108 protein-coding genes (1 of these 108 cut by a window edge) are annotated in these 114,139 nt (G+C 62.7%); 47 read left to right on the top strand and 61 right to left on the bottom strand.

The annotated features are described in order from the left end of the window. Window positions 1-243 carry the 5' end (the start) of a DJ-1/PfpI family protein gene (locus GGQ66_RS09070; RefSeq protein WP_183791644.1) on the bottom strand. It extends 315 nt beyond the left edge of the window, so the window shows 243 of its 558 coding nt (coding positions 1-243); it begins with the start codon at window positions 241-243; the stop codon falls past the left edge of the window. Window positions 244-456: 213 nt separating this feature from the next. Between GGQ66_RS09070 and GGQ66_RS09065 the strand changes: the two genes are divergently transcribed. After that, complete coding sequence (locus tag GGQ66_RS09065) at window positions 457-1,131, top strand: pyridoxamine 5'-phosphate oxidase family protein (RefSeq protein ID WP_183791642.1); 675 nt, start codon at window positions 457-459, stop codon at window positions 1,129-1,131. A gap of 163 nt (window positions 1,132-1,294) precedes the next feature. Next, window positions 1,295-2,068 (top strand): ferredoxin--NADP reductase, encoded by a 774-nt coding sequence (locus GGQ66_RS09060; RefSeq protein WP_183791640.1) that lies wholly within the window; start codon window positions 1,295-1,297, stop codon window positions 2,066-2,068. A gap of 56 nt (window positions 2,069-2,124) precedes the next feature. On the opposite strand, the gene glyA is transcribed toward GGQ66_RS09060, so the two are convergent. From glyA to GGQ66_RS09010, 10 genes are all read right to left on the bottom strand, one after another. Beyond that, window positions 2,125-3,378 carry a serine hydroxymethyltransferase gene (gene glyA, locus GGQ66_RS09055; protein WP_272872529.1) on the bottom strand — a complete coding sequence of 418 codons (1,254 nt, stop codon included), beginning with the start codon at window positions 3,376-3,378 and terminating at the stop codon, window positions 2,125-2,127. A gap of 14 nt (window positions 3,379-3,392) precedes the next feature. Further along, on the bottom strand, window positions 3,393-3,701 hold the full coding sequence (locus GGQ66_RS09050) for a 2Fe-2S iron-sulfur cluster-binding protein (protein WP_183791638.1): 309 nt from the start codon (window positions 3,699-3,701) through the stop codon (window positions 3,393-3,395). 66 nt (window positions 3,702-3,767) lie between these two features. Further along, the gene (locus GGQ66_RS09045; RefSeq protein ID WP_183791636.1) at window positions 3,768-5,204 is read right to left on the bottom strand and encodes an amidase family protein; all 1,437 of its coding nucleotides are present in this window, start codon (window positions 5,202-5,204) and stop codon (window positions 3,768-3,770) included. Beyond that, entirely contained in the window at window positions 5,182-6,567 is a 1,386-nt protein-coding gene (locus GGQ66_RS09040; protein ID WP_183791634.1) for a glutamine synthetase family protein, read from the bottom strand. The genes GGQ66_RS09045 and GGQ66_RS09040 overlap by 23 nt, the downstream gene beginning before the upstream one ends. Window positions 6,568-6,605: 38 nt before the next feature. Then, window positions 6,606-7,343: a type 1 glutamine amidotransferase gene (locus tag GGQ66_RS09035; RefSeq protein WP_183791632.1), complete on the bottom strand. Its 738-nt coding sequence runs from the start codon at window positions 7,341-7,343 to the stop codon at window positions 6,606-6,608. 38 nt (window positions 7,344-7,381) lie between these two features. Next, complete coding sequence (locus GGQ66_RS09030) at window positions 7,382-8,485, bottom strand: ABC transporter ATP-binding protein (protein ID WP_183791630.1); 1,104 nt, start codon at window positions 8,483-8,485, stop codon at window positions 7,382-7,384. Continuing rightward, window positions 8,482-9,597: an ABC transporter ATP-binding protein gene (locus GGQ66_RS09025; protein ID WP_183791628.1), complete on the bottom strand. Its 1,116-nt coding sequence runs from the start codon at window positions 9,595-9,597 to the stop codon at window positions 8,482-8,484. The genes GGQ66_RS09030 and GGQ66_RS09025 overlap by 4 nt, the downstream gene beginning before the upstream one ends. Further along, the gene (locus GGQ66_RS09020; RefSeq protein WP_183791626.1) at window positions 9,594-10,454 is read right to left on the bottom strand and encodes a carbohydrate ABC transporter permease; all 861 of its coding nucleotides are present in this window, start codon (window positions 10,452-10,454) and stop codon (window positions 9,594-9,596) included. The genes GGQ66_RS09025 and GGQ66_RS09020 overlap by 4 nt, the downstream gene beginning before the upstream one ends. After that, window positions 10,454-11,425 carry a carbohydrate ABC transporter permease gene (locus tag GGQ66_RS09015; RefSeq protein WP_237358848.1) on the bottom strand — a complete coding sequence of 324 codons (972 nt, stop codon included), beginning with the start codon at window positions 11,423-11,425 and terminating at the stop codon, window positions 10,454-10,456. The genes GGQ66_RS09020 and GGQ66_RS09015 overlap by 1 nt, the downstream gene beginning before the upstream one ends. Window positions 11,426-11,512: 87 nt before the next feature. Then, the gene (locus GGQ66_RS09010) at window positions 11,513-13,081 is read right to left on the bottom strand and encodes an extracellular solute-binding protein (RefSeq protein WP_183791624.1); all 1,569 of its coding nucleotides are present in this window, start codon (window positions 13,079-13,081) and stop codon (window positions 11,513-11,515) included. A gap of 273 nt (window positions 13,082-13,354) precedes the next feature. On the opposite strand from GGQ66_RS09010, the gene pdxR reads away from it, so the two are divergent. The 9 genes from pdxR (at window position 13,355) to GGQ66_RS08965 (ending at window position 24,587) form a co-directional block, all read left to right on the top strand. Beyond that, the gene (gene pdxR / locus GGQ66_RS09005; protein WP_183791622.1) at window positions 13,355-14,860 is read left to right on the top strand and encodes a MocR-like pyridoxine biosynthesis transcription factor PdxR; all 1,506 of its coding nucleotides are present in this window, start codon (window positions 13,355-13,357) and stop codon (window positions 14,858-14,860) included. Between the two features lie 45 nt (window positions 14,861-14,905). Next, a complete protein-coding gene (locus GGQ66_RS09000; RefSeq protein WP_183791620.1) occupies window positions 14,906-16,180 on the top strand; it encodes an MgtC/SapB family protein in 1,275 nt (424 codons plus the stop codon). Between the two features lie 241 nt (window positions 16,181-16,421). Beyond that, the gene (locus GGQ66_RS08995; RefSeq protein ID WP_183791618.1) at window positions 16,422-18,410 is read left to right on the top strand and encodes an FUSC family protein; all 1,989 of its coding nucleotides are present in this window, start codon (window positions 16,422-16,424) and stop codon (window positions 18,408-18,410) included. Between the two features lie 183 nt (window positions 18,411-18,593). Continuing rightward, window positions 18,594-20,348 carry an alkaline phosphatase gene (locus GGQ66_RS08990; protein ID WP_183791616.1) on the top strand — a complete coding sequence of 585 codons (1,755 nt, stop codon included), beginning with the start codon at window positions 18,594-18,596 and terminating at the stop codon, window positions 20,346-20,348. 71 nt (window positions 20,349-20,419) lie between these two features. Then, window positions 20,420-20,881, top strand: a complete 462-nt coding sequence (locus GGQ66_RS08985) for a hypothetical protein (RefSeq protein ID WP_183791614.1) — start codon at window positions 20,420-20,422, stop codon at window positions 20,879-20,881. Window positions 20,882-20,883: 2 nt separating this feature from the next. Beyond that, on the top strand, window positions 20,884-21,570 hold the full coding sequence (locus GGQ66_RS08980; protein ID WP_183791612.1) for an ABC transporter ATP-binding protein: 687 nt from the start codon (window positions 20,884-20,886) through the stop codon (window positions 21,568-21,570). Next, window positions 21,567-22,829, top strand: a complete 1,263-nt coding sequence (locus tag GGQ66_RS08975) for an FtsX-like permease family protein (protein ID WP_183791610.1) — start codon at window positions 21,567-21,569, stop codon at window positions 22,827-22,829. The genes GGQ66_RS08980 and GGQ66_RS08975 overlap by 4 nt, the downstream gene beginning before the upstream one ends. 67 nt (window positions 22,830-22,896) lie before the next feature. Continuing rightward, the gene (locus GGQ66_RS08970; protein ID WP_183791608.1) at window positions 22,897-23,862 is read left to right on the top strand and encodes an acetylxylan esterase; all 966 of its coding nucleotides are present in this window, start codon (window positions 22,897-22,899) and stop codon (window positions 23,860-23,862) included. Next, a complete protein-coding gene (locus tag GGQ66_RS08965) occupies window positions 23,859-24,587 on the top strand; it encodes an esterase family protein (protein ID WP_183791606.1) in 729 nt (242 codons plus the stop codon). The genes GGQ66_RS08970 and GGQ66_RS08965 overlap by 4 nt, the downstream gene beginning before the upstream one ends. Here GGQ66_RS08965 and GGQ66_RS08960 read toward each other — a convergent pair. Further along, window positions 24,584-25,612, bottom strand: coding sequence for an asparaginase (locus GGQ66_RS08960; protein ID WP_183791604.1), 1,029 nt, complete (start codon window positions 25,610-25,612; stop codon window positions 24,584-24,586). The two genes, GGQ66_RS08965 and GGQ66_RS08960, sit on opposite strands and share 4 nt — an antisense overlap. 249 nt (window positions 25,613-25,861) lie before the next feature. Here GGQ66_RS08960 and GGQ66_RS08955 point away from each other — a divergent pair, with 249 nt between their 5' ends. After that, window positions 25,862-27,199, top strand: coding sequence for an ammonium transporter (locus tag GGQ66_RS08955; RefSeq protein ID WP_183791602.1), 1,338 nt, complete (start codon window positions 25,862-25,864; stop codon window positions 27,197-27,199). A 108-nt stretch (window positions 27,200-27,307) separates the two neighbouring features. Here GGQ66_RS08955 and GGQ66_RS08950 read toward each other — a convergent pair whose 3' ends face one another. After that, window positions 27,308-28,216, bottom strand: coding sequence for a LysR family transcriptional regulator (locus tag GGQ66_RS08950; protein ID WP_183791600.1), 909 nt, complete (start codon window positions 28,214-28,216; stop codon window positions 27,308-27,310). 168 nt (window positions 28,217-28,384) lie between these two features. Between GGQ66_RS08950 and GGQ66_RS08945 the strand changes: the two genes are divergently transcribed. The 9 genes from GGQ66_RS08945 (at window position 28,385) to GGQ66_RS08905 (ending at window position 36,932) form a co-directional block, all read left to right on the top strand. After that, the gene (locus GGQ66_RS08945; protein WP_183791598.1) at window positions 28,385-29,509 is read left to right on the top strand and encodes a BMP family ABC transporter substrate-binding protein; all 1,125 of its coding nucleotides are present in this window, start codon (window positions 28,385-28,387) and stop codon (window positions 29,507-29,509) included. A 35-nt stretch (window positions 29,510-29,544) separates the two neighbouring features. Then, complete coding sequence (locus tag GGQ66_RS08940) at window positions 29,545-30,648, top strand: ABC transporter permease (RefSeq protein ID WP_237358861.1); 1,104 nt, start codon at window positions 29,545-29,547, stop codon at window positions 30,646-30,648. Continuing rightward, the gene (locus GGQ66_RS08935; protein ID WP_183791594.1) at window positions 30,645-31,568 is read left to right on the top strand and encodes an ABC transporter permease; all 924 of its coding nucleotides are present in this window, start codon (window positions 30,645-30,647) and stop codon (window positions 31,566-31,568) included. Before GGQ66_RS08940 ends, GGQ66_RS08935 begins: the two co-directional genes overlap by 4 nt. A 39-nt stretch (window positions 31,569-31,607) precedes the next feature. Beyond that, window positions 31,608-32,285, top strand: a complete 678-nt coding sequence (gene biuH / locus GGQ66_RS08930) for a biuret amidohydrolase (RefSeq protein ID WP_237358847.1) — start codon at window positions 31,608-31,610, stop codon at window positions 32,283-32,285. Further along, the gene (locus GGQ66_RS08925; RefSeq protein WP_183791590.1) at window positions 32,282-33,820 is read left to right on the top strand and encodes an ABC transporter ATP-binding protein; all 1,539 of its coding nucleotides are present in this window, start codon (window positions 32,282-32,284) and stop codon (window positions 33,818-33,820) included. Before biuH ends, GGQ66_RS08925 begins: the two co-directional genes overlap by 4 nt. Then, window positions 33,820-34,485: a cysteine hydrolase family protein gene (locus GGQ66_RS08920; RefSeq protein WP_183791588.1), complete on the top strand. Its 666-nt coding sequence runs from the start codon at window positions 33,820-33,822 to the stop codon at window positions 34,483-34,485. The genes GGQ66_RS08925 and GGQ66_RS08920 overlap by 1 nt, the downstream gene beginning before the upstream one ends. Continuing rightward, entirely contained in the window at window positions 34,478-34,810 is a 333-nt protein-coding gene (locus GGQ66_RS08915; protein WP_183791586.1) for a cupin domain-containing protein, read from the top strand. The genes GGQ66_RS08920 and GGQ66_RS08915 overlap by 8 nt, the downstream gene beginning before the upstream one ends. A 17-nt stretch (window positions 34,811-34,827) precedes the next feature. Further along, on the top strand, window positions 34,828-36,624 hold the full coding sequence (gene atzF, locus GGQ66_RS08910; protein ID WP_183791584.1) for an allophanate hydrolase: 1,797 nt from the start codon (window positions 34,828-34,830) through the stop codon (window positions 36,622-36,624). 98 nt (window positions 36,625-36,722) lie between these two features. Further along, window positions 36,723-36,932 (top strand): hypothetical protein, encoded by a 210-nt coding sequence (locus GGQ66_RS08905; protein WP_183791582.1) that lies wholly within the window; start codon window positions 36,723-36,725, stop codon window positions 36,930-36,932. 11 nt (window positions 36,933-36,943) lie between these two features. Here GGQ66_RS08905 and GGQ66_RS08900 read toward each other — a convergent pair whose 3' ends face one another. The 6 genes from GGQ66_RS08900 to GGQ66_RS08875 all read right to left on the bottom strand — a co-directional run bounded on the left by GGQ66_RS08900 (window position 36,944) and on the right by GGQ66_RS08875 (window position 45,034). Beyond that, window positions 36,944-37,357: a type II toxin-antitoxin system VapC family toxin gene (locus tag GGQ66_RS08900; protein ID WP_183791580.1), complete on the bottom strand. Its 414-nt coding sequence runs from the start codon at window positions 37,355-37,357 to the stop codon at window positions 36,944-36,946. Further along, window positions 37,354-37,602: a type II toxin-antitoxin system VapB family antitoxin gene (locus GGQ66_RS08895; protein WP_183791579.1), complete on the bottom strand. Its 249-nt coding sequence runs from the start codon at window positions 37,600-37,602 to the stop codon at window positions 37,354-37,356. Before GGQ66_RS08895 ends, GGQ66_RS08900 begins: the two co-directional genes overlap by 4 nt. Window positions 37,603-37,715: 113 nt before the next feature. Further along, window positions 37,716-39,143, bottom strand: coding sequence for an aldehyde dehydrogenase family protein (locus GGQ66_RS08890; protein ID WP_183791577.1), 1,428 nt, complete (start codon window positions 39,141-39,143; stop codon window positions 37,716-37,718). Window positions 39,144-39,205: 62 nt separating this feature from the next. Next, window positions 39,206-40,693, bottom strand: a complete 1,488-nt coding sequence (locus GGQ66_RS08885; RefSeq protein ID WP_237358846.1) for a glutamine synthetase family protein — start codon at window positions 40,691-40,693, stop codon at window positions 39,206-39,208. A 47-nt stretch (window positions 40,694-40,740) separates the two neighbouring features. Further along, entirely contained in the window at window positions 40,741-42,063 is a 1,323-nt protein-coding gene (locus tag GGQ66_RS08880) for a type I glutamate--ammonia ligase (protein ID WP_183791574.1), read from the bottom strand. Window positions 42,064-42,139: 76 nt separating this feature from the next. Further along, entirely contained in the window at window positions 42,140-45,034 is a 2,895-nt protein-coding gene (locus tag GGQ66_RS08875; RefSeq protein ID WP_183791572.1) for a sulfite reductase subunit alpha, read from the bottom strand. 412 nt (window positions 45,035-45,446) lie between these two features. Here GGQ66_RS08875 and GGQ66_RS08870 point away from each other — a divergent pair, with 412 nt between their 5' ends. The 3 genes from GGQ66_RS08870 to GGQ66_RS08860 are packed head-to-tail and all read left to right on the top strand — an operon-like array spanning window position 45,447 to window position 48,797. Continuing rightward, the gene (locus tag GGQ66_RS08870; RefSeq protein WP_183791570.1) at window positions 45,447-46,175 is read left to right on the top strand and encodes a type 1 glutamine amidotransferase; all 729 of its coding nucleotides are present in this window, start codon (window positions 45,447-45,449) and stop codon (window positions 46,173-46,175) included. A gap of 13 nt (window positions 46,176-46,188) precedes the next feature. Then, window positions 46,189-47,361 carry a PAS domain-containing protein gene (locus GGQ66_RS08865; RefSeq protein WP_183791568.1) on the top strand — a complete coding sequence of 391 codons (1,173 nt, stop codon included), beginning with the start codon at window positions 46,189-46,191 and terminating at the stop codon, window positions 47,359-47,361. 2 nt (window positions 47,362-47,363) lie between these two features. Beyond that, complete coding sequence (locus GGQ66_RS08860) at window positions 47,364-48,797, top strand: sigma 54-interacting transcriptional regulator (RefSeq protein ID WP_183791566.1); 1,434 nt, start codon at window positions 47,364-47,366, stop codon at window positions 48,795-48,797. A 160-nt stretch (window positions 48,798-48,957) separates the two neighbouring features. On the opposite strand, the gene GGQ66_RS08855 is transcribed toward GGQ66_RS08860, so the two are convergent. After that, window positions 48,958-51,012, bottom strand: coding sequence for a TonB-dependent receptor domain-containing protein (locus GGQ66_RS08855; RefSeq protein WP_183791564.1), 2,055 nt, complete (start codon window positions 51,010-51,012; stop codon window positions 48,958-48,960). 145 nt (window positions 51,013-51,157) lie between these two features. Between GGQ66_RS08855 and GGQ66_RS08850 the strand changes: the two genes are divergently transcribed. The 5 genes from GGQ66_RS08850 to GGQ66_RS08830 all read left to right on the top strand — a co-directional run bounded on the left by GGQ66_RS08850 (window position 51,158) and on the right by GGQ66_RS08830 (window position 56,535). Beyond that, window positions 51,158-52,648 (top strand): glycosyl transferase family protein, encoded by a 1,491-nt coding sequence (locus GGQ66_RS08850; RefSeq protein ID WP_183791562.1) that lies wholly within the window; start codon window positions 51,158-51,160, stop codon window positions 52,646-52,648. Window positions 52,649-52,860: 212 nt separating this feature from the next. Next, window positions 52,861-53,784: a siderophore ABC transporter substrate-binding protein gene (locus GGQ66_RS08845; RefSeq protein WP_183791560.1), complete on the top strand. Its 924-nt coding sequence runs from the start codon at window positions 52,861-52,863 to the stop codon at window positions 53,782-53,784. Between the two features lie 84 nt (window positions 53,785-53,868). Next, window positions 53,869-54,825: an ABC transporter permease gene (locus GGQ66_RS08840; RefSeq protein WP_183791558.1), complete on the top strand. Its 957-nt coding sequence runs from the start codon at window positions 53,869-53,871 to the stop codon at window positions 54,823-54,825. Further along, entirely contained in the window at window positions 54,815-55,783 is a 969-nt protein-coding gene (locus tag GGQ66_RS08835; protein ID WP_370686316.1) for an iron chelate uptake ABC transporter family permease subunit, read from the top strand. The genes GGQ66_RS08840 and GGQ66_RS08835 overlap by 11 nt, the downstream gene beginning before the upstream one ends. After that, window positions 55,780-56,535 (top strand): iron ABC transporter ATP-binding protein, encoded by a 756-nt coding sequence (locus tag GGQ66_RS08830; RefSeq protein WP_183791556.1) that lies wholly within the window; start codon window positions 55,780-55,782, stop codon window positions 56,533-56,535. The genes GGQ66_RS08835 and GGQ66_RS08830 overlap by 4 nt, the downstream gene beginning before the upstream one ends. 19 nt (window positions 56,536-56,554) lie before the next feature. On the opposite strand, the gene GGQ66_RS08825 is transcribed toward GGQ66_RS08830, so the two are convergent. After that, window positions 56,555-57,163, bottom strand: a complete 609-nt coding sequence (locus GGQ66_RS08825) for a TetR/AcrR family transcriptional regulator (RefSeq protein WP_183791554.1) — start codon at window positions 57,161-57,163, stop codon at window positions 56,555-56,557. A gap of 102 nt (window positions 57,164-57,265) precedes the next feature. Between GGQ66_RS08825 and GGQ66_RS08820 the strand changes: the two genes are divergently transcribed. The 3 genes from GGQ66_RS08820 (at window position 57,266) to GGQ66_RS08810 (ending at window position 59,395) form a co-directional block, all read left to right on the top strand. After that, on the top strand, window positions 57,266-58,015 hold the full coding sequence (locus GGQ66_RS08820; protein WP_183791553.1) for an SDR family oxidoreductase: 750 nt from the start codon (window positions 57,266-57,268) through the stop codon (window positions 58,013-58,015). Between the two features lie 103 nt (window positions 58,016-58,118). Further along, complete coding sequence (locus tag GGQ66_RS08815) at window positions 58,119-58,766, top strand: DedA family protein (RefSeq protein WP_183791551.1); 648 nt, start codon at window positions 58,119-58,121, stop codon at window positions 58,764-58,766. A gap of 44 nt (window positions 58,767-58,810) precedes the next feature. After that, window positions 58,811-59,395 carry a class I SAM-dependent methyltransferase gene (locus tag GGQ66_RS08810; RefSeq protein WP_210287221.1) on the top strand — a complete coding sequence of 195 codons (585 nt, stop codon included), beginning with the start codon at window positions 58,811-58,813 and terminating at the stop codon, window positions 59,393-59,395. 114 nt (window positions 59,396-59,509) lie between these two features. Here the strand turns inward: GGQ66_RS08810 and GGQ66_RS08805 are convergent, their stop codons facing one another. The 5 genes from GGQ66_RS08805 to GGQ66_RS08785 form a co-directional block, all read right to left on the bottom strand. Then, window positions 59,510-60,292 (bottom strand): ABC transporter permease, encoded by a 783-nt coding sequence (locus GGQ66_RS08805; protein ID WP_183791549.1) that lies wholly within the window; start codon window positions 60,290-60,292, stop codon window positions 59,510-59,512. 10 nt (window positions 60,293-60,302) lie between these two features. Further along, window positions 60,303-61,172: an ABC transporter permease gene (locus tag GGQ66_RS08800; RefSeq protein ID WP_183791547.1), complete on the bottom strand. Its 870-nt coding sequence runs from the start codon at window positions 61,170-61,172 to the stop codon at window positions 60,303-60,305. After that, entirely contained in the window at window positions 61,169-62,284 is a 1,116-nt protein-coding gene (locus tag GGQ66_RS08795) for an ABC transporter ATP-binding protein (protein ID WP_183791545.1), read from the bottom strand. Before GGQ66_RS08795 ends, GGQ66_RS08800 begins: the two co-directional genes overlap by 4 nt. 137 nt (window positions 62,285-62,421) lie before the next feature. Further along, the gene (locus GGQ66_RS08790) at window positions 62,422-63,486 is read right to left on the bottom strand and encodes an extracellular solute-binding protein (RefSeq protein ID WP_183791543.1); all 1,065 of its coding nucleotides are present in this window, start codon (window positions 63,484-63,486) and stop codon (window positions 62,422-62,424) included. 288 nt (window positions 63,487-63,774) lie between these two features. Then, on the bottom strand, window positions 63,775-64,353 hold the full coding sequence (locus tag GGQ66_RS08785; protein ID WP_183791541.1) for a cupin domain-containing protein: 579 nt from the start codon (window positions 64,351-64,353) through the stop codon (window positions 63,775-63,777). Between the two features lie 126 nt (window positions 64,354-64,479). Between GGQ66_RS08785 and gabT the strand changes: the two genes are divergently transcribed. The 6 genes from gabT (at window position 64,480) to GGQ66_RS08755 (ending at window position 70,456) form a co-directional block, all read left to right on the top strand. Continuing rightward, window positions 64,480-65,772 carry a 4-aminobutyrate--2-oxoglutarate transaminase gene (gene gabT / locus GGQ66_RS08780; RefSeq protein WP_183791539.1) on the top strand — a complete coding sequence of 431 codons (1,293 nt, stop codon included), beginning with the start codon at window positions 64,480-64,482 and terminating at the stop codon, window positions 65,770-65,772. 110 nt (window positions 65,773-65,882) lie between these two features. Next, entirely contained in the window at window positions 65,883-66,563 is a 681-nt protein-coding gene (locus tag GGQ66_RS08775) for a type 1 glutamine amidotransferase (RefSeq protein WP_183791537.1), read from the top strand. 136 nt (window positions 66,564-66,699) lie between these two features. Continuing rightward, a complete protein-coding gene (locus GGQ66_RS08770; protein ID WP_183791869.1) occupies window positions 66,700-67,719 on the top strand; it encodes an ABC transporter substrate-binding protein in 1,020 nt (339 codons plus the stop codon). A 44-nt stretch (window positions 67,720-67,763) separates the two neighbouring features. Further along, on the top strand, window positions 67,764-68,774 hold the full coding sequence (locus GGQ66_RS08765) for a FecCD family ABC transporter permease (protein WP_502708688.1): 1,011 nt from the start codon (window positions 67,764-67,766) through the stop codon (window positions 68,772-68,774). Beyond that, entirely contained in the window at window positions 68,771-69,532 is a 762-nt protein-coding gene (locus GGQ66_RS08760) for an ABC transporter ATP-binding protein (RefSeq protein ID WP_183791535.1), read from the top strand. The genes GGQ66_RS08765 and GGQ66_RS08760 overlap by 4 nt, the downstream gene beginning before the upstream one ends. A gap of 33 nt (window positions 69,533-69,565) precedes the next feature. Next, window positions 69,566-70,456, top strand: a complete 891-nt coding sequence (locus GGQ66_RS08755) for a DMT family transporter (protein WP_183791533.1) — start codon at window positions 69,566-69,568, stop codon at window positions 70,454-70,456. 297 nt (window positions 70,457-70,753) lie between these two features. On the opposite strand, the gene GGQ66_RS08750 is transcribed toward GGQ66_RS08755, so the two are convergent. Next, the gene (locus GGQ66_RS08750; RefSeq protein WP_183791531.1) at window positions 70,754-72,052 is read right to left on the bottom strand and encodes an MFS transporter; all 1,299 of its coding nucleotides are present in this window, start codon (window positions 72,050-72,052) and stop codon (window positions 70,754-70,756) included. A gap of 265 nt (window positions 72,053-72,317) precedes the next feature. Between GGQ66_RS08750 and GGQ66_RS08745 the strand changes: the two genes are divergently transcribed. Together GGQ66_RS08745 and GGQ66_RS08740 are read left to right on the top strand one after the other, a co-directional pair. Continuing rightward, a complete protein-coding gene (locus tag GGQ66_RS08745; protein ID WP_183791529.1) occupies window positions 72,318-72,983 on the top strand; it encodes a response regulator in 666 nt (221 codons plus the stop codon). Further along, a complete protein-coding gene (locus GGQ66_RS08740) occupies window positions 72,984-74,399 on the top strand; it encodes a sensor histidine kinase (protein WP_183791527.1) in 1,416 nt (471 codons plus the stop codon). Window positions 74,400-74,509: 110 nt separating this feature from the next. On the opposite strand, the gene GGQ66_RS08735 is transcribed toward GGQ66_RS08740, so the two are convergent. Then, window positions 74,510-74,713, bottom strand: coding sequence for a hypothetical protein (locus GGQ66_RS08735; protein WP_183791525.1), 204 nt, complete (start codon window positions 74,711-74,713; stop codon window positions 74,510-74,512). A gap of 54 nt (window positions 74,714-74,767) precedes the next feature. Between GGQ66_RS08735 and GGQ66_RS08730 the strand changes: the two genes are divergently transcribed. Next, window positions 74,768-75,079, top strand: coding sequence for a helix-turn-helix transcriptional regulator (locus GGQ66_RS08730; RefSeq protein ID WP_183791523.1), 312 nt, complete (start codon window positions 74,768-74,770; stop codon window positions 75,077-75,079). A 128-nt stretch (window positions 75,080-75,207) separates the two neighbouring features. On the opposite strand, the gene GGQ66_RS08725 is transcribed toward GGQ66_RS08730, so the two are convergent. Further along, on the bottom strand, window positions 75,208-75,705 hold the full coding sequence (locus tag GGQ66_RS08725; RefSeq protein ID WP_183791521.1) for a hypothetical protein: 498 nt from the start codon (window positions 75,703-75,705) through the stop codon (window positions 75,208-75,210). Window positions 75,706-76,200: 495 nt separating this feature from the next. Here GGQ66_RS08725 and GGQ66_RS08720 point away from each other — a divergent pair, with 495 nt between their 5' ends. After that, entirely contained in the window at window positions 76,201-77,271 is a 1,071-nt protein-coding gene (locus tag GGQ66_RS08720) for a nucleotidyltransferase family protein (protein ID WP_183791519.1), read from the top strand. Between the two features lie 77 nt (window positions 77,272-77,348). Further along, on the top strand, window positions 77,349-77,483 hold the full coding sequence (locus GGQ66_RS23270) for a hypothetical protein (protein WP_272872528.1): 135 nt from the start codon (window positions 77,349-77,351) through the stop codon (window positions 77,481-77,483). A gap of 96 nt (window positions 77,484-77,579) precedes the next feature. Here GGQ66_RS23270 and repC read toward each other — a convergent pair whose 3' ends face one another. The 17 genes from repC to GGQ66_RS08640 all read right to left on the bottom strand — a co-directional run bounded on the left by repC (window position 77,580) and on the right by GGQ66_RS08640 (window position 94,332). Next, the gene (gene repC, locus GGQ66_RS08715; RefSeq protein ID WP_183791517.1) at window positions 77,580-78,806 is read right to left on the bottom strand and encodes a plasmid replication protein RepC; all 1,227 of its coding nucleotides are present in this window, start codon (window positions 78,804-78,806) and stop codon (window positions 77,580-77,582) included. Window positions 78,807-78,957: 151 nt separating this feature from the next. Beyond that, the gene (gene repB / locus GGQ66_RS08710; protein ID WP_183791515.1) at window positions 78,958-79,941 is read right to left on the bottom strand and encodes a plasmid partitioning protein RepB; all 984 of its coding nucleotides are present in this window, start codon (window positions 79,939-79,941) and stop codon (window positions 78,958-78,960) included. 74 nt (window positions 79,942-80,015) lie between these two features. Further along, on the bottom strand, window positions 80,016-81,203 hold the full coding sequence (gene repA, locus GGQ66_RS08705) for a plasmid partitioning protein RepA (RefSeq protein ID WP_183791513.1): 1,188 nt from the start codon (window positions 81,201-81,203) through the stop codon (window positions 80,016-80,018). Window positions 81,204-81,340: 137 nt separating this feature from the next. Beyond that, entirely contained in the window at window positions 81,341-82,285 is a 945-nt protein-coding gene (locus GGQ66_RS08700; protein WP_183791506.1) for a DeoR/GlpR family DNA-binding transcription regulator, read from the bottom strand. Between the two features lie 79 nt (window positions 82,286-82,364). Further along, window positions 82,365-82,883: an IS630 family transposase gene (locus GGQ66_RS23090; RefSeq protein ID WP_237358845.1), complete on the bottom strand. Its 519-nt coding sequence runs from the start codon at window positions 82,881-82,883 to the stop codon at window positions 82,365-82,367. A 40-nt stretch (window positions 82,884-82,923) separates the two neighbouring features. Beyond that, entirely contained in the window at window positions 82,924-83,316 is a 393-nt protein-coding gene (locus GGQ66_RS23085) for a transposase (RefSeq protein WP_237358844.1), read from the bottom strand. Between the two features lie 79 nt (window positions 83,317-83,395). Beyond that, window positions 83,396-83,644, bottom strand: coding sequence for a WGR domain-containing protein (locus GGQ66_RS08690; RefSeq protein WP_183791865.1), 249 nt, complete (start codon window positions 83,642-83,644; stop codon window positions 83,396-83,398). Between the two features lie 91 nt (window positions 83,645-83,735). Beyond that, window positions 83,736-84,662, bottom strand: a complete 927-nt coding sequence (locus GGQ66_RS08685) for a carbohydrate kinase family protein (protein ID WP_183791503.1) — start codon at window positions 84,660-84,662, stop codon at window positions 83,736-83,738. 17 nt (window positions 84,663-84,679) lie between these two features. After that, window positions 84,680-86,131: a xylulokinase gene (gene xylB / locus GGQ66_RS08680; protein WP_183791501.1), complete on the bottom strand. Its 1,452-nt coding sequence runs from the start codon at window positions 86,129-86,131 to the stop codon at window positions 84,680-84,682. Window positions 86,132-86,150: 19 nt separating this feature from the next. Next, window positions 86,151-87,617 (bottom strand): mannitol dehydrogenase family protein, encoded by a 1,467-nt coding sequence (locus GGQ66_RS08675; protein WP_183791499.1) that lies wholly within the window; start codon window positions 87,615-87,617, stop codon window positions 86,151-86,153. Between the two features lies 1 nt (window position 87,618). After that, window positions 87,619-88,395 carry an L-iditol 2-dehydrogenase gene (locus tag GGQ66_RS08670; protein ID WP_183791497.1) on the bottom strand — a complete coding sequence of 259 codons (777 nt, stop codon included), beginning with the start codon at window positions 88,393-88,395 and terminating at the stop codon, window positions 87,619-87,621. Further along, window positions 88,392-89,393: an ABC transporter ATP-binding protein gene (locus GGQ66_RS08665; RefSeq protein WP_183791495.1), complete on the bottom strand. Its 1,002-nt coding sequence runs from the start codon at window positions 89,391-89,393 to the stop codon at window positions 88,392-88,394. The genes GGQ66_RS08670 and GGQ66_RS08665 overlap by 4 nt, the downstream gene beginning before the upstream one ends. A gap of 7 nt (window positions 89,394-89,400) precedes the next feature. Continuing rightward, a complete protein-coding gene (locus GGQ66_RS08660) occupies window positions 89,401-90,231 on the bottom strand; it encodes a carbohydrate ABC transporter permease (protein ID WP_183791493.1) in 831 nt (276 codons plus the stop codon). Window positions 90,232-90,234: 3 nt separating this feature from the next. Further along, window positions 90,235-91,107 carry a carbohydrate ABC transporter permease gene (locus GGQ66_RS08655; RefSeq protein WP_183791491.1) on the bottom strand — a complete coding sequence of 291 codons (873 nt, stop codon included), beginning with the start codon at window positions 91,105-91,107 and terminating at the stop codon, window positions 90,235-90,237. Window positions 91,108-91,243: 136 nt separating this feature from the next. Then, window positions 91,244-92,557, bottom strand: a complete 1,314-nt coding sequence (locus GGQ66_RS08650; RefSeq protein WP_183791489.1) for an ABC transporter substrate-binding protein — start codon at window positions 92,555-92,557, stop codon at window positions 91,244-91,246. Between the two features lie 123 nt (window positions 92,558-92,680). Further along, complete coding sequence (locus GGQ66_RS08645) at window positions 92,681-93,640, bottom strand: sugar-binding transcriptional regulator (RefSeq protein WP_183791487.1); 960 nt, start codon at window positions 93,638-93,640, stop codon at window positions 92,681-92,683. Window positions 93,641-93,642: 2 nt separating this feature from the next. Then, window positions 93,643-94,332, bottom strand: a complete 690-nt coding sequence (locus tag GGQ66_RS08640; protein ID WP_183791485.1) for an HAD family hydrolase — start codon at window positions 94,330-94,332, stop codon at window positions 93,643-93,645. A gap of 167 nt (window positions 94,333-94,499) precedes the next feature. Between GGQ66_RS08640 and GGQ66_RS08635 the strand changes: the two genes are divergently transcribed. Continuing rightward, complete coding sequence (locus GGQ66_RS08635) at window positions 94,500-94,970, top strand: SRPBCC family protein (RefSeq protein ID WP_183791483.1); 471 nt, start codon at window positions 94,500-94,502, stop codon at window positions 94,968-94,970. Between the two features lie 9 nt (window positions 94,971-94,979). On the opposite strand, the gene GGQ66_RS08630 is transcribed toward GGQ66_RS08635, so the two are convergent. The 3 genes from GGQ66_RS08630 to GGQ66_RS08620 all read right to left on the bottom strand — a co-directional run bounded on the left by GGQ66_RS08630 (window position 94,980) and on the right by GGQ66_RS08620 (window position 97,423). Next, window positions 94,980-95,561, bottom strand: coding sequence for an IMPACT family protein (locus GGQ66_RS08630; RefSeq protein ID WP_183791481.1), 582 nt, complete (start codon window positions 95,559-95,561; stop codon window positions 94,980-94,982). A gap of 236 nt (window positions 95,562-95,797) precedes the next feature. Next, a complete protein-coding gene (locus GGQ66_RS08625; protein ID WP_183791863.1) occupies window positions 95,798-96,499 on the bottom strand; it encodes a GntR family transcriptional regulator in 702 nt (233 codons plus the stop codon). A gap of 156 nt (window positions 96,500-96,655) precedes the next feature. Beyond that, window positions 96,656-97,423: a helix-turn-helix transcriptional regulator gene (locus GGQ66_RS08620; protein ID WP_237358857.1), complete on the bottom strand. Its 768-nt coding sequence runs from the start codon at window positions 97,421-97,423 to the stop codon at window positions 96,656-96,658. Between the two features lie 559 nt (window positions 97,424-97,982). Between GGQ66_RS08620 and GGQ66_RS08615 the strand changes: the two genes are divergently transcribed. Together GGQ66_RS08615 and GGQ66_RS23080 are read left to right on the top strand one after the other, a co-directional pair. Then, window positions 97,983-99,956 carry a TonB-dependent receptor domain-containing protein gene (locus GGQ66_RS08615; RefSeq protein ID WP_183791479.1) on the top strand — a complete coding sequence of 658 codons (1,974 nt, stop codon included), beginning with the start codon at window positions 97,983-97,985 and terminating at the stop codon, window positions 99,954-99,956. Between the two features lie 110 nt (window positions 99,957-100,066). Next, entirely contained in the window at window positions 100,067-100,366 is a 300-nt protein-coding gene (locus GGQ66_RS23080) for a DUF2218 domain-containing protein (RefSeq protein ID WP_370686315.1), read from the top strand. A 103-nt stretch (window positions 100,367-100,469) separates the two neighbouring features. Here the strand turns inward: GGQ66_RS23080 and GGQ66_RS08605 are convergent, their stop codons facing one another. From GGQ66_RS08605 to GGQ66_RS08565, 9 genes are all read right to left on the bottom strand, one after another. Beyond that, window positions 100,470-101,228 (bottom strand): SDR family NAD(P)-dependent oxidoreductase, encoded by a 759-nt coding sequence (locus GGQ66_RS08605; protein ID WP_183791475.1) that lies wholly within the window; start codon window positions 101,226-101,228, stop codon window positions 100,470-100,472. A 30-nt stretch (window positions 101,229-101,258) separates the two neighbouring features. Continuing rightward, window positions 101,259-102,644 carry a hypothetical protein gene (locus GGQ66_RS08600; protein WP_183791473.1) on the bottom strand — a complete coding sequence of 462 codons (1,386 nt, stop codon included), beginning with the start codon at window positions 102,642-102,644 and terminating at the stop codon, window positions 101,259-101,261. A 73-nt stretch (window positions 102,645-102,717) separates the two neighbouring features. Then, window positions 102,718-103,956: a pyridoxal phosphate-dependent aminotransferase gene (locus tag GGQ66_RS08595; protein WP_183791471.1), complete on the bottom strand. Its 1,239-nt coding sequence runs from the start codon at window positions 103,954-103,956 to the stop codon at window positions 102,718-102,720. Between the two features lie 24 nt (window positions 103,957-103,980). Next, entirely contained in the window at window positions 103,981-104,970 is a 990-nt protein-coding gene (locus GGQ66_RS08590; RefSeq protein ID WP_237358842.1) for a D-2-hydroxyacid dehydrogenase, read from the bottom strand. A gap of 97 nt (window positions 104,971-105,067) precedes the next feature. Then, window positions 105,068-106,342 carry an NAD(P)/FAD-dependent oxidoreductase gene (locus tag GGQ66_RS08585; protein ID WP_183791469.1) on the bottom strand — a complete coding sequence of 425 codons (1,275 nt, stop codon included), beginning with the start codon at window positions 106,340-106,342 and terminating at the stop codon, window positions 105,068-105,070. Window positions 106,343-106,441: 99 nt separating this feature from the next. After that, window positions 106,442-107,563: an enolase C-terminal domain-like protein gene (locus GGQ66_RS08580; RefSeq protein ID WP_183791467.1), complete on the bottom strand. Its 1,122-nt coding sequence runs from the start codon at window positions 107,561-107,563 to the stop codon at window positions 106,442-106,444. Window positions 107,564-107,585: 22 nt separating this feature from the next. After that, the gene (locus GGQ66_RS08575; protein ID WP_272872527.1) at window positions 107,586-108,365 is read right to left on the bottom strand and encodes an amino acid ABC transporter ATP-binding protein; all 780 of its coding nucleotides are present in this window, start codon (window positions 108,363-108,365) and stop codon (window positions 107,586-107,588) included. Then, window positions 108,362-109,024 carry an amino acid ABC transporter permease gene (locus tag GGQ66_RS08570; RefSeq protein WP_183791465.1) on the bottom strand — a complete coding sequence of 221 codons (663 nt, stop codon included), beginning with the start codon at window positions 109,022-109,024 and terminating at the stop codon, window positions 108,362-108,364. The genes GGQ66_RS08575 and GGQ66_RS08570 overlap by 4 nt, the downstream gene beginning before the upstream one ends. A gap of 132 nt (window positions 109,025-109,156) precedes the next feature. Continuing rightward, window positions 109,157-109,993, bottom strand: a complete 837-nt coding sequence (locus GGQ66_RS08565) for a transporter substrate-binding domain-containing protein (RefSeq protein ID WP_183791463.1) — start codon at window positions 109,991-109,993, stop codon at window positions 109,157-109,159. Window positions 109,994-110,159: 166 nt separating this feature from the next. On the opposite strand from GGQ66_RS08565, the gene GGQ66_RS08560 reads away from it, so the two are divergent. Next, the gene (locus tag GGQ66_RS08560) at window positions 110,160-111,071 is read left to right on the top strand and encodes a LysR substrate-binding domain-containing protein (protein WP_183791461.1); all 912 of its coding nucleotides are present in this window, start codon (window positions 110,160-110,162) and stop codon (window positions 111,069-111,071) included. 254 nt (window positions 111,072-111,325) lie between these two features. Here GGQ66_RS08560 and GGQ66_RS08555 read toward each other — a convergent pair whose 3' ends face one another. From GGQ66_RS08555 to GGQ66_RS08545, 3 genes are all read right to left on the bottom strand, one after another. Beyond that, on the bottom strand, window positions 111,326-112,927 hold the full coding sequence (locus GGQ66_RS08555; RefSeq protein WP_183791459.1) for a DUF4166 domain-containing protein: 1,602 nt from the start codon (window positions 112,925-112,927) through the stop codon (window positions 111,326-111,328). Then, the gene (locus tag GGQ66_RS08550; RefSeq protein WP_183791457.1) at window positions 112,924-113,373 is read right to left on the bottom strand and encodes a thiol-disulfide oxidoreductase DCC family protein; all 450 of its coding nucleotides are present in this window, start codon (window positions 113,371-113,373) and stop codon (window positions 112,924-112,926) included. Before GGQ66_RS08550 ends, GGQ66_RS08555 begins: the two co-directional genes overlap by 4 nt. 321 nt (window positions 113,374-113,694) lie before the next feature. Beyond that, a partial coding sequence (locus tag GGQ66_RS08545; RefSeq protein ID WP_210287213.1) for an electron transfer flavoprotein subunit alpha/FixB family protein occupies window positions 113,695-114,139 on the bottom strand: 445 nt, incomplete at its 5' end.

The raw sequence follows: 114,139 nt of genomic DNA, 5'->3' as shown, positions 1-114,139 counted from the left end.
CGCATCGTAGCTGGCGGCATCCGCCGTGTCGAAATCAGCATTCAGCGCGAAATTGTGGCCGGGCTTTTCCGAGTAGGTCTGGTCGCCCTCGAAATCGTGGATGGCCGTCTTCACGGTATCCCCGGCCTTCTTGCCGGGGCAGACGGCATCGACCGTGTGGCCCGTCGCCAGCAGCGCCTGGAACGGAACCATGGTCTCGTAGTCCTCGGTGAAATCACCGGTAATCATCAGGATCTTCGCCATCGCACATCCTCCCTTGCTGATGGTTAGGGCGGCAGGATAGAGCGACTGGGGCAAGGCCGGGTGTTATCCGGATACTACGCTGCGGAAAGCGGCGTGCAGCAGCCCGTTGCGCCAATGGTCCCCATCTCTTTTGCAAAATGGCTCTAAGGGTCAGCCACCCGCCGCCTGTATTCCGGTTGCAGAGTTTTCTGCGAGCGGAAGGGTGAAAAGACCATGAACGATACCGTCAACGAGGCCAAAGCCCCGAGCGACAAGACGCGGCTTCGCCGCTATAACTGGCTGGCGAAATACGACCGGGACACGATCAACGCCATCATCGATGGCGGCATCGTCTGTCAGGTCGGCTATGTCATTGATGGCATGCCCTATGTCACGCCCACGAACCATTGGCGTATCGATGACTACGTCTACTGGCACGGTTCCTCGGCCAGCCGCATGCTGAAAGCGCAGCAGAAGGGCATTCCGGTCTGCTTCACCGTCACCCATCTCGATGGCATCGTCTTCTCCCGCGCCGCCTTCAACCACAATATCCAGTATCGTTCCGTCATGGCCTTCGGCGACGCGGAGCTGTGCGAGGAAGAGGTGAAGCGTGCAGCCCTCGCCACCTTCACCGACCGTCTGGCCCCCGGCCTGTGGGACTATGCCCGCCCGCCCGCCGAACAGGAGTGGAAGGCGACCAAGGTTCTCCGCATGAAGCTGGACGAGATCTCCGCCAAGGTCTCCGACAGCCTGCCGGGCGAGGATGACGAGGATTACGCCGGCGACCGCTGGGCCGGTTCCATTGCGCTGAAGACGGTGCAGATGGACCCCGTGGCCGATCCGAAGCTGCGTCCGGGCATCGAGATGCCGGATTTCGTGAAGAATTTCCGCTATGTCGGCGTGAAATAGGCAAGCGCGGCGGCGCAAGACCAAGCTGCGCCGCCGCCCTGCCCGCTCGCGGCGCACTGAACCCATCCCCTTTCAACGGAACAAACGCTGCGGCATAGCCGTGGCGAACGTTCCCTTTCGCCAATGGCGCGCGCATCGTCGCGTGCCCATGGAGGGCTTTCGCATGGCTTCCTTTCATCAGGAAACGGTTCTCTCCGTCCATCACTGGACCGACCGGCTCTTTTCCTTCACCACGACGCGGGACATGTCGCTGCGCTTTTCCAACGGTCATTTCACCATGATCGGACTGGAAAGCGAGGGCCGGCCTTTGTTGCGCGCCTATTCCATCGCCAGCGCCAACCATGAGGAACATCTCGAGTTCCTCAGCATCAAGGTGGAGAGCGGCCCCTTGACCTCACGGCTTCAACACCTAAAGCCGGGCGATGCGCTGATCGTCGGCAAGAAGCCGACCGGCACGCTGGTGACGGATTATCTCCTGCCCGGCCGGCGGCTTTACCTGCTGGCGACCGGCACCGGCCTTGCGCCCTTCCTGTCGATCATCCGCGACCCCGAAACATATGACCGTTTCGAGCAGATCGTCCTGGTCCATGGCGTGCGGGAGGTGAGCGAGCTTGCCTATCACGACTATCTGACGGAGGAACTGCCGAAGGACGAGATCATGGGCGAACTGGTGAGCGGCCAGCTCCTGTACTACCCCACCGTGACGCGCGAGACCTTCCGAAATCGGGGCCGCGTCACCACGCTGATCGAGGCGGGTAAACTGTTCGAGGATCTCGGCCTGCCGGCACTGAACCGTGACGAGGACCGGGTCATGCTCTGCGGCAGCCCGGCCATGCTGGCGGACCTCAAGGACATGCTGGAGGCGCGAGGTTTCAAGGAAGGCAACACGTCAACACCCGGCGATTTCGTCATCGAGCGCGCCTTTGTCGACAAGTAATTCCGGTTGTTCCCCCGACTTGGCCGCCCCCTGAAAAGGAGGCGGCCTTTTTTCGTTCAGTAGGGCAGCGGGAAGCGGCGGGTAAGATCAAGCACCTGCGAGCGGATTGCGGCTTCCGTCTCGCCGCCCGCCTTCAGCGCTTCAAGCGCAGTGATGATCATGCCACCGATGGCCGTGAACTCGGCGGGGCCGAAGCCGCGCGTCGTGCCGGCGGCGCTGCCGACGCGGATGCCGGATGTCACCATCGCCTTTTCAGGATCGCCCGGCACGGCGTTCTTGTTGAGCGTGATGCCGCAGCGTTCCAGCATGGCCTCCGCCGCCGCCCCTGTCACGCCGAAGGGTCGCAGATCGACGACGGCCAGATGCGTATCCGTGCCGCCCGAGACGATAGGCAGGCCGCCCGCAGCCAATGTGTCCGCCAGCACCCGGCAATTATCGATGACCGCCCGGGCATAATCCCCGAAGGCGGGCAGAAGCGCTTCGCCGAAGGCCACGGCCTTGGCGGCAATCACCTGCATCAGCGGCCCGCCCTGAAGACCGGGAAAGATGGCGGAATTCACCTTCTTGGCGATGTCCGGATCATTGGTCAGGATGATGCCGCCGCGCGGGCCACGCAGCGTCTTGTGGGTGGTGGAGGTCACCACATGGGCGTGCGGAAAGGGCGAAGTCACGGCCCTGCCGGCCACCAGCCCAGCGAAATGCGCCATATCCACCATGAAGACCGCGCCGACCGCATCGGCAATCGCCCGGAAGGCCGCGAAATCCGGCATGCGGGAATAGGCGGAACCACCGGCGATGATGAGCTTCGGGCGATGTTCGAGCGCCAGACGCTCGACCTCCGCCATGTCGATACGGTGGGTTTCCGCATCCACGCCATAACCGACCGCGTTGAACCAGCGACCGGAAATGTTCATCGCCGCGCCATGCGTCAGGTGCCCGCCGGCCTTGAGATCGAGGCCGAGGATCGTATCCCCCGGCGAAAGCAGCGCCAGATAGACCGCCTGGTTGGCCTGGCTGCCGGAATGGGGCTGCACATTGGCGAAATCACAGCCGAACAGCGCCTTCACCCGATCGATAGCAAGCTGTTCAATCGCGTCCACATGGGTACAGCCGCCGTAATAGCGGCGGCCGGGATAACCCTCCGCATATTTGTTGGTGAGAACGCTGCCCTGCGCCGCCAGAACGGCGGGGCTCGCGAAGTTTTCCGAGGCTATCAGCTCGATGGAGTTCATCTGCCGCTCCCGCTCGAAGGCGATGAGGCCGGCGATCTCCAGATCGGCCGCCGGCAAGGTCCGGAAGGTTGCCATCATGATGGTCGCCCTCCTCAGGCCGGTATGCGCACGCACAGCCCTTCAAGGGCGGGCGTGATGCGGATCTGGCAACTGAAGCGGGAGGCGGGATTGCCGTCCGTTTCAAGGTCGATCATCTCGGCCTCCTCCTCGCCCGGTGCGGGAAGCAGCGCCATGGAGGCGGGCTCGACATGGATGTGGCAGGTGCCACAGGAAAGAGAGGCCTCGCAGGAGCCCTTGATGCCGAAACCACCGGCGCGCAGCACCTCCATCAGCAGGTGGCCGTCGGTCGCTTCCACGGCCTGTTTCAGACCAGCCGGGTTCGTCACGAAAATCGTCGTCATGGTGCTTCCTCTTTTGTTGGTTGGGGAAAAGGCCCGAAACGCTGTCCCTACGTTCCGGGCAAGGGATCAACCGAGCATCGGCGGGCGCCGTTGATGCAGCGGGCGGGCGCGTTCAATGGCACGGGCGGCGCGCAGAATATCCGCCTCCCCGCCCACGCGGCCGATGATCTGCACGCCGACGGGCAATCCCGCCGCCGTGAAGCCGATGGGCACGGAGGCCGCCGGCTGGCCGGTCATGTTCCAGGGATAGGTGTAGGGACACCAGTCCCAGTCCTCGCTGGCATAGCCTTCCGGCACGTCACGCTCCGCTGCGTAGGCTGGCACCGGCATGACCGGCCCGACCAGAAGATCGTAACGCTCGAAGAACGCCTTCGATGCCGCGGCAATGGCCATGCGCTGCTCCATGGCCCGCATATAGCCAAGCAGATCGACCGCCGCGCCAGACACGCCGACGCTGCGGATCAACGGATCGAGCAGCGGACGCTTTTCCGGCGCCGTGCCCTCGACAGCGGCAAAACAGGCCGTTTCCCAGAACACCTTGAAGGGTGTGAAGGGATCGACCGGCCAGAGCGGGTCTTCCCGCGTCACCTGCGCGCCGGCCGCGACGAGAAGCGGCAACGCCTCTTCCACCAGCGCATCGCTTTCCGGATCGATGAGCGGCGCGGTACAACCGAGACGCGACGAAAAGGCAATGCGGAAGCCGGAAATATCCGGTTCCGCCAGATCCGCCGGCAGAGCGAAGGGCACGGGCCACATGTAGGGATCGCGCGGTTCGGGCCGGCTGATGATGTCCAGCATGATCGCGGCGTCCTCTACCGTGCGGGAGAGTGGCCCGACGACGGAATGCGGCATGTCGATATCCGGCGGAAAGGCAGGCACACGGCCAAAACCCGGCTTGATACCGAAGAGATTGGTATAGGCGGCGGGAATGCGAATGGAGCCCGCCCCGTCGCTGCCGAGCGCCACCGGGCCGAAACCGAGCGCCAGCGCCGCCGAAGCGCCGCCGGAGGAGCCGCCCGGTGTTTTCGTGAGGTTATAGGGGTTTCGCGTCACCCCATGCACCTGGCTTTGTGTGACGACCTTGCATCCGGCTTCCGGTGTCGCGGTCTTGGCGAGGAACACCGCGCCCGCCTCGCGCATGCGTGCGACACAGGGCGTATCTTCCGCCACGGGATCGGTGCCGAACAGCAGCGAACCGCGCCGCTTCGGCATGCCGGCCACGGCGGAAAGATCCTTGATCGTCACCGGCACGCCGTCCATGGCCGAAAGCGGCCGGCCCGCCTGCCAGCGCACTAGCGATTGTTCCGCCATGGCCAGCGTATAGGCTTCATCGACATGGACGATGCAGTTGACGGCGGGATCGAGCGCGCGGATGCGCTCGATCAGGGCTTTGGCGACCGCAACGGGTGAGAGCGCGCCCGTGCGATAGCCATCCGTCAGTTCGGCAATGGTCAGCCAGCAGATATCTTCGCCGGGCAGATCAATAGGCTTCGAAATATTCATTGATTTCCGCCGCCGGGATTTCATCGCGCAGACGCGCCGTTTCCTGCCGCTTCATGGCAAGGTACACCTTCACGAACTCCTCGCCCAGAAGATCGCGCAGCGCCGTATCCGCCTCGAAGGCGTCGAGCGCATCGTCGATCTCGGTCGGCAGCTTCGCATAGCTCGCATCGTCTTCCTTCGGGCCGGAGCCGGACGGCATGAGTTCGCGCTGCTGCATCAACCCGAGCAGGCCGGAGCCGATGACCGAAGCCGCGACAAGATAGGGGTTGGACATGGCGGCGGGCACGCGCACTTCCATGTGGGTGGACTTGTCCTTCGACGCCTTGACGCGCACCGAGGCCGAGCGGTCCTGAATGCCCCATGAGATGTTCGAGGGCGCATAGGTGCGCGGACGGATGCGGCGGTAGCAATTGGGCGTCGGGCTCCAGATCGCCATGGCGCCGCGCGCATGGTCCAGCACGCCCTGGATGAAGCTCTTGAAAATCTGCGACATGCCATCGGGATCGGCGAGATCGAGGAAGGCGTTGTTGCCGGTTTCCTTGTCCAGAAGCGAGATGTGGTAATGCGCGCAGCTTCCCGAAAGCCCCTTGTAGGGCTTGGTCATGAAGGTGGCGAGAAGGCCGTGGCGGGCCATATATTCCTTCACCGTGCTCTTGAAGATGAAGCCGGTATCGGCGGCGGCCACGCCCACTTCCGCCGAATAGTTGATCTCGACCTGCCCCGGCCCATGCTCGACATTGTAGGTGATGATGTCGATGCCCTGCGCCTGCAGAACCTTGATGAGATCATCGATGGCCGGATGCGCGTGGGTGCGCGCGGTCGCGAAGATCGGCTGACCATCGAAGAGCGGCTTGCGGGTTTCGGCATCGACCACGTAGAATTCGTATTCGTGGCCCATCATCACCTTGAAGCCGAGGGTATCGGCCACCGAAAGCATCTTCTTCAGAAGCATGCGCGGCGAGGCAAGCTGCACCTTGCCATCATACCACATGGTATCGCAGATGACGCGGCCGGTCTTTTCCAGCCACGGAACCGGCGACAGCGTCGACTGGTCGACCACCATCACGCAGTCCTGATAGTTCATTTCCTCGTTGTAGCCGGAATTGCGCACGGGAACGGAATTGCTGTCCAGCGCCACCGTACCGCCGTAAAGATTGAGGCCGGAGCGCATGTAGCCGGCCACATGACTGATCGGAATCGTCTTGCCGCGGCTCATGCCGGCCATATCCGGCAGTTCGAAGCGCAGGAACTCGAAACCGGCTGCCTTCACCTTTTCCACGAAGGCATCGGCTTCCTCGCGGGTGGCAAGTTCGAGCTTGGGAACATGGAGCGCGCCCGAACCTTCATCAATCACTTTCAACATATCGGAACCCCTTTTATTATGTTGGTCCTGCGGCCCTCTCAGGCGACCTTGCGGCGACCGTGAGCTGCGAGAATGGCGGAGAAATTGTCGTAGAGCGCGCGGGCGGCGGCGCCGAAGTCGCCAAGCTTTGCGGCAACGGTCGCCTCGAGCTTCGCCGCTTCCTCAAGGCCCAGCGCGGTTTCAAGGCTTGCCTTGTATTCGGGCACGGCTTCCCAGTCGGCGACCGTCGTCGGCGTGATTTCGACGTGATATTGCAGGCCGTAGGCATATTTGCCGTAACGGATGGCCTGCGTGTCGCAGGCGGCGTTGGCGGCGAGAACGACCGCGCCGTCCGGCAGTTTCGAAATCCCGGCGCCATGCCATTGGAAGGTCGTCATGCCCTCACCCAGACCGGCCAGCAGCGGATCGGCTTTGCCTTCCGCCGTAAAGGCCACATCGGCCATGCCCACTTCGGGTGCCGCCATCAGCGTCACCTTGCCGTCGAGCGCTTCGGCGAGAAGCTGGTGGCCAAGGCAGATGCCGAGATAGGGGCGGTCAAGCTCCAGCACCCAGCGGCGGATCGCCGCCTTTTCCGGCACGAACCACGGATAGATGTCTTCCTGCCACACATCCTGCGGCCCGCCCATGACGACGAGCAGGTCATAGGGTTCGAGCGGAGGGATCGTATCCCCCGCATCAAGCTCGACCACATCCCACTCATGACCGTCGGCCTTCCAGAAATCCCGGAAAATGCCGGCATGTTCGACGGCCAGATGTTGAAAGACGAGAATGCGCATTGTGTCTCCTTGGAATGAATGCTGTTTGCGGGCGCGCCTCAGGCGAGGCGCACACCGGTCTGGGGATCGAAGGCGTGCATGCGCCCCGTTTCGACGGAAAGCCCGACGGCAAGGCCGGGCGTGATGGAAGCGGTAGCGGCAACCGGCACGACGAGACGAAACTCCACGCCACCGGCCTCGACGCTGATGGCCACACTCGCGCCAAGCGGTTCGATATCGGTGACGACGCCGGAAAGGGCCGCTCCTTCCACCGGCGCAAGCGCCAGATCCTCGGGCCGGATACCGACCTCGATGGCACGGGCTTCGGGAGCGAGAAGCGGCAGGAACTTTTCCGGCAGCGGCAAGAGACCGCCGGCGAGCCGGACCCCGCCGCCCGGACCGATCTCCGCGGGAACGAGGTTGATTTCCGGCGCGCCGACGAAGCGCGCGACCTCGCGGTCGGCGGGTTCGTCGTAAAGCGTCTGGGGATCGGCGATCTGCACCACCTTGCCGGCGCGCAGCATGATAACGGTATCGGCAATCGCCATGGCCTCGGCAAAATCCGGCGTCGCCATCAGGAAGGTATAGCCAAGACTGCGCTGCAGGCGGCGAAGCTCGGCGCGCAGTTCGATGCGAAGCTGGGCGTCGAGGCTCGACAGCGGCTCATCGAGCAGAAAGAGCGCTGGCGTTCTGACCAGAGCCCGGCCGAGCGCCACGCGCTGACGCTCTCCGCCCGACATCGTCTTCGGCTTGCGATTGAGAATGTGGGCGATCTTCAGTCTTGCGGCGATGTCCTTCACCGCCGCCTCGATCACGCCCTTCTCCATGCCGCGAATGCGCAAGGGGTTGGCGATGTTGTCGAAGCCGGTCTTGTCCGGATAAAGCGCAAGATTGTCGAAGATCATCGCCACGTCGCGGTCCCTCGGCTCGCGCCCGGCCGCGTCCTTGTCACCGATATGGATCGCCCCGGCATCCGGGCGTTCCAGCCCGGCGATGGCGCGCAGAAGCGTCGTCTTGCCGGCGCCGGCTGCCCCGAGAACGACGGTCAGCGCGCCCTTCGGCACGGTGAAACTCACATCATCAAGAGCGGCGACACCCCGGAAGGTCTTGCCGAGACGGTCGAGCGCAAGGGCGGGCGTGGTGATGGGGTTCATCGCGTTCATGCCGCTTCTCCTGCGTGAAGCGGCAGGCGCAGATCCGTCTTGCCGCTGAAAAGAACGAGCGCGCTGCGATCAAAGGCGAGATGAACGTCGGCGCCCTCCTGCGGGCGGCCCGAAGCCGGCACGATGACCTTGAGCGACTGGCCGGCGCAATCGAGCGTCAGCACCGCTTCCGGTCCGCGCGGCTCGACCTGCTGCACGGTGGCGGCCAGCGTGTCGCTGTCCTGCGGCGCAAGGCGAATGGCTTCCGGGCGAAGGCCCAGCACGACCTGCCCCGCCGCTTCCGCCGGATCGAGCGCAATGCCATCCGGCAGCGTCAGAGCGAAACCGTCGCGGGCGAAGGAAAGCCCACCGCCCGAGCCGTCCACTTTGCCGCGAATGAGGTTCATCGGCGGCGAACCCATGAAGCCGGCAACGAAGAGATGGCCGGGCTGATCGCAGATGATCGAAGCCTTCTCGACCTGCTTGATCTTGCCCGCACTCATCACCGCGATGCGGTCGGCAAGCGACAGCGCCTCCACCTGATCGTGGGTAACGTAGACGATGGTCAGCCCCGCCTCCTTTTGCAGGCGGCGCAATTCCTTGCGCATGGCAAGCCGGGCTGCGGCTTCAAGGTTCGACAGCGGTTCGTCGAGCAGGAGGATGTCCGGCTTGGTAACCAGCGTGCGGCCGATGGCAACGCGCTGGAGTTCGGAACCGCCGAGATCCCGGGCGCGGGCATCGAGCCTGTCGGCCATGCCGAGCAGTTCGGCCACCTCATCGACGGCACGGGCGATCTCGCTCCTGGCGATACCGCGCACCTTCAGCCCGAAGGCAAGGTTCTGGCGCACCGACATGGAGGTGAAGACGGCATAATCCTGAAAGACGAGGCCGACATTGCGCTGGCCCGGCGGCACGCCGACCACCGACTTGCCGTCGATCCGGATATCGCCGGAGGTCGGTTCTTCCAGCCCGACGACCATGTTGAGCGTGGTGGACTTGCCGCAGCCGGACGAGCCGAGCAGCGCCACGGTTTCGCCGGCGGCGACATCGAGATCGATACCATCGACCGCCGCGACGGAACCGTCGGAAAATTCCTTGCGGAGATTGACGATGCTGAGTTTGGGCGCGCTCATCGTTTCACCGCTCCGAAGGTCATGCCACGGGCAAGGTGCGACTGGATCATGAAGCCACCGATGACGAGCGGCAGCATGGCGAGCACCGCAAGCGCCGCCTGCACGCCGTAAAGCGTGCCCGCCGTTGCCGTGACATATTTGGCAAGCTGCACGGGAATGGTGGTCACGTTGGTGTAGGACAGGACCAGGGCGAACATGAATTCCGACCAGTTGAGAATGAAGATGAACATGGTGGTGGCGAACAGCCCGCCCCTCACCAGCGGAATGGTGACGGTGAGATGCGCCATCAGCCGCGAGCGCCCGTCGAGCATGGCCGCTTCCTCGATCTCGCGCGGCAGGTCATCGATGAAGCTCTTGAGCATCCAGGTGGAAAAGGGCAGCGTGACCGCGACATAGATGGCAATGAGACCGCTATAGGTGTCGATGACATTGGTGACCGAGAAGATGATGACGAAGGGCACCGCAATCGCCGCCGGCGGAAACATGCGCCCCGACAGGATCATCAGCGGCGTGGCCTTCGTCATCGTCGCGTAGCGCGACAGACCGATGGCCGCGAAAAGCCCGATGAGGATGGACAGCGCGGTGGCGACGACCGAAGCGAGGATCGAGCCGAGCATGGAGGGCGTCGCCGGTTGGCTGACACCGCTCAGGCCATAGGCCTTGAGGGCCGTCGGGTCGAACAGCGTCCTGAAATTCACCAGCGTCGGCTCGGAAGGCAGCCACACGGCAGGCGCGGCGTTCCAGTCGGTCGGCGGCTTGATCGCGGTCATCACGATCCAGAACACCGGAAACAGCGTGATGACGAGGGCCGCGGCCAGCAGAAGGGCAAGCGGCAGGGTCAAGGGACGGGAAAGCATCAGCGCCGCGCCTCCAGAAGCTGGTCCCGCACCGGCAGGAGCATGAGATTGATGATGACGAGCGTGCCGATCAGCACCAGGAAGGCGGCGGCCGCGCCATAGGCGAGCTGGAAATCGTTGAAGGCGAGCTTGTAAATGTAGAGGCTGATGGTTTCCGTCGCCGAGCCCGGCCCGCCGCGCGTCAGCATGAACACCTCGTCGAACAGCTTGATGATCTCCATCGCGCGGATGACGAAGGCGACGATGATGACCGGCTTGAGCATGGGCAGCACCACTTGCCAAAACACCTGGCGGGGGGAAGCGCCGAGAATGACGGCGGCGCGAACCGGGTTTTCCGGCACGGCATTCAGCCCCGACAGCAGGATGAGGAAGAAGAGCGGCGTCCAGTGCCAGACCTCGGTGATGATGACGGTGGCCACCGCAAACGGCGCACTGCGGAACCATTCCGGCATGGCGCCGGGACCGGCGATCAGCGCGATGATCTGGTTGATCGGTCCGTTCGACTGGAACAGCATCCAGAAGGTGTAGCCGACGACGACCGGCAGGATCATCATGGGTGTGAGGAAGGCGGAAAAGAGGATGGCCTTGCCGCGAAATTCCCGCAGGAAGAGGACGGCGAGCCCAAGCCCCAGCGTGAATTCCAGCATGAGACAGGTGGCCGAAATCAGCACCGTGCGGATCACCGCTTCCAGAAAGCGGGTGTCGTAGACCAGAAGCTCGGCATAGTTCTCGAAGCCGACGAAGGTGGCGTCGAACAGCGAGCCGCGCGTCGGCGACCAGTCGGTGAAGCTCATGTAAAGCGCGACCAGCAGCGGCATGACGAGAACCGTCAGCGACACGATCTGGCCCGGCACGGCGAAGAAGCGGGCGACGCCGAGATTGCCGGCGGGCCGGTGGACCGGGGCGGCGGCGGGTGAAGACGGCAGCATGACGGCGGGCCTCTGCACTTCGGGTGGTGCGTGAAGGGTCATCGTTGACCTCGCAATCTCGAGAGCATTTCCAGTGAACACCGGCGACGCGCGGAGAACGGCGCGCCGCCGGAGGAAACGAGGCTTCGATCAGCCCCACTTGTCCGCGCCGGACGCCTTCTTGATCGGCTCCGCGAGGTTCTTGGTGAGCGCCAGCCAGGATTTCTGGACCTTCTCCTTGCCGATGCGGCGCGTGATGCGCTCGAAGGCGCGCGAAGCGTCGTCGAGGGCCTTCTGCGGCTTCTTCTCGCCGGTCATGCAGGCGTGGATTTCCTTGTCGAGCGCGTCCTGATACTCGAAGCCGCCCGGCAGGCAGAAATCCGGCACCGTATTGACCATATTGTCGTAGAGCGTATCGAGATAGGGCTGGGTGTAGGTGTCCAGCATCCGCTCCGACGGCTTCTTCATGTGATTGACGCGATACGGATCGGAATAACCGCCGAGATAGGGAATGGCGTCCATCGAGATCGTCGGCGACGTCATCCACTGGGCATAGGCATAGGCAAGTTCCGGATTGGCCGAATATTTCGAAACGGCATAGCCATAGCCCCAGCAGAACATGCCGGCATAAAGCAGCGTGCCATCCTTCAGCTTGTCGGCGGGCATGACGGTGGCGGCGATCTTGCCGGAGGTCGCCGGACCCGTGGACGGGGCCTTCGAATATTTGAAGCCCGACGGCCAGCAGATGTTCATGAAGCCTTCGCCGCGACCGAAGGCGTTGTAGTTCGAGGACCAGGTGAAGCTGAAGGCATCCGGGTGCAGGAACTGGTTCATCTTCATCATGTCGTCGAGGGCCGCCAGCCCCTCTTCCGAATTGAAGGTCGGGTTCATGTCCTTGTCGAAGTAGAGCCGGCCCTTGGAGATCAGCCGCTGCATGAACATCCACTTCACGTAGTAGCGCGAGCGATATTCGAGGCTGCCGTAGAAGCCGTTGGCCGGATCGTGCATGAAGGAGGCGATGTCGTAATATTCGCTCCAGGTCTTCGGCGTCGAAAGCGCATAGCCGAACTTGTCGGCGAAGGCCTTCGCCTTGTCCGGGTTCTTGATGTGGTCGTCGCGGCACAGAAGCGTGATCTGGTCGCCGTCGTTCAGCAGCCCGGCGACGCGGCCGTTATAGAGCTGTGCGTGGTGGCTGGCCGGGAAGACGACGCCATAATCCGGGTTGAAGATTTCCGGATCGTATTTTTCCACCCAGTCCGTCAGGTCGTAGATCACGCCGCTATCGATCCAGTCCGGGTAGGACATGGCGGTCGGCATCATCACGTCATAGCTGCCGGTCTTGGCGACGGCTTCCTGCATGCCCTTCGTGTGGACGACTTCATCCGGCTCCTCGATGAAGATGAGGTCGATGCCGAGTTCCTTCTTCCACTTGTCGACATAGGGCGTCATATTGCCGATGGAGCCGGTCGGGATGAGCAGCGTCAGCGACTTCTTGGTGGCCTTGGCGGCGGCTTCCTTCGCCAGCGCCCAGGCGCGCTCTTCCGCACCGCCGATGGCGGCAAAGGCCTTGCGGGCGCCGAGCGGCGACTGCAGTACCGTATTTGCAACCACAGCGGAAACGCCGAGCGCCGTCATCCGTTGCAGGAAGTTGCGGCGGCTCATGCCGCCAGCGTCGAATTCGTTGAGAACGCCTTCAATATCATTGCTGTTATTCTTCATGATGACCCTCTGGAAATAGCCGTTTATTTTCAGAACAACAAAGTATTTTTGTCATACTGAGTTTTCGGACATAGTTTTTAGTTTCGGGAATTGGTGAAAATTCCAGATTTCATACCTTCAAGATTTGATTGTTTATTTATTCAATCTTGGGTTTGTTTGCATTTTGACAATATGCGGGCGATAATGGATCCGTTAGTGCCATTTACGAAAATTCGGCGGTACCAATTCGGATTGGCTCCTCCCTGCCCCGTTTCGTCCGCCTGGAGACCCGAAATGCCCAAGACCGCCGTCACCGGTTCCCTCGTTTCAGTGGAGTTCGACAAGAACGCAGCCATGCCGATCTACCGGCAGATCACCGAATGGATGAAGGGCGCCATCCGCAGCGGCCAGCTTCCGGCGGGCACCAAGCTGCCTTCAACCCGCGTCTTTGCCGATGAACTCGGCGTTTCCCGCAATACGGTGGTGCAGGTGTTCGAAACCCTGAGCGAAGAGGGGCTGCTGTCGAGCCGCGTGGGAGCCGGCACCTTCATCGCCGACCTCACCGCGACCGAGACCCTCCAGCCGGCCGCGAGCGAGGAAGATCCGCGCAACGGCTACAGCTACCCGTTCCGCTCGCTCTCCCGGCGTGGCAAGAGCCTCGTGGCCTCGGCCTCAGATGCATTTTCCGAGCGCCCGACACCGTTCATGCCCGACCTTCCGGATCTGCGCGAATTTCCGATCCGCACCTGGCTCCGGCTTCTCAACGAAACATCGGGACGTCTCACCGGCCAGATCCTCGCCGAAGCCTCGAATGCCGGCTATGAGCCGCTGCGCCGGGCGGTCGCCCAGCATCTCAGCGCCTCGCGCGGCGTCGTCTGCACCTACAATCAGGTCATCATCACCACGGGTTCGCAGCAGGGCCTCGACCTCGTCTGCCGCATGCTGCTCGATCCCGGTGATCCCGTATGGCTGGAGGAGCCGGGCTATGTCGGCGCGCAATCGGTCGTGCGGGCCAATGGCGGCGTTGTCTGTCCCATCCCCGTCGACGGCGACGGGGCGAAGTTCGAGGAAGCCATTGCCCGCCAGCCGGCGCCGCGCCTCGTCGTCACCTCGCCGGCCCGGCATTACCCGCTCGGCAGCCAGCTCTCGCCCGAACGGCGCGAGGCGCTCGTTTCACTGGCCGCCCGCGCCGGCACATGGATCATTGAGGACGATTACGACCACGAGTTCAACTATACCGGCTTCACGCTGCGCTCGGTCTATGCGCTGGATGGCGAGCAGCGCACCATTCACATGGGCACCTTCTCCAAGACGCTGCTGCCCTCCTTCCGGCTGGGCTATCTCGTCGTGCCCGCCGATCTCGGCGATCATTTCGCCAGGGCCCGCGCCGTGGTGGACCGCCACGCCTCGCTGATCGAGCAGATGGTGCTTTCGGAATTCATGAACCGCGGCCTTTTCGTCTCGCACATCCGGCGCATGCGCAATCTCTATCAGGGCCGCCGCGAAAAGATGCTCGCCGGGTTGACCGAGATCTTCGGCGAGAATTGCTGGATGCCGATGCCCGACAGCGGCACCCATATCGTTCTGCCGCTGGAAGAGGATGCGGACGATCTTCTCGTCTCCCGTCTCGCCGCCGAAAAGGGTCTCATCCTGCGCCCGCTGTCGCCCTACTACATGACGGGCGCGCGCCAGCAGGGCCTGCTGATCGGCTTTTCCGCCTTCAACGACGATGAAATCACCCGTGGACTTGCCATTCTCGCCTCCATAAAGGACGATATTCCCATCGCCCGAACCGCCTGAGGCAAGGCGGGCGTCCGGGCGCACCGTCACGAGGACATTGCGGCCATGGACACCCTCACCTTGTTCCAGCGTTTCGGTCTGGCCATCGCCATCGGCGCGATCGTCGGCATGGAACGGCATTGGCGGGAGCGGGACGAGCAGGAAGGCCAGCGAACGGCGGGCTTGCGAACCTTCACGCTGGCCGGCCTGCTGGGCGGCACGGCCGGGTTGCTGGAACAGGCCATATCCGGCGCCGAAGCCGCCGGGGGCCTGACTGTCGCCGGCATTTTCCTGGTGTTTTCGCTGGTCTTTGCGGCTTTCCAGTACCGGGAATCCATCGCATCCGAAAATTACAGCGTCACCTCCGTCATCGCCGCCATGTCCACATTCGCGCTGGGCGCGCTGGCCGTGCTTGGCAGCCAGTCATTGGCGGCCGCCGGCGGCGTGGCGCTCGTCTCCATTCTCGCAAGCCGCGAGGTGTTGCATGGCTTCATGCGCACGCTGACATGGAACGAGCTGCGCTCGGCGATCCTCTTTCTGGCCATGACCTTCATCGTACTGCCACTCATCCCGGCGCGTGCCATCGGCCCCTTCGGCGGCATTTCCCCGGCCGATATCTGGATGCTGGTCATCCTTTTGGCCGGCATTTCCTTTTGCGGTTACGTCGCCGTCAAGGTCTTCGGCACCAGCCGTGGCGAATTGCTGGCCGGCGCCGTCGGCGGGCTCATTTCCTCGACAGGCGTCACCATCACCAATTCGCGCCGGGCAAAAGCCGGCGATGATCCACGCCCGCTTGTCGCCGGAACGCTCGCCGCCAATGCGGTGTCCTGCGCCAAGGTAACGGTATTCTGCCTGGCACTCGCCGCCCCCATCGCCTGGCGCATCGGCCCCGCGCTCGTCACCACCGCCCTCGTCATGGCCGGCTTTTCGCTGTTCTTCTTTCAGCGCAGCCAGGATACCCATGCCGGAAACGATGCGCGCAACCCCTTTGAGCTTGCCGCCGTTCTGAAGATGGCGCTTCTCCTGGTCGCAATTGCCTTCCTGGCCCGCGCTGCAACGCTGTGGTTCGGCGATGCCGGGCTGCTCGTCGTCGCGGCACTGTCAGGACTGGCCGATGTCGACGCCATCGCCGTGACGATTGCCGGCATGCAGAACACCATCGACGTGGAACTCGCCGCCCGCGCCTTCGGTGTGGCGGTGATCGCCAACACGATCGCCAAGGCAGCCTATGCCACCATTGTCGGAAGGGGCGCGTTCAGCGGGCACTTCCTGCTGGCCAGCAGCGCGGCACTTGCCGCCGGTCTTACCGTCTTCGTGCTGACCCCGGCATTCTCCGTCTGAAACGCTGCGATCGCTCGGCTCCGCTTCGGTTGCTTCAGGGTCTGTCTTTTGCCTGCCCTTATCGCAAAACCTTTGCTCCCTTTTGCGCAGCATGCATTGGTCGGCCTTGGAATTGCCCTTGTTCAAGTCTTAGAGGCGTGCCACGCATGGGTGGCGGGATTCTTCTCCCTTCTCATGCGCGTTCCCTCCATACGGCCTGCCGCCGCAGGCCGCTCCCGAACCTTGCCGATTGCCGTCCCGGATGAACACGCCGATTTCCGCCTTGCGCGCCCTGATGACCCAGTTCGGCTTCGACCTGCCGAAACTTCTGCACAGCGCCTGGGTGGCGCTGACCGCTTTCGCCGCCCTTGTCATTGCCTGGGCGGCGGGCCTCGATCATCCGCAATGGGCGGCGATCACGGTCTTCGTCACCATCCAGCCCAGCCGCGGCCAGACCATCGAGAAGAACCTTTACCGCTTCATCGGCACACTGGCCGGTTCGGCCGTCGGGCTTCTGGTGCTGACGCTGGCGGAGGGCAACAGTGCGATCATTGCCGCCGGTCTGGCGCTGTGGAGCGCCGCCTGCCTGTTCATCGGCACGCTGCAACGCTCCTACCGCTCCTATGGAACGGTGCTGGCCGGTTATTCCGCCATCATCGTGGCCATGAACAATGTCGGCCCGCCGGACATGGTGAAGTGGGTGGCGTTCGACCGCGTGACAGCGATCATGATCGGCGTCGTCGCCGGTATTGCGCTCGGCTATCTGCTGGCGCCGGCCTCCAGCCGCGCCGAGATCGAGCAGAAGACCCGCCGCATTCTCGCGGACATTTTCGGCATGACCGCCGTCACTCTGGAGCGCGACGGCCTGGCAAAGGTCGGGCAGCTCTACAAGGTGACGGCGGCGGCCGCCGAGCTTTCGGCGGAACTGGCGACGCTGACGAGCGGCCGTCCCGGCGCGCACCACCTGACGGACCCGCTGAACGACCTGCTGGTCTGCGCCACCAATCTTCTTCTGGCCAGCGCCCGCACGCGCGGCAACCCCGCGATGGCGCAAGCCTTTGGCGACATGGCGGCGCGGCTGCATGGCCAGCCCGATTTCGCCGGCATTCATAGCCGGCTATCCAAGCTTTTGCCGATGACCGACGATCCGCGTCTGGAGGAAGCCATCGTCGCGCTCGCCTCGGCCATTCCCGACGATGACGGCAGCGACCGGGGGATCGCGCTTGCCCCCGCCGACAATGCAAGCTGGCATTCCGACTGGCGCGGCGCCACGCAGGCGGCGGCGCGCATCTTCTTCGTCACCGGCGCCATCGGTCTCGTCTGGGCCGTGACCGGCGCGGCCATCGTGCAGGTGGCCCTCATCAGCTCGGCCATCGTGATCTCGCTGGCGTCGAGCGGCGTCTCCCCCTCGCGCGCCATGCGCGACGTGGTGATCGGCCAGCTCATCGCCGCCACCGTGGCCTGGAGTTGCGAGACCTTTTTCTGGGCCCCGAACGCCACCGGTCTCCAGCAGGTCGCGGCCATGTCGCCCTGTTTTCTGCTGTTCGCCTTCATCCGCTCGCACCGGCGCATTTCGCTTTCGGCGACGGATTATGCGCTGACCCTGCTTCTGCTGCTCACCCCGACCCACAGCGTCTATGCACAGATGTTTCCGCCGCTGGAAAAGGCAGCGATGGCGGCCAGCGGCGGCGTCATCGGCTATGTCGCCTTCCGCTTCCTCTTCCCCATCAACGCCACCCGCCGGCGCAAGATGCTGTGGGAAATGATCAAGAGCGAGCTTCAGGCCATCGCGCTCGCCCAGGCCGGGCGTGGATCGGCAAGCTCGTGGCGGCTGCGCTTCGTGGCGCGCTTCCTCAAGATCACCAACTGGACATTCCACGAGCTGCACAGCGGCGAGCGGCCGGAAATCACCATGCGCAAGGGGCTCATCACGCTGGCGCTCGGCGATGTGGTGTTCGGCTGTCGCGCGGCGCTGCGTCAGGTCGGCATCACGCCGGACCTGCGGCGGGCAATCGAGGCGGTGCTGAACCGCATCGGTCGCAGCAACCGCGAAAACCCCCGGCTCATCGGCGCGTTGAAACGGCTGGAACAACGCCTGTCGCGCCACGCGACGCCGGGCAGCGACGCACAGCGCCTGAAGGAGATGACGGCAGACCTTCTGGCGCAACTGGACGATCTCCAGCAATTGCGCGGCACGCCGCTCGGCGCATCGGTGCCGCCGGAGACGGAAACAGGGCAGGCAACGGGCTAGAACATTCCCGGTGATTACCGAACCACCGGACACGATCCATCATTTTGTTTTTGCCGTATTGTCCGACGCCGAAGCGAGCGTGCTTCGGCTGGAAATGCCCTAAAAGCCACGCATTGTAATACAGATGTCATGCGCGGTTCCTAAAGCGGTTGCAGGATCGAAACGCTCCCGAAAGGTGCAACCATGCATAAGCTTCTTCTTGCTCTCGCCTCGGCCACCATGCTGGCCGGCGCCGCCAACGCCGCGGCGGTCTATCCGATCGACCGCGCGACCGTGCTGTCCGGCTCGCCGTTCGATTTCAAGGTCGAGTTTTCCAAGGTTGTGAAGCCGGAAGACGTCAAGGTGACGGTGAACGGTGAAGCCTATGATGCCGTGTTCGGCAAGAAGGCGGATTTCATCGCCGAGGAAAAGGGCAAGGAAGACAAGATCCTCGGCTCCGCCCTCATCCTGCGCGGCGTGACGCTGGCCAAGGCCGGCGCTTACAAGATCGAGGTTTCCGCCGGCGACGAGACGAAGGCCGTGAACTGGGACGTGTATGAAGCCGCAGCCGAGCCCAAGGCCAAGAACATCATCTTCCTGCTGGCCGACGGTCTGTCCGTTGCCCACCGCACCGCCGCCCGCATCATGTCCAAGGGCATGAGCGACGGCAAGGCGAAAGGTCGCCTCGCCATGGATGACGTGCCGCCGGTCGCCTTCATCGGCACGTCCTCGACGCACTCCATCGCCACCGACAGCGCCAATACCATGTCGGCCTACATGACCGGCCACAAGGCACGCGTCAACGCGCTCGGCGTCTATGCCGACCGCACCCCCGCCAGCCTCGACGATCCGAAGGTCGAGACCATTGCCGAAGCGCTGCGCCGCACCACCAGGAAGTCGATCGGTATCGTTTCCAACGCCGAGATCGAGGATGCGACGCCCGCCGCCCTCGTCGCCCACACCCGCAGCCGCAGCGACAAGGCCGATATCGTCGGCATGCTCTATGGCGTGAAGCCTGATGTCGTGCTGGGCGGCGGTTCCGCCTATTTCCTCGCCAAGGACGTGCCGGGCTCCAAGCGCAAGGACGACAAGGATTATATCGCCCTCTTCAAGGAGGCCGGTTACGCGCTGGCCACCGACAAGACAGAGCTGGCCGCCGCCGCCGGCTCCAATCAGGAAAAGCTGCTCGGCCTGTTCCACACCGGCAACATGGATGTGACGCTCGACCGCGAATTCCTCAAGAAGGGCACCGTCGACAAGTTCCCGAACCAGCCGGGTCTGGTCGATATGACCAAGGCCGCGCTCGACAAGCTTTCGAAGAACCCGGAAGGTTTTTTCCTGATGGTGGAAGGCGGTTCGGTCGACAAGATGAGCCACCCGCTCGACTGGGATCGCGCCGTGGTCGATACGATCGAGTTCGACAAGGCCGTGGGCGTCGCCCGCGAATTCGCCGCCAAGAACCCCGATACGCTGATCGTGGTGACGGGCGACCATACCCACGGCGTTTCGATCATCGGCACTGTCGACGATGACAAGCCCGGCACGGAAATGCGCGAGAAGGTGGGCACCTACGATGCCGCCGGCATCCCGAACTACGAGGACAAGGATGGCGACGGCTATCCGGATCGTGTCGATGTCTCCCGTCGCCTGTTCCTTGCCGCCAACAACGGCCCGGACCATTACGAAACCTTCCGTCCGAAACTCGACGGTCCCTTCGTTCCGGCCGTGAAGAACGAGAAGGGCGAGTATGTCGCCAACGAAGCCTACAAGGACGTGCCCGGTGCCGTCTTCGTGGAAGGCAACATTCCGAAGGACGGCGACAGCGGCGTCCACGCCGTCGATGACGTGGTTCTGCAGGCCACCGGTCCGGGTGCCGAAGGCTTCCGCGGCTACATGGAACAGAGCGATGTCTATCGCGTGCTGGTCGATGCCTTCGCGCTCGGCAAGGCCGCAAAGTAAGGCCTGACAGCCTAACCGGGGGACAGGCGGCCAGGCCGCCTGTTTCCGTTTTCGTTTCAAGGGAGTGTGCGATGGACACCCTATTTTCCGGCTTGATCGGACGCCGCCGCCTGCTTTGCGCCATGGCCGGCCTGCCGCTTGCCTTGGCCGGAAAGGCCGCGGCCGAGGAAACGCTCGGCTTCAACGAGCTTTACAAGAGCTTCGGCGTCCTGGGACTGGAATTCTCCGACAAGCTGAAGCGTCTCAAGGGCAAGGAAGTCGCAATCAGCGGCTTCATGGCGCCACCGCTCAAGGCCGAGGCAGCCTTTTTCGTGCTGACGGAAATTCCCATGTCGCTCTGCCCGTTCTGCTCCTCGGATGCCGACTGGCCCGACAATATCCTCGTCGTCTATCTCGGACGCAAACAGACCTTCGTGCAGTTCAATGCCCCGATCATGGCGCGCGGCACGCTGGAATTCGGCTCCTGGGTGGACCCGGAAACCGGCTTCGTCAGCCAGATCCGCCTGCGCAATGCCGCCTTCGAGACGGTGTAGCCATGCTTTCCCTTGATGTAACCGGGCTGGAGATGCGCTTTCCGGGGCTGGCCTCACCGGTTCTGTCCATAGACCGGCTCCACCTGCCGGCCGGGGCAAGGCTGGCCATCACAGGCGCTTCGGGCTCCGGCAAGAGCACGCTGGTCAACGCGATCACCGGGCTGGAGCGCGTCGAACATGGCTCCATCCTCTGGGGTGGCGAGGATATGGCGCGGCTTTCCGGCTGGCAACGCGATGCCTTCCGGGCCCGGCATATCGGACTGGTGATGCAGGACTTCCACCTGTTTCCCGGCCTTTCCGCCTTTGAAAACGTGGTTCTGCCCGTGCGCCTTGCCCGCAGGCTTTCCGTCGCCGAGGCCGAACGCGCCCGCCTCCTGCTCGACATGACCGGCATCGCCCGACCGGCACAGAAGATCGAAACCCTGTCGCGCGGCGAAATGCAGCGCGTGGCCGTGGCCCGCGCGCTGCTGTCGAAACCGGGTGTCGTCGTGGCCGACGAACCGACCGCCAGCCTCGACCGGTCCGCCGGCGAGGAGGTGGCGGACCTTCTGGTCAGGCTTTCGCGCGAGGAAGGGGCGACGCTTGTCGTCGTCACCCACGATCCCGCGCTTTCGGAACGGCTCGACCGGCGCATCCGGCTCGCCGGTGGCGTCATCATCGAAGACAGCGGGGAGGCCGAAGCGGCATGATCCGGTTCATTCTGGCCGATCTCCGGCGATTTTCCGGCGGCGCGCTCGCCGTCGTCATTCTCATTGCGCTGTCGGTGGCGCTGTCGGTGGCCGTCACGCTTCAGGAACGGGCCGTTCGGCTGGGCAGCGCGCGGGCAGCGGAGAAGTTCGATCTTCTGGTCGGGGCACCGGGCAGCGAAACCCAACTGGCGCTTTCCTCGGTCTTTCTTCAGCCAGCCCCCTTGCCGCTCCTTTCCGGTCAGGTTCTGGCAAGGCTTGCCGACGATCCCCGTGTGGCGATGGCGGCCCCTGTCGGCTTTGGCGATTCCAGCTTCGGCCACCCCATTGTCGGCACCACGACGGCGCTCGTCGCCGCCCTGTCCCCCACCCTGGCCGAAGGCGCGGTCTTTACCCGCCTCGGCGAAGCGGTGGTGGGAGCCGACGTGCCGCTTTCGACCGGTGCGGAGGTGAAACCCATGCATGGCAGCGTGGAAACCGGCGGTGAAACGCATACCGAAATCGTCTACCACGTCACCGGGCGCATGGCCCCCACGGGAACGGCCTGGGACCGGGCGATCCTCGTGCCCATCCGCGCCGTCTGGAGCCTGCACGGCATGGCGGGTGCGCACGAGGAGGATCATGAACATGCGGATGCAGATGCTGGCGCGGATGACCACGAGCACGAGCATGAACACGGGCATGTCGATGCGCAGGCTCGGCTCGATGAACATTTCGATGCCGGGACACCCGGCGTCCCCGCCATTCTGGTGAAGCCGAAGACGATTGCCGATGCCTACCGGCTGCGGCAGGAATATCGCTCGGAAACGACGCTTGCCGTGTTTCCGGCGGAAGTGCTGACGCGGCTTTACGGCACGCTGGGCGATGCGCGCAGCCTGCTTCTGGCGATTGCCATCGGAACGCAGGGCATTGTCATCGCCGCCATTCTGCTGGTTGCCATCATGCATATCGGGTCGCGTCGCCGCCAGATCGGCGCGCTGCGGGCGCTGGGAGCGCCCATGCGCTCGGTCGTCGTCATTGTCTGGGGCGAACTGTTCCTGCTGTTCCTTGCCGGTATCGCACTCGGCGGCGGGCTGGGCCTTGCCGTGGCGGAACTGGTTTCCGCCCGCATGACTGCGGCGACCGCCGTGCGCCTGCCGGTAGAGTTCGCGCGCGAGGACTGGCGGCTTGCCGCAGGCTTCGTGATCGCGGCAGCGATCGTTTCGCTGGTGCCGGCCATCGCCGCCCTGCGGCTCAGCCCGGCAGCGGCTCTGCGGTCCTGACGCAAACCCTTTCCCCGAAACGCCGGCCCGTCTTGCACCGGCAGGCGTTTTGGGGAAAGACAGACCGATGAGCATCCCGACCCGGCATCCCTATTCCTTCGACCCGACCTACGGCATGGCGCGCGAGGCGCTTCTGGCCATCGCGCCGCCGCAGGCGCCGTCCGGCTTCGACGCCTTCTGGGAAAAGCGCTATCGCCGGGCGCTGGCGGTCGATCCCGCCCCCGTGGTTACGGCAAGCGCCGCGGTCAATCCGCGCTGGCGCGTGTTCGACCTGCGCTACACCTCCACCGATGGCTTCCCGATCGGCGGGTGGCTGCTTGTGCCGCGCACGGGCACGGTTCGGCGCGGGCTCGTGGTCGGCCACGGCTATGGCGGGCGCGAGGCCCCCGATCTCGATCTGCCGGTTACGGATACGGCCGTGCTCTTTCCCTGCTTTCGCGGCATTTCCCGCAGCGCCCGCCCGCCGATCTCGCCGGATCCGGCCTGGCACGTCCTCGACCATATCCAGAGCGCCAAGGACTATATCATCGGCGGCTGTGTCGAGGATCTGTGGGTGGCGGTCTCTGCCCTGACGGCGCTTTATCCGGCACTCGAAAACCGCATCGGCTATAGCGGCATCAGCTTCGGCGGCGGCATCGGCGCGCTGGCCATGGCCTTTGACCGCCGCATCGCCCGCGGCCACCTCATCGTGCCCACCTTCGGGCATCGGCCGCTGTGGCTGACGCTGCCGACCATCGGCAGTGCGCAAGCGGTGCAGGTCTACGGCAAGACCCATCCGGACGTGCTGGAGACATTGCGCTTTTTCGATGCGGCCACCGCCGCCACACGCATCGAAGCCCCCATGCTGATGGTGCCGGCGCTGTTCGATCCCGCCGTTGCGCCACCCTGCCAGTTTGCCATCGCAAACGCATTGCCACGCACGAAATTTAATGAAATCTTCATCCTCGACGCCGGGCACTTCGAGTATCCTGGCCAGGACATTCAGGACGCTGTTCATCACGAGAAGATTGGCCGGTTTTTCAACTCATCATGAAGCGCGAATACTTTCGCTGGCATAGCCATACGCTTGATCGGGACATGGAACTGCTGGTCTTCGGCCATGCCGGAGCCAAGGTGCTGGTGTTTCCGACCCGCGACGGCCGCTTCTGGGAATATGAAGACCTCGGCATCGTCAACAGTGTGGCCGACAAGCTGGAAGCCGGGCAACTGCAACTCTTCTGCGTCGATGGTGTGGCCGGCGAAACGCTCTACGGCAACGGGGTCAGGCCGCAGGATCGGGCCCGCCGCTTCACCGCCTTCGAGGATTACATTCTCGAAGAGGTTCTGCCGCTGATGGACCGGCTCAACCCGCATGACTGCGTGATCGCGCAGGGGTGCAGCCTCGGCGCCTTCCAGGCGGCCAACCTCGTCTTCCGCCACCCGCATCGCTTCCGCAAGCTCGTCGCCTTTTCAGGCCGCTACGATCTCACCCTCAAGGTGGAAGCCTTCGGCGATCTGTTCGACGGCCATTACGACGACGACGTCTATTTCCACACGCCCAGCCACTTCCTGCCGGGACTGATGTGCGAATGGCGGTTGGAGCACCTGCGCAAGATCGACATGATCTTCACCATCGGCGATGAAGACCCGTTTCTCGACAACAACAACCGGCTCAGCCACACGCTGAACGAAAAGGGCGTGGCGCACCGGATGCATGTCTGGCACGGCCGCGCCCATCGTGGCAGCGCCTGGCGCAAGATGGCGCCGCTCTACATCTAGCTTCGCTCACCTGCCCAGTTGCGGGCAAACGCCGCCGCAATGGCCCGCGCATCCGAGTTTTGCGCCGCCAGATGGCAGAGCTTGGCGTAGCTGGCCTCAAAGGTCATGTCGCCGCCATCGATGACGCCGTGGTCGGTCAGCAGAGAGCCGGCGGCATAGGCGCCGGGGCTGGTGCCGCCATGGAAGACCTGCGTGCGGGCGATAACGGCAATGCCGCGTTCGCGGGCTTTTGCCAGAAAGGCTCCCGTCGCGCCGTTCAGCGAGGGCACATTGCCGGAACCGTAGCATTCGAGAATGATGGCGCGGGGCGCGGCCTCAAGGCAGGCGTCAAACGCTGCGGGCGCAAGACCCGGCACGAAACGCAGCGAGGCGACGAGGCCGGAGGCTGCTGGCGCAAGATCGAAAACGGGCGCACCCGCCGCCCTCTGCAGCAAGAGCCCCGCCTCCAGAACGGGAACCCCGTCCACGATCCGCCCGAGCGGCTCGAAATCCGGGCAGGCGAAGGCCGCGACCCGGCGCGTCGAAACCTTGGTGGCGCGGTTGCCGCGCAAAAGCAGCCCGTCAAAGGCAATGCACACCTCACGCAACACCGGTTGCGCTGCAAAATGAAGCGCCGAAACGACGTTGCCGAGCCCGTCGGAACCCTCCACCGCCATGGCGATCTGCGCCCCGGTCAAGACCACCGGCTTGTCGAGATCGCGCAGCATGAAGGAAAGGGCCGCAGCGGAAAAGGCCATGGTATCCGTGCCATGCAGCACGACGAACCCGTCATAATCCGCCCAGAGATCACGCAGCGCCACAGCCAGCGCCAGCCAGTCCGCCGGCGTCGCTTCCGAACTGTCGATGGGCGTCGCAAAGGCGCTGATATCGAACAGGGGCAGCCCGGCGGCCAGCGGTTCCAGCGCCTTTGCGAGAACGGCGGGGAAATCCTCGTAAGGCGCAAAACCGCGCGGCGTCCGGCGCATGCCGATCGTGCCGCCGGTGTGGAGCACGGCAATGCGGCGATGGGGTTCGGAAAGGATCATGGCTCGCTCCTCGCTGCGAGGTTCATCTGTCCCATCCTTTCGCGCAAACGCACGGCAAAGGCAACGTTTTCAACGCGCCCGAGCCGGCTCCCCGCCTGTGTATCACCGTATGCAGAACAGTACTTTCGGCTGAAAAATGCGGCACTGCGGCAGGAATGCTCAATTTCATATTGACTAAAGGGAAATTTTTATTCCTCTTATCAAATTATAAAAATGAGCACTAACGTGATCTGACAGGTGGAACAGATAATGCAGCAGCTAAAAAATACTTTTCGATATGCGCTGGCGCTGACGGCGCTGCCGTCCGTCAGCTTTGCCCAGGACGCGGAACCGGCGCTCAGCAGCGGCGACACGGCGTTCGTCGCGACCTGCTCCCTGATCGTCATGCTGATGATGCTTCCGGGCCTTGGCCTGTTCTATGGCGGCATGTCGCGCAGCAAGAACGTGCTTTCGGTTCTGACGCAGGTCTTCGCCTCCGCCGCGCTGATCTCCGTCATCTGGATTCTCGTCGGCTATTCGCTGGCCTTCGACGCGGATGTGCCGTGGAGTGGCGTTGTCGGCGGCTTCGCCAAGATCTTCCTGACGGGCGTGACGCAGGACAGCCTCATCGGCACCATCCCGGAATATCTCTACATTCTCTTCATGCTGCTGTTTGCGGCGATCACGCCGCCGATCATCATCGGTGCCTTTGCCGAGCGCATGAAATTCTCCTCCGTTCTGGTGTTCATGGGCATCTGGTCGCTCATCAACTATGTGCCGATGGCCCACATGGCCTGGGGCGGCGGCTGGGTGTTCAATGTCGGCGTGCTCGATTTCGCCGGCGGCAATGTCGTGCACCTGAATGCCGGTGTCGCGGCCCTCGTCTGCGCCTATGTGCTTGGCCCGCGCAAGGGCGCCGGCGCCACCATGATGATCCCCCACAACATGACCATGACCTATACGGGCGGCGCCATGCTCTGGGTCGGCTGGCTGGCCTTCTGCGGCGGCTGCGCCCTGGCCGCCAACGGTTTCGCCACGCTCGTCATGCTCAACACCTTCCTGGGCGGTGCGGCAGGCGCCCTGAGCTGGATGATCGTGGAATGGCTTCACCGCGGCCGTCCGAGCACCTTCGGCGTACTCTCGGGCGCCATTGCCGGCCTCGTCGCCATCACCCCGGCCTGCGGCTTCGTTAGCCCGGCCGGCTCGATTGCCATCGGCCTTCTCGTCTCGCCGGTCTGCGTCTTCGCGGTTGAAGTGCTGAAGCCGAAGTTCGGTTACGACGATTCCTTCGACGTCTTCGGCGTCCACGGCACCGGCGCCATCATCGGCGGCATCCTCACGGTCGTCTTCGCTGCCCCCTCGCTGGGCGGCACGGGCTTCACCCAGGAACGCGACTTCATCACCATGATGATGACCCAGCTTTCGATCATCGGCTTCAGCATCGTCGTCTCGCTGGTCACCACCTGGGTTGCCCTGAAGATCGCCTCGCTTCTGACCGGTGGCCTGCGTGTCTCCGACGAGGAAGAATATGCCGGTCTCGACAAGTCGTCCCACGGCGAAAGCGGCTATCGCATGAATGACGAAGCGTTTGGCGGCAGCGGCGTCTGATCGGCGCCCGCTCCCTTCGAGCCCCTGACGCCGTCGCATGGATACTATACCAGCGAAGCGTTAAGGAAGGCCCGGCGAGACGATCGCCGGGCCTTCTGGCGTTTGGCCTCACGATGCCTCGAACTGGCTGGCGAGCGCGCTGGTGAGCTGCGAGGCGAAGCGGGCAGCCGCCACCGGCAAGGTGCGCCCCTTCAACTGGCCGAGATAGAGAATGCCGGCGGGAACATCGCGGCTGTCGATGGGCCGCGAGACCATCCGCCCCGTCGAGGTTTCATCGGCAAGGCCGATGGGAATCTGGAAGGTAATGATATTCTCCGCCACCGCATGGTTGCGCAGAAACTCGAAATTGTCCGACTGGATGACCGGATCGATGCGCAGCCCCGCAACGCGCACGGCAATATCCACCAGATGCCTGACACCATAGGGCGTGGTCGGCAGGGCAATCGGATAATCGAGGCATTCGGAAAGGCGCACCGTGGCCCTCGCCGCCAGCGGGTGGTCCGGCGCCATGACCACATGCACCGGCTGGCGTACCCGGCTCAGCGTCATGAAATCGGTAAGCCGCACCGGCTCGAACACGACAGCCAGATCGGCGCTGTGATCGACCAGCGCCTGTTCCGCCGCCTCGCGGTCGCGCAGGTGCACGCCGAAGGTCACGTTCGGGTGGTCCTTGCGGTAAAGGGCGATCTGGGTGGGCAGGAAATAGGGCAGAAGCGCCTGACTGCACGCGATCGACACATGCCCGCGCCGCACGCCGGAAAGATCGGCGATCTGCGACTTCACCCGCTCCATGTCGGATAGCTGATTGCGGATGTGGTGGATGTAGATCTCACCCGCCGCCGAAAGCCTGACACCATGCGGCAGCCGCTCGAAGATCGGCACGCCCAGCTCCTCCTCCATCGCCAGAATACGGCGATTGAGCGCCGTCGAGGTAATGGCGAGCGTATCGGCCGCCGCGCGGATGGAGCCGGCCTTCACGATGGCATCGATGTAACGGATCGACGAGAGATAGCGCATGGCCGGCCTTTCGGAAGGCTGCTGCAAATTTTGCAGCGGACTGGCCAAAACATAGCACAAGACAGAAGCGCGTCCATCTGGATTACTGGCTGCGGAATTCAAACGCGCGGGCGCAAGGATTGCAACGCCGGCGCGCAACCGGTCTCAAGAAAAGCGGGGAGCTTTCTCATGTCCAACATCCTGATGCCCAATCGCCGCCAGTTTCTGCTGAGCACGGCGGGCCTTGCCGGGGCCGCCGCCCTTTCCGGCATTCTGCCCGCCAGCACGGCGCGCGCCGCAGGCCTCACCGTCGGTTTCATCTATGTCGGCCCGAAGGACGATTTCGGCTATAACCAGTCGCATGCCGAGGGTGCCGCCGCCGTCAAGGCCATCGAGGGCGTCACCGTGGTCGAGGAAGAACAGGTTCCCGAGACCGTCGACGTGCAGAAGACCATGGAAAGCATGATCAGCTTCGATGGCGCCAAGCTCGTCTTCCCGACCTCTTTCGGCTATTTCGATCCCCATATCCTCACCATGGCGCCGAAATATCCCGACGTGCGCTTCGAACATTGCGGCGGCCTGTGGACGCCGAAGAACCCGAAGAATGTCGGCTCCTATTTCGGCTATATCGGCATGGGGCAGTATCTGAACGGCATCGCCGCCGGTCATGCCACCAAGTCGAAGAAGATCGGCTTCGTCGCCGCCAAGCCCATTCCGCAGGTGCTGCTCAACATCAACTCCTTCCTGCTTGGCGCGCGCGCCGTCGATCCCACGATCACCTGCCAGGTGATTTTCACCGGCGAATGGTCGCTGGCCGTGAAGGAGGCCGAGGCAACCAACGCGCTTGCCGATCAGGGCGTCGATGTCGTCACCTGCCATGTGGACGGCCCGAAGGTCGTCATGGAAACGGCGGCGGGACGCGGCATGTACCTGTGCGGCTATCACGCCAACCAGAGCGCGCTGGCGCCTGAAAAATACCTGACCGGCGCCGAATGGAACTGGGGCAAGGTCTATACCGATATGGTCAAGACCACCCTTGCCGGCGGCACCATCGAAAACTTCGTGCGCGGCGGTCTGGCCGATGGCTTCATCAAGATGAGCCCGCTCGGCCCCGCTGTTTCCGAAAAAGGCCGTGCGCAGTTCGAGGCGGTGAAGGCGGACATCCTCAAGGGCGGCTTCGCCGCCATCAAGGGCCCGCTCAAGGACAACAAGGGCAATGTCGTGGCGACCGCAGGCCAGGCCTTCGTCGAGACCGACGTGGCGCTGGAAAGCATGAGCTATCTCGTCGAAGGCGTCATCGGCTCCACCTCCTGAAACCGCACCTGAAGAGGGGATGACAGGCCATGAGCATGCAGGCTGAACTGGCGGCAACGGCCGCCGGGCGGGCCGGTTTCCTCAGCGAAACCGCGGCCCGCCGCATCGAGGCAGTGATCCTGCCTCTGGCGGCGCTGTTGGCCGGAATGATCGCCTTCGCGATCTTTCTGGCCTTCCTCGGCAAGTCGCCCCTCGATTTCTACCTTCTCGTCTACAAGGCCGGCTTCGGCACGGCCTTTTCCTGGACGAATACGCTGGCGCGCGCCGCGCCTCTTCTTCTGGCCGCACTCTGCGTGGCGCTGCCGGCACGGCTCGGCCTCGTCATCATCGGCGGCGAAGGGGCCATCGTTCTGGGTGGTGTCGCCGCAGGCGCCGTCGCCATGCTGATGCCCGGCCTGCCCGGCCCCGCCGGCATCATCGCCATGGCGCTGGCCGCCGCCGCCATGGGCGGCTTGTGGATCGGTGGCGTCGGTGCGCTTCGCCACCTGCGCGGCGTCAACGAAACCATTGCCAGCCTGTTGCTCGCCTATATCGCCATCGCCCTGATGAACCATCTGGTCGAGGGTCTGCTGCGCGACCCCGCCAGCCTCAACAAGCCTTCCACCGCACCGCTGCCGGAAACCTGGCGCATCGGCGAAATTCCGGGGCTCGGCGTGCACTGGGGCCTTGCCGTCGGCATCATCGCCTGCATTGCAAGCTGGGTGCTGATCGAGCGCACCACATGGGGCTTTGCCGCCCGCATCGTCGGCGGCAATGTGCGCGCCGCCCAGATTCAGGGGTTGCCCGCCGGGCTTCTCGCCATCGGCTTCACCGCGCTCGGCGGCGCCTTCGCCGGACTGGCCGGCATGTTCGAGGTGGCCGCCGTGCACGGCTCGGCCAATGCCTCGCTCGCCGCCGGTTACGGCTATACCGGCATCCTCATCGCCTTCCTTGCCCGACACAACGGGCTCGCCATCATTCCCGCCGCCATTCTCTTTGCCGGTTTCGAAGCCTCGAGCGGGCTGGTGCAGCGGCGTCTGGCGCTCCCGGATGCGACGGTTCTGGTGCTCGAAGGCATGGTGTTCATCGCCATCCTCCTCTCCGACACGCTTCAGGACCGGTTCCGGTTCCTGGCTTTCCTTGAACGGAGGCAGAAATGACGGACGATATCGGTCTGTGGGGCGTGCCCCTTGCCATTCTCGGCGGCGCCATCCGCGTCTCCACCCCCTTTATCTTCGTCTCCGTCGGCGAATGCCTGACGGAACGCTCCGGCCGCATCAACCTGGGGCTGGAAGGCACACTGGTCTTCGGCGCGATGAGCGGTTACGCCGTGGCCTACCACACCGGCTCGCCCTGGCTGGGCACGCTGGCCGCCGCCTTTGCCGGCCTCCTCTTCGGCCTGCTGCACGGCTTCATCTGCAAGCTGCCGCGCGTCAACGACATCGCCATCGGCATCGCGCTGATGATCTTCGGCACCGGTCTCGCCTTCTTCTTCGGCAAGCCCTATGTGCAGCCCGTCGCGCCCGACCTGCCGGCCATTCCGCTCGGCTTCTGGTCCAGCCTGCCGCAGGTGCAGGCGGCGCTGAACATGAACGTGCTGTTCATCGCCGGCATCGCGCTTGCCTTCGCCGCCTCGTGGATGCTGAAGAACACCCGCGTCGGCCTCACCATCCGGGTTGTCGGCGACAGCGCCGATGCGGCCCGCGCGCTCGGCATCAATGTCAACCGCGTGAGGCTGTGGTCGACGGCAGCGGGCGGCGCGCTCGCCGGCATCGGCGGGGCCTATCTCTCGCTCTATTATCCCGGTAGCTGGAACGAGGGCATTTCCTCCGGACAGGGGCTGATGGCGGTGGCGCTCGTCATCTTCGCCCGCTGGAGCCCGGTGAACTGCCTTTATGCCTCGCTGCTCTTCGGCGGTGCGGGAGCGCTGGGCCCCGCCCTGCAATCCGTCGGCGTCACCAGCGGTTACTACCTGTTCTACGCCGCACCCTATGTGCTGACGCTCGGGCTTCTGGTCGCCACCAGTTCCCGCACCCGCGCCATGCCTTCGGCTCCCGGCGAACTCAGCATCATCAAGTAAGAACACGCCGCTTCCGGCGGCAAGCGAATGGAGAACCCGATGACCACCATTCAGGCCGATCCCTATCTCTGGCCCTATAACGGCGACCTGCGCCCGGAAAACACCGCGCTGATCATCATCGACATGCAGACGGATTTCTGCGGACCGGGCGGCTATGTCGACAGCATGGGTTACGATATCGCGCTGACCCGCGCGCCCATCGAGCCGATCAGGAAGGTGCTCGCGGCCATGCGCGCCAAGGGCTACCACATCATCCATACCCGCGAGGGCCACCGGCCCGACCTTTCCGACCTGCCGCCCAACAAGCGCTGGCGCTCCCGCCAGATCGGCGCAGGCATTGGCGATGCCGGCCCCTGCGGACGCATTCTGGTGCGTGGCGAACCAGGCTGGGAAATCATCGACGAACTGAAGCCGCTCGACGGCGAGCCGATCATCGACAAGCCGGGCAAGGGTTCCTTCTGTGCCACCGACCTCGAACTCCTGCTGCGCACGCGCGGTATCGAGAACATCGTTCTTTCCGGCATCACCACCGATGTCTGCGTGCACACCACCATGCGCGAGGCGAACGATCGCGGTTTCGAATGCCTGCTTCTGGAAGATTGCTGCGCGGCGACCGACCCCGGCAACCACGCCGCCGCCATCAAGATGGTGAAGATGCAGGGCGGCGTGTTCGGCTCGGTGTCCGACAGCGCCAAATTCGTGGAGGCCCTGCCATGAGAGTTCCGCCACTCGACCTCAAACCGCCATCGCACGCCATCGAGGTGGCCACACTCGGCATGACCATGCGCTTCGGGTCGTTCACCGCGCTGAACGACGTGTCGATCAGGATCGCCGCCGGCTCCTTCCACGTGCTGCTCGGCGAAAACGGCGCGGGCAAATCGACGTTCGTCAAGTGCATGATGGGCTTCTACCGCCCGACCGCCGGACAGATGATGGTGGAGGGCCGCGAGGTGGAGGTGCCCGATCCGCGCGCCGCCCACGATCTCGGCCTTGGCATGGTCTACCAGCACTTCACGCTGGTGCCGTCGCTCACCGCCGCCGAAAACCTCGTCATCAGCCGGAATGACGTACCCGCCCGCATTCAATGGGACCGGGAACGCGCCGACCTCGCTGCCTTCATGAAAAAAATGCCCTTCACCGTGCCGCTCGATGTGCCGGTGGGCAGGCTGGCGGCGGGTGAGAAGCAGAAGCTCGAACTGCTGAAACAGCTCTATCTTGGCCGCCGCTTCCTCATCCTCGATGAACCGACCTCGGTGTTGACGCCCGCCGAGGCCGACGAACTTCTGGGCATGGTGCGCGGGCTGACGACCTCGGGCGAACTGACCTGCCTGATGATTTCCCACAAGTTCCGCGAGGTGACGGCCTTCGCCGATGAAGTGTCGGTTCTGCGCCGGGGCGAGCATGTCGGCGGCGGCAAGGTCTCCGAGCTGTCGACCGCCGACATGGCAGCGATGATGATCGGCGAGAAGGAACTGGTGCGGCCCGCCGCCCGCGTTGCGGTGAACGGGCAAACCGTGCTTGCGGTCTCCGGGGCGAAGCCGCCCGACCGATCCGGCCTGAAGATGATCGACATTGCCGATCTCAGGGTCAAGGCGGGGGAGATTGTCGGCATTGCCGGCATTTCCGGCAACGGCCAGATGGAGCTGATGGAAATCCTTTCCGGCCAGCGCCCGCTGGAACAAGGCACGGTGCAGGTCTGCGGCACGCCGTTCAAGGCAACGCGCGGCGAGGCCCGCAAATTCAACGTGCGCTACCTGCCCGAAGAACCGTTGCGCAATGCCTGCTCGCCGAAAATGAGCGTGGCCGAAAATATCTTCTTCCGTGATTTCGACTTTGCCGACGGCAAGCCGAAATTCTGGCTGGATAGCCGCCGCATGGCGGAACAGGCGGCAAGGTTGGTCGGGGAATACAAGGTGAAGACGGCCTCGCTTGCTACACCCATCGCAGCCCTTTCCGGCGGCAACGTGCAGCGCGCGGTTCTGGCGCGGGAATTCAACGGCAAGGTGGATCTGCTCCTCATCGCCAATCCCTGCTTTGGGCTCGACTTCTCGGCGGTGGCGGAGATCCGCGCCCGCATCATGGCGGCGCGCAATGCCGGCGCGGCCGTCTTGCTCATCAGCGAGGATCTCGATGAAATCCTCGAACTGTCCGACCGCATTCTGGTGATGTCGGAAGGCAGTATCGTCTTTGAAACGCCGGCGGCCAGCGCCGATATCGGCGAAATCGGCAAACACATGGCAGGACATCACTGATGGCGACGATCAAGGCCCGCCCCTTCGACTTCACACTCAACCCGGCGGAAACCGCGCTCATCGTCATCGACATGCAGCGCGATTTCGTCGAGCCGGGCGGTTTCGGCGCCACGCTCGGCAACGATGTTTCGCTGTTGCAGGCGATCATTCCCGCCACCGCGCAGCTCATCGCCGGCTTCCGCAAGGCCGGACTGCCGGTGATCCACACCCGCGAATGCCACGCCGCCGACCTTTCCGACTGCCCGCCCGCCAAGCGCGAACGCGGCAACCCAGCGCTTCGGATCGGCGATCCCGGCCCCATGGGCCGCATCCTGATCGCGGGCGAAGACGGAGCGGACATCGTGCCGGAACTCTATCCCGTCGCCGGTGAAACCGTCATCGACAAGCCCGGCAAGGGTGCGTTCTACGCCACGCCGCTTGGCGAAATCCTCAAGGAGAAAGGTATTCGCCAGCTCGTTTTCGCGGGCGTGACGACCGAGGTCTGCGTGCAGACCACCATGCGTGAGGCAAACGACCGGGGTTACGAGTGCTTGCTCGCCACTGATGCCACCGAAAGCTATTTCCCCGACTTCAAGAAAGCCGCCATCGACATGATGACCGCGCAGGGCGCGATCGTCGGCTGGGCGGCCACCGTCGACCAGATCGTGGAGGCCCTCGATGACTGAAACACTGCACCTCGACGATTTCCTTCAGGGCGGCTGGCGTCGCTACGAATTCGAGTATTTCCGCGAGGGCGTGGAAATCTGCCGCCTTGTGCGCGGTGAGCCGGAACTGGCACTGCTGCGCTATGCGCCGGGGGCGAGCGTGCCGAAACACCTGCATATGGGGCTTGAGACCATTCTGGTTCTGGAAGGATCGCAAAGCGACGAGTTCGGCCATTACGGGCCGGGGGCGCTGGTGACCAATCCGCAGGGCACCGTGCATTCGGTGTCGTCACCCGAAGGCTGCGTCGTCCTTATCCAGTGGACGAAGCCTGTGAAAATTCTTTGAAATCCGGAATGGCCGCCATGCAGAACATGCCTTTTACCCTTGAAAGCCTCCGCGCTGCCTATGCCGCGGGCCTCAGCCCCGTCGCTGTCATTACCGAGGTCTATCGCCGGATCGATGATGCCGGAGACCCCGGCCTCTTCATCCATCTCGCTCCGCTCGAAACGGTTCTGGCGGAAGCACAGGCGCTCGGCCCCTATGATCCGCAAAAGCCGCTTTTCGGCATTCCTTTCGCGGTGAAGGATAATATCGACGTCGCCGGTATGCCCACCACCTGCGCCTGCCCCGCCTTCGAATATGCCCCGGAAAAGGATGCCTTCGTGGTAGCGAGGCTCCGGGAGGCCGGCGCGCTGCCCGTCGGCAAGACCAATCTCGACCAGTTCGCCACCGGTCTTGTCGGCGTGCGCTCGCCCTATCCCGTTCCGAAAAACGCCATCGATCCGGCCATCGTGCCGGGCGGCTCCAGCAGCGGTTCGGCGGTGGCGGTGGCGCGGGGCATCGTGCCCTTCGCGCTCGGCACGGACACCGCCGGCTCCGGCCGTGTGCCGGCGGCGCTCAACAATATCGTCGGGCTGAAGCCGACGCTCGGCAGCCTTTCGGCCACCGGCATGGTGCCCGCCTGCCGCACGCTGGACACGATCTCGATCTTCGCGCTCACGGTGGAAGACGCCTTCGCCGTCTTCTCCGCCGCAGCCGGTTACGATGTGGCGGATGGCTACTCCCGCGCGTTTTCGCCGCCGTTCTTCGAAACGCCGGGGGCAGGCTTCACCATCGGCGTGCCGGATAGGGCCTCCCGCCTGTTCTTTGGCGACGATGCGCAGGCGGCGTCCTTCGAGGCAACGCTCGGCCTTCTGGAAGGGCTCGGCCACCGCATCGTCCCGCTCGATTTCTCGCCCCTCTACCGCATCGCCGCGCTGCTTTATGACGGTGCCTGGGTGGCGGAACGCTATGCCGCCGTCGAGAGCATGATCCGCAACAGCCCGGAAGCGCTTCACCCGGTCACGCGCAAGATCATCGGCCGGGCCGAAGCGCTTCTGGCGGCGGACGCCTTTCGCGACATCTATCGGCTGGCGGACCTGAAACGCGCCGCCGAACCGCTGCTGGCCGCCGTCGATCTTCTTTGCGTGCCCACCATTCCCCGCTTCTTTACGGTGAAGGATCTGGAAGCCGATCCGGTTGGCCCGAACTCGCAACTCGGCACCTATACCAACTTCGTCAACCTGCTCGATCTCTGCGGTCTGGCCGTGCCGGTGGCCGCCCGCACCGATGGCCGGCCCGGCAGCGTGACGCTGCTCGGCCCCACCGGCAAGGATGGCCGCCTCGCCGGCCTTGCCGCAACGCTTCAGGCCAGGGTCGCCCAACCGCTGGGCGCGACAAGCTGGATCTACGAACCCGCGCCGGCCTCGCCGCCGACCGCCGGGCCGGACGAGATTGCGGTCGCCATGGTCGGCGCCCATATGCGCGGCCTGCCGCTCAACCCCGAGGTAACGCGGCTTGGCGGCCGCTTCCTCTGCGAAGGCCGAACGGCCCCCGACTATCGCTTCTACGCGCTCTCCGGCGGCCCGCCGAAGCGGCCGGGACTGGTCAGGGTCGCGGAGGGCGGCGCCTCCATCGCGCTGGAAATCTGGGCCATTCCGCTGGCAGGCTTCGGCGCCTTCATGGCCGGCATCCCCTCACCGCTTGGCATCGGCACGGTGAAGCTGGAGGGCGGCGGCACCGTCAAGGGTTTCCTCTGCGAAACGGCGGGTCTTGACGGCGCGGACGAGATCACCGCCTTCGGCGGCTGGCGCGCCTATGTGGCCTCGCTGGCGAAGTGAGATTCATGAACGGCAACATCGATTGACGGGCGTGGATTAATCCATCGCCGGTCGATATACCCGTCGCATTGTCTCTCTCAACAACGGACGCTTCGGCCATGGAAACCACGACTATCGAGAACCGTGCGGATTTCGCGCAATGGGCGATCGAGCGCGCCAGCGCGATCATCGCCGAAGAAGGGGCAAACCTTGCCCTGGCCGCACGCGATGCCGACGAAGACAAGATCGCGGCGGCGGCCAATGCACTGGGACAGGCGATTGTCGATACGATGCTGGAAGTCTTTGACGGACTGTTGCAGGACGACTGATCGCCGTCGCGTCAAAAGGTCCAGGGGTCGACAAGATCAAGGCCCGTTCCGGTGAAATCCCGCAGGTTGCGGGTGGCAAGCCGCCCGCCATGGACGGCGGCAATCGCAGCGATCATGCCGTCCTGCGCCGACATGGGGCGTCCCTCGCGCACGGCGCGGCCCATGATCTCGCCATAGGCCATTGCCGCCTCTTCGGTCAGGCCGAAAATGCGCCCGGCAAAGCGGCGACGCCAGTCGGAAAGCCCCTGTTCCAGCCGGTTGGCGCGCTCGTCGGGCCGGATCTTCTGGATGCCGAAGGCAATTTCCGCGAGCGTGACGGTCGGCAGCGCCAGTTCCGCATCGAACCGCACCAGCCAGGCAATGACATTCTCGTCGGGCGTCTTTTTCAGCGTTTCCGAGATGACGTTGGTATCGAGAAAGATCACAGGTCGAGACCCGTATTCGGCGTGCGATGGTCGCGGATCGTCGTTTCCAGATCGATCTCCGTGCCGAAGGCATCGGAAACGCGGCGATAGAACTGGTGGGCGGGCTCACGACCGGCCTCGCGCACCTCGTAGGCTTCCAGCGCGCGCTCGACGATATCGGCAATCGAGCGGTTCTCGCGCCGGGCCAGACGATGCGCCAGATCGCGGGCGCGGGCGCTACGCACGGAAAGTTGCGGTTCTGCCATGGTCGTTCTCCTTTGCAGTCAATATAGGCGCAAAGGTGCCAGCCATCAAGATGGCAACGGATGGCTAGCCATCAGGAGAAGACGGCGCGGTTGCCCACGCCGTCCACTCAGCCTTATTCGCCGTAACCGACGATACCCTTGATTTCGAGGAAGTCGTGAATGCCCCAATCGGCATATTCGCGACCATTGCCCGACTGCTTGTAACCGCCGAACGGGGCCATCGTGTCCCAGTCCGGATAGTTGAGATAGACCGAGCCGGCGCGCATTTTCAGCGCGATGGCGCGGGCATGGTCGAGATTTTCCGACTGCACATAGGCGGCCAGCCCGTAAACCGTGTCGTTGGCGATGGCGACGGCTTCATCCTCATCCTTGTAGGGCAGGATGGAGAGAACGGGGCCGAAGATTTCCTCGCGCGCGATGGTCATGTCGTTGGTCACGCCGCCGAACACGGTCGGGCGCACGTAATAGCCGCGGTTGACGCCTTCCGGACGGCCAAGGCCACCGGCAACGAGCGTCGCGCCTTCCTTGATACCGGCCTCGATGAGGCGCTGCACCTTGTCGAACTGGAGTTGCGAGACGAGCGGGCCGAGGATGGTCGCCTCGTCGCGCGTATCGCCCACGGTGAAGGTTTCGGCTTCGGACTTGGCATAGCCCAGCGCTTCCTCGTGGCGGTCGGCGGGAACCAGCATGCGGGTCGGCGCATCGCAGGACTGGCCGGTATTGCCGAAGCAGGCCTGAACACCCTTGCGCACCGCCGTTTCGATGTCGGCATCGGGCAGGACGATGTTGGCGGACTTGCCGCCCAGTTCCTGCGCCACGCGCTTCACCGTATCGGCGGCGGTCTTCGCCACGATGATGCCGGCACGGGTGGAGCCGGTGAACGACACCATGTCCACATCCGGATGGCCGGCCATGATCTGGCCGACATCGGGGCCCGTGCCGTTGACGAGGTTGAACACGCCCTTCGGGACGCCCGCCTCTTCCATGATTTCGGCCCAGACGATGCCGGAGATCGGCGCGATTTCCGAGGGCTTCAGAACGACCGTGCAGCCCGTGGCAATGGCAGGCGCCACCTTGCAGACGATCTGGTTGAGCGGCCAGTTCCACGGCGTGATCAGCGCCACGACGCCGATCGGTTCCTTGACGATGGTGGTTGCCCCGCGCTTTTCGGTGAACTCGAAGCTTTCGAGGCCGGCAATGGTCGATTCCATGTGGGCGCGGCCGGCCCAGGCCTGGGCTTCGCGGGCAAAGGTGATCGGTGCGCCCATTTCATGGCTGACGGCCTGCGCAATATCCTCGAACCGCTTGTTGTAGACTTCAAGGATCTTCTTCAGGAGCGCCAGACGCTCGGCCACCGGGGTCTGCGAGAAGGACGGGAAAGCCGCCTTGGCAGCGGCCACGGCCTTGTCCACATCCGCCCTCGAGCCGACGGAAATCTGCGTATAGGCCTCTTCGGTAGACGGGTCGATGACGTCGAGCGTGGCGGGAACGACCGGATCGACCCAGGCGCCGTTGATGTAGAATTTCAGATGGTTGGACATAGTTCCTCTCTCTTGTCGTTGTTGGCGGCGGCGGGCGGCATCCGCCCGCCGTAAAGGGGGGGTCAGGGCAGGTAATCCATGTAGCGTTCCATGTCCCAATTGGTCACTTCCTTGAGGAAGCGCTTCCAGTCGTCGCGCTTCATCAGGTCGTAGAGTTCGTAGAGACGGCCCGGCATGGCTTCGAGAACGAGATCGTCGTTCTTGAGCGCATCGAGGGCTTCATTGAGGTTGAGCGGGATGAGATCGACATGGCCGCCGGCCTTCATCACTTCCACCACGTTGCGGTCCTCCGGTGCGCCGGGATCGATCTTGTTGGTCAGGCCGTCATCCAGCGCCTTGATGAGCGCAGCGCAGAACATATGCTGGTTCACCATGGCATCGACGGCGCGGAATTCAAAGCGGTCCGGCGCGGAAATGCGGATGGTGCAGGAGCGGTTCTGCAGGCCCCAGTTGGCGCCGATCGGAGCCCAGAGGCCGACATCGGCAAAGCGACGGTAGGAGTTCACCGTCGAGGCGCCGATAGCGGTCAGCGCACCGATATGCTTCAGCGCGCCGCCAAGCGCATGGTGGCCGAGTTCGGTCGGCAGCCAGCCGCCTTCCTTGTTCTCGAACTCGTTGACGCCGCCTCTGGTGTAGGTGAACACCTCTTCCATGCCCGGCAGTTCGCCGGACACGAGCTGCTGGACCTGCGGCTCGCCGCCCGACCAGATCGAGCAATTGTGGTGGCAGCCATTGGCCGGAACGCCCATCATGGGCTTGGCCATGAAGCAGGCGATAAGGCCATGCTGGCGGGCCACCTCGTTGCAGATCTGGCGATAGGTGGTCAGGCGGTCGCAGGTGCGCACGGCATCGTCGAAGGCGAAGTTGAGTTCCAGCAGGCCCGGCGCGTCTTCCACATCGCCCTGGATCATGTCGAGCCCCATGGCGTGGGCATATTCATAGACCTGCTTCCACACCGCGCGGGCGGATTCGAACTGGCCGATATGGTAGGCATAGGGCTCGGTGATGCCGGAATAGGGAACGGCTGAGCCTTCCGGATTCTTCTTCAGCCACAGCATTTCCGGCTCCATGCCGACGCGCAGATGAAGCCCGTTATGCTTCTCGCGGAATTCGCGGTCGAAACGCTTGAGGTTGCCGCGTACGTCGCATTCGAAGTAACCACCGGGGTTATTGGCGTCTTCCAGGCCGTAGAACAGGGTGCAGAACACGCGCGCAATGCTCTTGTCCCAGGGAAGCTGGCAGAAGGTTTCCGGGTCCGGCAGGGCCAGAACTTCGCCGTCATTGGCGGAAAAGCCGTAGAGGCTGCCGTTCATGTCAGTATCGACATTGGTGACGCCACCCATCCAGGTCTGCACACCCTTGCGGGCATTGTTGGCCCAGTGCCGGGCCGGAACCGCCTTGCCGAGCACACGGCCGGTGATCGAGACATATTGATAGTAGATATACTCGATGCCGAGCGACTTGATCTTTTCGGCCACGCGGGCCACGCGCTCCTGCCGCAGCGGGTCGTGGAGTTCGCGGTAAAGATCGCAATCGGGGTTCATGGACATTCTAAAGTTCTCCTCTTTGGATTTTGTTGTGTTGGGCGGACCGGGGTTCAGCCTTCGAGGTAACGGGCAAGCTCGGCCGCGCTGACGGCCTTGGCGAGGCTTGCATGCTCGACTTCGCAGGCATGGGCGAAATGCTGGACAAAGGCGTCACCAAAGGCGTTCTTCGCCTGTGTGCTGGCCTTCAGCCGCTCGGCGGCATCCTTCAGGTCGCGCGGCAGGCGGGTGGCGCCGGGCGGAATGTCATCGGGACCGCCGAAGGGCGTGGCATCCGGCGGGGTCAGCCCTTCCGCAATGCCGTCGAGACCGCCGGCAAGCGCCAGCGCCAGTGTCAGGTGCGGGTTGCAATCGGCCCCCGGCAAGCGGAATTCGAGGCGGGCGCTGTCTTCCGTATTCGGCACGGAACGGACGGCGGTGGTGAAGGTATATTCCGCCCAGGTGACGGATTTCGGCGCCCAGGACCCCGGTGCGAAACGGCGATAGGCGTTGACGGTATGGGCCGCGAGCGCGAAGGCCTCCGGGGTCAGCCGCGCCATGCCGCCGATGAACTGCCGTGCCAGCGCATTGGTGGTGCCGGCGGGATCGGCAAAGAGGTTCCTGCCGGTTTCCTTGTCCCACAGCGACAGCACGACATGGCCGCCAATGCCGGGGAACGGTGCGCCCATGGAGGCCATGAAGCTTGCCGTCATGCCGCGGCTGCGGGCGAAGGAGCGGGCGGCGACGCGGAAGAAGGCGGCGTCATCGGCGGCCTTCATCGGCGTTTCGGCGGCGAGCGTCGCCTCGAAGCAGCCGGGGCCAAGCTCGCCGGCCACCGCAAACAGCGAAACGCCGTGATCGAGAATGGCGCGCTCCAGTGCGGCGACGAACTCGGCCTGATCGGCTGCCGTCTGGCCCGACCAGCACTTGTTTTCCGGCATGAAGGTGGAAAGACCGGCAAAGCCCTTGTCGCGCAGGCTGGCGGCATCTTCTTCAAGGAAGATCACCTCGAATTCGAAGGCGGCGCGCACCTCGTAGCCCATGGCATCGGCCCGCTCGATCTGCCTGCGCAGCACGTCGCGCGGCAGAAGCCCTGCATTATCGCCGGCATATTCGGCAATGAGCGTCGCCGCCTTCGGCTCGAAGCCGTAGGGACGCAGCGACCCCAGATCGAGCGACAGCGCCTCGGTGAGATAGGGTCCACCGCCGAACAGGTTATCGGCACTGTCCCAATGGGGCAGCGTGTTGGAAAAGCGCGGATCGCGCGCCCAGGCGAGAAACTGTTCGCGGCGCAGGCGGCGTTCGCGGAACATGCTGGCGTAATCGAACAGGCCGACATGCAGCACGTCGATGCCTTCGCGTTCCAGCCGTTCGGCAAGTTTTGTCAGATCGGTCATGAAGAACTCCGGTTGGTTTTGGCGGTGGAGGACTTCGCGGCGACAGGGCCGCGAAGCGGTCTGTCTTTCGGTCAGATCAATAGACGTCGCGCAGGTAGCGCTTGTCGCGGCGCAGCGCCTCGACGTAATCGCTGGCATCCGTGGCGCTCATGCCGCCCTCGGACGCGACAATTTCGATGAGCGCGGCCTCGACATCGGCGGCCATGCGGGTGGCATCGCCGCAGACATAGAGGAAGGCGCCGTCCTGCAGCCACGCAAAGAGATCGGCGGCGGCCTCGCGCATGCGGGTCTGGACATAGACCTTCTCGGCCTGATCGCGCGAGAAGGCGAGATCGAGCCGTGTCAGCACGCCCTGACGTGTGAATTCGGCAAAATCGGCCTCATAGAGAAAGTCGCTCTCGCGGTTACGATCGCCGAAGAACAACCAGTTGCGGCCCTTGGCGCCGCGCGCCCGGCGTTCCTGCAGGAAGGCGCGGAAAGGGGCGACCCCCGTGCCGGGGCCGATCATGATGACCGGGGCGTCATCATTGTCCGGCAAACGGAAAGCGCGGTTGGGCGACAGGAACATCGGCACCGCGCCGCCCGCCGCCACCCGATCGGCCAGCCAGGTGGAGGCAACGCCGCCGCGATCGCGACCATGGGCATGGTAACGCACCGCCGCCACGGTGAGGTGAAGCGTGCCGGGATGTTCCTTCGGGCTGGAAGCGATGGAATAGGCCCTGTGCTGCAACGGCTTCAGCAGACCGATGAAATCGGCGAGCGGCAACGCACCCGTGGGCAGCATGGTGACGAGATCGAGCACATCGCGGCCATGGACCCAGGCATCGAGCGCCTGCCGGTCGCCATGCTCCAGCACATGCTTCAGATCCGCATCGCCCGAACGCTTCGCCACCTCCGCAACGAGTTCGCGCGACGGCAGCCCCAGTTCGAAACCTTCGGCCAGAAGCGGGCCGAGCGGCTTGTCGAAACCCTGAACCGGCTGATGGGCGCAGGTGCCGAAGGCGGCCATGATGGCGGATACCAGCGCGGGATCGTTGACCGGCACGACGCCGATGCAATCGCCCGCCTCATAAGTGAGGCCGCTCTCGCCGAGATCGATTTCTATGTGGCGCGTCTCCTTCTGGGACGACGCACCGGAAAGCCGCGTGTTGGCGGCGATCTTCGCGGCATAGGGATTACGGCGGGTCCACTTCGCCCGCATTCCCTCACCTGCCGCTTCGGTGAAGGCGGCTTCCTCACCTTCGACGGTCTTCAGCACGCCGAGCGCCCGTTCCACCCAGGGGAAGGCGATGGCCGCATAGTTCACGTCGCAATCGACGCGCGGTTCGAGGCAGGTCGCGCCGAGCGCCTGTAGCCGCTCATCGATGGCACGGCCGGCGGCACAGAAGGTTTCGTAACCGGTGTCGCCCATCGACATCAGCGTGTAGGAAAGGCCGGCGAGATCCGGCGCATCCGCCGCCGTCACCGCTTCCCAGAAATTGCGCGCCGTATCCGGCATTTCGCCCTGACCATAGGTGGAGGTGACGATCAGCAGGCGCTTCAGCCCCTTGAGTTCATCGAGCGGCAAGGCATCGAGCGAGAGAACGCGCGGGGCAAACCCCTTGGACCGGGCGATGCCGGCAATGTCTGTTGCCATCTGTTCGGCATTGCCGGTCTGGGTACCGTAAAGAATGGTCAGCGAAACCGCCGGGCCGGAGGCGGCATCGGCGGGGGCTGGTTCCACCGGCGCCGCCGCGCTTGGCGGAATGAAGGCCTTGCGCTCGCCGGCATCGAAGGTCATCGGCAGGATGATCGGACCGGTATTGCCGCTATCGGGCAGGAAGCGGGCTTCCGCGCCGATGACCGGATTGCGGATACGGTGGGCGAGGATGGCCAGCGCCTCCGTCATGTCGCCACGGGCGATGAAGTGACCGAGGCAATGATGGGCGCCGCCGCCGAAGCCGAAATGCGGCTTGCGTTCCGCGACGATATTGAAGGAGGGATCATCGAACGCGCGCGGATCGGACGCCGCCGACTGGCCGAAAAGGTGAATGGTGGTGCCGCGCTTGATCGTCAGGCCCTGATAGGTGAAATCCTCCACCGCCTCGCGCGTGACCCAGGTAATGGTCGGGCGGATACGCATGACCTCTTCCACCGCAGCCTTGCCCAGCTCGGGATTGTCGCCCAGCAGCGCCCACTGGTCGGGATGGTTGGCGAACACTTCCATGGCCAGACCCAACTGGTTGCGGGTCGTATCGATGCCACCGAAGATGGCGAGCACGATCATGTCGTAGAGTTCCTGATCGGAGAGTGCTTCCGTGCTTTCCATGTTGGCCTTGACCAGCATGGACAGGAAATCCTCGCCAAGCGGCTGCTTGCGCATCTCCGCCACCAGCGCCATCACATAGCCGAACATCTTTTCGGTGGCGGCCTCGACGGTGGCGAGATCCTGCTTGTAGGTGACGCCGAGCGCCAGCCCCATATCGGCTGCGAGATCGGCCAGTTCCCGCCATTTGTCATGCGGCAGGCCGAGCAGCATGCAGATGACGCGGGTGGCGTAGGGTTCGGCAAAGGCCGACATGAACTCGCAGGAGCCCCTCTCCACGAAGCCATCGATCAGCTCATTGGCAAGCCTGGCGAATTCGGGCCGGAGTGCTATGACCAGCTTGGGTGAAAAGGCCGGGTTGGCCATGCGGCGCAGGCGGGCATGGTTCGCCCCTTCCTGCGACAGCAGCATGTTTTCCCACCAGGTGGCGAAATGGCCGGTCACATCGTTCAGCTTGGGCCAGGCATAGCTGCCCTGCCGCAGCCGCGCATCGCGCATCAGCTTGTGCACTTCATCGTAGCGCAGAACGGCAAGGCCGTAATTGGTGCGCGCGCACCAGCTCGCCTCACGCGCGGCATTCACCACATCCGAGCGGATGGAGAAATCGGGGTCGGTCATGTCGAGATACGGCAGCGTTTCCGCATCGATCAGGGCTTCGGTCGTCATGTTTCCCTCTCGGCTTTTCTTTTGCAGAGAGAGCAGCAAGCGCCGTGCCATCTTGCGATGGATTTTTAACGCATTGTTTTTATGTTATTATTTTGCACAGACTGCGCAAGAGCAAGAAAATTCGGGGCCTGTGATGCGTTTTCGCCACCCCTTTTCGGCTGCATTCCCGCATCGCCCGGAAACGGCCCGAGACCACCCTCTCACCGGGATGAAATGAGCCCGACCGGCGACGAAACGCGGCAAAAGGCGCGCGTGCGCTGCAAAATCGACGGCCTCTTATGCAAAACTGCAGCACGCCACCGGAAACCCATAGACAAGCCGTTGATTTCAAAGAGATATACCGCTGGCACGAAACTTGCTGATTGACCGGTAACGAAAGCCGCATCGCGGGCAAGGAATGACAGACACGGCCATGAGCAGGAAAACGCTTCTCTTTATCTCCCAGTTCGCCCAGCCGGGCACCTATTCCCGCGCCACCTGGCGGCGCGTGCAGGATGGCGACGACGAAACCCGCGCGCTTGCCACGCTGCTCGACCATATCGGCCTGCTCGACCACATCAATTATCGCGGCGTGAAGGCGCATGAGGGCGAGCCCCTGCCCGAGGATCTGGACGCCATCGATGCCGTCATTCTCGGCGGCAGCTTCGCCTCCGTCTCCGACAATTACCCCTGGCAGCAGGCGATTTCCGTCTGGGCGAAGCGCTGGCGCGGAACCGGCAAGCCGATGATGGGCATTTGCGGCGGTCACCAGCTCATGTCCACGCTGCTTGGCGGACGGGTGGAAAAATCCCCCGCCGGCCCGGAAGTGGGCAGCCTGCCGGTGACGCGGACGCAGGCCGGCCGCGCCCATTTCCTGTTTGACGGGTTTGACGACGAAGCCCGCTTCTTCTTCGGCAATTTCGACCGCGTGGTGGAGGTGCCGGAGGGAACGACGGTGCTCGCCACCCGCCCCAACCTGCCGGCGGCAGCGCTCGACCACGGCGGCGGCTGGGTTTCCGTGCAGTTTCACCCGGAAACCACCTGCGACCGCATGGCGACCTGCTGGGCCGAACTCGACCCGCAGCAGGGCGCGCGCTACACTTTCATTCCCGGCTGCGAAGCCATGATGCGCAACTTCATCACCGGAAACGGGCTGGCATGACGGCTGAATCAAGATGAGCGATTTTCAGGACCTCACGGAGCCGTTCCAGCCGGACGCCTCGCTTTCACTGGCGGAGGACATGCTGGTCGATGTCATCTCGCTTGACGGGCGCATTCTCTGGCTGAACGACTTGCAGGCCGAACTTCTCGGCGCCTATGACCGGGACCTGGCCGGCTATGACGCCGCCGCCTTCTACACGGTGGAATCCTTTGCCGAAATCCGGCAATTGCTGCGCCACCGCAGCCGCGCCGAACACGCCTCGACCATCGACCTGACCCTGCTGGGAGCGGGCGGGCGGCCGATCCGCACGCTGGCGCGCGCCCGCTTCATCCGCTTTCAGGGCGAGCCGGCGCTTCGGCTGGCCAAGCTCGATTACGGCCCGGTGGGCAACCATTACCGCCGGCTGGAAGACGATGTGCGCATGCTGAAATCCATGGTGGAAACCTCCAACGAGGCCCACTGGAGCATCGCCTTCATCGAACCGGTGGACACGACCCTGCCGCGCGCCGACGTGGTGCAGCAGGTGTTCGAGAACCAGTCGGTCTGGCGCATGTGCAACCCGGCCATGGCTCGCATCTATCAGCTTCCGGAAACGATGGACTTCAATGAACAGGATGTGCGCCTCTACTGGCCGCGCAGCGCCGCCAACGAACAGTTCGTGGAAGAGATCATCAATTCCAACTATGCCATCGACGATGCGCTGAGCGTCGACCGACGGCACGACGGCACACTGCAATATATTCTCAACGACGTGCGCGCCGAGATCGCCGACGGCTTCCTGCTCAGGCTTTGGGGCAATTGCCGCGATGTGACCGAGCAGCACAAGGCCGACGACCGGCAGGTGAACGCCTTCAAGCTCATCAGCCGGGCGCTGGATGGCCTGCCCGATGCGGTGATGGTGGTGGATGCCGCCGGCCGCATCGTGTGCCGCAACAAGGCCTTTGCCGCCGCCTTTGCCGAAAGCCGCACGCTGGAAGCGCTGATTCTGGCCCATTGCCGCACCCGGCGGCCGACAAACGGCTGGTCACTGCTGGCCAATGCCGGCGGCCACGGCAATGCGCCGCTGATCGACGTTCACAGCCGCAGGATCACGGGACCGGAGGGCGAGGCCTGGACGGTTCTGACCATTCGCGAGCGCGCCGGCGACGCGCCGCGACGCACCACCCGCCAACCGAAAAGGCGATAATCGTGATCACACCGGGCGATATTCCACAGTTCTATCTGGGCGTCCGGGGCGCGGAAGCGCTTACCCGCGAGGCCTGGGAGCAGAACCTGCAGAGCGCGGCCTTCCGGGCCTTCGCCAACCTGCTGACCGATATTCTCATCATCGTCGATCCCGACGATGTCGTCGTCTTCCTGAACATCGCCGCCGAGCGGGCAGCACGGCTTTCCCAGCCGTTCGAGGCGCACGCCCTGCCGACCTTTCTGCGCTTTTCCGATTTCGACATGAATGATTTCCTCGCCTCCATCGAGCGCGGCCATTCGCAGGGCCTCGTGCGGGCGAAAACCTCGGGCCGCATCTATCAGGCCACACGCCGCATGCTGATGACGGCGGGCTCCTCGACCGGATTTTCCGTCTATTTCCTGCGTGATCCGGAAAATGCCGAACGCAGCAAGCGCGGCATGCAGGGCCGCTCCATTTCCGCCAGCGACCAGAAGGAAAGCGCAAGGCTGATCTTTCCCGACAGTCTCAAGCTCCAAATCGAGCAGGCGACGCGGGCCTATGCGCGCAATTTCCGCATTCTGCTTCTGGGCGAATCCGGCGTCGGCAAGACGGCCATTGCCCGCCATGTGCATCTGAGCGGCGGCGACCGTGGCCGCCCCTTCATCCATGTGAATTGCGGCTCCATTCCCGAAACGCTGTTTGAATCCGAGATGTTCGGCTATGAGCGCGGGGCCTTTACCGGCGCGCTGCAGGCCGGCAAGCGCGGCTATATCGAAAGTGCGGCGGGCGGCACGCTGTTTCTCGACGAAATCGGTGAAATTCCGCTGTCGTCCCAGCCCAAACTGTTGAAATTTCTCGAAGACGGCACGATCCAGCCGGTCGGCTCCTCGGTTGCCAAGAAGATCGAGACGCGGGTGATTACCGCCACCAACCGCGATCTCTCCGAAATGACCCGTAGCGGCGGCTTCCGCAAGGATCTGCTCTACCGCCTCTCGACCTTCCCGGTGGAAATTCCCCCGCTGCGCGCCCGCACCGACAAGGCCGATATTCTCGACATGATGCTGGAACGCGCGAGCACCGAACGCGGCGCGGCGCTGAAGCTCTCGCCCGCCTGCCGCTCCATCCTTTTGCGCCATGGCTTTCCCGGCAATCTGCGCGAGATGAAAAGCATCGTCGATTATCTCGATATCGTCGCCACGGATCTGGCAACGCCCGACCACCTGCCGCCCTCGTTCTCGCAGCACTCCGCCGCGCCGCAGGCCGAGCCCGGCCTCCCCTTGCCCGCCCTGCCGGAAATCGACGTGGTGGGCCTTACCCTCAAGGACATGACGCGGGCCTTCGAGGAAAGGGGCATCAACGCCGCCCTGGACCGGCTGGGTTCCAAACGCGCCGCCGCCAAGGAACTCGGCGTCGACATCGCCACCATCGTGCGCAAGACAAACCGCGCCGTGGAGTGACGTCCGGCCCCCGGGCGTCACTGGCCTTGCGGGGCATCATGCCCCCTCACCACAGTCCTAGAGCATGTCCGGTGAATACAGGATCACCGGAAATGCTTTATCCTTCTGTTTTTGCCGCATTGTCCGAGGCCGAAGCGAGCAGGCTTCGGCTGGAAATGCTCTAGAAGGTCGAGGTCATCGACAGGAAGTAAGTCCTGCCGTCTTCCTTGTAGTTCGATGTCGTTGCCGGCTGGGCGTCGAAGAGATTGTTGATCCCCGCCTTGAACGAGAAGTTGTCGTTCATGTCGAACTTCGTCGAAATGCTGAAGATCGAATATGGATCGACATTCTGGGCAATCAGGGTTTCCGGCGTGGAAACATAATCGACCTGCTTGCCATAATAGTCGTAGGACGCCGTGAAGCTCAGGTTCTCCCGCGGACGCCAGGTCACTTCCGAATGCACGGACAGCTCCGGATCCGCCGACAACGGCATGTTCGTCTCAAGGTTCTTCGATTCCAGCAGGTAGGTGAACGAGTTGGTCCAGCTCAGGTCGGCATGCACCGGAATGGTGAGGCTTCCCTCGATCCCCTGCGAGCGGGCCCGATCGACATTGATCTGCTGCACATATTTGGTGCCGTTCGGCAGGATGAGCGAAGCGGTGCGGGCCGAGGTGATCTTGTTCTTCATGTCGTTGAAGAAATAGGTCAGGCCGCCCTTCCATTCGCTGTCGTCATAGGTCAGGCCGACCTCGAAGCTGTTGCTCGTTTCGGGCTTCAGGTCCGGGTTGCCGACCATTTCGCAGGGGCCGCCCACCGCACCGCAACCGCGGCCGCGTGACGTCGTGACCCAGTTCGGATCGAGCTGGCGCAGATTGGGCGCCTTGAACGCCTGCGCCCAGCCGGTCCGCAGGGCGACCGTATCCGTCAGCTCATACATGAAATAAGTGCGAGGGCTGAAATGCGAGCCGAACTGTTCGTGGTAATCGTAGCGCAGACCGGCGGTCATGCTGAAACGGTCGTTGAACTCGACCTTGTCTTCCGCAAACAGGGCGCCCGTGAAGAAGTCCGCTTTCGGGGAGCCCGTCGAACCGGTCACCGTGTTGGACTTGCCGAGATTGGCCGGATCGTTCAGCTTTTCAAGCCGGACTTCTCCCCCCACGATGAGATGATGGGTGAAGAAATAGTCGAGCGGGTCGAGCGCCAGCTTGCTGTCGAGCGCATAGTTGCGGGATTCGATGTCGATACCCGTCGTCTTCGTGGTGTTCGTGGCGTCTTCGAAATAGAGATTGGTCGTCGACTTGCCGATCTCCCACTGCCCTTCGTGGCCCAGCGAAGCGGTCGTCCGCTCGATGGACGTCTCGGGATCGACATCACCGGGCGCGAGAAAGGGGTTGTACTTTTCGCGGGCGTGGCCAAGCTCCAGCTTGATCGTCTGGTCGTCCGTCGGCGTAAGGGTCAACCGGCCGGTGAGGTCGAAATCCTGGGTTCCACGCGGTACCTCGATGTCGTTGGAATAGGCCGGGTTATCCGCCTGCCGCCGGCTGATATTGCCGTAAGCGGAGAAGCTGATCAGATCCTTGAGAACAGGTCCGCTGACATACCCGCCGAGACGATGTGTCTTGCCGGTGGCGGCGCTGGCGGGCAGCAAGGCCTCGCTGGTCAACGAACCGGTCCAGCGGTTGCTGGCCTTCTTGGTGATGATGTTCACGACGCCGCCCATGGCATCCGATCCGTAAAGGGTGGACATCGGCCCGCGCACCACCTCGATCCGCTCGATGGCGTCAAGCGGCACCCAGTTCAGGTCGCCGTTGTACTTGCGAAGCGTGGTTGCCCCCGCATTGACGCGCTTGCCGTCGATCAGGATCAGCGTGTAGCTGCTGCCAAGGCCGCGCATGCTGATGCCGCGCGTACCGTTGCTGCCGAAACCGACATTGACACCCGGAACGGTGCGAATGGCTTCGCTGAGATCGGCAACGGCCTTCTTTTTCAGGTCGTCCTGGCCGATGACCGAGATGCTGGCCGGCGCTTCCTTGATCGTCTGTTCATAGCCGCCCGCCGTGACCACGATGGCTTCGAGCAACGTGGCGTCATCGGCTTCCTGAGCGAGAGCGATGGCCGGCAGCGAAAGCGCCATGCCGCTCACGGCTGCCAGAAGCCTCTTTCCGATACGCCGATGGCCGGCCGATCCAGCCCGCTTCGTTTCGATGGCGCGTGCCCATCCGCAACCGTTTCGCATAGCTCTACCCCTGAATCTCAATTTTTAGTGACAGCCCGACTTTTAAGTTGAGCGTATTTGTCGACTTATTTAGGAAGCCAGGAGGGATCAAGTTCGAAGTTTTATAACGTTTCTAAATTTGAAATATCGCAATTTGGGTGGACCCATGACGCCTTCCAGCCGACGCAGCGAACCAAGGCCGACCGGTAAAGGCAGCGAACCCGACCGGCTGGGTCAGCTTCGGCTGCTCGTTGTTCTCGACGCCTTGTTGCGGGAGGGTAGCGTCAGCGGTGCTGCGGCCGGTCTTGGCCTGCAAAGTCCGGCTGTCAGCCGCATGTTATCCCAGCTTCGCGATATTTATCGCGACCCGCTCTTCAACCGCACCGGCAAGGGCCTGGTCCCGACCCCCTTTGCGGAAAGCCTCCGCCCGCGGGTACGCGCCGTCGCGGTGGAAATGGAAGCCCTGATGGCCGCCGCCGAAACGGTGCCACCGCGGACCGCCCCCGCCGAAGACTGGGAACAGGAGCCTTTGTTCAGGCCGATGCCGCTGACCGTGCGCCGCGCCAGTCTTCTGCAGGGGGAGCCGGGGCCGATGGATGTCGCCAACAAGCTGGCGCGGATCGGCCACAACGCCCAACCCGAAAAACGGTTGGCGAAATACATCGCGACGACCGCCGCCGGTGCGGGCCGCAGCAGGCCGCTGACCCAGCAGGAAGCGGAGGATGCAATGGCGATTGTCCTCGCCGGCGATGCCGATCCGATCCAGCTCGGCGCGCTGCTGACGGCCATCGGCTATCGCGGTGTAACGGCCGCGGAGGTGGCGGGCTTCATTACCGCCGCCCGCGCGCGGATCGGCACGGCACCCGCCACGGGACTGCATGTCGACATGGACTGGCCGGCCTATATCTCCCCGAAAGTCAGAACAGCACCGTGGTTCCTGCATGCCGCACGGCTTGTCGCCGGAGACGGATACCGGGTGTTGCTGCACGGCAGCCACGGCGGGGGGAAAGAGGGCGGAAAGTTCGAACTGGCCGCCTCCCTCGCCGGTATTCCGGTCTGTAGCAACCTTGCGGAAGCACGCGGCGCGCTTGCCCGCCACGCCATCGCCTATGTGCCCCTTGGCGCGCATTCGCCGCAACTTCAGGCCTTGCTGGCACTTTATCCGCTCTTCGAAATGCGGCTGCCCACGCACGCGGTCGTTCACCTGCTCAACCCGCTCGGCGCACGCGTCAGCCTGCTGGGCGTGGCGCAGCCGTCGAGCCGTGAGCTGCACCGCGAGGTTGCCCGCTGCCTTGGCGCGCAGGATATCGCGATCCTTGGCAACACGCGTGATCTTGCGGAATTCACCCCGTTCAGGCCGACGACCATCCTGCGCCTTGCCGGCGGCGAGACGCAGGATATTCACGTTCCCTCGCAAAAGATGCCGCACAAGGAGCAGCGTCCGTCCGCCTTCGGAAGCCGTGAATACTGGCATGCCCTGTGGACGGGAGCCGCCCGCGACCCGGTGGCCGAAAGCATCGTGACCAGCACGGCGGCCGCCGCACTTCTGGCACTGGACGACCGGAAATTCCCGACCTTCGACCACGCGCTCGGCCACGCAAATACGCTCTGGAAAAACCGTTTATCCCGTCCCGATCACGAGAATATGAACGGGTGAAAAAGCCGGGCAACCGTGGCACGGCGCAGCAGGAGAACGGGTATTATTCTGTTTTTCCTTTCTTTTCCGGAACACAGACACCGTCATCATATAGCGATTGACGATGATGGCCGGCGGCAATAAGTAAGGCACGATACTCAAGTTTAAGCGCGCCACCGTCATGACCTCCCCGGACGGACGATCGCGTGCATCAACAGGATCAGGTTTCAGCGATGTTCATCCAAGGAATGAAAGCCGCACTCATCGGTGTCGTGGCCGCGTTTGCCGCTTTGCCGGCACTCGCCGCCGACATAACGGTGAAGCACGCCCAGGGCGAAACGGTTCTGCCGGGCAAGCCGGCGAAAATCGTCGTCTTCGATCTCGTTTCACTCGACACGCTGAAGACGCTCGGCGTGACCGGCATTGTCGGCGTACCCTCCGGCAACAAGCCCGATTATCTCGCCGATTTCGCCGGCGGCAAGGTGCCGGAAGCCGGGACCCTGTTCGAGCCGAACTTCGAGGCCGTCGCGGCTGCCGAACCGGATCTGATTATCGTCGGCGGACGTTCAGCGCCGAAATATGCCGATCTTGCCAAGATCGCCCCCACCATCGACATGACCATCGACGCGCAACGCTTCCTTGCGAGCGCCGAGGACAATGTTCGCACGCTGGCAACGGTGTTCGGCAAGCAGACGGAAGCCGAGACCCTGATCGGCAAGCTCAATGCCTCGACTGCCGCGTTGCGGGAAAAGGCGCCCGCCGCCGGCAAGACGCTCTTCATTCTGACCACGGGCGGCAAGCTCAGCGCCTATGGCGCCGGCTCGCGCTTCGGGTTGGTCCATTCGGATTTCAACTTCGCTCCGGCGGATGAAACCATCAAGCCCGGCAATCACGGCCAGCCGGTTTCCTTCGAATATATCCTCGAGCGCAACCCCGACACGCTTCTGGTTCTCGACCGCGATGCCGCCATCGGCCAGGAAGCCGATGGCGAGGCCGCCGCCAAACTGCTGGACAACGAGATCGTGCGCCAGACTGAGGCCTGGAAGAACGGCAAGGTCGTCTATGTCAGCGGCGTTCTCTGGTATCTCGTCCCCGGCGGACTGACCTCGATGCAGATGGTGGTGGACGAACTCGTCGCGGCCTTGGGCAAGGGCTGAACCGCCCGCCATTCGCCTCACCCTGTCGCAGCCGCGCGTGACCGCGTGGCTGCCTTTGCCGTTTTTGGGAGAACAGACCGGATCGTGCGCCTCCTGCTTTTCATCCTCGCGGTTCTCGTGCCGCTGGCCATCCTCAGCCTGTTTACCGGCGTCAGCAATGTATCGCCGGCAACATTGTTCGCTGGCGATGCGCGCGCGGTCATGGTTCTGGTGGAAAGCCGGGTCCCGCGCACCATCGCGCTGATCCTCGCCGGTTCCGGCATGGCGGTGGCCGGCACGATCATGCAGATGCTCGCCCGCAACCGGTTCGTCGAGCCTTCAACCGCCGGCACGGTGGAATCGGCAGGGCTCGGCATCCTCGCTGTACTTCTGCTGGCGCCCGGCCTTCCGGTTTTCGCCAAGATGCTGGTGGCCGCCGTGTTCGCGCTGGCCGGCACGCTGCTTTTTCTTGCCATATTGCGCCGCATTCCCCTGCGGTCCGTGCTGATGGTGCCGCTCATCGGCATCATGCTCGGCGGTGTCATTTCCGCCATCACCACGTTCTTCGCCTATCGCTACAACATGCAGCAATCGCTCGGCGCCTGGATGAGCGGCGATTTCTCCGCCGTGCTGCGCGGGCGCTATGAACTCCTCTGGTTCTCCTTCGCCATGACCGTGATCGCCTACATCGCCGCCGATCGCTTCACCGTCGCCGGTCTGGGAGAAGATTTCGCCACCAGCCTCGGCCTCAAATATACCAGCGTCATGGCGCTCGGCCTCGGCATCGTCTCCATGGTCACCGCCGCCGTGGTGGTCAGCGCCGGCATGGTGCCGTTTCTGGGGCTCATCGTGCCGAACGTCATCAGCATGATCATGGGCGACGCGTTGCGCCGCACGCTGCCCTGGATCGCCGCATCCGGTGCGGCCCTGGTGCTGGTGTGCGATATTGCCGGCCGCACCATCAACGCGCCCTATGAAATCCCCGTGGGAACCGTCCTCGGCATCATCGGCAGCGGCTTCTTCCTCTACCTGCTACTGAGGAGGCAATCCCGTGCGGCATGAGGCACAATCGCGCGCGCCGCTCGCCGTGCTGGCGGTTCTCGCCGTCGTGGCTCTTGTCGCGATCGTCTGTTTCATGACGGTCGGCGCGAGGGGGAGCTGGAGCTTCGTTCTGGCGTTCCGCGGCCTGAAACTCGCCGCACTGGTGCTGATCGCCACCGCGATCGCCATCTCCACCGTGCTGTTCCAGACCATCACCGGCAACCGCATCCTGACGCCCTCCATCATGGGCTTCGACGCACTCTATGCGCTGGTGCAGACGGTGCTGGTGTTCCTGATCGGCGCCGGCGCTGCCTCGGGTGTTGATCCGCGCCTGATGTTTGCCGGCAATGTCATCGTCATGGTGCTGTTTTCGCTCATCCTTTACCGGTTTCTGTTTTCCGGCGGCACCCGCAGCCTGCATCTCCTGATGCTGGTCGGCATCGTGTTCGGCGTCTTCTTCCGCTCCATTTCCGGCTTCCTGCAGCGGATCATCGATCCGAACGATTTCGTGGTGCTTCAGGACAGATTGTTTGCCAGCTTCAACACCGTCGATACCAGCCTGCTCGGCATCGCCACCGGCGGCATGGTGCTGGTCGGCCTGGCCATGATCCGCTATCTCCACACCTTCGATGTGCTGTCGCTCGGCCGCGAGGCGGCGATCACGCTCGGCGTCGATTACAGGCACGTCACCACGGCGATCCTGGTGATGGTGGCGGTGCTCGTCTCCATCTCGACGGCGCTGGTCGGGCCGGTCACCTTCTTTGGCCTGCTGGTCGCCAATCTTGCCTATCTCGTCATGCCGAGCGGCAAGCACCGGCACATCCTGCCGGCGGCGGTTCTGATCGCCATCGTCACGCTGGTCGGCGGTCAGGTCGTCCTCGAACGGGTCTTTGCCTTCGACACCGCGCTTTCCGTCGTCATCGAATTCGCCGGTGGCCTGTTTTTTATCCTCTACCTTGTCAAGGGAGGCTCCCGGTGATCGAAATTTCCAATGTCAGCAAGACCTATGGCGCAAAGCCGGTCGTCGATGGCGTTACGCTGAACCTGCCGGTTGGCGGCCTGACCTCGATTGTCGGCCCCAACGGCGCCGGCAAATCGACGCTCCTGTCGATGATCGCGCGACTGATGCCGATGTCGGCGGGCAGCGTGACCGTCGACGGGCTGGATGTGACGAAGACCCCGGGCGATGTCCTGGCGCGCCGCCTGTCTATCCTCCGGCAGGACAATCACGTCACGGCCCGCCTTACCGTGCGCGATCTCGTCTCCTTCGGACGCTACCCCCATTCACGGGGGCGGTTGACGAAAGAAGACCTGCATCATGTGGACGAAGCGATCGCTTATCTCAATCTCGGCGAACTGTCTGGCCGGTTTCTCGATGAACTTTCCGGCGGTCAGCGCCAGAGGGCCTTCGTCGCCATGGTTCTCTGTCAGAACACCGACTACGTCCTCTTCGATGAGCCGCTCAACAATCTCGACATGAAACACGCGGTTTCGATGATGCGGCTGCTGGCCAGAGCCGCCAGCGATCTCGGCAAGACGGTCGTGCTCGTCATCCACGACATCAATTTCGCCGCCGTCTATTCGGATTATATCGTGGCCATGCAGAGCGGCCGGATCGTTTGCCAGGGCACGCCGGACGAAATCATCCGCGCCGATGTTCTGGAAACCATCTTCGGCACCCCCTTCGAGGTCCACACCATCGGCTCCAGACGCATTGCCACCTTCTATTAGAGCAGGCGCGCCATTGCGCTCACGCCCCAAGCCCCAGATAGCCGTAGACAGCCCGCCTGATCCGTTGCTCCAGCGAGGCTAGATCCGTCTCACCGAACAGTCCCCCGGCATCCGCCATTCCGCGCGTCAGGGCCGCGAGATCGCGCGCCGAGGTCTGCGGCTCGGCTATGCCGTGCATGCTCAAGGCTTCGGCGACAATGACGATGATCGAACGCTTCAGGACTTCCGTTTCCGCATTAATCGGCAGCGTTGCCTCTGCATATTCGAGACTTCTAGAGAGCCCCGGCCGTTCAAGCTGATGCACCAGCGCCGCGTGGACGAAACCATCGACCATGCACTTCAACCCGCGGTGATCCGCCCTTGCCCTCTCGCTTTCCAGGGCCGCGATCAGGGCCTCGCGCTTGCGGCGGATCAACAGCGTCAGGATCGCCTCTTTCGTCGGGAAATACTGGTAAAGGCTGCCGACGCTGACGCCTGCCCGCTCAGCGACCGCATTGGTGGTGAAAGCAGCCAGCCCCCGCGTCTCCAGAATGCGAGCACTGGCCTCCAGGATCGTCTCCACCGTGGCGGACGAACGGGCCTGACGCGGCTGTTTGCGGACATTTATGAAGGGTGGTGAGGACGACATGGAACGCGAGTAAGAAATACGAGTGATTGCTCATAATATGCGTGCAAACGAAACACCGCGCAATGGGAGCCATCATGAACCTGCACGGAGAAGGCACGGATAATGCATCTTGAACAGAAATGGGCGCTGGTGACCGGGGGCAACACCGGCATTGGCGAACAAGTCGCGCTTGAGCTCGTGGCAAAAGGCGCGCATGTCGTCATCGTCGCGAGAGACAGGGACCGGGCGCAGGCCGTAACGGCGCGCCATCCGGACAGGATGACCTTCATTCAGGCAGACCTGTCACTGCCCGATGAACAGGACCGGGTGGTCCGCGAAGTCACGCAGCGCTTCCCCCAACTGGCAATTCTCGTCAACAACGCCGGTGTTCAGGTCAACATGCCGGCGGTGAGCATTGGCAGCGGCGACCAGATGACGAGGTTTCGCAGCGAGATCGCAGTCAACCTCACCGCGCCGGTTGCTCTCAGTTTCGGCCTGATGCCGCTTCTTGCCGGTCAGCCGGAGGCGGCAATTGTCAACGTTTCCTCGGGTCTCGCCGTCGCCCCCAAAAGGACCGCACCGGTCTATTGCGCCAGCAAGGCAGGTCTTCGCGCCTTCAGCCGGGCACTGCGTTACCGTTGCGAGGACGCAGCCCCCGAAATCCGGGTGATCGATGTCATCATGGCGTTCGTCGATACGGGCATGACCCGCGACCGGGGCGGCAGGAAGATGTCGGCCAGGGCCTCGGCCAAGGCGATTGTCGCGGGGATCGAAGGGCAACGGCGCGAAGTCTGGGTCGGCAAGACGCGGCTTCTGCGTATCGTCGGCCACCTGTTTCCGCGCCTCGCCTACCGGCTGATGCGCAATGGGTGAAGCCGGGCAACGCTTGCCCGGCAGTGGCCGTTTCGAACCGGGTGCCGCCACCTGCGGCACTCGACCTTCCACCAGACCGACACATCGATACGAGGAGAGACCCATGGATCTCGACCCGGTGGGCATCATCATGGCATGGCTTCGCAATTATGGTCTCGCCGGTCTCTTCGCCGTGGCGCTGGCCGAGCGCTTCTTGCCCCTCATTCCCTCCTACGGCCTGCTTCTGGCCATCGGCATTTCCGTCGGCGACGGCCACTGGTCGCTGTCATCAGCCCTCCTTTCGACTTCCGCCGGAAGCCTCCTCGGTTGTGCAGCATGGTTCTATTCCATAAGGGCGCTGGGCGAAGCGCGTTCCGTGCGGCTGTTGAACGGAACCGGCATACTGTTTGGCCTGCCCCCTGCCCGTCTGGCGCGCTGGGCTTCCTCCTTCCGCCAGAACCAGACTGCGGTGTCCTTTACAATCCAGCTCGTTCCAACCCTGCGGCTCTTCGCTCCGGCCTTCGCGGCTCTTTTCCAGAGCAGCGCCAGCCGCTTCATCGCAGCGTCCACGGCCGGGATCATGCTCTGGAACGGCCTGTTTATCTGCATCGGCCATGCCGTGGCCTTGCACGCAATCGACACGACGAACATCACCGCCCTGGCTCTGGCGGCTCTTTGTGCCCTGCTCTGCGTAGAGATGATCCTGTACTGGCTCGCCAGACGCGTGCTCGGCAAGCGTCAAGCTGACCTCACCCCGGATTGTGGCTCATGAGCGATCCGAAGCAGGGGGATACCCATCATGCAAGGTCGAATTCCATGACACGGCCGCGTATTTCCGAGACCTTCGGTTTCTTCAGGGCGTGGCTTCGAAATCCCCTGCGGGTTGCCGCCGTGGCCCCGTCGGGCCGCGCCCTTGCCAGCCTCATCACGTCGGAAATCTCGCACGAGACGGGCCCTGTGATCGAGCTTGGTCCGGGGACGGGCGCCTTCACCGGCGCGTTGATCAAGCGCGGTGTAGCGCAAGAGGATCTGGCCCTGATCGAGTTCAGCCCGGAGTTTACCGCAGCGCTTCGCTTGCGCTATCCGGGCGCGCATGTTTTCCATATGGATGCAACGCTTATCGAGACCGCGCACCTCTTCTCCGGCAAGCCGGCCGGTGCCACCGTCAGCGGATTGCCGCTGCTGTCCATGCCGCCACGCAAAGTGCAAGCGATTCTGGCCGGCGCGTTCCAGAAGATGCAGGCAACGGCCGCATTCTACCAGTTCACCTATGGGCCGCGCTGTCCTGTACCCCGCAAATTACTGGAGCCACTCGGACTTGAAGCGCACCGGATTGGCGGGACATTCGCCAACCTGCCACCCGCCGCCGTTTACAGAATCCGGAAAAGACCGAAACGATAGCGAGACGCTTTTGACGCTCGCTTTGCGGTCGCCATAAGGCACGGGACAAACCGGGCGCTGACGTGAAGGCCCCTCTCCCACCGGGGGAGGGGCCAGAGCCGCAATCCCTTCCCCCTACTTCTTCTCGCGCAGCATGGTCACCGAACTGAGGATCAGCGCGAGCGATACCAGCACGATGAGCGCGCCGATGGCGTTGATTTCCGGCGTGATGCCGCGGCGGAGCGTCGAGTAGATATACATCGGCAGGGTGATGTCGCGGCCGGTGAGGAAGTAGGTGACCGGGATTTCATCAAAGGAGAGCGTGAAGCACAGAAGAGCCGAGCCGATGATGGCAGAACGGATATTCGGAAAGATGACGTGGAAGAAGGTTTCCACCTGCGTCGCACCGAGATCCGAGCTTGCCTCGGCCAGATTGCGGTTGAGCTTTTCCATGCGCGCCAGAACCTGGGTGATGACGATACCGACCAGCGCCGTGGCGTGACCGATGATGACGGCGCCCAGGCTCTGCGGCAGGCCGATCTGCTTGTAGAAGTTCAGCATGGCGATACCCGTGACGATGCCCGGCAGGGAGAGCGGCAGGAGGATCGTATTGGTGAACAGCCGCTTGCCGATAAACTCGAAGCGATCGAGCGCCAGCGCCGCCGGCACGCCGATGACAATGGTGAGCGCCGTCGCGGAAAGCGCCACGATGAGACTGTTGACCAGCGATTGCAGCAGCGCCGCATTGGCGAAGACCTTGCGATACCAGTCGAGCGTGAAGCCGGAGAGCGGGAAGGACGTGACCGGGCTGTCGTTGAAGGAAAACAGGATGAGGATGGCGACGGGGATATAGAGGAACAGCAGCGTTCCGATCGCGACGCCGACGAGGCTTTTCTGCCACCACATGAGCTTGTGCATTGAAACCTCCTCAACCCATCGACACGCGACCGGCGCGGTCGATCTTGCTGGACACCTGCAACACGACGAGCACGAGCGCGAAGATGATGGCCGCGAGTGCCGAGCCGAGCGGCCAGTTGAGCGCTGCGCCGAACTGGCTTTGCAGAACCGTCGCGACCATGGTGCCGCTCGGTCCGCCAACCAGAACCGGGGCGACGAAATCGCCGAAGGACAGGCAGAAGGTCATTGTCGCTCCCGCCACGATGCCGGCGGTGGAGAGCGGCAGGATGACGCGAAGGAAGGTTTCGAACGGCCCCGCCCCCAGATCCTGCGAGGCCTCGATGAGGTTCGAGGGGATGCGCTCCAGCGCCGTGAAGATCGGCATCACCATGAAGGGAATGAAGATATAGGTGAGCGTGATCACCATGGCCGCCTGATTGTAAAGGAAGATATCGAGCGGCTGATCGATGATGCCGAGCCACAGCAGCGCGGAATTCAGCGCCCCGTCGGTGCCCAGAATGATCTTCCACGTATAGGCGCGCAGCAGGTAGGACACCCACAACGGCACGACCACGCACATATAGAGCAGCGTGCGCAGCTTTTCCGAACGGATGGTGAAGACAAGGAAATAGGCGAGCGGATAACCGAGCGCCACGGAATAGGCCGTGACCAGCGCGGCAATCTTCATGGTGCGGAAGATGACCGCCGAATATTGCGGATCGGAAAAGAGCTGGATGTAGTTGCCGAACTGGAAATCCGGCACGAACAGCGGAAACTTGCGGGTCCAGAAGCTCATCATGCCCATGGAAAGATAGGGCAGGATGAGGAAGAGAACGGTCCAGGCGAGCGGCAGCGAAAACAGCAGCCAGAAGCTCAGCCTTTGGCGGGTTCTGGCTTTCATGCCGCCGCCTCCGCTGCATAGACCATGACATCGGGCGCGGCCACCGAAAGCGGCACCCGGCTGCCCGGCTGCGGCACGGCGCCATCATCGGCGACGCTTGAACGGTGAACGTCGATGAAGACGGGCGTTTCCACCTGGTCGAACCTCAGTTCGAGCTGGAAGCGGCCACCGTGGAAAAGCTGATCGACGACCGTGGCGGTGAGCGGCAGGCCGTGACGGCTTTCGCCGATGCGCAACCGCTCGGGGCGAATGGCAATCAGCGCCGCCTGCCCTTCCCTCAGCTTTTCGCCGCTGCCGACGGCAACGCCCGAAAGCATCGCCCCATCGGGCAGGCGAATGCGGGCAAAACCGCCTTCGGAACCGAGGAAAGTGGCCGGCACCAGATTGGCCGCGCCGATGAAATCCGCGACGTAAGGCGTTGCCGGCCGGTCGTAAAGCTCGGAGGGCGAACCGATCTGGGCGATGTGCCCGCCCTTCATGACCGCGATGCGGTTGGAGAGGACCAGCGCTTCCTGCTGGTCATGCGTGACCATGAGGAAGGTAATGCCAAGCTTCTGGTGCAGGTGCTTCAGTTCCACCTGCATGGCCTCGCGCAGCTTCACGTCAAGCGCGGAGAGCGGCTCATCGAGCAAAAGAACCTTGGGCTCGCGGGCAAGTGCGCGCGCCATGGCGATGCGCTGGCGCTGGCCACCGGAGAGTTGCTGCGGCATGCGGTCCGCCTTGTCGGCCAGACCGACAAGCGAAAGCGCCTCGCGAACCCGGCGGGCGCGCTCTTCCGGCGGCTTGCGGTTGGCGCGCACCGTCAGCCCGTAGGCAACATTCTCCGCCACCGTCATATGCGGAAACAGCGCGTAATCCTGAAACACGGTGTTGATATCGCGCCGGTAGGGCGGTTGTTGCGTGACATCAGCACCGGCCAGCGTGATGCGGCCGGAATCGGCGGTCTCGAAACCGCCGATCAGGCGCAGCGTCGTCGTCTTGCCGCATCCGGAGGGACCGAGCAGGGTAACGAACTCGCCCGCGCCGATTTCGAGGTTGATATTGTGGAGCGCGGTGAAGGTGCCGTAGGCCTTCGCCACATTCTCCAGGGTTACGATCGGTTGCAACGCCATCGTGAGTTCCTTGGCTGGTCAGTCGTCTTGTCTGGGGCTGGCGGAACGCGCTTCGGTTCCGGCAAAAGCACGCCAGACAGCGGAAATCGCCGCCGGGGGAAGAACCGGCGGCGACGGGGCCGTGTCGGGATTGCGCCTTACGGCGCGGCCTTCACGGCGTTCCAGACCTCGAGATACTTGTCGAGACGGGCAGGCATCTGCCACATGACAAGGCTCTTCACGAACTCGATATTGTTGACCTTCTTGGCTTCGGCTTCCTCACCCTTCAGGCAGCCGGAAACAACCTTCGGGTTGACCGGGAAATAGCCGGACGAACCGACAATGCCGCACTGGCCTTCCGCGCTCAGCATGAAGGAGAAGAACTTGTAGGCGCAATCCGTGTTCGCGCTGCCCTTGACGAGCTGCATGGAGTCCATCCAGCCCTCGGCCTTTTCCTTCGGCGTGAATTCCACGACCTCGAAGCCCTTCTTCAGCGCATTGACTTCCTTGCTCTGAAGGCCCGTCCAGGTGTTGGAAAGCCAGACTTCCTGATTGGCGTAAAGCTCGGTCAGCTCGCCGGCGGTCGCCCAGTATTTGCGGATCAGCGGCTTCTGCTCGATGAGCTTGGCCTTGACGGTTTCAAGCTGTTCGTCCGTGAGGTCGTAGACGTTTTCGAAGCCAAGCAGGCGGGCCGCCCAGTAGATCGAGGACTTGTCGTCCCACATGGCGATCTTGCCGGCATATTTCTTGTCGAAGAGAACGCCGATGGAATCGGGCTTCGGGGCAACCTTGTCGGCGCGGTACATCAGCGAAATGGAGCCCCAGACCAGCGGCACGGACCAGGTTTCGCCCTCGGCCACCACATCGTTGGCCTTGGTGAATTCCGGATAAACGTCCGAAAAGCCTTCGATCTTCTTGGTGTCGATGGGCTCGACAAAGCCGGCCTGGCGCATCAGGCCGATCGTATCGATGGAGGGAACGATAATGTCGTAGACGCCGCCGCCGGCTGCCAGCTTCGGCGCGAAATCGTCATTGGAGCCGACATAGGTCGACGTCGTCTTGCAGCTCGACGCCTTCTCGAACTTCTCGATGAAGGAGGGATCGGCATAACCTTCCCAGGTCAGGATGTTCAGTTCGCCGGCGCTGGCGAACGAGGGCGCCGCGATGGAGAGGGCGGAGACAAGAGGCAGTAACGTGCGGCCTCGACCGTAAGCTTTCTTCATTTTGTTCCCTTTCTGGTTTTCGGAATTCCGTATCGACCGGCCGCTTCTTGTGACGGCTGCAGGCGCTCGCTTTGTGCAGCAGTCGAGCGCTCAAAATATACGTAGCAAGCGCCGTGCCAGCCCCATGCGCGAAAATTTCCATTATTTTTCAGCCGCTTGGAAAACAGCAAATCTGCATCGCTCCTCAGGCGATGCGAATTCGCATCGCTTTCCGCAGGATCTCAGCACGACGTTTCAGGGAAACGGAAACAGTGAGAACGACAACGTGCCGCGCGCATCTGACAAACGTCAAAGATAGGGCGGCGTGCAGGCGGAAACGACGATGGCCTCGCGGTCCGAGGTGTTGCGAAAGCGATGCGGTTCGGCGGAATTGAAAAGATAGGCATCGCCCGCCTTGAGGACCGCGACCTGCTGGCCGACCGTCACTTCGATCTCGCCGGCAATGACAATCCCGCCTTCGCTGGAGGGGTGCTCGATCATCGCCTCGCCGGTATCCGCGCCCGGTTCATAGCGCTCGTGCAGGATTTGCAGGTTGTGGGCGCGGGCGTCGCCCACCTGCACCAGACTGATGCGCCCGACCGTATCTTCCCGCATGCTGTAAAGCCGCGTCGTCAAATCCCGCAGATCCTGCGGCTTGAAGAATACCGCATTGGTAGAGGTTCGATCCGGCTCAAAAAATTCCGACATGGTTACGCTCATGCCGCCAAGGATCTTGCGCAGAGAAGCCACGGAAGGACTGCTCTTGTTGGTCTCGATCATGGAAATCTGCCCGTGCGGCACCCCCGAAGCCTTGGCCAGATCGCGCTGGGAAAGCCCTGCAGTCAAACGCATTTCCTTCAGCCGGCCGCCCACGTCAAAATCATCCATGCTCAAATCTCCACTGCACGGACTGGATAGTAATTGCCGAGCGCTTCGCTATCAATCGCAAAAACCTGTTGCTCAAAATAATGAGCTATGTAATGTTTTATGCGCAAGATAATGAGGGGTTCTCCAATGACCATCAGCCAGTCCATGTCCGCCCGCAAGGCAGACGCCATCGCCCGCGGCGTTTCCACGCGCGAAATCTATGCCGTTCGGGCCGAAAATGCCGAATTGTGGGACGCCGAAGGCCGGCGTTTTCTCGACTTCGCCGCCGGTATCGCCGTCAACAACACCGGCCATCGCCACCCGGCGGTGATGGCGGCTGTCGCCGAACAGGCCCAGGCCTTCACGCACACCTGTTTCCACGTCGCTCCCTATGAGGGCTATATCCGCCTGGCCGAACGGCTGAACGCGATGACACCCGGCGATTTCGCCAAGAAGACCGTTCTCGTCACCACGGGTGCGGAAGCCGTTGAAAACGCCATCAAGATGGCGCGCGCCTATACCGGCCGTTCGGGCATCGTGTCCTTCTCCGGTGCGTTCCACGGCCGCACGCTGCTCGGCATGGCGCTGACCGGCAAGGTCTCGCCCTACAAGAAGGGCTTTGGCGCCATGCCGCCGGAAGTGGTGCACGCCCCCTTCCCCAATGCCATGACCGGTGTGACCGCCGACGATGCGCTGGCCGACCTCAACCGGCTGTTTGCAAGCTCGGTCGATCCGGAACGGGTGGCGGCCATCATCATTGAACCCGTGCAGGGCGAAGGCGGCTTCAACATCGCGCCTTACGGCTTCCTCGCCGCCATCCGCGCCCTTTGCGACCGCCATGGCATCGTCATGATCGTCGATGAAATTCAGGCCGGCATTGCCCGCACCGGCAGGATGTACGGCGTCGAGCATTACGGCGTCGTTCCCGACCTCATCACCATGGCCAAGGGTCTGGCCGGCGGTTTCCCGCTCTCGGCTGTCACCGGCCGCGCCGAAATCGTCGATGCCCCCATTCCCGGCGGTCTGGGCGGCACCTATGCCGGCAATCCGCTTTCGGTGGCCGCCTCCCACGCCGTTCTGGACGTGGTGGAAAAGGAAGGGCTTTGCGCCCGCGCGGAAAAGATCGGCGAGATCATCCGTGGGCGCCTGTCCGAACTGGCCAAGCGCCAGGGTATTTCAGTGATCGGCGATGTGCGTGGCCTTGGCGCCATGAACGCCTTCGAACTGGTCATGCCGGACGATGCGTCGGCCGCCAACCCGGATCTGACCAAGGCCGTGGTGGCCGAAGCCGAAGCACGCGGACTTATTCTGCTCTCCTGCGGCACCCGCTATAACGTCATCCGGCTGTTGCCGCCGCTCACCATTCCGTTCGAACAGCTTGACGAAGCGCTCGATATCATCGAGCAATCGCTGGAAGCCGCACTGGCGAAAGCGGCCTAACCGGAAAGCCGAGCGCACGGCCGGATCCTTTCCTTGACGGGAAAGCGGTCCGGCCGTGCGATCCGTTCGGGAGGCCGCGAAGGATTTCAGGAACCCGCAAGGAAAGACGCATGAAGACGATTGGCATTCTGATCACCGGCCACACGCCGGATCAGCTTCTTCCCGACCATGGCAACTACGCCGACATGTTCGCCGCCCTGCTCGGCGATTTCGATTTCACCTTCCGCTATTACACCGTGGTCGACGGCCAGTTTCCCGAGAGCGTGTCGGACGCCGACGGCTGGATGGTGACGGGCTCCAAGCATGGTGTTTACGAGGAACTCGACTGGATTCGCCGGCTGGAAGGCTTCATTCGCGATGCACATGCCGCCAAGGTGCCGATGGTCGGCATCTGCTTCGGCCATCAGGTCATGGCCAAGGCAATGGGCGGTACGGTCGAGAAGTTCGAAGGTGGCTGGACGGTCGGCACCCGCACCTACACCCGCTTCGATACCGGCGCGGTTCAGACCGCCCTTGCCTTCCATCAGGATCAGGTCATCACGCCGCCGCCTTCGGCGCAAGTGCTGGGCGAGAGCGACAATTGCCGGATTGCCGTGCTGCGCTACGGTGACTGGGGTCTCTCCTACCAGCCGCACCCGGAATTTACGCCGACCTTCTTCGAGGAACTGACGGAAACCCAGCGCAGGATCCTACCGGAACCGGTCTATCAGGCCGCCCGCAAGGTCACGCAACCGCTCTCCACGCAGGATTTCAGCCAGGAAATCGGCGCCTTCCTCGCCCGCCCGCGCTGAACCATTCCCGGGGCCAAGGACGCCTGTCTGAAATCACCCTCGAAAAAGATGAGAAAAAGACTATTGTTTTTCTCATCTCTCGTGATTACTGGATGCTCATATTTGGTCGCGACCGGAAACAAGGATGAGCGAGACGATGAACAGGGTGTTTGCAGGTGCGGGTATTTGCGCGATTATGGGCATGCTCGCCACACCGGCTTTTGCAGCTTCCACCTCTTATCCGCTGACAATCGAGAACTGCGGCACGAAGGTGACCTTCAGCAAGGCACCGGAGCGCGCCGTCGGACTTGGCCAGAACAGCGCGGAAATCATGCTGCTGCTCGGTCTTGAAGACAGGATGGTGGGCACCGCCTTCTGGCCGAACAAGGTTCTTCCGCAACTCGCCGAAGCCAATGCGAAGGTCAAGGTTCTGACGGTCGAGTTCCCGACCTTCGAAGCCATTCTGGCGCAAACGCCGGATTTCGTGGCAGCCGCCCTGCCCAGCCTGCTTGGCCCGTCAAGCAAGGTCGCCAAGCGCGAGGACTTTGAAAAGGTCGGCGTGCCGAGCTACATCTCGCCGAGCACATGCGTCGCTGAGGGCGTCCGCACGGACAAGTCCGGCTATGGTGATCGCTCGAAGCTCTGGAATATGGATACCCTTTACCAGGAGATCGACGAACTCGCGCAGATCTTTGACGTTCGTGACCGCGGCGACGCGTTGATCGCCGACCTGAAGAAGCGAGAGGCCGCGCTACGCGCCGATGCACCGAAGGACGGAAAGAAGCTGTCCTACGTCTTCTGGTTCTCCAGCCCCTCGCCGTCTGCCGATGCCTATTTGGGCGGCAAGAACAGCGCCTCCGGTTTCATCGCCGATGTCCTTGGCGGAACGAACGCCATCACCACCGAGGCCGATTCTCCCGCCCTTGGATGGGAAAGCATCATCGCCAGCAATCCCGATGTCATCGTCGTCGCGCAGGTTGATCGCAACCGATGGGATCTGGACAAGTCGGAAGCCAAGATCAAGTTCCTGACGACCGATCCCGGCACGAGCCAGATGCCGGCGGTCAAGAACAAGGCAATCGTGGTCATGGACGGCCAGGCCATGAACCCGACCGTGCGCACGATCTACGGCGCAGAACAGATCGCCCAACAACTGAAAACGCTTGGTCTGAAGTGACAACCGACACCATCCGCAGTTCGTCGGGCAGGCAATCGCGACACATCGGGGCCGTCCTGACGGTTACCCTGTGCTCGCTCGTTGCCATAGCGCTGGTCGTCGGCATCAGCGTGGGGATCGGTGACATGCCGATCCCCTTGTCGACCACCTATTCGGCCATCACGAACAGACTGGGCTGGACGGCGATCCAGCTCAACCCGATCCATGAGACCGTGATCTGGGAGTACCGGCTGAGCCGGGCGCTGGTCGCGGTGTTCTGCGGTGCGGGCCTGGCGCTATGCGGCGCGATCATGCAGGCGCTGCTGCGCAATCCCCTGGCAGAACCTTACGTGCTGGGCATTTCCGCAGGCGCCTCCACCGGCGCGGTCGCGGTCGTCATCCTGGGCATTGGCGCGGGCGCCATCTCGCTTTCGGCAGGCGCTTTCGCCGGGGCATTCGCGGCATTTCTGTTCGTGGCGCTTCTGTCCAACGGTGCGCGCGGCGGGGCAGACAGAACGATCCTGGCGGGGGTTGCGACATCGCAGCTCTTCAATGCGGCGACCTCCTATATCGTCACGACGTCCGGCAATGCCCAGCAGGCGCGCGACGTGATGTTCTGGCTGCTCGGCAGCTTCGGCGGTGTTCGCTGGCCCGAATTTGCGCTGGTTTCCATGGTCGTCGGCCTGGGGCTGATCGTCTGCATCTTCTATTCCCGTGTGCTTGACGCCTTCGCCTTCGGTGACGAAGCCGCGTCCTCCCTCGGAATTGACGTCGGCCGAACGCGGATCATTCTCTTCGCCCTGACGGCCATCATGACCGCCACCATCGTCAGCATGGTCGGCACGATCGGCTTCGTCGGACTTGTCGTTCCGCATGCCGCCCGCTTCGTGGTCGGACCCCTTCATGCGAGACTTCTGCCAGCCTGTGCGGTTACCGGTGCGGTGTTCATGGTTCTGGCGGATATCGCCTCGCGCACGCTCATCCCACAGCAGGTATTGCCGATTGGCGTCGTCACCGCACTGGTGGGCGTGCCCTTCTTCTCCATCATTCTCTACAAGCTCCAGCGGGCGTCATGAGCATCAGGGCTGAAAATCTGGTCTGGAAGATCGGTTCGAAGACAATCGTCGATGATGTCTCGCTCATCGCCAGGCCCGGAGAAATTCTGGGACTGCTCGGGCCGAATGGCTCGGGCAAGACCTCCCTGCTCCGGCTTCTGGCGGGACTGAAACGGCCCCTTGCGGGACGGATCACGCTCGATGGCCAAGACATCGGCACGATCCGCCGGCGCGCGATTGCACAGCGCGTGGCATTCATCGAGCAGCACGCCACCACCAACGCAAATCTCAAGGTTGTGGATGTCGTCAAGCTTGGCCGTTTCCCGCATCGATCGATGTTTTCCGGCTGGACCAGCGTCGACGATGCTGCCGTCAACAGTGCGCTCGACCGGACGGAACTGACCGCGAAGCGGAACGACACCTGGCAGAGCTTGTCGGGTGGGGAAAAGCAGCGCGCCCACCTGGCCCGCGCGCTTGCGCAATCACCGAAGGAACTCATCCTCGACGAACCGACCAACCATCTCGACGTTCATCACCAGATTGGCCTCCTGCGGCTCGTTTCGACCCTTGGCGTCACCAGCATCATTGCGTTGCATGATCTGAACCATGCGGCAATGTTCTGCGATCGGCTGCTCGTTCTGCAGGCGGGGAAAGTCGTCGCATCGGGCACGCCTGAAGACGTGCTGACCCGCGAGTTGCTGAGGGACGTCTTTTCCGTGGAAGCGCATGTGTCGCCCTCCCCCTATCATGCGAAGCCGCACATCCATTTCGTGCGGTGATTGCGGCCTGCGAAACAGCGTGAAGAATCGACCGTGACCAGAACCTCTGAAAATCCGGCCGCAGGGATAGGTCTGCGCATCCTTTCGGGTTTCCTGTTTGCCGTCATGTCAGTCTGCATCAAGGCGACTTCAGCCGAAATCCCGGTTGGTGAAATCGTCTTCTTCCGGTCCGCATTCGCGCTGATCCCGCTTGTGGTTTTCCTTTGGCTAAGGGCAGAGTTCCCGCATGGTCTCGCAACGAAGCGACCGCTCGGGCATCTCCTGCGCTCCAGCCTTGGCGCTGCGGCGATGTTTGCGTCCTTTGCATCGATCGCCCGGCTGCCTTTGGCCGAAGCGACCTTGCTCGGCTATCTGTCGCCCACCTTTACCAGCATCGCCGGCGTTCTTCTTCTGTCCGAACGGATAACAGTCTGGCGCGTCGGCGGCGTCGTGCTGGGACTGGCCGGTGTTCTGGCACTCGTATGGCCGGAGATCGGTCAGGGCGATATCAATGGCGATCGCCTTTGGGGGTATCTCTTCGGCCTGCTGATGGGCATTCTGACTGCATGTGCGCTCATCATGGTGCGAAGCCTGAGCCGAACCGAAAATCCGGGCGCCATCGCCTTCTACTTCGTGATCGCCTCTATGCTTGGCGGGATCGCCACCATTCCGTTCGGATGGGCCATGCCGGATAGCTACGGACTGATCATGCTCATTCTCGCCGGATTGTTCGGAGGTTTTGCGCATATCGCCCTGACGCTGGCTTTCAGGCATGCCGAGGCGTCCCTGCTGGCACCGTTCGAATATCTGGCAATCGTGTGGCCGGTCATTGCCGACACGCTCCTGTTCGATACACCCTTGTCCTACGCATTCCTGACGGCACTTCCGCTCGTTGTGTCCGGCGCGGCGATGGCCGCAGTCGAAGGACGACGCCGGACGCGATGAACACGCCGGCCATCCGTTACAAGAACCATCGCTTCCCGCTGGTGCCGCACAGGCAGAGTGCCAACGTCATGACGGTGGGCGCGGTCAACGTCTGAGCTGACTGGTCAATAAGGCGTGTTTCCGCAATTGCAGACCGCATGCCACTCTCAATCCGGTGGCCCGGCCAGCTTTCCGTCCTTGTCGGGTCATCAGCCCGCGGAAAGTCCATCCCATCTGTCCCCGTTGGGACAGTCTCTCAATGAAAGAGACCGAGAGGAAGAGAGCGGGACGGACAATCGCGCCGTCCCGCGTCGTTTGTCACGCCTCGGCGGCGATTGTGCTGGACCGCGCGCTGTCCGTCACCTTGCGGTAGATGAGAAGCGTCGCCACCAGACCGCAACCGCCTGCAAAGGCGAGCCAATAGCCGGGTGCTGCCTTGTCGCCGGTCTCCTGGATAAGCCAGGTGGCGATGGCTGGCGTGAAGCCACCGAAGATCGCCGTCGCCAGTGAATAGGCAAGCGAGAAGCCTGCCGTCCGCACGATCGGCGGCACGATCTCCGTCAGGGCAACCACCATGGCGCCATTGTAGCTGGCATAGAGGAAGCTGAGCCAGAGTTCGGCGATCAGCATGTGCTCGAAGCTCGGTGCGGCGACGAGCCAGGCGATGACCGGGTAGGCTGTCACGAGAGCCAGCGCCGAAAAGACCACGAGTACGGGCTTGCGGCCGATGCGGTCGGAAACAGCACCCATTACCGGCAGCCAGAAGAAGTTCGACAGGGCGACGCAGAACGTCACGAGAAGACTGTCGGTCTCCGAAAGCTTCAGGACGCTCTTGCCGAAGGTCGGCGTGTAAACGGTAATGGTATAGAACGAGACCGTCGTCATGACGACCATCAGCATGCCGAGCAGGACGATGCCCCAGTTCGCAGCCAGCGTCTGGTAGATCTGTGTCATGGTCGGGTGATGCTTACGGGCGGCGAATTCCTGCGTTTCCTCGAGCGAGCGCCGGATATAAAACAGGAACGGTACGATGCCACAGCCGATGAAGAAGGGTATGCGCCAGCCCCATTCCGACATCATGCTCGGCGGCAGCACGGAGTTCAGCGCGTAGCCGAGAGCGGCCGCGACCATGATGGCAACCTGCTGGCTGGCGGACTGCCACGACACATAGAAGCCCTTTTTGCCGGGGGTCGACATCTCCGCCAGATAGACCGAGACGCCACCGAGTTCCACACCGGCGGAAAAGCCCTGCAACAGGCGGCCGATCAGAACGAGAAGCGGTGCGAAGAGACCAATCGTCTCGACGCCGGGCACGAAGGCAATAAGCACAGTGCCGACCGCCATGATGCCGAGCGTGACGATGAGGCCCTGACGACGACCGATCCTGTCGACATAGGCCCCGAGAAAGATCGCACCGAGCGGTCGCATCAGAAAGCCCGCGCCGAAGGTCATGAAGGTCAGCATCAGCGATGCAACTTCGTTGTTCGACGGAAAGAAGGTCTTGGAAATGTTGCTGGCGTAGATGCCGACGAGGAAAAAGTCGAACATCTCAAGGAAATTGCCGCTTGTTACGCGCAATACGGTGCCAACGCGGGATGAGCGTGTACTTGCTGTCATGGTTGTTCCTCCCTGTGCACGAGACGCACCCCGCCTGGGGGTCCTCCGGCCTCGATACGAACGGTCGCGCGTCAGTCGTTGTGGCCCACGGCGCGTCTCAACGGCAGGCCGCGACATGCGGCTTTACCAAACTCATTTCCAGCGCTTACATCGGATTTCCCGTCACCATCCTGTCAGCCAAGGGAGTGGCGCGAAATTGTCTTGTCGCGGACCCATCCTCCGTGCTTGATCTAGGCCGAAGCAAATTGTGACCAGGGAGGAAGGCATGCGGGTCCTCATTGTAGAGGATGACCCGTCGTTAGCGCGCGGGATCGTGGCGGCGCTTGCGGCCGCCGGCTATGCGGTTGATCGTGTCGACAATGGCCGCGACGGGCTCGCCGCAGCGCTCGAAGAAGACTATGCGCTCGTCGTGCTCGACCTCGGCTTGCCTGAAATGGACGGGCTCACGGTGCTGAAAGCGCTGCGGCAGGCCGGTTCGGCTACGCCCGTGATGATCCTGACCGCGCGCGATGCCATTCCCGACCGGGTCGCCGGGCTCGATGTGGGAGCCGATGACTATCTGACCAAGCCCTTCGCGCTCGAGGAATTCGAGGCCCGCGTGCGCTCGCTCGTCCGGCGCGGCCAGAACCAGGCCGGTCCGATGCTGACCTGCGGCGCGCTTTCCATCGACCGCAACTCCGGCACGGTAACGCTCGCCGGACGCCCGCTCTTCCTGCGTCCAAGGGAATATTCAGTTCTCGTTCTTCTTCTCGGCCGCGCCGGCCAGGTCGTGCAGAAGGAGCGGCTCGCCTCCGCGATTTCGAATTTCGACGATGCGCTCACGCCCAATGCCGTGGAACTGCATCTCGGCCGCCTGCGCAAGAAGCTTGAGCCGCATGGCCCCAATATTCGCACAATCCGCGGGGTCGGCTATATTCTCGAGGTCGAGTGAATGGATGCGAGCGCCACGCCGTCCATCCGTCGGCGCCTTCTGCAAAACATGGTTTTGCCGGTTGCAGTGCTGGCGATCGTCTTCGGCATCGGCGGCGCATTTCTCATCCATAGCGTCGTGAGCCTGACGCAGGATCGCCTTCTCGATGCGGCGCTTGTCTCTATCATCGACCGCGCGACCGCACGGGGTCCGGCGCATATCGACAACACAATCGCGCAGGGCGCCATCGAGATCCTGAGCGGCGAGGCAAATGATACATTTGCCTTCTGTATCTCCGACGGCGCCGGCTTTCAGCGTGGCGACCGGGAGCTCTGTGCACTGGACACGCGCCCCGCGCCGCTTGACCAGATCACGCATGTGCCAGCCGATCTGAATGACAACAAGGTGCGGATCGCGATGACGAGCCGCACCATCGAAGGCTTCGCACGTCCGCTCACATTCAGGATGGCGGAAACGCTGAACAGCAGGCTCAATATGGAAGCGCGGATGCTCGTCGTCCTCGTGTTTTTTGAAGCCGTTCTCCTGAGTGCTGCCGCCATTCTCTCCTATCTGGCCATTTTGCGCGGGCTTCTGCCGCTGACCGAAATCAGTCAGGAGCTTCTGGGAAGGGCGCCGCCGGGCGCCATCCCCTTTGCCCGTATCGATACCGCACGCGTGCCGGAAGAGGCCGTCGATCTTGTCTCGGCGATCAACACGCTGATGGAGCGGCTGGATGAAACGATTGCCGGCGTGCGCGATTTTACCGCCGATGCCTCACATCAGTTGCGCTCGCCGCTGGGCGGTATCAAGCTGCATCTCGAGCTTCTGGAGCGGCAGGCGGCGGGCCAGGACGATCTTCTGGCAACGCTCGGCGAGGCTCAGAGCGGCGTGACGCGCCTGCAACGCATGCTCCAGCAATTGATCGTGCTGGCGCGCGTCGATGCGAAGAGCGAGGTCGATGTCGATCAACGCGTCGATCTCGGCCGCCTTGCTGCCGACGTTCTGGCCGAACGTGCGCCCCGGGCTCTGAGCCGCAATGTCGATATCGTCCTCGATGCGCCGGACACCCCTGTTAACGTCGCGGGCAATCCGCTGCTTCTCGGGGAGGTCATCGCCAACCTTGTCGATAACGCGATTGCCCATAGTGACGAAGGCGGGTGCGTAACGGTGCGTGTGATGCCGGACGCGACGACGGGGACAATCGCGGTCGAGGATGAAGGACCGGGTATTCCCGAGGAGGAACGTAGCCGTGTCTTTCAACGCTTCTACCAGATCGCCCGTGGCGACGCGAAGCCGGGCTCGGGGCTTGGTCTTGCGATCGCGCGCCGTATCGCCGATCTCCATGGTGGCCTGATCAGTCTCGGCGACACCGCTTCGGGCCGCGGCTTGAGCGCCCGGCTCAGCCTGCGCCTCTTTCAACCGCAGCCGCAGGAATAGCGTCGTCCTGCGTTCAATCGCAAGACGATACATGTAAATTATTTCAATAAGATAGCGTGACGGCTAATATGGAATTCGCCGCCGGCCAAGCTTCATCGAAATGCCAAGTATCATGAAAGATATTGCCGCACCGGAAGACGGCAGGCGCCGGACATTGGACCGATAAATATCAAGCGTGTTGCCATCATCGGCCGGAACAGGCGCATTCGACCGTGCTGATTCCAGTCCTCTACATCTGCCTGAGTTGAACAGACTGACAACATCGCTACCCAGCAGCGAGTGGATTCATTATTGTCGTCAAACAGCGCCGCCATCCGCTCTATCCCGTTTCCGGGCGGGAAGGACGCCCGCCGCTGGTCATCCATATCGTGCCGCTGAAGCGCTCGGCGCAGGATATTTTCGCCAGCGCCGACCTTCTAATCGCCGCCACGGAAGCGGGAAGCCGTAACGTGGCCCCCGACCAGACGCTGCTTTGCGCCCTGTTCGACCTGACGCCCGCCGAAGCGCGCTTCGCTGCACATCTGGCCGCCGGTCATACCATCGCCGGAACCGCCGCCTTGCTCGGCATCACGCAAAAGACGGGCCGCACCTATCTCGAACGGATCTTCATCAAAACAGGACGTCACCGGCAGGCCGCGCTCATCGCGCTTCTAAAGGATATCGGGCGCACACCGGTGTAAACCGGGCGAGAGACGCAAGCCAGAAGACAGGCCCCGCCTGTGCGATTGCCGGATTTGGGCTCAGAGGGGCAACGTTTGCAAGACACTGAAAACGCCCAGGCCGATCAGCAGCACACCAATCACCGGCTCTATCCCCGCCCCCAGGCGCAAATGCGCTTTCGCAAAAAGCCGACTGCTGAAGCCGAGCGCCACGCACGAAAACCAGCAACCGGCGACCAGAAATACCGATAGGACGATTCCAGGCGCGGCAGCGCTGATCTGCGCGGCTCCGCCGCGGATATGTAAGTGATGATCAGATGGGCGGTATACGGGTTGACCAAGGCAACAAGCAGCGCCTGACAGAACCCGGTGCCCCTGCGCTGCAAATCGGAACCGGCGCCCGACGGCTTGCGAAAGCAGCCGACACTCATCCAGATCACGAACAACCCGTACAGGACGCCGACGCCTCTCGCATCGACCGGTGTGCGGGGCACATGAATGGCCGTGGCCATGTTTGGGCCGGGTGTTATGGCGATCAGCGCATATGTGGCGATGAAACTCGTAAGGATCATGACAACTGACAGGCTGTTGGCGATGCGCCGGCAGTGTGCAGTTGCCTGACATGCTTGACAGTGGTCAAATGCCACGGGTTCGGCATTTTCCGGCCAGATCCAGTATCTCAGAGTCGTGAAGCGGGCGCTTTTGAGCGGCCTATGACAGTATCACGTCCTGCACGGTCGTTTGATTGCATATGGCGACGCTTTCCCCTGACGATTCAAGCCATTCAACCCGATCCGCTCCGCTAAATGGGATCGTCTGCGTGCTTGCGAGCAAGCCGCAATCCGGCAATGTAAAAGACCTGCGCGAGCGCCTCCTCAAGCTCGGATTCGGTGTCATGGCCCCCTCGCCGCCGTCGAGGGAGACGACGGCAGAGCCCGGACGGTGATGATCTCCGACATGCCCGTCCTCCTTTGTGGATCAGTGCAGACCCGCCTTGCCACAGCGAGGTTGCCGGAGGGCGTTTATGTCATCAGGTCCGGCTGTTGCGCGGACATTGCGAGACCGTTATAAGGTTTTTTGCATTTCCTTATAACAGCGACTATAAGGGATTGGCGATTTCCTTATAACGGGACGGCCGACAGATGAAGCAAATCGACCTGGTGTATCGCACTGCGTTCGCGGAACTCGCGCAGCGGACGTTTGACGCCCAATTCGAAGCCGACTTTCCGCTCGATGGACGTTTTGTTTCGGTTCCCGTCAAGGATCGCAAATACTGGTATTTCGAATACCCGACAGACGAGGGCGACAAACGGCGTTATGTTGGGCCCGAAGCCGACGATGAGATCACGGCTCGGGTAAAGCGCCATAAGGAAATCAAGGATGACATACGGGAGCGGCGTCGGCTTGTCGGCATGCTCCTGCGGAGCGGCGGCATGGCCGCGCCTGATCGCTTTGCAGGAGATGTCACGAAAGCCCTTGCCGACGCCGGCCTCTTCCGTCTCCGGGCGGTCCTGATCGGTTCCGTTGCCTTCAGTTGCTATCCGGGCCTGCTTGGTGTCCGGCTTCCCAATACCGCGATGCAGACTGGTGACGCAGACTTCGCACAGGATTTCTCGATCTCGGCCGAGGTTGAGGACAGCCTGCCTCCGATCCTCGAGGTCCTGCGATCGGTCGACCCGACATTCCATGCAGTCCCCCATCAAGCCGACAGGGCAAAGGTGGTGGCGTTCGTGAACAACGTTTCCTACCGCGTGGAATTCCTGACAGGTAACCGGGGATCGGATGATTACACGGGCAAGCCCTCCCCTATGCCTGCCCTCGGTGGCGCATCGGCGGAAAACCTTCGGTTTCTGGACTATCTGATCTACGAGCCTGTCAGGACCGTGCTACTGCATCGTGAAGGCGTGAGCGTGAATATTCCCGCCCCCGAGCGGTATGCCATCCACAAACTCATCGTCGCATCCAGGCGCCGCACGGATGGCCTCGGGCGGGCAAAGAGAGACAAGGACCTCCTGCAGTCCTCGCTACTCTGTGAGTCGCTACAGGAGACGAAGCAAGGTTACATGCTGGCCGATGCCTATAAGGAGGCATGGGATCGCGGCCCGGCATGGCAGGAAGGCATACAGTTCGGCCTCAAAATGATGCCGGAAAGTGGCAAGGCGGCACTGGCAGCAGCAATCGGAGTGACGCCCGAGGAACTCGGTAAGGTATAGAAATATGACAATGGGTACCGGAACCCGTTCTCTCATCTCTTTTGCAGCCAGCGCATTTACTTATTGTGCCTTTGTCGATGGTTAACGTTCGCGGCGACTTCACACGTCACACCGGCGAAAGCGACCTGCTCGGCGATTTCGATTTCACCTTTTGCCACACATTGGTCTATAACCAGCGTCCCGAGAGCGTGCCGGATGCCGATGGGGTTTAAGGGTGACGGGCTCGAGGCAGGACTTCAGCCAGGAAACCGGCACGGCCCTCGTCCAACAGCATCGAACCAGTCTCGGGGTAATGTTTGGCACTCAAGTCAGCAAATCTTTCGCTCCGCCGGGGCATTTGTTCGCAACAGCGCCATCAGCATCGGACCAAGCGAAAACTCGCCCCGCTCCGCCCGGCGTGAAAGATCACGCAGATATCCACCCGGCGATTGGATATGCCCTGCCCTTTCGAGAATACAGGCGACTGCGGTTGCCGCATTTTCCGCCCCCATCGCCTCGCAGGCCTGCTGATAGGCAGACGGGCTGATCCCGAGGGTCGAACGCACGACGATCGCCGCCGTCATCAGGTCACGCCAGTTCGAAATGCGCCCCTCCGGCCCGTAATCGTGGATATCGGGGCAAGCCCTCAACACCATACCCAGCGGAAAGGCTTTGGGTTGTTGCCGTTCAGCTCCCCGCAACGCTGATGGTTGATCCCCTGCCCGCGCCTCCTCTTGCATTTCGAAGCAAGGTTCAAGTTCATGGGTGGATTGTGTATTTGAATTCTGTATGTGCTGACGGATTTCGTCATCATTGGTGTCGTATTTTGGGAAAATAACCTGACTTTCCAGCAAATTAACGACCTCGGCATGCAATAGCGCAAACGTATCGAGGACAGATTCGAGATTTTCGGTGGTTTTGGCGCGTGCAAGCGCTCCAACCGCCGCGATGTAATGGGCTTCAACGGTCATCCATTCGCCATCGGCCCCCTCTTCCATCGCCGCAGAAATCAACTTGCGAAGGTCGCGACGCAGAATGGTGATCTTTTCCTTGAGGATGCGCACACGCAAACGTTCAGCCGCAACCTGTTGGGCAAGCTGCGCCAGTTCCTCGGCCCGCGCCAGAAGCGGTGCGAGGCTGAACCCATAGGCGTCATTGATGCCGCCATCGGCTCCCTTGCGTGCATAGCGCTTGCCGTTCGGACTATCCTTGCGATGAATGAGCCCGGCCTTGACCAGATGCGCAAGGTTCTCCCGGAGCGTCGTGCCGGCTATGCCGTTCGCCCTGGCGCTAAGCTGCATGTTGGACGGAAAGACGACGAGATTGCCATCCGCTTCCAGGCGCGTGTCCGGATGAAACGTCAGGAGCGCGTTCAGCACAGCCAGCGCCCGGTCCTTGAGACCCAGCAAGGTTCGTGCGTCGCAGGCGTCCCTGAAAATCTTCCACTTGTCCGCTGACTTGCCCGAAGGCATCGCGGCGGTTTCCAATTGCCCCTTGACCAAGGCAAGCGTCATCGATCGCCGCCCAAAGGGCGTCGTCACATTCCCGGTCTGCATTTTTCTTCACCTTTCTTCAGGCAAAAGAAATCCGCTCACCAAATCGGTGCCAAAGACTCTTGACGGGGATTCCGGGAAATGCGATTCTCTAGTTGCTACACACGAGAAGGGCTTCCGGAACGGCAACGTTTTGGGGGCCTTTTCTTTTGCTTCAGTCTCCTTGTTGATTCGTCTGTTTGAACTCATCATAAAGGCGCTCGAGATTGGCGCTGATGAAACGGCCGAACTTCACGGCATCCTTCGATTTCAGCGCAATCGAATAGTTCTTTCCGGCCGCCTTGAATTCCGCAGCAACAGCCTTGTCTTCTGCCGTCCAGAGACCGGGGGCGGGGGCGCGACGGGCCGGCTTCCCGGCGTCCTTGATCGCTTTCAGCAACCGCTCAAAACGCGCCTCCGATAAAAGCGTGCTAAAATCTTCCTCGCCAATCACGGCCAGTGCCACGGCACGCGCAGACGGGTGTTCGATCCGCTGGGCGAGATCGAGCCACCGGTCGCGACCAATCCCCTTTGCGGCCCCAATCGCCTCGGTGACCGATGCGGGGATCCGCCCGCTGACGGACAGCATGCGGGTCAGCATCGGCGCATCCACCGTAAGCGCCTGCTGGATCGTACGGCGCTCGTGACCGAGGTCCGCCAGTCGCTGGGCGAAGCTGGCGCGCTCGATGAACGACAGGTTCTCGCGCGCCGAGTTTTCCTGACCCTGGGCAATCACATGGTCAATATCGGAGACGGCCTTGATGACGGCCCGCACCGGCCGTTCGAGCAACCGGGCGGCACGCACGCGGCGATGGCCGAACACGATCTGGTAACGGCCTTCGATCTTCGGATGCGGACGAACCAAAACCGGTGTGTCCTGCCCGCGCTCACGAATGGCCTCGACCAGAGCGTCGAACGCTTCGGGATCATCATCCATGCGGTCGGTCACGAAGGACGCATCGACGAGCGCCGGGTCGAGATCAACCACGGCCTCGCCCGTCATGGCCTGATCGGCAAGGGCTGCCTTCTCGGCCAGTTCGCTCAGCGAATTGATCATCGAGCGGGTCGCGCCACGGGTCGCGTAGCCGGCAATGGCCTTGCGTTCCGGCTGGGCGTTGGCCGGCGAGGTGAGATTGGCGAAAACGTCCTTACGCGCCATGACGTATTCCTCCGGAAGCCTTCAAAGGCCTGAATTTATTTGAAAAAGCCGCGATCTGTACGGCTGACAACGCCTTATCCATTGCGACGCCCCCACGCCATCTGCAAAAGCTCGGCTACTTCGGCGTTGACGGCATCAACGGCCTCGCGGGCACGATCATAGGTCGCGGCCGTGAATTGCGAGCGCTCCACCTCGTAAAGCGTCTGCTTGGTCAGGCCCGCATCCGAAACGGCGGTGGACTTCACCATATGGTTCTTCATCATCTGCTGCGCGAACATGGACTGCATGAAGCCGACCATCTGCTGCTGGGGAATATCCATCGGTTCGTAGCGGGTAATGAGATAGCGGAACCAGTCGAGGCTGACGGCGATGCCAGCCCCTTCGACGCTTTTCAGAATGTCCCCGAGCATCAACAGGAACTGCGACATGGACATGATGTCAAGCATCTGCGGATGAACGGTAATAAGCACCGAGGTTGCCGCCGTCAGCGCCGTCAAGGTCAGATAGCCAAGCTGGGGAGGGCAGTCGACGACGACGACGTCATACTGATCATCCACTTCCGCGAGCGCCGAGCCAATGCGGGTGTAGAACAACTTGCCTTCAGAACTATCCTTGCGCTGCATGGCAAGCGGCGTCTCGTATTCATATTCCTGCAATTCGAGATTGGCCGGAACCACGTCGAGGTTCGGAAAATTCGTTGGCTGGATGACAGCGGAGATCGGCTTGCGCTGATCGTCATAGCGCAGGGTTTCATAGAGCGACGGCTTCTCGTCCAGCTCCGGCTGAATGCCGTAGAGCGCCGTCAGCGATGCCTGCGGATCGAGATCGATGGCGAGAACGCGATAACCCTTGAGCGCAAGATATTGCGCCAGATGGGCGGAGGTGGTCGTCTTGCCCGAACCGCCCTTGAAGTTGACGACAGCAATCACCTGCAATTTTTCATCGCCGCGGCGATGCGGCACGCGGTCGAGCAGGGTGCGCAGTTCGTCCATCTGCGGGGCGGTATAGTAGCGACGCCCGGTGGAGGTCACGGCGGGCTCGACGCCCTTTCCGGAAAGGTGCAGCTTCTTCAGATAGCTTTGGGAGACGCCGACAAAATCCGCGACTTCGGCAAGCGAGAACTGACGCAGCGTCTTCTGGGCGTTCGGAGGGAACTTCTCGATGCGCAGCATGTCGAGCTTGGCCGAAATTTCGCCACCCTGTTCGAGGATGACGTCGGCAAAACTCACTACTGCCTCCGATACCGACCTTTTCACGTTCATGCCCGCCGATTTCCCTTGTCACGATAATTTCCGAAAAACGGATGAATTATCGGGAATGTGCGCCGATTCCCAAAAGCTGGCAAGGAAAATAGGGTTAACCGACCCTTAATGACGCCAGAGCGCGAGCGACAAAAACATCATGGATTAGAATCGCTTAGGGAATCCAGTTGCTTGCCCTGAAAAGGGGAAAACCGTCCACAGGAGGCTCTTTCACGCGTCTTCAGCCGCCAAAACGGGCCAGAGGTGTGGGAGCAGGGCAGGGGGCCTGCGAATCGCTCGGCGCGAGTCGGTCCGAGAGGGGAGGGGGGGCACCCCGGCAGGATGACCTCGACGCCGGCTGCCGCCAGTGCCCGCCCCATGGCTTCGGAGGGTGGTTTATCGGTCACGAGCGTATCGATGCGCGACAGCGGCGCGACTTCGAACACAGCACGCCGGTCGAACTTGGAGTGGTCTACCAGCACAGTGATGCGGTCTGCACGCTCGATCATGGCCTTGGCAACCTCCGCCTCCTGCAGGTCGAAGTCCATGACGCTTTGCGTATCCAGCGCACCAATGGTGAGAACGGCATGACGAACGCGGAACTTACCGATCTGTTCAAGCGCCAGCGGTCCCAGGCTTTCACCGGCATCCGCACCATAGGCACCGCCGATCAGGAACAGACTGTGGCTGGGATTGGCAGCCAGCGTGACGACAATGCGGGGCGCATTGGTCACCACCACCAGCCCGTCCAGGTCGGCAAGCGCTTCCGCCAGCGCCACCGTGGTGCTGCCAGTATCGATAAAGAGAGAATCGCCCGGCTGAAACAGGCGGCAGGCCGCGCGGGCAAGCTTGCGCTTGGCCTCGGCGTTCTGCGCCAGTCGCTGCGCGAAGGGGCCTTCCTTTTCCATGGTTCCGGCCGGCACCGTCATGGGGCGGACCCCACCGTGAAATTTGCGCAGCTTGCCGGCAGCATCGAGCTGGGTCAGATCCCTGCGGATCGTCTCGCGTGACATCTCAAGCGCATCGGCCAGCGCCTCAACGGTCATTTCACCCGTACGGCTCACCAGCGCGACGATGCGCTCCCGGCGTTCAAATGGCTGCACCTCGGTTTCCTTCCCGGCAATCGCCGCGACACTTCGGCCGCTGGCGAGAAGGAATCGCACACGCTAAAGCGTGTCGCATTTATTCAGCCTCATAATCTGCTGCTATGAAGAAGTTTCGGCATTCCGCGACAGAGAAGAGGCTTATGATATCGCCGAGCGCTTGTGTTATCGCATCGAAGCTGCGAGCGGCCCGTTTTCGCAGAAGCGCCTTGAGTTTTGAGAACGCCATCTCGATGGGGTTCAGGCCCGGCGAATAGGGCGGCAGGAATAGAAGCCACGCTCCCGTCTGCGTGACCAGTTGTTCGGCTCGCTCGCTTTTGTGGAAGCCGACATTGTCGAGGATGACGACGTCACCAGGCGACAGTGTCGGCGCAAGTTGCGTTTCGATCCATGTTTCGAAGATGCGGCTGTTCATAGGTGCATTGATGATCCATGGCGCAGTCAGGCCATGGGATCGCAGACCAGCAATGAAGGTCTGGGTTTTCCAGTGACCGAACGGGGCATAGGCGGCAAAACGGCTGCCTTTGGCAGACCATCCGGTGCGCTTTGTCAGGCGGGTATTCGTCGAAGTCCCATCGATAAAGATCAACCTCGACAAGGCCTTGTTGAAGAACGGCTTCCGGCGATTGATCCAGAGATCACGCGCCCTGGCGATCTCCGGTCTGCGCTGCTCGCTTGCCTTTAGGGTTTTTTTTATTGCTCAGCCCAAGCCGGTGTAGAAACCGGCCAACTGTCGCGCGATGGACTTCGATACCGCGTTCGGCGAGTTCGACACACAATTCGTCCAGGGTCACTTCGCCGTGGCGAGCCACGCGTTTGCGTATCCATTCACCATGGACAGAGAGCTTGCTGCCAGGCGGATGGCCTTGCCGGGCGGGGCTAAGAGAACCGGATGAACGGTGCAGGATCATCATCTTGTTGACGAACCGAGGCGAAACGCGGAAATGCCGAGCCGCTTCCCGGTTCGTGTTGCCTTCGTTCACAAACGCAACGACACGCTCACGCAACGCGATCGGATGCGGCTTGCCCATGGCGCTTCTCCTTCCATGGGCAAAGTGAATCATAGATCAGGCAAAACGGGAACCCGAATCCGGTTAGCTGCGACACGCTTTAGGCCGGAAGAACATAGCCCCGGGCCCGTTTGGAGCGCGCCAGCCGCGTGAAGGCGCTTACGGCTGCTTCTTGGTCCGCAAAGGTCTCGATCAGGTTCTGGCCGCGTGTGCCGATCCGGCCCCAATGGCGGATCAGCGTCACTTCGCCGAACAGCGTTGGCTGGAGTGTCAGCGTGTAGAAGCGCTTCATGTTGAGCGCGGGTTCAACGCGGCGTAGCGAAAGGGGAGGGGGCGTGTCGTCGGGCATGGACACAGAGTCGGAAAAATCATCCGCCCCGTCCAACGACTAATGTGAATCGGTCGGGCCCGACCGATTCACCGCGCTGATGAAAGAAGGATCAGAGTTCGGCTGCCCAGGGTGGGTTGGCGCCGGCACGCGAGACCGTCACGGCGGCCACCCTGGCGCCGAAGGCAAGGGCCGCCTCCAGTTCGCCGGCGGAAAGGCCGGCAATGGTTGCCTTGGTCAGAAGGCCCTGCTGGGAAAGGCTGGCCAGCACGCCGGCGTTGAACGTATCGCCCGCACCGACCGTATCGACCACCGTCACCTTCTGCGCGGTAACGCTGACCTCTTCGCCCGCACCGAAGAAGGCCGTTGCGCCTTCGCCGCCGCGCGTGACGATGATGACCGAGGGACCGGCAAGCCGAAGCTTCGCCGCCTTTTCCGCCAGCGTCTCGCTGCCGGGGAAAATCCAGTGCAAGTCGTCGTCGGACACTTTCACGATGTCGGAGAGCGCCAGCATCCGGGAGAGCCGGTCGCGGTAGCGCGCTTCGTCGCGGATAAAACCGGGACGGATGTTCGGATCGAGCATCACGGCCCGCTTGCTGCCCTCGCGAGCCAGAAGCGCGGCATAGGTTTCCGCGCCCGGCTCAACCGCAAGGCTGATGCCGCCGAAATAAAGCGCTTTGACCTGATCGGAAAGCACCGGCAGATCGTCGGGCATGATCATCCGACCGGCAGAATTTTCGTCGTAGAAGGTGTAGGTGGCGTGGCCGTTCGTCAGTCGCACGAAGGCCATCGTGGTCGGGCGATCCGAAAGAATGACGCTACCGGTATCCACCCGGCTTTCCACCAGCGCCGCCTGAAGCTGCTGGCCGAACAGATCGGTCGAAAGGCCCGACAGCATGCCCGGATTCAGGCCGAGCCGGCCAAGGGCAATCGCCGTGTTGAACACCGCGCCGCCGGCATGGGGCACATAGCCGTCCCTGCCGGAAATCGTCGCCATGGGGATCATGTCGATCAGCGCTTCACCGCAGCAGAGAATCATGGTTCGAACCTCGTTGGTCACTGGATCTTGCGGATCGCCGGATAGGCGTCCCTGAACTTGCCATACGCATCATCGAAAGCGCCTGCAAGCGCTTTGACGGGGGAAATCTCCGTTCCGGCCTCCGGCGCCAGCATTACCGTTTCCGGCGCGCGTCCGGTAGCCGCGACAAGGCCGAGCCGCGCGGCCCCAAGCGCTGCACCGAACTCGCCGGCCTTCGGCAGAACGAGCGTCACGCCGAGCGCGGTGGCAATGAGTTCCACCCAGTAGCGGGATGCCGCCCCGCCGCCGATGGCAAACAGCCGGTCAAGCCGCGCGCCCGTGGCCCGCAGTGCCTCAGCACTGTCACGCAGGCCAAAGGCAACACCTTCCAGCACCGCTCGTGTCAGATCCTCCACCGCGGTTTCCGCGCCAAGGCCGGTGAAGCTGCCGCGAATCTCCGCGTCATTATGCGGCGTTCTCTCGCCGGAAAGATAGGGCAGGAAGCGCACGCGGCCCGGCGGATGCAGAGTGTCACCCAGCGCCTTCGTCAGTTCGGAGGGCTTGCGCCCGGTCATGCGTGACAGCCAGTTCAGGCTGTCGGTTGCCGAGAGCATCACACCCATCTGGTACCAGCGGTCGGGAACCGCGTGGCAGAAGGTGTGCAGCGCCGTTTCCGGCGCGGGGCGATAGCCATCACGGGCAGCGAGCAGCACACCGGAGGTGCCCAGGGAAACAAAGCCCTGACTTTCGGAAAGGGCGCCGATGCCGCAGGCCGCCGCCGCATTGTCGCCCGCACCGCCGGCAACGGTTACATCCGCGCCGACACCCCAGCGCACCGCATGGTCCGCCTTCAGTGTTCCCGCCTTCTGCGATCCCTCGACCAGCGCCGGCATCTGTTCGGCCCGCATGCGGCCGGCTTCCAGCAGTTCACGGGACCAGCACCGCGCGCCGACATCAAGCCAGGATGTGCCGGCGCTGTCGGACATATCGGCCACGTAAGCACCGGTCAGGTAGAAGTTCAGATAGGCGGCGGGCAGCAGCACCTTGGCCACCCGCGCATAATTGTCCGGTTCATGCGCCCGCACCCATTCAAGCTTCGGCGCCGTGAAGCCGGGAAAGACGATGTTGCCAGAAAGCGCCCGCACGCCGGGCGCAGCATCGAGGCGGGCCGCCTCGGCATGGCTGCGGGTGTCGTTCCAGAGAATGCAGGGGCGGATCACCTTACCCGCCGCATCCAGAAGTATCGCGCCATGCATATGCCCGGCAACGCCGATGCCCTTCAGCCCCGCAAATTGCGGATGCAGTGCCTTCAGCGCCGCAACCGCCGCCTCCAGCGCTGCAATCCATGCCGCCGGGTCCTGCTCCGACCAACCGGAATGGGAATGCGACACCGCATAATGGCTTTCGGCCGACCCGATGGTTTCACCATCCTTACCGATCAGCAGGGCTCGCAGACCCGACGTGCCGAGATCTATGCCGAGATAGGACATGCAGGCGCTCCGCTCCGGGTCAGGCTGCGAGATAGGCGTCGATGGCCGCTTCCATACCCCTGGCATGGATCAGCGACAGCCACTTCGCGAAGGCATCGGCAAAGCGCGGCTGATCGGCAAGATCGCCGTAAAGCGTGCGCATTTCCAGCCATGCCCGCGGATTTACTTTTGCGGCCACCGCCACTTCTGTGAGATCGGCCCAGAACGGGTCGTTTGGCTCTACGACGGAACCATCCTCGCGCACGCCCAGGCAATAGCGCGCCCAGGCGGCCGATACGAGCGCCAGCCCTTCCACGGGGGTCCCGGCCTTCAATCCGTCGCGGATCGAGGGCACGATGAAACCGGGGTGACGGCTCGACCCGTCGAAGGCCACGCGCCGCGTCGTATCGACGATAGCCGTGTTGGAGAAGCGCCGGTCGATGAGCTTCACATAATCACCCGGCGTATAGCCCGGAACCGGCTTCACATGCGGCACGATCTCCTCAAGCTCGACCTTGCGGAACAGCGCGCGGATCTTCGGGTGCTCCATGCAGCCGGAAATCGTCTCGACGCCCAGCACCTCGCCGACATCCGAAATCACCTGATGACCGCCGTTCAGAATGCGGATCTTCATCACCTCGAAATCGTGGACCTGATCGGAGAAGGTCGCGCCCGCTCTGTCCCAATCCGGACGGCCGGCGCAGAAATTGTCCTCGATCACCCATTGCCGGAAGTTCTCGTGCGTCACCGGGGCGGCATCGTCGATGCCCAGCGCCTGCACCAGCGCCAGTTCCTTTGGCCCCGTGGCCGGCACGATGCAGTCCACCATCGAGTTCGGGAAGGTGCAATGTTCATCGATCCATGCGGCCAGAGCGGGATCGGAAAGCCGCGCCAGCGAAACCACGGTCTGGTGCAGGATGTGGCCGTTACCCTGAAGGTTGTCGCAGCACAGGCCGGTGAAGGGACCGACGCCCCGATCCCGGCGCAGCTTCAAGGCCGCGACGATGGCGCCAAAGGCGGTGCGCGGTGTCTCGGGATTGGCGGCATCGTGCACGATGTCGGGGTGATCGACGGCAAAGCCCTTGGTGGCGGGATCGATGTAGTAGCCGCCTTCGGTTACCGTCAGCGCCACGATGCGGATGGCGGGATCGGCCATCTGCTCGATCAGCGGCCCGTTGCCCTCGACGATCGGCACATAGTCGATCATCGAGCCCGTCACCTCCGCCGACTTGCCGGAGGGATCGAGTTCGATCAGCGTCGTCAGGTAATCCTGCGCCTTCAGCTTCAATCGCTGTGCCTCGTCAAAGGCGCGCACGCCCGCGCCAATGATCGCCCAGTCCTGCGCCAGCCCCATTTCCATCAGCCGGTGCAGATACCAGGCCTGATGGGCACGGTGAAAATTGCCAAGACCGATGTGAACGATGCCGGGCGTGAGACGGGACCGGTCGTAGCCCGGTACCTTGATGGAGGAGGGGAGGGCGGAAAGCGTTGCGTTCGAGAGTTTCATGTCAGCTCATCCAGTTCCCGCCATCGACATTATATGTCTGGGCGACGATGTAATCGGCTTCCGGCGAGGCGAGGAAGATCGCCATACCCGTCAGATCTTCCGCCCGGCCCATGCGCCCGAAGGGCACGGCTTCGCCGACTTCCTTCTTTTTCTGGCCGGGCGCTTTGTTCTCGTATTTCGCAAAGAAGGCATCCACGCCGTCCCAGTGTTCGCCGTCCACCACGCCGGGCGCGATGGCGTTGACGTTGATACCGTGCTGGATGAGGTTCAGCCCGGCTGACTGGGTGAGGCTGATGACCGCCGCCTTCGAGGCGCAATAGACCGCGACCAGCGCTTCGCCGCGCCGTCCGGCCTGCGAAGCCATGTTGATGATCTTGCCGCCACCGCCGCGCGCGACCATGTGGCGCGCCACCGCCTGCATGGTGAACAGCACGCCGGAGACGTTGATGGCAAAGACACGGTCGAAATCCGCACGTTCGATTTCGACCAGCGGGGCGGCGGTGAACAGCGCCGCATTGTTCACCAGAATGTCGATCCGCCCCAACCGCTCGACCGTCTCGGCAACGGCCCGGTCGATACTGTCCTGCTTCGTCACGTCCATTTCAACGGCAATGGCATTGCCGCCGATTTCCACGGCTGCGGCCCGAGCGCGATCACTATTGATATCAGCGATCGCAACCCTTGCACCTTCAGCTACATAAGCCTTTGCGAAGGAAAAGCCGATGCCGCGCGCGGCACCTGTGATGAGCGCGCATTTTCCCTGAAGACGCCCGCTCATCGGATGGCCATCCCGTCCTTGTCGAAGCGATGGATATTCGCCTCGCCCGGCGTCAGCCAAACGGTATCGCCATGATGAACGGAGACTTCACCGGAGGTACGAACATTCAAGGTGCCGATGCCCTCGACATTCACATAGCAGAACGTATCGGAGCCGAGATGCTCGGAAAGGCCGACCGTGCCCTTCCATAGTCCACTATCTTTCGACAGCGCGATATGTTCAGGGCGAACGCCGATGGCATGGACACCCCGCTTTGCAGCCTCGGCTCCCTCGATGAAATTCATCTTGGGGCTGCCGATGAAGCCGGCGACGAAACGGTTGCGCGGGTTGCGGTAAAGTTCCAGCGGCGAACCGACCTGCTCAATATTGCCGGCCTGCAACACGACGATCTTGTCGGCCATGGTCATGGCTTCCACCTGGTCGTGGGTCACATAGATCATCGTGGTCTTGAGGCTCTGGTGCAGTTCGGAGATTTCGAGCCGCATGTTGACGCGCAGCGCCGCATCGAGGTTCGACAGCGGCTCATCGAACAGGAAGGCCGAGGGTTCGCGCACAATGGCGCGGCCGATGGCGACGCGCTGGCGCTGGCCGCCGGAAAGCTGGCCGGGACGGCGGTCGAGATATTGCGTGAGGTTCAGCACATTGGCCGCGCCTTCGACACGCCGGTCGATCTCCGCCTTGTCCATGCCCGCCATCTTCAGCGGAAAGGCGATGTTCTTGCGCACCGACATATGCGGATAAAGCGCGTAGGACTGGAACACCATGGCAAGGCCGCGCTTGGCGGGCGGCGTCTCGGTCACGTCGTTTCCGTCGATGCGGATGGCGCCGGAGGTCGTGTCCTCCAGCCCCGCGATGAGACGCAGCAGCGTGGACTTGCCGCAACCGGAGGGGCCGACAAAGACGACGAACTCGCCGTCATTGATGGTCAGGTCGATGGACGGAATGACCTCGACATTGCCGTAAAGCTTGTGAACTTTCTCGAGAACGATGCTTCCCATGATTTCCTCACTTCACCGCGCCGAAGGTCAGGCCGCGGACGAGTTGTTTCTGGCTGAACCAGCCCATGATCAGGATCGGAGCGATCGCCATGGTGGAAGCAGCGCTGAGTTTGGCGTAGAACAGGCCCTCGGGGCTTGAATAGCTGGCTATGAATGCCGTGAGCGGCGCGGCGTTGGCTGCCGTCAGGTTCAGTGTCCAGAAGGCTTCGTTCCAGGCCAGGATGATGTTGAGCAGCAGGGTCGAGGCGATGCCCGGCACCGCCATCGGCGTCAGCACGTAAAGGATTTCCGCTTTCAGCGTTGCACCGTCCATACGGGCGGCTTCAAGGATTTCGCCCGGAATTTCACGGAAATAGGTGTAGAGCATCCAGATGATGATCGGCAGGTTGATCAGCGTCAGCACGATGACCAGACCGATGCGCGTATCGAGCAGCCCTATATCCCGGAAGATGAGATAAAGCGGCACGAGCACGCCGACCGGCGGCAGCATCTTGGTGGAAAGCATCCACATCAGCAGATCCTTGGTGCGCTTGCCGGGCACGAAGGCCATGGCCCAGGCGGCGGGCACGGCGATCAGCAGACCGATGAGCGTGGAGCCGACCGAGATCACCACCGAATTCATGAAGTGGTTGAAGTAGTCGGAGCGCTCCTGCACCGTCACGTAGTTTTCCAGCGTCCAGTTGAAGAACAGGAACACCGGCGGATCGGCGATGGCGTCGGCCTCGCTCTTGAAGCTGGTGATCACCGTCCACAGGATGGGGAAGAAGATCGCGATCCCCACCGCCCAGGCGGCGATGGTAACGATGACCTTGTTTCGGGTCTTGACTTGGCGTGCCATGGATCAGGCCTCCAGATTCTTGCCGATCATCCGCATCAGGAAGATCGCGACGATGTTGGCAAGCACGATGGCAACGACACCGCCCGCCGATCCCCCGCCGACATCGAACTGAAGCAGCGATTGCGCGTAGATCAGATAGGTCAGGTTGGTGGAGGCCGTGCCGGGTCCGCCATTGGTGGTGACGAGAATTTCCGCGAAGACCGACAGCAGGAAGATCGTCTGGATGAGGATGACGACCGTAATGGCGCGGGCGAGATGCGGCAGCATGATGTGGAAGAAGCGCGACAGCGGCCCGGCCCCGTCCATTTCGGCGGCTTCGAGCTGTTCCTGATCGAGCGATTGCAGCGCGGTCAGCAGGATGAGCGTCGCAAAGGGCAGCCATTGCCAGCTCACGATACCGATGATGGAGGCCAGCGGCGCCTGTGCGAAAAAGTCGTAGGGTTGCAACCCGAGCGCCTTGGCGGCGTGGGCGAACAGCCCGTTCACCGGGTTGAGAAACATGTTCTTCCACACCAGCGCCGAAACGGTGGGCATGACGAAGAACGGCGCGATGACGAGAATGCGCACGACGCCCTGCCCGAAGAAGGGCTGGTCGAGCAGAAGCGCCAGCATAACGCCGCCGATGATGGTCACGAGCAGCACGCCCCCGACAAGCAGCAGCGTATTGGTCAAGGCATCGAAGAAGGCGGGGTCGGTGAGGAAATACTGATAGTTGGCAAGGCCCGTCCATTCCTCCATGCCGGGCATCAGCAAGTTGTAGCGTTGGAAGGAGAAATAGAGGGTCATCGCAAGCGGGACGATCATCCAGCCCAGAAGCAGCAGCACTGCGGGCGAGATCATGAGCCTGGCTGCGGCGCGGGAATGCTTCGTGGCCATGGTTCCCTCGATCATAAGGGGCAGCGCCGGGACGGTTCGCCCGACAGGAACTGCGATTTCGTGAAACAAGCGGCCATTGACCGCAAAGGAAAGCGCCGGCGCCCGAGAGGGAGCGCCGGCAAAGGGCGAAACCCGGTTACTTGATGTAACCGGCCTTCGTCATTTCGCGCACGGTCAGTGCCTGCGCGTTTTCGAGCGCCTTTTCAGCCGTGATCTGCCCGGCAAGAGCCGCCGAGAACTGCTGGCCGACAGCCGTGCCGAGACCCTGGAATTCCGGAATGGCCACGAACTGGACGCCGACATAGGGAACCGGATCGACCGTCGGATGGGTCGGATCGGCCGCGTTGATCGAGTCCAGTGTCATCTTGGCGAAGGGCACCTTGGCATATTCCGGGTTCTCGTAAAGCGAGGTGCGCGTGCCCGGAGGAACGTTGGCCCAGCCTTCCTTGGAAGCGACCAGCGCAAGGTATTCCTTGGAGGTTGCCCATTCCACGAAGGTCTTGGCAGCTTCCACCTTCTTCGTGCCGGCGGGAATGCCGAGGTTCCAGGCCCACAGCCAGTTGCCGCGCTTGCCAAGGCCCTTGTCCGGGGCGAGCGCGAAGCCCACCTTGTCGGCCACCTTGGAATCCTTCGGGTTGGTCACGAAGGATGCCGCCACCGTGGCGTCGATCCACATGCCGCACTTGCCGGACTGGAAGAGAGCGAGGTTTTCGTTGAAGCCATTGGCCGATGCACCGGGCGGGCCGTACTTGTTCATCAGGTCGAGGTAGTCCGTCAGCGTCTGTTTCCAGGCTGCGCCATCGAACTGCGGCTTCCACTTTTCATCGAACCAGCGGGCGCCGTAGGAATTGGACATGGCGGTCAGGAAGGCCATGTTCTCGCCCCAGCCGGCCTTGCCGCGCAGGCAGATGCCGTACTGTTCCTTGCTCTTGTCCGTCATCTTCTCGGCAGCCTGCTTGATGAAGTCCCAAGTGGGCGCAGCCGGCATATCGAGACCGGCGGCCTTCATCAGATCGGTGCGATACATCACCATCGAGGACTCGCCGTAGAACGGCGCGGCGTAAAGCTTGCCTTCGGTCGTCAGGCCGTTGCGGATGGCGGGCAGAATGTCGTTGGCGTCATAGCTTGCCGGCAGGTCGTTGAGGTCGGCCAGCCAGCCACGCTTGGCCCAGATCGGAACTTCATAGGTACCGATGGTCATGACGTCGAACTGGCCGCCCTTGGTGGCGATGTCCTGCGTCACGCGCTGTCGCAGCACGTTTTCCTCAAGCGTCACCCACTGCACCTTGATGTCCGGATGCTTCTGATTGAAGTCCGCCATCAGGCCCTGCATGCGGATCATGTCGCCGTTGTTGACGGTCGCGACGGTGATCGTGGTTTCGGCGAAGGCAGCGGTGGAAAGCGCAGACAAGGCGCACGCACCCAGCAGGGCACGGTAAATGGTTTTCATTGTTTCTCCTCCCAGAGACGTGAGCATTTGCTCACTGCACGAATAATTATTCACATTAGAGCGCGCGAATTGTCAAGCACCCTTTTCACACTCTCCCGTGAACTGGAGCTGAAAGCGCTTTGGTCAAGACTTCAGGAGGGTTTTCGCCGTTGTTTCGTCGGTAATCAGCCCCGACATCAGTTTTCCGGCCAGCGCCGCGCGCAACGGCACCACCTTCGAGGCACCGGCGGCGATGCATAGCACCGACATATGGCCGGTCGGCACCCGCACACCGACAATGCGGCTGTTGATCGGGTGATCGAGATAGACGCCGTTGCTGTCGAAGATGTTGCCCAGCATTTCACCGACGGCGCCGGCGGCCTCAAGTTCAGCCTGCTCAGCCGGGGAAATGAAGCCATCGACCAGAAGCGGGGCGTCGCGACCCATCTGCCCGATGCCGACGATGGCGATATCGGCGGCGGCGGCCAGAACACGGGTGGCCTGCACATGCGGCAGGCTGCGGAACAGTTCCAGTTCCTCGGGCGAGCGGGCAACGACGGGGATCGACATCTGGTAGTGCGGCGCGGTGGTCTTTTCCGCCAGTCGCATGATGACCTCATAGAACGAGGCGGAGCCATCCGGCGCGACGTTGCCGATCAGCGAAACCAGCTTGTGATGCGAACCATCGATGGACTGCATGTGCTCCACCACGCCACGCAGCGTTCGCCCGGTGCCGACCGCAATCGACCGGCTTTTTTCACCGAGGAAAATGCGTTCGATAACCGGCGCGGCAAAGGGTGCGAGCCCGCCAAGCGGGTCGCCACCCGTACCGACATCCGGCGAAACCCAGGCCGATTCCAGCCCGAAGCGGGCTTTCAGCGCCCGTTCCAGCTCCAGACACACGGCAATGGGATGGGCGATGCGCACCCGGATCAGCCCTTCGGCCTGGGCGCGCGCCACGAGGCGCTGCACCCTTTGGCGCGAGATGCCGAGATCGGCGGCGATCTGGTCCTGCGTCAGCCCGCCGACGAAGGACAGCCACGCGGCACGCGCCGCAAGGTCGCGAGGGGAGGCTTCGTTCTCGGGTTCCGTCGGTTTCGCCATGCTTATTCGCCAATATTCGCTGTCTGCTTCTGAAGCTCCGGCGCCAGTTCGAAAAAGCGCGCGAAGGACGTGAGAATGCGATGGGCGGCCGCACCGGGCGCGCCGGGGATTTCAAGCCCGGCCAGATGACTGCCGCCGGTAAAACGCCACACCTGCATGCCCGCGGCAAGGCCGCCTTCGATGCCCGGCTCGGAATCCTCGATGACAAGGCAACGTTCCGGCGCCACGTCGAACTTGGCGGCGGCATGAAGGAAAATATCCGGCGCCGGCTTGCCGCGCGTCACTTCGGAGGCCGTCGTCGTGCGCCCGGCAAAGAGATCGTCGAGGCCTGTAATATCAAGCGAATGGCGAAGCCGCTCGGGGCTGGAGCTGGTCGCAAGGCCATAGGGCACGGCCAGTTGCCCGATCACGCCGCGCACATGCGGCATGACCTGAAGACCGGTGCGGAACGCCTCGATCAGCCGGGCGCGGTATTGCCCCTCGAACCCTTCGGGCAGCGCAATGCCGAAATCCGCCTTGATGCGCTCCACGGCGATCCGGTAGCTGCGCCCGAGAAAATGCGTCGCCACATAGGCCGCATCGATGGAGACGCCCACCTTTTCCAGTTCGCCCACCAGCGTTCGGGTGGCGATAACCTCGCTGTCCACCAGAACGCCGTCGCAATCGAAGATCACCAGATCGATGCCGCGCAACGCCAATCCTCCCTTGTTTGCCCTGCGTTACCGTTGGTAGCCGAAAGGCGTGACGCATTCCATCGTAAAGAAGGGCCATCGAAAATCTTGTGCCGCAACCCTTGCCGAATGGAGCGGCAGCCCCAACTTGCTCTGTTGGAGTATCCTCACACAGAAGGACAGGCCGGATGACGACATCATCCCCCGCCCATGAACTGTCGCTGACCCGTGTCATCGCGGCGCCTGCGGCCAAACTCTATCGCGCCTGGACCGAGCCGGATCTGCTCAAGATATGGTTCTGCCCGGTGCCCTGGCGTGTCTCCCATGCCGAACTCGACCTGCGCCCCGGCGGGCGCAATGTTGTGGTCATGAACGGCCCGAACGGCGAGGAAATGCCGAGTGCCGGCGTCTATCTCGAGGTCATGCCCGGCCGCAAACTGGTCTTCACCGACGCTTATACCGAGGGATGGGTGCCCACAGAAAACCCGTTCATGACCGGCATCGTCACCTTCGACGATCTGGGCGACGGCAGCACGCTTTATGTGGCCCGCGCCCTGCACTGGACAGCCGAGAACAAGCGCGTGCATGAGGAAATGGGCTTCCACGAAGGCTGGGGCAAGGCCACCGACCAGCTTGAAGCGCTGGTCGCCACGCTCTGAAGCCAGGGATCAGACCGTGATTTCGGCACGGCCGCTGGTGATGTCACCGACCAGGCGGATCAGGTTTTCGGCCTCCGCCACCGGCAGCTTCAAAGCGAGATCCGCGCCTGTTTCGGTGAAGGTCTCGCTCTCCAGCCGCACATCGGGGGCCGCAGTCAGCCGGGCCTTCACCAGCGCCAGATCGGAAAACAGGCAGGAAATTCGCACGCCCACGGACGGCACGACCGCCGTCTTTTCCGCCTGCCTGAGACAGCTTGCCGCCGTGCCGCCATAAGCGCGCACCAGCCCGCCGGAGCCCAGAAGAATGCCGCCGAACCAGCGCGTGACCACCACCGCAACGTGATCGAGTTCCTGCCCCTCGATGGCCTGGAGAATGGGGCGGCCCGCCGTGCCCGAAGGCTCGCCATCGTCGCTGAAGCGATAGGCTTGGCCGATCCGCCAGGCCCAGCAGTTATGATTGGCGTCGGCGTCGGAATGGGCCGCGAGAAACGCCCGCGCCTCGGCCTCATCGGCCACCGGAGCCGCAACGGCGAGGAAGCGGCTTTTCTTGATGTCCTGCGAAAAGCGCTCGATGCCGTTCAGCGTAAACATGGCGCGGACCTCGACAGATCAGGTTTGCCTCAACCAATGGCCCGTTTTCCAGCCGGGCGCGTGATCGCGGATCAATAGGTGACTGTCGTCTCCCTGACAATGCGTGTTTTCCCCGCCATGCTTCAAACGCCAAAGACGTAGGCGACGACAATCCGGGCTTTGATGCTCCGGCGCCGGAACGCAGACGCCGGGTCCGAAAATGCACGCGCCTGACCGGCACGCAAAACTTGCTGACCTCAGGCCCCGGCTTCGGTTTTCTGGGCGGATAATACGGCCTCGGCGATGGCGCTTGCCGCCGCAACGTGATCGAGCGCCGCCCTGGCCGCCGCATCGCCATCGCCGCGCCGGATGGCATCGACAATCCGCTCCATCTGCTGCGGGCCCTCGGTATCGCGATTACGCGTCTGGATCGTCATCGAGCGCAGATGATTGATGCGCACCGTCAGCAGGTTGACGACGCCCCAGGCGACGTGCCGCTTCACCCGGCTGAACAGCGTCTGATAAAAGGCGGTCGTCTGGCTCAGAACGCCATGCAGGTCTTTTGCGGCATAGCAGGCGCGAATGGCGTCAAGCGCCGCCTCCAGCGCCGCAATCGTGGCGGGATCGCGCTGCTCCGCGCAAAGCCGCGCCGCCATGCCTTCCAGCGCGCCGCGGATTTCATAGATCTGCCGCGCTTCATCGAGATCGAGAGTGGCAACAATCGGCCCCTTGTTGGCCTGGTTCGCAACCAGCCCCTCAGACTCGAGATGGCGCAGCACCTCGCGCACGATGGTTCGGCTGACACCGAGCTGGGCGCACAGGTCGCGCTCCACCAGCCGGTCTCCGGGGCGGAAGTAGCCTTCCACAATGGCGTCCCGCACCTTGTCGAGGGCAAGTTCGCGCAGCGTCTTTGTCGGACGCTCGACCCTGATTCCACTTTCTTCCGGCAGCAAACCCATCACAACCCCTTGCATCGACATCACCCAACCGCAGCCGGATCGCCGGTGCATAATATGGCCTACCAGAAACCTATCCGGTCCAGCCAGGGGATTCAACGGTCATGATCCTTCTTTGAACAGCCAGGAGAGCGCCCGACGCGCTCCACGCCTGCGGCATCAGGCCCGAACTTGCTTGGGCGTCATGCCATAGGTTTTGCGAAAGGCCGTCGTGAAGCTGGAAACATTGTTGTAGCCCGCAAGATGCGCCGCCTGTGCGATTGGCAAGCCATCATTCACGAGAGCGGCATACGCGGTCTCCAGCCGCTTTTGTCGAACGAACTCGAAGATCGTCGTTCCGAACTGCTCCTTGAAATTGCGCTGAACCGTCGATGGGCTTGCGCCGGCTTCATGGGCGATCCGTTCGATCGTCAGGTCGGTATCGAGGTTGGCCAGGATGAAATCCTTGATCCGTTCACCGGTGCGCAGGCTCATGAGGCAGGGCGTCTGCGGCTCGGGCGAGCCTTCGGCGATCATGGTCAGGCAGGACTGCCACATGATGTCGAGCGCCTGCGCGCGCAGGTAAAGCGCGTTGAGTTCGCCCTCCAGCACGGGGGGCGGATGCATGATCTTTTCGGCCTGTTGCAGAATGCTGCGCCCCGGTGCGAATGAAAACCGGGCGAGGTGCTCGGAGAAGAAACGCCGAAGCGCCGGCGTGCTGGCGTCGCTCTGGGTTTCCACAAGGCGCTTCAGCCAGGGCGTCGGCGCGGCGATCATCACCTTGCGCAAGGGAACCTGGCTTTCGTGAACGAAGCGCAGTGTGCTGGGCTTCGCGACATTCAGCATGAAAACCAGCGGTGTGTTGTCAGTTTCCCGGCCCGCATCCAGATGGAAGGGTACGCCGTCGATGACGAAGCGCTGCGATCCTTGCAGGAGAATCATCAGCATGAACTTGGACCAGATGTTTTGTTCGGCCGTCACCGTTGAGCAGTTCGGCGTATTTTCAATCGCACCGACATACAGATCTTCCGGACTATAGTGCATCGAGTGCCTCTGGAGCATTTCCAGTAAAATCCGGACAGGATTTCACGTCCGGACAATACGTTAAACAAGACATTGGAGCATTCCCGGTGAACACGGGGGTCTCCGCGAATGCTCCAGGGTCAAAACTCAATCAGGATGGGTGTTCTGCAAAGCCCGGCAGGCCATCGTGCCGTTTGCGCGAAAAATATTGCAATTCCTAACAAAGTGTTTCGCATCGACAGCCCCACCCCACCGAATTAATACATGACCGACTTAATCATCTTTATGCCTTTCCCGCCGATGCGGCAAGGTGTTCGGCAGGAGGGGCAATGAGTATCGGATCGTCCGCACACGCTTTCCGCGCTTCGACGTCCGGGCGAGGCGCCCGGCCGCCGGCTCGGGCCGCGTCTGCCTTTCCGACGGCTGGTCTCTGTCCGGCACCTTGAGGCCAAGAGAGCAAAACATGGACTTTCCGGAGTGTAATATGAAATTCAGACGGATATTGCCGCTTGCAGGCGCATCCCTGCTTGCCATCGCCTCGGCACTGCACGCCCAGGAAGCCGAGCGTAAGGATGAGACCGTTCTCGACACGATCACCGTCGTCAGCGGTGGCAAGGAGAACATCGAGGCGACGGGCGGCACCGTCATTACCCAGGAGGAGCTTCAGGCGCTCCAGCCCGCCGACGTTTCAGAGCTGTTTGCCCGCGAATCCTCGATAACCGTCTCGGGCGGCGGCGGCCCGTCCAAGCGGATTCATGTGCTCGGCATGGAACAGTCCAACCTTGCGGTCACGGTCGATGGCGTGCCGCAGACGGCGACGAGCTGGCACCACACGGGATCGAACGTAATCGACCCCGCCTTTCTGAAGCGCGTCGAGGTCGAGGCCGGAGCCGCGGCCGCCGATGCGGGCTTCGCTGCTGCGGCCGGCGCGGTGCGTTACGAAACCGTGGGCGCCAACGATCTTCTTGAAGACGGCAAGGATTTCGGAGCGCGGCTGAGTTCATCCTACGGCTCGAACGGGCGTGGCGTCGGGGGCAGCGCCGCCGCCTACGGACGTCACAGCGGTTTCGACTGGTTCGTCATGTCGCATCTGACGAATGGTGACGACTACAAGAGCGGCGATGGCACCAAAATGCTCGGCACCGAGCCGGCCGCCCGCAACTATCTGGCCAAACTCGGTTACGAGGTCGAGGATCACCGCGTCGAGGTCAGCTATGAGCGTAGCCGCGACCGCGCGGACCGTCTCATCAAGATGAATCTCGGCCTTGCCGGCGACACGCTGCATCCGCTTGAAGTCGTGCGCGAAACCGCGAAGATCAGCTATACCTCGACCAACCCCACCGATCTGTGGGACCCCGAGATCATGCTCTATTCAAGCCAGAACGATTACTGGCGCACCAATTACCAGGCCCGGCCCAACGGCAACATGATCCTCAACGAGGATCTTTACGGCGGCAAGGTCCAGAATACCTTCACGATCGATCCCGGCACCATCACCGCCGGCTTCGACTTTGGCCAGCACGATTATCACACCGACAATTACGGCAACAATAACCGACGTTATCGCGACTTCGACACCACGCAGGCCGGCCTCTTCACGCAGGGACGTTTCGAATTCGACAGCGGCTTCAAGGTTTCGACCGGTGCGCGCTACGACTTCCACAGCTTCGAAGACTGGGACAACAAGGACTTCTCCGACAGCGGCGCCAGCGTGAACGCGACAGTGGCCTACCGGATCAACGATCATATCGAGGTCTTTGCCGGCGCTTCGCGGACCTGGCTCGGTTATGTCATCGGTGATTACGGTTTCGTGCACGCCCGCGACAACGCCTTCATTACCGACCCGAACTTTGACACCGGCAGAGCCAAGAACTTCAAGGTCGGTGCGAATTTCGGCGGTGACGACTGGAATGCCGGCATTACCTTCTTCGACACCCGGATCAAGGGCCTGCCCTCCTATGGCACGACGTCCCTGACGAACGATCCCAACGAGTACCGCAGCCGCGGCGTGACGGTGAATGCCGCCTATCTCTGGGGCGACACCAAGATCGGCGCGAGCTACACGAAGGCGGATGTGACCGCGGGCGGCGTTTCCGCGCTGCCAAACAGCAGCACCTTCATGCCGATCGGCGACATGGCGACACTCTATATCGACCACGAACTGACCGACTACGGCGTCAAGATCGGCACGTCGATGGAATGGGCCGGCAGGATTTCGGATGCGGTGGCCACCGCCGCCGGCTTCTACGACCAGCCCTCCTACACGGTCTTCAATGCCTATGCGGAGTGGACGCCGGAAGCCTACAAGAACGCCTCCTTCCGCCTGACGGTCGATAATATCTTCAACAAGAATTATTACGAGCGCTCCAGCTACGCCATGAGCAGCAATCGCGGCGGTATCGATCCGATCTACGCTCCGGGGCGCACCGTGACCGTCCAGGCCTCGATCAAGTTCTGACCATCCCGTTTGGAATGTCTTCCGAAAGCCGCAGCGATCCGCTCTGCGGCTTCCGCTTTTCGCAAGAATGGCCGGCTATCCCGTGCCGGGCCGATGGAAAGGAAACGATTGTGTTCAAGGCTGTTGCATATTTTGAGACAGAGCATGCCAGGAAATATCTGACGCAGCTTTGCAAGCACTTCGCCCACAAGATCGAGGTCACCTACGATCAGGATCACGGCGACTGTCGCTTTCCGCGTGGCGCCGGCAGGCTTGTCTCGGATGACAGGGGACTGCGCATGGAGGTCACGGCACCGGAAGAGGACGACCTTGCCCAGACCCAATCGATCATCGAAGTCCATCTCATCCGCTTCGCCTTCCGTGAAAAGCTCGAGGCCCTCGCCTGGCAGCGCCTGCCGGAAACGGCCTGAGCCGCGCACCGCCCGGCGCAGGGCTCGTCATGTTCGCCTGCCGTGTTCGCAACAGGCCCTCGTCAACGCATTGAAATCCAGGGCGTTGAGGCGGTCGTACGTCCTAAGGCAGCAACAGGCCGCCATCGACGTGCATGGTCTGGCCGGTGATGTGGCCAGCGCCCGGCGAAAGCAGGAATGCGACAAGCGCGGCAATATCGTCCGGTTCGCCCAGACGGCCATTCGGCGTAATCGTCCGGGCGCTGTCCATCGCGGCGCGTGAGGTCGCGGCATGTCCGCTAGCATCCTTGCGAACAAAGCCGGGAACGACACAGTTGACGGTCACGCCATCGGGGGCAAGCTGGGCCGCCAGCGATTTTGCAAGCGCCTCCAGGGCGGCCTTGGCCGCACCGGTTGCCGGAAAGTGCATGCCGTTCGTGCCGAACCCGTGGGCAACGAAGGAACTGATGGCGATCACCCGCCCGTGCTGCGAAGCGCGCAGATCCGCAAGTGCGGCCTTCGCCAGCAAAAGGAAGGCCGCGGGCATCAATGCGAAGGCCGCGTTCAGGTCATCGATGGTCAAGGTTTCGAATGTCGCCTTCTGGGCGCGTCCGGCATTCGATACGATCTGGTCCAGTTGCCCGAAAGCCGTCCTGGCCCGCTCAACCAGCCGGGTCGGCACATCGGGGTCGGCAAGGTCGCCGGTTTCCAGCACCACCTCGGCACCGCGGCCACGCGCTTCCTCGCCGATGAGCTTCAGCCCGTCGATATTGCTGCCGGTATGCAGCAGCAGTCTGGCGCCGGGGGCCGCAATGCGCCGAACGATGGCCGCACCTATGCCGCTGGCGGCGCCCGTAACAAGAATGGAAGGTCCGGAAGTCATGGTGTGATCCTTGGATGTGCGGGTGAGATATCATTGCCCGGCGCTGTGGAGAAGAGCGATTGCGGCTGCGGCGAGCGCGAGCAGAATGCCGACGAACCGCCGGTTCCAAACCCACGCGACCCTTTGCGATGAAACGCCGCAAAGGGAGCCGGTAACGAGGCACATGGCGCTGATGGGCGACAGCGAAATGGCAGCGGCCCAGCCGACGCTCAATGTCAGCGCCAGCGACAGCGGGTGGTCCTGTCCAAGAGGGGAGGGCCCCAGCAATTGCGCCATTACCACCACGAAGACCGAGTTGGGAATGAACAAGGCCGCCGCGAGCGGGATCATGAGCAGGCATGCGAGCAGCAGGGGCAGGGCCGGTATGCCCCCCGCAAGCACGGTCTGCCAGACCGACAGGCCGCCGATGAAAATCGAAAGTGCGGCCCCGATCACATTTGCGGAGAGGAAGATGGCGCTTTCGTTGGTGAGGTCGCCGAGACCCGAGACGGACCGCGCAAGTTCCGCGCCCAGACCGGCATCGCCGTCACCTGGCTCCAGCACAAGCCAAAGGGCCGCGAAGATCGGCAGCACGGTGACGGAGGCAAGGGTGAAGCTGATGCCCGCCGCCTCATGCAGCCCGACGGCAAGCGCCAGCAGAAGGGCGCAGGCGCCGAGCGTTTGCAGCAGGGCGGGCAGGTCGCCCTTTTCGGGTGAACGTTGCGCATTGGCCGGCACGGTCGCCTCGGATGGCAGGTTAGGAAAGAAGGCCGTGACCAGCAAGGCAATCATCGTGAATAGTGCAGCCACGGCCAGAAAGGCGGCGGCATCGAGCCCGGGAATACCCGCCGCGACGATGGAAAAACCAAGGCCGATGGGCGACCAGATGCTGACGAGGGCCGCGCCCCGCATCGCCGCAATTACCATGGCCCGCCGCGCCGGGTCGGTGCGACCGTCCGCGCCGTCCTTCGGTCGCGTCAGGTCGCCGATCATGGCGATCATGCCGACATTGAAAAGCAGGCTCAGGAACTGCGCGCCGATATTGATGGCGGCGTAACGACTGCGTGGCGGATAGGCGACGAGGAAGGCGGAAGCCCGGCGCACGGTTGGCGAACGGCGGACAGGGTAACGCAACATGCCCAGCACCATCATCAGCGCCGCGAAGGAAACACCCTGAAGAGTGGCTTTCCACAGCAGGCCGGACATTTGCGGCTGAAACAGCAGGATGCCGCCAGCCGCCAGAAGGGCCAGCACGAAGAAGAAGCGGGCCAGTTTCAGCAGCACTCGCCAGCGCAAGACGATGGAGAGCCCGGCCAGGGCCGCAGACGCGGCCAGCAATTCCGGGCGCTCGAGAAAGCTGCCCGTGACGAGCAGAAGGATCGTCAGCAATTGCAGGGCATTGGTCTTTGAAACGCCCGTTCCGTTTATCACTGTCATCGCCGCGTCCGGTCCTGCCGTAGTTTGATCCGAGGCCGGAGGGGCATACCGCTCCACCGGCCATTCGTTGGTTTCAGGCGAGCGTGAGTTTTCGGCACGCGGCTGCAATACGGCGCATGGCCTCCTCCAGTTCGGCCATGGCGGTGGCATAGGAAATCCGGAAGTAGGGGGACAGGCCGAAAGCCGCCCCCGGCACGGTCGCGACGAGACCCGCCTCCAGCAGATAGGCGCAGACATCGCGGTCGCTTTCGATCACCTTGCCGTCAGGAGTCGTCGCCCCGATGAGGCCGGCGCAACTGGCGAAGGTGTAGAATGCACCTTCGGGGACGCGGCATTCGATGCCTTCGATGGCGTTGAGCGCCGCGACGACGAAATCGCGCCGGGCCTTGAAATCGGCGGCCCTGGCCACGACTTCGTCCTGCGGACCATTGAGCGCCTCCACGGCCGCTGCCTGGCTGATCGAAGCAGGGTTGGACGTGGACTGGCTTTGCACGACCGCCATCGCGCCGATCAGGCTGGCGGGCCCCGCGCCGTATCCGATGCGCCAGCCGGTCATGGCATAGGCCTTGGATACGCCGTTGACGATGAGGCAACGGGACCGGATGCGCGGTTCGATCGCCACGGGTGTGACGAAGGTGAAGCCGTCATAGACGATGTGTTCGTAGATTTCGTCCGACATCAACCACACATGCGGGGCATCGAGAAGGACATCGAGAAGCGGCCGGTAATCCGCCGCGCGGTAGGCCGCGCCGCTCGGGTTCGAAGGTGAGTTCAGCATCAGCCAGCGGGTCTTCGGGCTGATGGCGGCCTGAAGCTGTTCAGCCGTCATGCGGAACCCGTTTTCACCCGTGCAGGGAACCAGAACGGGTATGCCGCCGGCAATCTCCACCATCGCCGAATAGGTGGTCCAGAACGGTGTCGGGATAACGACCTCGTCGCCCGGTTCCAGACTGGCCATCAGGGCGTTGTAGATCACCTGCTTGGCGCCCGCCGCCACGGTGATTTCGGCAGGCGTGAAATCCAGCCCGTTATCGCGGCGGAACTTGGCGCAGATGGCGGCCTTCAGCGCCGGAGTGCCGTCCAGCGCGGTATATTTCGTGTCACCGGCGCGGATCGCGGCAATGGCCGCTTCCTTGATCGTGTCGGGCGTATCGAAATCAGGTTCTCCCGCGCCGAGAACGATCACCGGCTTGCCCGCGCGCTGCATTTCGCCGGCACGGGCGCCGATCCGAAGAATTTCGGAAACACCGAGGTTCGCCAGTCGGCTGGCGCGTCGGAAAGGTTCTGGTGAGGGCGGTTGCTTCTCGCTCATGGTGTCTGGCTTTCCTTGTCCGGGTCAGGCGACGCGGTTGATGAGGCTGGCGTTGTCGTCCCACAGCATCGCCAGATTGCGGGTCAGGATGTTCAGGACGTTGCGCTCGTAATTGCGGCTTTCCCCGGCCGAATGCGGCGTGACGATCACGTTCGGCAACCGCCAGAGCGGGGAGCTTTCCGGCAAAGGCTCGACCTGCGTGACGTCGACGGCGGCGCCGGCGATGCGACCGGACTGAAGGGCGTCGACAAGGGCCGCCTCATCGACGCAGCCGCCGCGCGCGACATTGATGAAATGCGCAGTCGGGCGCATGGCGGCGATGGCCTCGCCATCGATGAGGTTGCGCGTCTCGACGGTCAGCGGGCAGCTCAGCATGACGACATCGGCGCGGGGGATGAGCGACTTCACGTCGCGGAAGGAATGGACCTCGCTGGCATCGCCCGCGCCTGCCGAGACATCGCGGCGCACGCCGATCACATGCATGTCCATGGCACGGGCGATGCGGGCGATCCGGTTACCGATCCGCCCGAGGCCGACGAGCAGCAGCGTCTTGCCGGCCACGTCGGTTTCCCGGTCATCCGGGTTGCGCTGTTCCGGCCGCCAGACATGCCTTGCCTGATTGTCACGGGCAAGGGCCAGACGCCGGGTCAGCGACAGCATCAGGCCGATGGCCTGATCGGAGACGGCGTTCATGTTGACGCCCTGACCGCTGGCCAGCAGGATGCCGCGCTCGCGAAAGGCGTTCAGATCATACTGGTTGGTGCCGGAACTGACCGATTGCAGATATTTCAGCCTTGGGGCGTGATCGAGCAGTTCATTGCGCCAGAGGCCCGAAACGACGAGCACATCCGCTTCCGGCAGACGGGCCTTCAGTTCCTCATAGGTGGAGACCTGAAAGCTCGACAGGCCGTCCTGATACTCGGCGTCGAAGATCGGTTTGATGTCATAGGCCGCGTGCGCAAAGCAAAGGCGCAGTTGATCGCGTGCGGGGAGGAGCTGATTGGTGCCGTTCAAGCGCTTATCCTTTCAGGGTTCAGGGCAGGGGGCAGCGTTTCCGGAACCTGTGCCGGTTCCGGGCTGCATGGAGGACGGGGGAAGGGAAGAGCCGGGACTAGCGGAAGCGCGTTGCCCGGAAGGGAGTTGGATCGACAGGCGGCGCCTGGCCGGAAACCAGCGCCGCGACGAGGCTGCCTGTGCCGGGACCCGAGGCAAGTCCCACATGGCCATGGCCGAAGGCGTGGACAATGTCCGCGGATGCCGATGCCGGGCCGATCACCGGCAGGCCATCGGGTGTCGAGGGACGGTTGCCTTGCCAGCGTGTGGTAGCGAGGGGCCGGTTGCCGCTCTCGAGGCCGGGATAGGTCGCCACGAGTTGCCGGAGAAGCAGGTCGGCCCGCGCCCAGTTCGGGCTGGTCTCGACGCTGGCCAGTTCGACCTGTCCGGAGGCGCGCAGCCGGCCGCCAATCACGGTATTGGCCATCTTGCCGTCACAGGGCATGACAGGAATACGCGGCGCGGTCACGGGATCAACGATTTCGACGTGGTAGCCGCGCTCGCTTTCCAGCGGAATGACATCGCCGGCCTGTTCGGCGAGCGCCCTGGAATGAATGCCCGCCGCGATCACGGCACGGTCGCAGGCGACGTCGCCGCGATCCGTCGTGACGGCCGTCAGGCGGTTACCGGCCAGTTTGAAGCCGGTGGCCTTTGCCGCCACGAGCGTTGCACCGCGCTCGATGGCCTTGTCCATGAGCATGGCGACATAGCGGCCGGGATCGGTGCAATGGCCACCCGCCTCGACCAGGGCGGCAAAGCCGTAACGCGCGCTCAGGGCCGGTTCGAATGCGCGAAGCTCCTCGCCCGCCAGTTCGCGCCATGTCACGCCATTGTCGCGGCGCAAACGCCAGGCAAGCGCGTCCGCCTCGAAATCGGCGCGTGTCGGATAGGCATAGAGAAGACCGCGCCGCTCGATGAATTCGGCATGGCCGCATTCGGCGGCGAGGGCCGCATGCCGGGCAGGTGCATCGCCAAGCAGCGTGCTGAGCACGCTGGCCGTGCGCTCGACCCTGCGAACGCTCCAGCCCGCCAGCATGAACCGCATGAGCCAGGGTAAAAGCCGGGGCAGGAAGCGCCAGCGGATCGTTAGCGGGCTTTCCGGCGACAGAAGATATTCCGGAACCTTCTTCCACAGGCCGGGCATCGACATGGGAATGATCGAAGCCGGGCTGATGAAGGCACCGTTGCCAAAACTGGCCGCCTGATCGCCGCCGGGCTTGCCCGGTTCGACAATCGTAACGCGATAACCCGCCTTCAGAAGGGCCAACGCGCTACAGGCGCCGATAATGCCGCCTCCCAGAATGGCGACGTGGGGTGAGGCTTTGGACTGCATGATATTTCCTGGCTTCGTTCCTGGGTTACGGGCAAAGCCCGCCACGCCCTGCCGCGCCGAAGGCGGCAGGTTGATCTGTTTTTCCGGATGGTGCGACTTCTAGCGTTCGGCCAGAATCCGCGCATTGCCCCGCAGGGACTGATCGCTCACGCGAATGCCGAGACCCGGCCCTTGCGGAACGATGACCGCTCCGTCACGGTTTTCGATCCGCTCTTCGAGAACGTCCTCGGTCAATACATGATGCGGCATGTAGAATTCGCAGCCGAGCGACATGCCCGGCGTTGCGGCAATGAACTGCGTTCCGGCCGCAAGCGCGATGCCGCCCTCCCAAAGCGTGCCGCCATAACCCGGCAGGCGGGCGGCATCGGCAATCGCCATCAACGCCTGCGCCTTCAAAATGCCGCCGGCCTTCATCAGCTTCACCGAAATGGCGTCTGCCGCCTGCAGACGCACGATTTCCATCAGATCACGGGCATCGAAGCAGCTTTCGTCGGCCAGAACCGGCGTATCGAGCGCATTGGCAAAGGACGCCATGGCGGTCAGGCAATCGCGCGGCACCGGTTGTTCGATGAATGTCGGCCGGAACTGGTCGACGTCGCGCAGCACGGCAATCGCACCGAAAGGCTGGAGGGCCTGATTGTAGTCGAGCCTGAGATCGATACGATCACCGAAGGCGGCCCGCATGGCTTCGAGATGCGCCATGTCTTCCGCATGCGGCTTCACACCGGTCTTGACCTTGAAGATCGTGTTGCCGGTCTCGACCATGGCCTCCATCCGCGCCATGTCGGCGGCGAAGTCGGGGTCGGCGATCGAGAAGGAAAGCGGAATGCTGTCGCGCACCCGGCCACCGAGCAGATCGGCGACGGAAAGGCCGCTCATCTTGCCGAGAATGTCGAACATGGCCGTCTCTATGGCGAGCTTCGCCTCGCCATGGCCGACGATGATCTTGTCCATCGTCCGGGTGAGGGCGCGGATCTCCTTGACCGGTGCCCCCAGGACGACGGGGCGAAGATAGACGTCGATGGCGGCGAAGGCTGCTTCGGACGTTCCTGTAAACACCTCCCAGGGTGCCGCCTCGCCCCAGCCGACGATGCCCGAGCTTGAGGTGAGTTCGACCAGCACTCGCTTGACGGTGCCCTTCACATGGCCGACGCCCTGCAGGCGGGCCATCTTGATCGGGCTCTCGATCAGAAACAGTCGAAGCCGTTCTATGCGTTCCATTGTTCGTTCTCCGAAAGTCGCGTCAGTGCGCGCTTCGTGCCTTGTGGTAGTGACTGAGGAAGCTTTGCGTCGCTTCCGATTTGGGGTTTTCGATCACCTCGCGGGCCGGGCCGTCCTCGACGACATAGCCATCGCGCATGAAGACGACGCGGTCAGCCACATCCCGGGCGAAGGCGATTTCGTGGGTAACGATCACCATGGTCATGCCGTCGGAGGCGAGCTTCTGCATGGTTTGCAGCACCTCGCCGACCAGTTCCGGGTCAAGCGCGGAAGTCGCCTCGTCGAACAGCATCACCTCCGGCTCCATCGCCAGCGCCCGGGCAATGGCAACGCGCTGCTTCTGGCCGCCGGAAAGCGTTTCGGGCATCTGGGCGGCCCGGTCGGCGAGCCCCACCTTTTCCAGTTGCGTCATGGCCATATCACGGGCCGCGGCTTTGGGCAGGCGACGCACATGCACGGGTGCTTCCATGACATTTTCGAGCACGCTCATGTGGGGAAACAGATTGAAGTTCTGAAACACCATGCCGGTCCGCGAGCGAAAGTCGGCCAATGTCCGGGATCGCGGCGGCTGGAGGGCCTGTCCGAACGAAAAGGCGGTCTTGCCAACCCGGATCGCACCGTCATCGGGCACGACCAGAAGGTTGATGCAGCGCAGCAGCGTCGACTTGCCCGACCCGGAGGGGCCGATCAGCGACACCACGCCGCCGGTTTCCACTTTCAGGTTGATTTCCTTCAACACTTCGAGATCACCGTAGCTTTTGCGAAGCGCCGTAATCTCGATCATCGGCAGGCTGGTGTTCATCGTTTCGCTCCCGATACGCGTTCCCGGTGGCGGACATAAAGCGTCAGCGGAAAGAGGATTGCGAAATAGCCCACGGCAACGGCGGTGTAGGTTTCCAGCGGACGGAAACTGTCATGCGCGACCATCTGCCCCTGATAGACGAGGTCGGGCACCGCAAGCACGGAGACAAGCGAGGTGTTCTTGAATTGCAGAATGGACTGGTTCATGAGCGCCGGCACCATACGCCGCAGCGCCTGGGGCAGAATGATGCGTCGCATGGCAAGCCCCGGCGTCATGCCCAGTGCCGCTGCCGCTTCCGACTGGCCGGGATCGATGGACACGATGCCACCGCGGATGATTTCCGCATAAAAGGAACCGCCGTAACAGGACAGCGCCAGCAGCGAGGCCGTGACCGGCGTCATTTCAACGCCGGCAAGGATCGGCAGTGCGTAATAGGCCCAGACGAGCTGGACGAGGATGGGCGTGCAGCGGAAAACCTCGATGAAGGCAAGCGCCACGACGCGCAGCAGCCGGAACCGGGACAGGAGGCACGAGGAGGCCACCAGACCGAAGGTCACACCACCGATGATGATGGCGATGGTGAAGGCGATGGTGACGCCCAGCCCCTGCAGGAACAGCCAGCGATACTGGTAGATGACGGAGAAATCCCATTCGTACATGCGAAGATCCATCGATGGGAGAAAGAAAGCCGCAGGGATGCGCTTCGGCGCCTCCCTGGAGTAGAGCGCAACGGCACGGGAACCGCGCGCAGGGACGCGGGCTGCATTCCCAAACCGTTGCCATTTCCATCGTCAGATTTCAAAGCCGGGCGGGAAGTCGCTTTCCTTGACGCCGACCAGTTCCATGTTGCGCACGATCGCAGCCTTGATGAAGCCGTTCTCGCGATGCTTGCTGATCCAGTCGTCCACGAAGGTCCGCCAGGACTGGTCTTCCTCGCGGCGGAAGCCGGCATTGGACGTGGTGAAGTCGACCGGTGTGGGAATGACGACATCGCCAATGGCGGCATTCTTGGCCTTGAGTGTCAGGGCCAGAATGAGGACGAGGCACTGGGCATCCGCACGCCCGGCCTGCAGGGCTGCGGTCGCATCGGATTGCGTCTTCAGGCGGGCGACTTCGGCCTTGGGGGCGTGGCGGCCAATCGCAGCATCGTGCGAGGAGCCGGCATCGACGGCAATCCGCATCTCGGGCTTGTCGAAATCGGCCCAGGTCTCGGCCTTGGTACCCTTGCGCACGACCATGGAGAAGGAGTTCTTGAACACGGGACCGGAGAAGTCGATGACCTTCTGGCGCTCGGGCGTCGGGTTCAGGCCGAAGAAGACATCCACCTTGTCGGCCTGCAGATCGAGCACCGAATTGCCCCAGGTGGTTTCGAGGATGGAGAGCTTCACGCCCAGATCCGCAGCAAGTTTCTCGCAGATGTCGACGTAGAAGCCGCGCCATTTTCCATCCGCCAGACCCTTCTGGTAATAGGGTGCGCCATCGGCGACGCCGCCAATGCGAAGGACGCCGGATGCCTTGACCCGCTCCAGGGAACTGGAGGCGCTGGCGCGTGTTGCGCCGAGGCCAACGGTGGCGGCAGCGAAGGTGCCCGCACCGATGAGTTTTCCAAATTCTCGCCGATTGATCATGTGTAGTCCCTCTGGTGACCGTTTTCTTGTCTTTGTGGCGGTGTTGTCATGCCATGCGCTGCCAACGGCCTATTATTGCGGCGCGAAAGGGGCGATTGTAAAACTTGAAAAACTCGGTTCATCATGAGTAAAACTCATGCTGTATTTGACAAATGCAGGTTTGGTCATGCGGCGATTTCTTCCCTCCCTTTCGGCATTGCAGGCATTTGATGCCGCTGCACGCCACATGAGCTTCACGAAGGCCGGGGAGGAACTCGCTATCACCCAAAGCGGTGTCAGCCGCCACATTGTCGGCCTGGAGCGCTTTCTGGGCGTGCGTCTCTTCGAGCGTTCCGGTTCCCGCCTGGTTCTGACCGATGCCGGGGACAAGTATTTTCAGGAGGTGGTCAAGCTTCTGAACAAGCTGGAGGAAGTGTCGATCGACGTCGTTCGCGGCCGCAAGATGGATGCCTCCCTCATGGTGGGGGCCTATCCGGCGCTCGCATCCCGCTGGCTTGCGCCGCGCATGCACCGTTTCGTCGAAACCCATGGCACCACGCCGATCGAGGTCGTGGCGATCGGACCCGACCTGGACTTTTCGGGAGATCGTATCGACATAGCCATTCTCCGTGGGTCCGGCTCCTGGGCGAATGCGCGTTCGACATTGCTGTTTCCGGAAGAACTCGTCGTCGTCGCCTCGCCGAAAATGATCCCTGTCGGCGTGAAGCCCGATATTCTCGATTTCCAGCGCTACCCGACGCTTCAGAATGCAAGCCGCCCCAGCCTGTGGCTGACCTGGTTGCGGGTGAGCGGCCAGCCCTATTCCGGGGCCATTCAGGGCATTCGGTTTGCCAATAGCGACATGCTGGTGGCAGGGGCGTGCAACGGGCTAGGGCTGGCCGTCGTGCCGGCCCATTATGTCGAGCAGGAACTGTCATCCGGGATGCTGCATGCGCCTTTCGGACGCTCCATCCCGTCCGGCGAGGCCTATTGGGTCGTGCATCCTGAAGCCAAGGCCCAACGGTCGGCACTCGGCATGTTCCGCGACTGGCTGGTTCAGGAGGGGAGGCGGCACAGAGGCCGTTCGTCCGACAAGTAACAGACCGTCGCCATCGCACACCTCGGCCATGAGTTTCCAAACCGGGATCATCCCTGCTCTTGCAAGGTTTCGCGCCCGAGCCAGACCCCGCCAGATCGATAGGCGAGCAGGCGCCTCTCATCGCGCCGCCCTTGCGCGGGGTAACCCATTGTTATCTATCGCAAGTCACGCTTGAAAATAGAATGCACCACGGCGACACAGAATAATCGCGTAATCTATCTTATGGAACTTTCATGCGCTGATTGAGATTAATCCTATGGGACTACCGATTCAGACGCCGCCGCAAGCGTTCCCGTGTAGTGAACGAGGAGATCGCGTACGATTGGCGCCGACAATTTCACGTCAAAATGAAACAGGCCATCCGCGACGTACTCCCTCGCCTCAGAAACGGGAAGTAGCCACTTTGGCAATGGAAGCGGGCCAAGGCGGCCGGAAACGACTGGATAATGCAAAGCTTCGTCCTTGACCACAAGTCCCAGGCGGAAAGTGAATGGCCCGAAACGTTCGGTCATGCCGGATGTTGTTGCAGCAAGCTTCGATGCAAATCTGCTTGGTCCGAAAAACCGTTGCCAGACTTCGCCGGTTGGAACAACGCGCTTGATCACTTCAGCAGCCGTGTCGTCAGCAGCCGCTGGAAAACCAAAAAGGCGACAAAGGGCACGGCTCCAGAGGCTGGTTCCACGCCGAATTTTGGCACGTCCCCGCCAGCGACTTATATCGGCCGTCAGGTGTGTCATTTGAATCTCTTTGGGCAATTGAACAAAGCTGGAACCGAGGACTTGTACGAAAATTGGCTCGAAGCGTTCCGAAACTTGCTCTGTACGAACCTTCAAGTCCTGCATTGCAGCTTCACATTCGTCCAGTGTGACAACTGAAAGTGCCGGGCCAGCCCCGGCTGGCAACGACTTCCTCCGCAGAAGCGCGCGGGCAGCCACTCCCGGAATAAATGGCCCTTCGCCTTCTTCGGCCAAAAGTCTCCAAACCTTTCGCTCATGGTTTGTTATCACCATCACCGACATTCCGCCCTTACCGCTGCCGAAAGGACTCAACAGGTTGGCGACGAGTTTGAAGGCGCGAACGACGGGCTTGGATACTGGAATTGGAAACAGGCGCTGCAGCATTGCAAAAGCTGCCAGGCCGTAGCGCATGATCGCAAGTTCAAGCCCGGCGCGAAAGAGCACTGTTTCAGCCCTGAAATGCGCTGGAAACAGTGTTTGGTCAGGAACCTCGATCTGCCAGGCTTGTCGACGCAATCCCCCTGGAAGGCGATAGTCTTGCGGATCAGACCAACCCGTGGCTGGCGTCCAGGCGCCCCCACGCCAGACCCGCATGGGCTTTCCCGCCTGTGACAGAATGGACTGCATCACCGAAAGTCCCCGGGGACTGCGGTTTCCCGGCAGGATCGCAGTATCGATCATGCGCGGCACCTGATCGCCAGTCAGTGCGCGTACCGCAGCGCTAGAAATCGCGGGTACGGAAGAAACGCCCGAAAGCACACAAAGCCCCGCTGACCGCGCATCGGCATCAAGGACGGTAATGCCCGCACAAAACGCAGCGCTGTCTGAAAGGTCCAGATAGTGAGCGCCTGCCGCAATTGCGGCGCGCGCCATGCGGTACGGATCGTCGCCGTAAGCCTGAAAGGGTCCAGCCGCATCGATTACCACTTCATAACCGTACAATTCGGTCAAATCGCCGTTGCGATCCATGCAGAGAGCCGAACAGCCGAGTTTTTCTGCCAGCAAACGTGCCGCGGTCAGATCCCGGCCGGCGATGGTGACCGAGTGACCATCGCGAACCAACAGCAATGCGAGCCGCCCTCCAAAGACACCATACCCTCCGAGTAACAGAACTTTCACTGCAGCAGTCTTTTTCTAAAGGAAGGATCAGGCGTGCCGCACAAATCTGCCCGCCCGAAAATCGCATATCGATTACGGGCCAGCCAAATGTAGAGCTTGTCGCGTAAGCGTCTTGGCAACAGGCGCAAAACCAGCGTCAATCGACCCCAGCCGCCGAACACCCTGCCTGCATGCAAGACGGCATCGAAGTCCGTGTATGCCCTGCCTTCATCGATAAAAAGCCAGCTTGCGGGGTTCGTCGGCTCCAGGCCATAATGGCGTAGCAGCGCAGCACCAAGAGGCGACTGTACCGGACAGATGCGCACCGTGCCGGATCGATCAAGCTGATGAATCATTTTCGCACCCCACGAGCAGATAGCGCATTCTGCGTCCATGACTGCAATCGGTGAGCTGTCATCGAAATGCGGAACCGCAGGATCGTTCCTGAAGGAAAATGGCGTAGTCATGATGGAGAGTTCTTCTCATGGTTTGTCAGATGATACAGCACTGCAATCAAGCCGATCAACCGCGAACGCTATCAGCATTGGTTTAAGCTGATCATAAGCCGCCGCCCAATCGTACGGAAAACATGGAATTTCCACCATTTAAAAAATGGAGGCAAGGATTGTGGGCCGCACGCGAGCACATCAATGGCAGCTCGCGGAAAAACGAAACCGAAGACTGAGATGCATTCGATATGGCGGACGTCAAGTCGGCCCACCAGTTCTATGCGCGTGCTCTATAGTTGCGCAGCAGAGCGGCGCAACTATAGTCCCACGACAAACCTGTCACGTCGCCTTCTGCAGTTCGGGCAGGGCTTCGAAGATGTCTGCGACGAGGCCGTAGTCGGCGACCTGGAAGATCGGGGCCTCCTCGTCCTTGTTGATCGCCACGATCACCTTACTGTCCTTCATCCCCGCAAGGTGCTGGATCGCACCCGAGATGCCGCAGGCGATGTAGAGATCCGGAGCCACCACCTTGCCCGTCTGGCCAACCTGCCAGTCGTTCGGGGCGTAGCCCGCATCCACCGCCGCGCGGCTTGCGCCGACGGCGGCTCCGAGTTTGTCGGCAACCGGCAGGATCACCTCGTTGAACTTCTCCGACGAACCCAGCGCACGGCCGCCAGAGATGATGATCTTCGCCGCCGTCAGTTCCGGACGCTCGGAGGCGGCAATCGCCTCCGACACGAACGTCGAGACACCCTTGTCGCCGGCAGAGGCAACGGCTTCGATG

It is taken from the genome of Allorhizobium borbori (assembly GCF_014196535.1).
Taxonomy (GTDB): domain Bacteria; phylum Pseudomonadota; class Alphaproteobacteria; order Rhizobiales; family Rhizobiaceae; genus Ectorhizobium; species Ectorhizobium borbori.
This window is presented reverse-complemented; position numbering and strand designations above follow the sequence as displayed.

Coding starts and splice junctions, on each gene's coding strand:
- GGQ66_RS08875 (WP_183791572.1), bottom strand. CDS start 45,034: ATGACGACCGAAGCCCTGATCGATGCGGAAACGCTGCCGTATCTCGAC.
- GGQ66_RS09045 (WP_183791636.1), bottom strand. CDS start 5,204: ATGAATATTTCGAAGCCTATTGATCTGCCCGGCGAAGATATCTGCTGG.
- GGQ66_RS08580 (WP_183791467.1), bottom strand. CDS start 107,563: ATGGAACGCATAGAACGGCTTCGACTGTTTCTGATCGAGAGCCCGATC.
- GGQ66_RS08825 (WP_183791554.1), bottom strand. CDS start 57,163: ATGTCGTCCTCACCACCCTTCATAAATGTCCGCAAACAGCCGCGTCAG.
- GGQ66_RS08800 (WP_183791547.1), bottom strand. CDS start 61,172: ATGAAAGCCAGAACCCGCCAAAGGCTGAGCTTCTGGCTGCTGTTTTCG.
- GGQ66_RS08595 (WP_183791471.1), bottom strand. CDS start 103,956: ATGAGCGAGAAGCAACCGCCCTCACCAGAACCTTTCCGACGCGCCAGC.
- GGQ66_RS08720 (WP_183791519.1), top strand. CDS start 76,201: ATGAAGCAAATCGACCTGGTGTATCGCACTGCGTTCGCGGAACTCGCG.
- pdxR (WP_183791622.1), top strand. CDS start 13,355: ATGCCCAAGACCGCCGTCACCGGTTCCCTCGTTTCAGTGGAGTTCGAC.
- GGQ66_RS08970 (WP_183791608.1), top strand. CDS start 22,897: ATGAGCATCCCGACCCGGCATCCCTATTCCTTCGACCCGACCTACGGC.
- GGQ66_RS08935 (WP_183791594.1), top strand. CDS start 30,645: ATGACGGACGATATCGGTCTGTGGGGCGTGCCCCTTGCCATTCTCGGC.
- GGQ66_RS08865 (WP_183791568.1), top strand. CDS start 46,189: ATGAGCGATTTTCAGGACCTCACGGAGCCGTTCCAGCCGGACGCCTCG.
- GGQ66_RS08605 (WP_183791475.1), bottom strand. CDS start 101,228: ATGACTTCCGGACCTTCCATTCTTGTTACGGGCGCCGCCAGCGGCATA.
- GGQ66_RS08820 (WP_183791553.1), top strand. CDS start 57,266: ATGCATCTTGAACAGAAATGGGCGCTGGTGACCGGGGGCAACACCGGC.
- GGQ66_RS08600 (WP_183791473.1), bottom strand. CDS start 102,644: ATGACAGTGATAAACGGAACGGGCGTTTCAAAGACCAATGCCCTGCAA.
- GGQ66_RS09060 (WP_183791640.1), top strand. CDS start 1,295: ATGGCTTCCTTTCATCAGGAAACGGTTCTCTCCGTCCATCACTGGACC.
- GGQ66_RS08735 (WP_183791525.1), bottom strand. CDS start 74,713: ATGGCGGCGCTGTTTGACGACAATAATGAATCCACTCGCTGCTGGGTA.
- GGQ66_RS23270 (WP_272872528.1), top strand. CDS start 77,349: ATGGTTAACGTTCGCGGCGACTTCACACGTCACACCGGCGAAAGCGAC.
- GGQ66_RS08850 (WP_183791562.1), top strand. CDS start 51,158: ATGACGCCTTCCAGCCGACGCAGCGAACCAAGGCCGACCGGTAAAGGC.
- GGQ66_RS08845 (WP_183791560.1), top strand. CDS start 52,861: ATGTTCATCCAAGGAATGAAAGCCGCACTCATCGGTGTCGTGGCCGCG.
- GGQ66_RS09065 (WP_183791642.1), top strand. CDS start 457: ATGAACGATACCGTCAACGAGGCCAAAGCCCCGAGCGACAAGACGCGG.
- GGQ66_RS08855 (WP_183791564.1), bottom strand. CDS start 51,012: ATGCGAAACGGTTGCGGATGGGCACGCGCCATCGAAACGAAGCGGGCT.
- GGQ66_RS08690 (WP_183791865.1), bottom strand. CDS start 83,644: ATGCCCGACGACACGCCCCCTCCCCTTTCGCTACGCCGCGTTGAACCC.
- GGQ66_RS08750 (WP_183791531.1), bottom strand. CDS start 72,052: ATGACAGCAAGTACACGCTCATCCCGCGTTGGCACCGTATTGCGCGTA.
- GGQ66_RS09025 (WP_183791628.1), bottom strand. CDS start 9,597: ATGAGCGCGCCCAAACTCAGCATCGTCAATCTCCGCAAGGAATTTTCC.
- GGQ66_RS08560 (WP_183791461.1), top strand. CDS start 110,160: ATGCGGCGATTTCTTCCCTCCCTTTCGGCATTGCAGGCATTTGATGCC.
- GGQ66_RS08615 (WP_183791479.1), top strand. CDS start 97,983: ATGAAATTCAGACGGATATTGCCGCTTGCAGGCGCATCCCTGCTTGCC.
- GGQ66_RS08950 (WP_183791600.1), bottom strand. CDS start 28,216: ATGCGCTATCTCTCGTCGATCCGTTACATCGATGCCATCGTGAAGGCC.
- GGQ66_RS08895 (WP_183791579.1), bottom strand. CDS start 37,602: ATGGCAGAACCGCAACTTTCCGTGCGTAGCGCCCGCGCCCGCGATCTG.
- GGQ66_RS08550 (WP_183791457.1), bottom strand. CDS start 113,373: ATGACTACGCCATTTTCCTTCAGGAACGATCCTGCGGTTCCGCATTTC.
- GGQ66_RS08645 (WP_183791487.1), bottom strand. CDS start 93,640: ATGGCGAAACCGACGGAACCCGAGAACGAAGCCTCCCCTCGCGACCTT.
- GGQ66_RS08740 (WP_183791527.1), top strand. CDS start 72,984: ATGGATGCGAGCGCCACGCCGTCCATCCGTCGGCGCCTTCTGCAAAAC.
- GGQ66_RS08940 (WP_237358861.1), top strand. CDS start 29,545: ATGCAGGCTGAACTGGCGGCAACGGCCGCCGGGCGGGCCGGTTTCCTC.
- GGQ66_RS08770 (WP_183791869.1), top strand. CDS start 66,700: ATGAACAGGGTGTTTGCAGGTGCGGGTATTTGCGCGATTATGGGCATG.
- glyA (WP_272872529.1), bottom strand. CDS start 3,378: ATGATGGCAACCTTCCGGACCTTGCCGGCGGCCGATCTGGAGATCGCC.
- gabT (WP_183791539.1), top strand. CDS start 64,480: ATGACCATCAGCCAGTCCATGTCCGCCCGCAAGGCAGACGCCATCGCC.
- GGQ66_RS08635 (WP_183791483.1), top strand. CDS start 94,500: ATGACGACATCATCCCCCGCCCATGAACTGTCGCTGACCCGTGTCATC.
- GGQ66_RS08985 (WP_183791614.1), top strand. CDS start 20,420: ATGGACACCCTATTTTCCGGCTTGATCGGACGCCGCCGCCTGCTTTGC.
- GGQ66_RS08745 (WP_183791529.1), top strand. CDS start 72,318: ATGCGGGTCCTCATTGTAGAGGATGACCCGTCGTTAGCGCGCGGGATC.
- GGQ66_RS09035 (WP_183791632.1), bottom strand. CDS start 7,343: ATGCGCATTCTCGTCTTTCAACATCTGGCCGTCGAACATGCCGGCATT.
- GGQ66_RS08815 (WP_183791551.1), top strand. CDS start 58,119: ATGGATCTCGACCCGGTGGGCATCATCATGGCATGGCTTCGCAATTAT.
- GGQ66_RS08995 (WP_183791618.1), top strand. CDS start 16,422: ATGAACACGCCGATTTCCGCCTTGCGCGCCCTGATGACCCAGTTCGGC.
- GGQ66_RS09000 (WP_183791620.1), top strand. CDS start 14,906: ATGGACACCCTCACCTTGTTCCAGCGTTTCGGTCTGGCCATCGCCATC.
- GGQ66_RS08965 (WP_183791606.1), top strand. CDS start 23,859: ATGAAGCGCGAATACTTTCGCTGGCATAGCCATACGCTTGATCGGGAC.
- GGQ66_RS08585 (WP_183791469.1), bottom strand. CDS start 106,342: ATGCAGTCCAAAGCCTCACCCCACGTCGCCATTCTGGGAGGCGGCATT.
- GGQ66_RS09050 (WP_183791638.1), bottom strand. CDS start 3,701: ATGACGACGATTTTCGTGACGAACCCGGCTGGTCTGAAACAGGCCGTG.
- GGQ66_RS08625 (WP_183791863.1), bottom strand. CDS start 96,499: ATGGGTTTGCTGCCGGAAGAAAGTGGAATCAGGGTCGAGCGTCCGACA.
- GGQ66_RS08920 (WP_183791588.1), top strand. CDS start 33,820: ATGGCGACGATCAAGGCCCGCCCCTTCGACTTCACACTCAACCCGGCG.
- GGQ66_RS23085 (WP_237358844.1), bottom strand. CDS start 83,316: ATGGGCAAGCCGCATCCGATCGCGTTGCGTGAGCGTGTCGTTGCGTTT.
- GGQ66_RS08675 (WP_183791499.1), bottom strand. CDS start 87,617: ATGAAACTCTCGAACGCAACGCTTTCCGCCCTCCCCTCCTCCATCAAG.
- GGQ66_RS08655 (WP_183791491.1), bottom strand. CDS start 91,107: ATGGCCACGAAGCATTCCCGCGCCGCAGCCAGGCTCATGATCTCGCCC.
- GGQ66_RS08565 (WP_183791463.1), bottom strand. CDS start 109,993: ATGATCAATCGGCGAGAATTTGGAAAACTCATCGGTGCGGGCACCTTC.
- GGQ66_RS09015 (WP_237358848.1), bottom strand. CDS start 11,425: ATGACCCTTCACGCACCACCCGAAGTGCAGAGGCCCGCCGTCATGCTG.
- GGQ66_RS08660 (WP_183791493.1), bottom strand. CDS start 90,231: ATGGCACGCCAAGTCAAGACCCGAAACAAGGTCATCGTTACCATCGCC.
- GGQ66_RS08955 (WP_183791602.1), top strand. CDS start 25,862: ATGCAGCAGCTAAAAAATACTTTTCGATATGCGCTGGCGCTGACGGCG.
- GGQ66_RS08630 (WP_183791481.1), bottom strand. CDS start 95,561: ATGTTTACGCTGAACGGCATCGAGCGCTTTTCGCAGGACATCAAGAAA.
- GGQ66_RS09020 (WP_183791626.1), bottom strand. CDS start 10,454: ATGCTTTCCCGTCCCTTGACCCTGCCGCTTGCCCTTCTGCTGGCCGCG.
- GGQ66_RS08665 (WP_183791495.1), bottom strand. CDS start 89,393: ATGGGAAGCATCGTTCTCGAGAAAGTTCACAAGCTTTACGGCAATGTC.
- GGQ66_RS09040 (WP_183791634.1), bottom strand. CDS start 6,567: ATGTTGAAAGTGATTGATGAAGGTTCGGGCGCGCTCCATGTTCCCAAG.
- GGQ66_RS08890 (WP_183791577.1), bottom strand. CDS start 39,143: ATGTCCAACCATCTGAAATTCTACATCAACGGCGCCTGGGTCGATCCG.
- GGQ66_RS08790 (WP_183791543.1), bottom strand. CDS start 63,486: ATGAAGAAAGCTTACGGTCGAGGCCGCACGTTACTGCCTCTTGTCTCC.
- GGQ66_RS08905 (WP_183791582.1), top strand. CDS start 36,723: ATGGAAACCACGACTATCGAGAACCGTGCGGATTTCGCGCAATGGGCG.
- GGQ66_RS08915 (WP_183791586.1), top strand. CDS start 34,478: ATGACTGAAACACTGCACCTCGACGATTTCCTTCAGGGCGGCTGGCGT.
- GGQ66_RS08975 (WP_183791610.1), top strand. CDS start 21,567: ATGATCCGGTTCATTCTGGCCGATCTCCGGCGATTTTCCGGCGGCGCG.
- GGQ66_RS08795 (WP_183791545.1), bottom strand. CDS start 62,284: ATGGCGTTGCAACCGATCGTAACCCTGGAGAATGTGGCGAAGGCCTAC.
- atzF (WP_183791584.1), top strand. CDS start 34,828: ATGCAGAACATGCCTTTTACCCTTGAAAGCCTCCGCGCTGCCTATGCC.
- GGQ66_RS09010 (WP_183791624.1), bottom strand. CDS start 13,081: ATGAAGAATAACAGCAATGATATTGAAGGCGTTCTCAACGAATTCGAC.
- GGQ66_RS08810 (WP_210287221.1), top strand. CDS start 58,811: ATGACACGGCCGCGTATTTCCGAGACCTTCGGTTTCTTCAGGGCGTGG.
- GGQ66_RS08620 (WP_237358857.1), bottom strand. CDS start 97,423: ATGCTGATGATTCTCCTGCAAGGATCGCAGCGCTTCGTCATCGACGGC.
- GGQ66_RS08980 (WP_183791612.1), top strand. CDS start 20,884: ATGCTTTCCCTTGATGTAACCGGGCTGGAGATGCGCTTTCCGGGGCTG.
- GGQ66_RS08685 (WP_183791503.1), bottom strand. CDS start 84,662: ATGATTCTCTGCTGCGGTGAAGCGCTGATCGACATGATCCCCATGGCG.
- repC (WP_183791517.1), bottom strand. CDS start 78,806: ATGCAGACCGGGAATGTGACGACGCCCTTTGGGCGGCGATCGATGACG.
- GGQ66_RS08650 (WP_183791489.1), bottom strand. CDS start 92,557: ATGAAAACCATTTACCGTGCCCTGCTGGGTGCGTGCGCCTTGTCTGCG.
- GGQ66_RS08990 (WP_183791616.1), top strand. CDS start 18,594: ATGCATAAGCTTCTTCTTGCTCTCGCCTCGGCCACCATGCTGGCCGGC.
- GGQ66_RS09030 (WP_183791630.1), bottom strand. CDS start 8,485: ATGAACGCGATGAACCCCATCACCACGCCCGCCCTTGCGCTCGACCGT.
- GGQ66_RS08945 (WP_183791598.1), top strand. CDS start 28,385: ATGTCCAACATCCTGATGCCCAATCGCCGCCAGTTTCTGCTGAGCACG.
- GGQ66_RS08670 (WP_183791497.1), bottom strand. CDS start 88,395: ATGAGCGGGCGTCTTCAGGGAAAATGCGCGCTCATCACAGGTGCCGCG.
- GGQ66_RS08775 (WP_183791537.1), top strand. CDS start 65,883: ATGAAGACGATTGGCATTCTGATCACCGGCCACACGCCGGATCAGCTT.
- GGQ66_RS08570 (WP_183791465.1), bottom strand. CDS start 109,024: ATGTACGAATGGGATTTCTCCGTCATCTACCAGTATCGCTGGCTGTTC.
- repB (WP_183791515.1), bottom strand. CDS start 79,941: ATGGCGCGTAAGGACGTTTTCGCCAATCTCACCTCGCCGGCCAACGCC.
- GGQ66_RS08880 (WP_183791574.1), bottom strand. CDS start 42,063: ATGACCGATCTGACAAAACTTGCCGAACGGCTGGAACGCGAAGGCATC.
- GGQ66_RS08805 (WP_183791549.1), bottom strand. CDS start 60,292: ATGCACAAGCTCATGTGGTGGCAGAAAAGCCTCGTCGGCGTCGCGATC.
- GGQ66_RS08785 (WP_183791541.1), bottom strand. CDS start 64,353: ATGGATGATTTTGACGTGGGCGGCCGGCTGAAGGAAATGCGTTTGACT.
- GGQ66_RS08960 (WP_183791604.1), bottom strand. CDS start 25,612: ATGATCCTTTCCGAACCCCATCGCCGCATTGCCGTGCTCCACACCGGC.
- GGQ66_RS08760 (WP_183791535.1), top strand. CDS start 68,771: ATGAGCATCAGGGCTGAAAATCTGGTCTGGAAGATCGGTTCGAAGACA.
- repA (WP_183791513.1), bottom strand. CDS start 81,203: ATGAACGTGAAAAGGTCGGTATCGGAGGCAGTAGTGAGTTTTGCCGAC.
- xylB (WP_183791501.1), bottom strand. CDS start 86,131: ATGTCCTATCTCGGCATAGATCTCGGCACGTCGGGTCTGCGAGCCCTG.
- GGQ66_RS08870 (WP_183791570.1), top strand. CDS start 45,447: ATGAGCAGGAAAACGCTTCTCTTTATCTCCCAGTTCGCCCAGCCGGGC.
- GGQ66_RS08575 (WP_272872527.1), bottom strand. CDS start 108,365: ATGAACACCAGCCTGCCGATGATCGAGATTACGGCGCTTCGCAAAAGC.
- GGQ66_RS08925 (WP_183791590.1), top strand. CDS start 32,282: ATGAGAGTTCCGCCACTCGACCTCAAACCGCCATCGCACGCCATCGAG.
- biuH (WP_237358847.1), top strand. CDS start 31,608: ATGACCACCATTCAGGCCGATCCCTATCTCTGGCCCTATAACGGCGAC.
- GGQ66_RS08885 (WP_237358846.1), bottom strand. CDS start 40,693: ATGTCCATGAACCCCGATTGCGATCTTTACCGCGAACTCCACGACCCG.